Annotated in this window: 100 protein-coding genes (1 of these 100 running past the window's edge); 51 read left to right on the forward strand and 49 right to left on the reverse strand. The window is 68.0% G+C overall.

Annotated features, from left to right (window positions below; translation table 11 throughout):
* Positions 1–726: 726 nt before the first annotated feature.
* Positions 727–1689: a glucokinase gene (locus AC07R7_RS06310; protein ID WP_494634544.1), complete on the reverse strand. Its 963-nt coding sequence runs from the start codon at positions 1687–1689 to the stop codon at positions 727–729.
* Positions 1690–1809: 120 nt separating this feature from the next.
* On the opposite strand from AC07R7_RS06310, the gene AC07R7_RS06315 reads away from it, so the two are divergent.
* The 6 genes from AC07R7_RS06315 to AC07R7_RS06340 all read left to right on the forward strand — a co-directional run bounded on the left by AC07R7_RS06315 (position 1810) and on the right by AC07R7_RS06340 (position 7360).
* The gene (locus tag AC07R7_RS06315; protein ID WP_494634545.1) at positions 1810–1986 is read left to right on the forward strand and encodes a hypothetical protein; all 177 of its coding nucleotides are present in this window, start codon (positions 1810–1812) and stop codon (positions 1984–1986) included.
* Between the two features lie 66 nt (positions 1987–2052).
* Positions 2053–2454 (forward strand): BA14K family protein, encoded by a 402-nt coding sequence (locus AC07R7_RS06320; RefSeq protein WP_492886546.1) that lies wholly within the window; start codon positions 2053–2055, stop codon positions 2452–2454.
* A gap of 224 nt (positions 2455–2678) precedes the next feature.
* Positions 2679–4109: an efflux transporter outer membrane subunit gene (locus AC07R7_RS06325; RefSeq protein WP_494634546.1), complete on the forward strand. Its 1431-nt coding sequence runs from the start codon at positions 2679–2681 to the stop codon at positions 4107–4109.
* A gap of 10 nt (positions 4110–4119) precedes the next feature.
* A complete protein-coding gene (locus AC07R7_RS06330; RefSeq protein ID WP_494634547.1) occupies positions 4120–5430 on the forward strand; it encodes an efflux RND transporter periplasmic adaptor subunit in 1311 nt (436 codons plus the stop codon).
* Complete coding sequence (locus tag AC07R7_RS06335) at positions 5427–6143, forward strand: ABC transporter ATP-binding protein (protein ID WP_494634548.1); 717 nt, start codon at positions 5427–5429, stop codon at positions 6141–6143. Before AC07R7_RS06330 ends, AC07R7_RS06335 begins: the two co-directional genes overlap by 4 nt.
* The gene (locus tag AC07R7_RS06340; protein ID WP_492886538.1) at positions 6140–7360 is read left to right on the forward strand and encodes an ABC transporter permease; all 1221 of its coding nucleotides are present in this window, start codon (positions 6140–6142) and stop codon (positions 7358–7360) included. Before AC07R7_RS06335 ends, AC07R7_RS06340 begins: the two co-directional genes overlap by 4 nt.
* 411 nt (positions 7361–7771) lie before the next feature.
* On the opposite strand, the gene AC07R7_RS06345 is transcribed toward AC07R7_RS06340, so the two are convergent.
* On the reverse strand, positions 7772–8743 hold the full coding sequence (locus AC07R7_RS06345) for a LysR family transcriptional regulator (RefSeq protein ID WP_494634549.1): 972 nt from the start codon (positions 8741–8743) through the stop codon (positions 7772–7774).
* Between the two features lie 429 nt (positions 8744–9172).
* Between AC07R7_RS06345 and AC07R7_RS06350 the strand changes: the two genes are divergently transcribed.
* From AC07R7_RS06350 to AC07R7_RS06390, 9 genes are read left to right on the forward strand one after another with little or no spacing between them, the layout of a single operon-like run.
* The gene (locus tag AC07R7_RS06350) at positions 9173–11524 is read left to right on the forward strand and encodes a TonB-dependent siderophore receptor (protein WP_494634550.1); all 2352 of its coding nucleotides are present in this window, start codon (positions 9173–9175) and stop codon (positions 11522–11524) included.
* 17 nt (positions 11525–11541) lie between these two features.
* Positions 11542–13344, forward strand: coding sequence for an ABC transporter ATP-binding protein/permease (locus tag AC07R7_RS06355; RefSeq protein WP_494634551.1), 1803 nt, complete (start codon positions 11542–11544; stop codon positions 13342–13344).
* Positions 13341–14690, forward strand: a complete 1350-nt coding sequence (locus AC07R7_RS06360) for a TldD/PmbA family protein (protein WP_494634552.1) — start codon at positions 13341–13343, stop codon at positions 14688–14690. The genes AC07R7_RS06355 and AC07R7_RS06360 overlap by 4 nt, the downstream gene beginning before the upstream one ends.
* Positions 14687–16147: a metallopeptidase TldD-related protein gene (locus AC07R7_RS06365; protein WP_494634553.1), complete on the forward strand. Its 1461-nt coding sequence runs from the start codon at positions 14687–14689 to the stop codon at positions 16145–16147. The genes AC07R7_RS06360 and AC07R7_RS06365 overlap by 4 nt, the downstream gene beginning before the upstream one ends.
* A gap of 29 nt (positions 16148–16176) precedes the next feature.
* Complete coding sequence (gene trxA, locus AC07R7_RS06370) at positions 16177–16500, forward strand: thioredoxin (protein ID WP_494634554.1); 324 nt, start codon at positions 16177–16179, stop codon at positions 16498–16500.
* The gene (locus AC07R7_RS06375) at positions 16500–17393 is read left to right on the forward strand and encodes a hypothetical protein (protein WP_494634555.1); all 894 of its coding nucleotides are present in this window, start codon (positions 16500–16502) and stop codon (positions 17391–17393) included. The genes trxA and AC07R7_RS06375 overlap by 1 nt, the downstream gene beginning before the upstream one ends.
* A gap of 18 nt (positions 17394–17411) precedes the next feature.
* Positions 17412–18398, forward strand: coding sequence for a thioredoxin-disulfide reductase (gene trxB, locus AC07R7_RS06380; protein ID WP_494634556.1), 987 nt, complete (start codon positions 17412–17414; stop codon positions 18396–18398).
* Positions 18399–18426: 28 nt separating this feature from the next.
* A complete protein-coding gene (locus AC07R7_RS06385; protein ID WP_494634557.1) occupies positions 18427–20460 on the forward strand; it encodes a M3 family metallopeptidase in 2034 nt (677 codons plus the stop codon).
* Entirely contained in the window at positions 20450–21526 is a 1077-nt protein-coding gene (locus AC07R7_RS06390) for a PLP-dependent cysteine synthase family protein (RefSeq protein ID WP_494634558.1), read from the forward strand. Before AC07R7_RS06385 ends, AC07R7_RS06390 begins: the two co-directional genes overlap by 11 nt.
* A gap of 491 nt (positions 21527–22017) precedes the next feature.
* On the opposite strand, the gene AC07R7_RS06395 is transcribed toward AC07R7_RS06390, so the two are convergent.
* The 4 genes from AC07R7_RS06395 to AC07R7_RS06410 are packed head-to-tail and all read right to left on the reverse strand — an operon-like array spanning position 22018 to position 26733.
* Positions 22018–23271, reverse strand: a complete 1254-nt coding sequence (locus tag AC07R7_RS06395; RefSeq protein ID WP_492886516.1) for an MFS transporter — start codon at positions 23269–23271, stop codon at positions 22018–22020.
* Positions 23268–24212 (reverse strand): VOC family protein, encoded by a 945-nt coding sequence (locus AC07R7_RS06400; RefSeq protein WP_494634559.1) that lies wholly within the window; start codon positions 24210–24212, stop codon positions 23268–23270. The genes AC07R7_RS06395 and AC07R7_RS06400 overlap by 4 nt, the downstream gene beginning before the upstream one ends.
* Complete coding sequence (locus AC07R7_RS06405) at positions 24212–25087, reverse strand: fumarylacetoacetate hydrolase family protein (RefSeq protein ID WP_494634560.1); 876 nt, start codon at positions 25085–25087, stop codon at positions 24212–24214. The genes AC07R7_RS06400 and AC07R7_RS06405 overlap by 1 nt, the downstream gene beginning before the upstream one ends.
* Positions 25087–26733 (reverse strand): FAD-dependent monooxygenase, encoded by a 1647-nt coding sequence (locus AC07R7_RS06410; protein WP_494634561.1) that lies wholly within the window; start codon positions 26731–26733, stop codon positions 25087–25089. Before AC07R7_RS06410 ends, AC07R7_RS06405 begins: the two co-directional genes overlap by 1 nt.
* A gap of 197 nt (positions 26734–26930) precedes the next feature.
* On the opposite strand from AC07R7_RS06410, the gene AC07R7_RS06415 reads away from it, so the two are divergent.
* The 4 genes from AC07R7_RS06415 (at position 26931) to kce (ending at position 32324) form a co-directional block, all read left to right on the forward strand.
* Positions 26931–27845, forward strand: coding sequence for a LysR substrate-binding domain-containing protein (locus AC07R7_RS06415; RefSeq protein ID WP_494634562.1), 915 nt, complete (start codon positions 26931–26933; stop codon positions 27843–27845).
* Between the two features lie 137 nt (positions 27846–27982).
* Entirely contained in the window at positions 27983–30217 is a 2235-nt protein-coding gene (locus tag AC07R7_RS06420; protein WP_494634563.1) for a TonB-dependent receptor, read from the forward strand.
* Between the two features lie 66 nt (positions 30218–30283).
* Complete coding sequence (locus AC07R7_RS06425; RefSeq protein WP_492886504.1) at positions 30284–31270, forward strand: alpha/beta hydrolase; 987 nt, start codon at positions 30284–30286, stop codon at positions 31268–31270.
* A gap of 121 nt (positions 31271–31391) precedes the next feature.
* Positions 31392–32324: a 3,5-dioxohexanoate:acetyl-CoA acetone transferase gene (gene kce, locus AC07R7_RS06430; RefSeq protein WP_492886502.1), complete on the forward strand. Its 933-nt coding sequence runs from the start codon at positions 31392–31394 to the stop codon at positions 32322–32324.
* A gap of 464 nt (positions 32325–32788) precedes the next feature.
* On the opposite strand, the gene AC07R7_RS06435 is transcribed toward kce, so the two are convergent.
* From AC07R7_RS06435 to AC07R7_RS06480, 10 genes are all read right to left on the reverse strand, one after another.
* Positions 32789–33859, reverse strand: a complete 1071-nt coding sequence (locus AC07R7_RS06435) for an ArsO family NAD(P)H-dependent flavin-containing monooxygenase (protein ID WP_492886500.1) — start codon at positions 33857–33859, stop codon at positions 32789–32791.
* Between the two features lie 238 nt (positions 33860–34097).
* Positions 34098–35009 (reverse strand): metallophosphoesterase family protein, encoded by a 912-nt coding sequence (locus AC07R7_RS06440; RefSeq protein ID WP_494634564.1) that lies wholly within the window; start codon positions 35007–35009, stop codon positions 34098–34100.
* A gap of 71 nt (positions 35010–35080) precedes the next feature.
* Positions 35081–37564, reverse strand: coding sequence for a TonB-dependent receptor (locus tag AC07R7_RS06445; RefSeq protein ID WP_494634565.1), 2484 nt, complete (start codon positions 37562–37564; stop codon positions 35081–35083).
* A gap of 106 nt (positions 37565–37670) precedes the next feature.
* Positions 37671–38648 (reverse strand): FecR family protein, encoded by a 978-nt coding sequence (locus AC07R7_RS06450; protein ID WP_494634566.1) that lies wholly within the window; start codon positions 38646–38648, stop codon positions 37671–37673.
* A complete protein-coding gene (locus AC07R7_RS06455; protein WP_494634567.1) occupies positions 38642–39178 on the reverse strand; it encodes an RNA polymerase sigma factor in 537 nt (178 codons plus the stop codon). The genes AC07R7_RS06450 and AC07R7_RS06455 overlap by 7 nt, the downstream gene beginning before the upstream one ends.
* A 319-nt stretch (positions 39179–39497) precedes the next feature.
* A complete protein-coding gene (locus AC07R7_RS06460; RefSeq protein ID WP_494634568.1) occupies positions 39498–39929 on the reverse strand; it encodes a GNAT family N-acetyltransferase in 432 nt (143 codons plus the stop codon).
* 324 nt (positions 39930–40253) lie between these two features.
* A complete protein-coding gene (locus tag AC07R7_RS06465; RefSeq protein ID WP_492840440.1) occupies positions 40254–40490 on the reverse strand; it encodes a hypothetical protein in 237 nt (78 codons plus the stop codon).
* An 87-nt stretch (positions 40491–40577) separates the two neighbouring features.
* Positions 40578–42062, reverse strand: coding sequence for an amidohydrolase (locus AC07R7_RS06470; RefSeq protein WP_494634569.1), 1485 nt, complete (start codon positions 42060–42062; stop codon positions 40578–40580).
* Between the two features lie 111 nt (positions 42063–42173).
* Positions 42174–43205: a FecR family protein gene (locus AC07R7_RS06475; protein WP_494634570.1), complete on the reverse strand. Its 1032-nt coding sequence runs from the start codon at positions 43203–43205 to the stop codon at positions 42174–42176.
* Positions 43159–43803, reverse strand: a complete 645-nt coding sequence (locus AC07R7_RS06480) for an RNA polymerase sigma factor (protein ID WP_494634571.1) — start codon at positions 43801–43803, stop codon at positions 43159–43161. Before AC07R7_RS06480 ends, AC07R7_RS06475 begins: the two co-directional genes overlap by 47 nt.
* Before the next feature lie 167 nt (positions 43804–43970).
* Between AC07R7_RS06480 and AC07R7_RS06485 the strand changes: the two genes are divergently transcribed.
* The 13 genes from AC07R7_RS06485 to AC07R7_RS06545 all read left to right on the forward strand — a co-directional run bounded on the left by AC07R7_RS06485 (position 43971) and on the right by AC07R7_RS06545 (position 61387).
* Positions 43971–46544, forward strand: a complete 2574-nt coding sequence (locus AC07R7_RS06485; protein WP_494634572.1) for a TonB-dependent receptor — start codon at positions 43971–43973, stop codon at positions 46542–46544.
* Positions 46545–46647: 103 nt separating this feature from the next.
* The gene (locus AC07R7_RS06490; RefSeq protein WP_494634573.1) at positions 46648–48957 is read left to right on the forward strand and encodes a TonB-dependent receptor; all 2310 of its coding nucleotides are present in this window, start codon (positions 46648–46650) and stop codon (positions 48955–48957) included.
* A 596-nt stretch (positions 48958–49553) separates the two neighbouring features.
* Positions 49554–50174: a lytic transglycosylase domain-containing protein gene (locus AC07R7_RS06495; protein WP_494634574.1), complete on the forward strand. Its 621-nt coding sequence runs from the start codon at positions 49554–49556 to the stop codon at positions 50172–50174.
* Positions 50174–50506 (forward strand): TrbC/VirB2 family protein, encoded by a 333-nt coding sequence (locus AC07R7_RS06500; RefSeq protein WP_492886473.1) that lies wholly within the window; start codon positions 50174–50176, stop codon positions 50504–50506. The genes AC07R7_RS06495 and AC07R7_RS06500 overlap by 1 nt, the downstream gene beginning before the upstream one ends.
* 3 nt (positions 50507–50509) lie before the next feature.
* On the forward strand, positions 50510–50797 hold the full coding sequence (locus AC07R7_RS06505) for a VirB3 family type IV secretion system protein (RefSeq protein WP_056045755.1): 288 nt from the start codon (positions 50510–50512) through the stop codon (positions 50795–50797).
* A complete protein-coding gene (locus AC07R7_RS06510) occupies positions 50776–53163 on the forward strand; it encodes a VirB4 family type IV secretion/conjugal transfer ATPase (RefSeq protein ID WP_494634575.1) in 2388 nt (795 codons plus the stop codon). Before AC07R7_RS06505 ends, AC07R7_RS06510 begins: the two co-directional genes overlap by 22 nt.
* Positions 53163–54332, forward strand: a complete 1170-nt coding sequence (locus AC07R7_RS06515) for a TrbL/VirB6 family protein (RefSeq protein ID WP_494634576.1) — start codon at positions 53163–53165, stop codon at positions 54330–54332. Before AC07R7_RS06510 ends, AC07R7_RS06515 begins: the two co-directional genes overlap by 1 nt.
* Complete coding sequence (locus AC07R7_RS06520) at positions 54329–55075, forward strand: TrbG/VirB9 family P-type conjugative transfer protein (RefSeq protein ID WP_494634577.1); 747 nt, start codon at positions 54329–54331, stop codon at positions 55073–55075. Before AC07R7_RS06515 ends, AC07R7_RS06520 begins: the two co-directional genes overlap by 4 nt.
* On the forward strand, positions 55072–56172 hold the full coding sequence (locus AC07R7_RS06525; RefSeq protein ID WP_494634578.1) for a TraB/TrbI/VirB10 family type IV secretion system protein: 1101 nt from the start codon (positions 55072–55074) through the stop codon (positions 56170–56172). Before AC07R7_RS06520 ends, AC07R7_RS06525 begins: the two co-directional genes overlap by 4 nt.
* A complete protein-coding gene (gene virB11 / locus AC07R7_RS06530; RefSeq protein WP_494634579.1) occupies positions 56169–57164 on the forward strand; it encodes a P-type DNA transfer ATPase VirB11 in 996 nt (331 codons plus the stop codon). Before AC07R7_RS06525 ends, virB11 begins: the two co-directional genes overlap by 4 nt.
* Positions 57165–57244: 80 nt before the next feature.
* The gene (locus AC07R7_RS06535; RefSeq protein ID WP_494634580.1) at positions 57245–58966 is read left to right on the forward strand and encodes a DUF1800 domain-containing protein; all 1722 of its coding nucleotides are present in this window, start codon (positions 57245–57247) and stop codon (positions 58964–58966) included.
* An 8-nt stretch (positions 58967–58974) separates the two neighbouring features.
* On the forward strand, positions 58975–60342 hold the full coding sequence (locus AC07R7_RS06540; RefSeq protein WP_494634581.1) for a DUF1501 domain-containing protein: 1368 nt from the start codon (positions 58975–58977) through the stop codon (positions 60340–60342).
* A gap of 40 nt (positions 60343–60382) precedes the next feature.
* Complete coding sequence (locus AC07R7_RS06545; protein WP_494634582.1) at positions 60383–61387, forward strand: acyltransferase family protein; 1005 nt, start codon at positions 60383–60385, stop codon at positions 61385–61387.
* On the opposite strand, the gene AC07R7_RS06550 is transcribed toward AC07R7_RS06545, so the two are convergent.
* The 6 genes from AC07R7_RS06550 to fdxA form a co-directional block, all read right to left on the reverse strand.
* The gene (locus AC07R7_RS06550; RefSeq protein ID WP_494634583.1) at positions 61384–61773 is read right to left on the reverse strand and encodes a DUF6491 family protein; all 390 of its coding nucleotides are present in this window, start codon (positions 61771–61773) and stop codon (positions 61384–61386) included. The two genes, AC07R7_RS06545 and AC07R7_RS06550, sit on opposite strands and share 4 nt — an antisense overlap.
* A gap of 113 nt (positions 61774–61886) precedes the next feature.
* Positions 61887–63176, reverse strand: coding sequence for a DUF5690 family protein (locus AC07R7_RS06555; protein WP_494634584.1), 1290 nt, complete (start codon positions 63174–63176; stop codon positions 61887–61889).
* 107 nt (positions 63177–63283) lie between these two features.
* Positions 63284–64504, reverse strand: a complete 1221-nt coding sequence (locus AC07R7_RS06560; RefSeq protein WP_492886452.1) for a TonB family protein — start codon at positions 64502–64504, stop codon at positions 63284–63286.
* Positions 64501–64863: a BlaI/MecI/CopY family transcriptional regulator gene (locus tag AC07R7_RS06565; RefSeq protein ID WP_492840401.1), complete on the reverse strand. Its 363-nt coding sequence runs from the start codon at positions 64861–64863 to the stop codon at positions 64501–64503. Before AC07R7_RS06565 ends, AC07R7_RS06560 begins: the two co-directional genes overlap by 4 nt.
* Before the next feature lie 147 nt (positions 64864–65010).
* Positions 65011–65514, reverse strand: a complete 504-nt coding sequence (locus tag AC07R7_RS06570; RefSeq protein WP_492840399.1) for a CarD family transcriptional regulator — start codon at positions 65512–65514, stop codon at positions 65011–65013.
* A gap of 460 nt (positions 65515–65974) precedes the next feature.
* Positions 65975–66316 carry a ferredoxin FdxA gene (gene fdxA, locus AC07R7_RS06575; protein WP_492840397.1) on the reverse strand — a complete coding sequence of 114 codons (342 nt, stop codon included), beginning with the start codon at positions 66314–66316 and terminating at the stop codon, positions 65975–65977.
* Positions 66317–66577: 261 nt separating this feature from the next.
* Between fdxA and AC07R7_RS06580 the strand changes: the two genes are divergently transcribed.
* Positions 66578–68680 carry a putative bifunctional diguanylate cyclase/phosphodiesterase gene (locus AC07R7_RS06580; RefSeq protein WP_494634585.1) on the forward strand — a complete coding sequence of 701 codons (2103 nt, stop codon included), beginning with the start codon at positions 66578–66580 and terminating at the stop codon, positions 68678–68680.
* A gap of 36 nt (positions 68681–68716) precedes the next feature.
* Positions 68717–70069 carry an ATP-binding protein gene (locus AC07R7_RS06585; RefSeq protein WP_494634586.1) on the forward strand — a complete coding sequence of 451 codons (1353 nt, stop codon included), beginning with the start codon at positions 68717–68719 and terminating at the stop codon, positions 70067–70069.
* On the opposite strand, the gene AC07R7_RS06590 is transcribed toward AC07R7_RS06585, so the two are convergent.
* The 3 genes from AC07R7_RS06590 to AC07R7_RS06600 are packed head-to-tail and all read right to left on the reverse strand — an operon-like array spanning position 70048 to position 74573.
* The gene (locus AC07R7_RS06590; RefSeq protein WP_494634587.1) at positions 70048–70335 is read right to left on the reverse strand and encodes an RNA-binding S4 domain-containing protein; all 288 of its coding nucleotides are present in this window, start codon (positions 70333–70335) and stop codon (positions 70048–70050) included. The genes AC07R7_RS06585 and AC07R7_RS06590 overlap by 22 nt on opposite strands.
* A complete protein-coding gene (locus AC07R7_RS06595) occupies positions 70332–72890 on the reverse strand; it encodes a helicase-related protein (RefSeq protein WP_494634588.1) in 2559 nt (852 codons plus the stop codon). The genes AC07R7_RS06590 and AC07R7_RS06595 overlap by 4 nt, the downstream gene beginning before the upstream one ends.
* Positions 72891–72938: 48 nt before the next feature.
* Positions 72939–74573: an amidohydrolase gene (locus AC07R7_RS06600; protein ID WP_494634589.1), complete on the reverse strand. Its 1635-nt coding sequence runs from the start codon at positions 74571–74573 to the stop codon at positions 72939–72941.
* Positions 74574–74656: 83 nt separating this feature from the next.
* Here AC07R7_RS06600 and AC07R7_RS06605 point away from each other — a divergent pair, with 83 nt between their 5' ends.
* Positions 74657–75232, forward strand: a complete 576-nt coding sequence (locus AC07R7_RS06605) for a methylated-DNA--[protein]-cysteine S-methyltransferase (protein WP_494634590.1) — start codon at positions 74657–74659, stop codon at positions 75230–75232.
* 169 nt (positions 75233–75401) lie between these two features.
* Here the strand turns inward: AC07R7_RS06605 and AC07R7_RS06610 are convergent, their stop codons facing one another.
* Complete coding sequence (locus AC07R7_RS06610; RefSeq protein ID WP_494634591.1) at positions 75402–75908, reverse strand: DUF3617 domain-containing protein; 507 nt, start codon at positions 75906–75908, stop codon at positions 75402–75404.
* 259 nt (positions 75909–76167) lie between these two features.
* On the opposite strand from AC07R7_RS06610, the gene rpmB reads away from it, so the two are divergent.
* From rpmB to AC07R7_RS06625, 3 genes are all read left to right on the forward strand, one after another.
* Entirely contained in the window at positions 76168–76473 is a 306-nt protein-coding gene (rpmB, locus tag AC07R7_RS06615) for a 50S ribosomal protein L28 (RefSeq protein WP_492840381.1), read from the forward strand.
* Between the two features lie 187 nt (positions 76474–76660).
* A complete protein-coding gene (locus tag AC07R7_RS06620; RefSeq protein WP_494634592.1) occupies positions 76661–76969 on the forward strand; it encodes a hypothetical protein in 309 nt (102 codons plus the stop codon).
* Positions 76970–76977: 8 nt separating this feature from the next.
* Positions 76978–78336 (forward strand): hypothetical protein, encoded by a 1359-nt coding sequence (locus AC07R7_RS06625; protein ID WP_494634593.1) that lies wholly within the window; start codon positions 76978–76980, stop codon positions 78334–78336.
* A gap of 166 nt (positions 78337–78502) precedes the next feature.
* Here the strand turns inward: AC07R7_RS06625 and AC07R7_RS06630 are convergent, their stop codons facing one another.
* The 4 genes from AC07R7_RS06630 to cobT form a co-directional block, all read right to left on the reverse strand.
* A complete protein-coding gene (locus tag AC07R7_RS06630) occupies positions 78503–78802 on the reverse strand; it encodes a hypothetical protein (protein ID WP_492840377.1) in 300 nt (99 codons plus the stop codon).
* 251 nt (positions 78803–79053) lie between these two features.
* Positions 79054–79365: a hypothetical protein gene (locus AC07R7_RS06635; protein ID WP_494634594.1), complete on the reverse strand. Its 312-nt coding sequence runs from the start codon at positions 79363–79365 to the stop codon at positions 79054–79056.
* 208 nt (positions 79366–79573) lie between these two features.
* Positions 79574–80671 carry an esterase-like activity of phytase family protein gene (locus tag AC07R7_RS06640; protein WP_494634595.1) on the reverse strand — a complete coding sequence of 366 codons (1098 nt, stop codon included), beginning with the start codon at positions 80669–80671 and terminating at the stop codon, positions 79574–79576.
* Positions 80668–82593, reverse strand: coding sequence for a cobaltochelatase subunit CobT (gene cobT / locus AC07R7_RS06645; protein ID WP_494634596.1), 1926 nt, complete (start codon positions 82591–82593; stop codon positions 80668–80670). Before cobT ends, AC07R7_RS06640 begins: the two co-directional genes overlap by 4 nt.
* Before the next feature lie 139 nt (positions 82594–82732).
* Between cobT and AC07R7_RS06650 the strand changes: the two genes are divergently transcribed.
* Complete coding sequence (locus AC07R7_RS06650; protein WP_125155298.1) at positions 82733–82915, forward strand: DUF1328 family protein; 183 nt, start codon at positions 82733–82735, stop codon at positions 82913–82915.
* Between the two features lie 42 nt (positions 82916–82957).
* Here AC07R7_RS06650 and AC07R7_RS06655 read toward each other — a convergent pair whose 3' ends face one another.
* Positions 82958–84157, reverse strand: coding sequence for a DUF3089 domain-containing protein (locus AC07R7_RS06655; protein WP_494634597.1), 1200 nt, complete (start codon positions 84155–84157; stop codon positions 82958–82960).
* Positions 84158–84297: 140 nt separating this feature from the next.
* Here AC07R7_RS06655 and AC07R7_RS06660 point away from each other — a divergent pair, with 140 nt between their 5' ends.
* On the forward strand, positions 84298–85323 hold the full coding sequence (locus AC07R7_RS06660) for an IMCp domain-containing protein (protein WP_494634598.1): 1026 nt from the start codon (positions 84298–84300) through the stop codon (positions 85321–85323).
* 4 nt (positions 85324–85327) lie between these two features.
* On the opposite strand, the gene AC07R7_RS06665 is transcribed toward AC07R7_RS06660, so the two are convergent.
* From AC07R7_RS06665 to groES, 4 genes are all read right to left on the reverse strand, one after another.
* Positions 85328–85642 carry a hypothetical protein gene (locus tag AC07R7_RS06665; protein ID WP_492886424.1) on the reverse strand — a complete coding sequence of 105 codons (315 nt, stop codon included), beginning with the start codon at positions 85640–85642 and terminating at the stop codon, positions 85328–85330.
* A gap of 40 nt (positions 85643–85682) precedes the next feature.
* On the reverse strand, positions 85683–85814 hold the full coding sequence (locus AC07R7_RS06670) for a hypothetical protein (protein ID WP_492886422.1): 132 nt from the start codon (positions 85812–85814) through the stop codon (positions 85683–85685).
* A gap of 245 nt (positions 85815–86059) precedes the next feature.
* The gene (groL, locus tag AC07R7_RS06675; protein WP_492886420.1) at positions 86060–87703 is read right to left on the reverse strand and encodes a chaperonin GroEL; all 1644 of its coding nucleotides are present in this window, start codon (positions 87701–87703) and stop codon (positions 86060–86062) included.
* Positions 87704–87763: 60 nt separating this feature from the next.
* Positions 87764–88054: a co-chaperone GroES gene (groES, locus tag AC07R7_RS06680; protein WP_013080760.1), complete on the reverse strand. Its 291-nt coding sequence runs from the start codon at positions 88052–88054 to the stop codon at positions 87764–87766.
* Positions 88055–88229: 175 nt separating this feature from the next.
* On the opposite strand from groES, the gene AC07R7_RS06685 reads away from it, so the two are divergent.
* Positions 88230–88613 carry a VOC family protein gene (locus AC07R7_RS06685; RefSeq protein ID WP_492886418.1) on the forward strand — a complete coding sequence of 128 codons (384 nt, stop codon included), beginning with the start codon at positions 88230–88232 and terminating at the stop codon, positions 88611–88613.
* A 29-nt stretch (positions 88614–88642) separates the two neighbouring features.
* Complete coding sequence (locus tag AC07R7_RS06690; protein WP_494634599.1) at positions 88643–89068, forward strand: DUF4345 family protein; 426 nt, start codon at positions 88643–88645, stop codon at positions 89066–89068.
* Here AC07R7_RS06690 and AC07R7_RS06695 read toward each other — a convergent pair.
* A complete protein-coding gene (locus AC07R7_RS06695) occupies positions 89065–89577 on the reverse strand; it encodes a methylated-DNA--[protein]-cysteine S-methyltransferase (RefSeq protein ID WP_492886414.1) in 513 nt (170 codons plus the stop codon). The two genes, AC07R7_RS06690 and AC07R7_RS06695, sit on opposite strands and share 4 nt — an antisense overlap.
* A gap of 215 nt (positions 89578–89792) precedes the next feature.
* Positions 89793–91100: an acyl-CoA dehydrogenase family protein gene (locus AC07R7_RS06700; protein ID WP_494634600.1), complete on the reverse strand. Its 1308-nt coding sequence runs from the start codon at positions 91098–91100 to the stop codon at positions 89793–89795.
* Between the two features lie 151 nt (positions 91101–91251).
* Between AC07R7_RS06700 and AC07R7_RS06705 the strand changes: the two genes are divergently transcribed.
* From AC07R7_RS06705 to AC07R7_RS06715, 3 genes are all read left to right on the forward strand, one after another.
* On the forward strand, positions 91252–91848 hold the full coding sequence (locus AC07R7_RS06705; protein ID WP_492886410.1) for a GNAT family N-acetyltransferase: 597 nt from the start codon (positions 91252–91254) through the stop codon (positions 91846–91848).
* A gap of 96 nt (positions 91849–91944) precedes the next feature.
* Positions 91945–93312, forward strand: a complete 1368-nt coding sequence (locus tag AC07R7_RS06710; protein ID WP_494634601.1) for a hypothetical protein — start codon at positions 91945–91947, stop codon at positions 93310–93312.
* 90 nt (positions 93313–93402) lie between these two features.
* On the forward strand, positions 93403–94176 hold the full coding sequence (locus AC07R7_RS06715; protein ID WP_494634602.1) for a MerR family transcriptional regulator: 774 nt from the start codon (positions 93403–93405) through the stop codon (positions 94174–94176).
* A 98-nt stretch (positions 94177–94274) separates the two neighbouring features.
* Here AC07R7_RS06715 and mutL read toward each other — a convergent pair whose 3' ends face one another.
* A complete protein-coding gene (gene mutL, locus AC07R7_RS06720; protein ID WP_494634603.1) occupies positions 94275–96197 on the reverse strand; it encodes a DNA mismatch repair endonuclease MutL in 1923 nt (640 codons plus the stop codon).
* Between the two features lie 142 nt (positions 96198–96339).
* Here mutL and AC07R7_RS06725 point away from each other — a divergent pair, with 142 nt between their 5' ends.
* Complete coding sequence (locus AC07R7_RS06725; protein WP_494634604.1) at positions 96340–97356, forward strand: TraB/GumN family protein; 1017 nt, start codon at positions 96340–96342, stop codon at positions 97354–97356.
* Positions 97357–97474: 118 nt separating this feature from the next.
* On the forward strand, positions 97475–98383 hold the full coding sequence (locus AC07R7_RS06730; protein WP_494634605.1) for a TraB/GumN family protein: 909 nt from the start codon (positions 97475–97477) through the stop codon (positions 98381–98383).
* Positions 98384–98444: 61 nt separating this feature from the next.
* Here AC07R7_RS06730 and AC07R7_RS06735 read toward each other — a convergent pair whose 3' ends face one another.
* The 8 genes from AC07R7_RS06735 to AC07R7_RS06770 form a co-directional block, all read right to left on the reverse strand.
* Positions 98445–99017 carry a DUF3035 domain-containing protein gene (locus AC07R7_RS06735; protein ID WP_492886400.1) on the reverse strand — a complete coding sequence of 191 codons (573 nt, stop codon included), beginning with the start codon at positions 99015–99017 and terminating at the stop codon, positions 98445–98447.
* 124 nt (positions 99018–99141) lie between these two features.
* Positions 99142–99645: a signal peptidase II gene (lspA, locus tag AC07R7_RS06740; protein WP_492886398.1), complete on the reverse strand. Its 504-nt coding sequence runs from the start codon at positions 99643–99645 to the stop codon at positions 99142–99144.
* Between the two features lie 139 nt (positions 99646–99784).
* On the reverse strand, positions 99785–102754 hold the full coding sequence (gene ileS, locus AC07R7_RS06745) for an isoleucine--tRNA ligase (RefSeq protein WP_494634606.1): 2970 nt from the start codon (positions 102752–102754) through the stop codon (positions 99785–99787).
* 166 nt (positions 102755–102920) lie between these two features.
* Entirely contained in the window at positions 102921–104027 is a 1107-nt protein-coding gene (locus AC07R7_RS06750) for a S1C family serine protease (protein WP_494634607.1), read from the reverse strand.
* Between the two features lie 194 nt (positions 104028–104221).
* The gene (locus AC07R7_RS06755) at positions 104222–105163 is read right to left on the reverse strand and encodes a bifunctional riboflavin kinase/FAD synthetase (protein ID WP_494634608.1); all 942 of its coding nucleotides are present in this window, start codon (positions 105161–105163) and stop codon (positions 104222–104224) included.
* On the reverse strand, positions 105163–105588 hold the full coding sequence (locus AC07R7_RS06760) for a MaoC family dehydratase (RefSeq protein WP_492886581.1): 426 nt from the start codon (positions 105586–105588) through the stop codon (positions 105163–105165). Before AC07R7_RS06760 ends, AC07R7_RS06755 begins: the two co-directional genes overlap by 1 nt.
* A gap of 20 nt (positions 105589–105608) precedes the next feature.
* Complete coding sequence (locus tag AC07R7_RS06765) at positions 105609–106469, reverse strand: TIGR01459 family HAD-type hydrolase (protein ID WP_494634856.1); 861 nt, start codon at positions 106467–106469, stop codon at positions 105609–105611.
* A gap of 47 nt (positions 106470–106516) precedes the next feature.
* On the reverse strand, positions 106517–107113 hold the full coding sequence (locus AC07R7_RS06770) for an aspartyl/asparaginyl beta-hydroxylase domain-containing protein (RefSeq protein WP_494634609.1): 597 nt from the start codon (positions 107111–107113) through the stop codon (positions 106517–106519).
* Positions 107114–107171: 58 nt separating this feature from the next.
* On the opposite strand from AC07R7_RS06770, the gene AC07R7_RS06775 reads away from it, so the two are divergent.
* Positions 107172–108236, forward strand: coding sequence for an aspartyl beta-hydroxylase (locus AC07R7_RS06775; protein WP_494634610.1), 1065 nt, complete (start codon positions 107172–107174; stop codon positions 108234–108236).
* A gap of 30 nt (positions 108237–108266) precedes the next feature.
* Complete coding sequence (locus tag AC07R7_RS06780; RefSeq protein ID WP_494634611.1) at positions 108267–108833, forward strand: NnrU family protein; 567 nt, start codon at positions 108267–108269, stop codon at positions 108831–108833.
* On the opposite strand, the gene AC07R7_RS06785 is transcribed toward AC07R7_RS06780, so the two are convergent.
* From AC07R7_RS06785 to tipF, 3 genes are all read right to left on the reverse strand, one after another.
* Positions 108830–109516: a 2OG-Fe(II) oxygenase gene (locus tag AC07R7_RS06785; protein WP_494634612.1), complete on the reverse strand. Its 687-nt coding sequence runs from the start codon at positions 109514–109516 to the stop codon at positions 108830–108832. The two genes, AC07R7_RS06780 and AC07R7_RS06785, sit on opposite strands and share 4 nt — an antisense overlap.
* Positions 109513–110250 carry a methylated-DNA--[protein]-cysteine S-methyltransferase gene (locus AC07R7_RS06790; protein ID WP_494634613.1) on the reverse strand — a complete coding sequence of 246 codons (738 nt, stop codon included), beginning with the start codon at positions 110248–110250 and terminating at the stop codon, positions 109513–109515. Before AC07R7_RS06790 ends, AC07R7_RS06785 begins: the two co-directional genes overlap by 4 nt.
* 260 nt (positions 110251–110510) lie before the next feature.
* Positions 110511–111785, reverse strand: a complete 1275-nt coding sequence (gene tipF, locus AC07R7_RS06795; protein WP_492886382.1) for a flagella assembly cyclic-di-GMP phosphodiesterase TipF — start codon at positions 111783–111785, stop codon at positions 110511–110513.
* Between the two features lie 294 nt (positions 111786–112079).
* On the opposite strand from tipF, the gene AC07R7_RS06800 reads away from it, so the two are divergent.
* Complete coding sequence (locus tag AC07R7_RS06800) at positions 112080–112397, forward strand: FeoA family protein (RefSeq protein ID WP_492886380.1); 318 nt, start codon at positions 112080–112082, stop codon at positions 112395–112397.
* Between the two features lie 21 nt (positions 112398–112418).
* Positions 112419–113468, forward strand: the 5' portion of a protein-coding gene (gene feoB / locus AC07R7_RS06805) for a ferrous iron transport protein B (RefSeq protein ID WP_492886577.1). The gene runs 849 nt beyond the window's last position; the window shows 1050 of its 1899 coding nt (coding positions 1–1050); its start codon is at positions 112419–112421; its stop codon lies off the right edge, out of view.

Raw genomic sequence — 113468 nt, forward strand, 5'->3', positions numbered from 1 at the left:
CCTGCGGTGCGGTGTCGCATGACCACGTTCGATGATGCTCAACCCGCGCCGGCGTCGACGGGGCGGTGGCGGGACGTTGTGTTCGTCCTGGACCTTCAAACCGTGTCGGCGGCTGGCTTCATGCCATTTGAGCTCCCCTAAATGACGCTTCGCCGGCGAGGGCCGATCATCATTGTCGGCGCACGCCGATCCCGCGTGAGGCGACAGGTCGCAACCTAGGCGGCAGATCCGATTAATGACCGCGACCTACGCTTCGAACCATGACTTTGGCTTTCGATCTTACGACAGACGGTTCGGGACTTGCGCCTCCCCTGGGACGTGGAGCTGGCGACACCGTCTATGTCTGCGACGGCACCTTGGCGCGTAAGGCCGTCCTTGTTGACCTCGCCGGGGATGAGGCGCTGATCGATGTTGGCGAGAGGCGCCTGCCACAGCGGCTTGTGTTGGTCGATCCGCGGACCGGCCTCAGCTACCTGTCGGCCGTGATCTGGCGACGAGGCGCTCGGGTACGCGTCAGGTTCTTGGGCGAGGGGCCCCGCTACAGGGTCCTACGATCGACTCGCGATCTGGACTGAGCTCATCAACGCCAGGCTTCCTGAGCGATGTCGCGAAGCGACCTTCCCAATCGGGCTGGCGACGACTTGTCGGAACAGGTTGCCTGCCGCGGGCGCCTCGCGCCTCTCCGTCAGGATGATCGCGGCCTGCGCTCAAGTCGTCGTCGTGGCTTCAGTCGAACAGGGTGGTCAAACCCAATAGGCCGCAGTTGGGATCGTTGACCAGATAGAGTGGGACGTCGCGGAGGTAGGCGGCCATGCGTCCCTTGGCTTCGAAACGTTGCCGGACAATAGCGCGATCTAGCCGATCGCCCCACGACAGCACCGTCGCGCTGATGATGTAGACACCACTTCGCGCGCCGGTGGTCAGCACAAGGTTGCCGCACACCGCGCCCAGCCACCCCGAGACCAGGTTGAAGGTCTCCAGCGCCACGGCCTCGCCGCGGTTGGCGGCTTCCAGCAGTGTTTGGAGGTTAGCTGGACGCCGCGGCGCGCCAGCCAGGGTCGAGACGGCCAGCGCTACGTCCAGCAGCCCCTGGCCCGAAAGCACGTGTTCGGCGGAGACATGGTCGTGCCTGTCCCGCAGCACGCGGATAATGTCGGCTTCGCGGTCATTGGCGGCGGCCAGGTCCACGTGTCCGCCCTCGGCGGCGGCGGCCGTCCAGCCGACAAATCCGTCGGGATAAAGGATCGACATGCCAAGGCCCGCTTCGGAGGGGCCCACCGCGCCGACCGGCGCGTCTCGGTGCGGCGCGCCGCCGCCGATCGGTTCTAGCGCCTCGGGCGCCAGCAGCGGCACGGCTAGGGCTCGGGCGGTGAAGTTGTTGACGAGGTGTAGGCGCCGCAGTCCGAGCCGGTCGGCGATGAGGTCGGCATCGAGGCGCATATCGGAGTGGGTGAGCTGGATAACGCCATCCAAGTTTGGCCCCGGCGCCGCGATGGCCACGCCGAGCAAAGGTCTACCGAACGATGCGCGCGCTTGGGCCAAGATGGCGATCAGTTGGTCCTGGCTCGTACAATCGACCACGCTCACCGACGCGGGCGCCTGACCGGGCGCGGCCAGGCCGAAGCGGGCTTGAAGTCCGCTCACATCGACCACCAGGATCGGGTGAGTGACGTCTGGAGACTCGATCATCCATCGATTTCCCTTGACCAACCCATCGGCACGCAAGTCGCCCTTCACAGGTCGTGAGCCTGGCCAAAATCACGGGATCGACAATAGGCCGCGATGTCGCATGGCCGCGTCGGATCGGGTGTGGGACTATTCATCCTCTATCGACACCCGATCTATTGGTCGCCGGGCCTGTCCGCCGGTTCGTCGAAGGCGCTGGGGGGCAGCGGCATTGAGCGCCTGGCCGACGCCGAAGCCGTCATCGCCGGCGCGGCGGGCGCAGGTCCGGATGGGCTGAACTTCGTCCCACCGCCGATTTGATCGACGGCAAAGGCTGGCGGCGGCCGGTCTCTACGCTCCCCAGGGCTTATGAGAAGGAGATTTCAGATGCCGCGTGTCCTGGTCGCCAGCACCCTGATCCTGGCCCTTGCCGCCCAAGCCCCTGTTCCGGCGCTCGCCCAACCCGGCCGCCACCCGCCGAGCGAGTCGCGTCACGATCGCTGGCGCTCGCCGCCGCCCGGCTGGACCGAGCCGCAGTGGCGCTATCGCCAGGACTATGTCCGCCGCCACCCGGACCGTCGGAACGACCACAGCGACGCGATCATCGCCGGGGTTCTGGGCTTTGCGCTCGGCGCGGCGATCGCCGGCTCCAGCCAGGACAAGGACCGGGTCGAGCCCCGGCTCAACGATCCGGACTGGATCGCCTACTGCGCCCGCAAATACCGGTCCTTCGATCCCCGCAGCGGCACCTATCTCGGACGTGACGGTCTGCGCCGGTACTGCCAGTAGCAGAGGCGGGGAGGCGATTTCCTCGGTCATCGCCGCCCTGGCCTTTGGCGAGGCGGCGATGACGGCGTGGCGGGGTTCTGGACACGAGCGGCTTTTTCCGCCCGATTTGCCTGCGATCAAAGGTGACGGAGGCGTCACCTTGTCCGCTTGACCGGCGTCAAGGTGGCGTACGGCAAAGTTCGGTAAGTGGGCCCCAAGGCGCGCCTCTGGACAGGAGGGGACAGTTGATCCACTTCCGAAATATGCTGCGGGCAGCGTCGGGCGGCGTCGTGATCCTGCTTGCCGGCTGCGTTGCGGGGCCCGACTACCACGCGCCGACACTTGCCGAGCTGAGGGTCCCTGAGCAATTCACGGCCGGAGCGCGCGAGACCTCCGCCGACGCCGACCTCGCCCGCTGGTGGCGGGCGTTCGGCGATCCGACCCTGACGGCCCTGGTGGAACGCGGGCTGGCCGCCAACCTGGACATCAACGAGGCGGGATCGAGGGTGCGGGCGGCGCGCGCCGACCTCCGCGCCGCGCGCGGGGCGCTGCTGCCCAGCCTGAACGCGTCCGGCTCGGCAAGCCGTGAGGTCGGAGAGCGCATGTCCGGCGCGACCGGCGCGCGCCAGAACTATCAGATCGGTTTCGACGCGGCCTATGAAGCCGACCTCTTCGGCGGCCAACGTCGTTCGATCGAGGCCGCCCGGGCCACCGCCGACGGAAAGCGGGCGAGCTTGAGAGCCACCCAGCTCACGGTCGCCTCCGAGATCGCTCTCAACTATCTCGACGCCCGCGAGGCCCAAGCCAGGCTGCGCATCGCTCGCGACACGCTTTCCACTCTGGACGAGACGGTGGAGATCACCGGCTGGCGGCTGCAGGCGGGTTTGGTCGGCTCCCTCGACCTGGAGCAGGCCCGCCAACTCCGCGCTCAGACCGCGGCGAGCATCCCCGCGATCGAGACAACCTACGCCGCCGCGGCCAACCGACTAGCGGTGCTGCTGGGCGAAGCGCCGGGGGCGGTGAACGGCCTGCTCGAGCCCGCCGCCGACCCGCCCGCCGCACCGGTCGCGCTGCCCGCCGCCATTCCCGCCGACGTGATCCGCCGGCGGCCGGACGTGGCGCTGGCCGAACGCACCCTGGCGGCGGAGACCGTCCGCATCGGCGTCCAGGCAGCCCAGCTCTATCCGGCGCTGACGCTGAGCGGGACCTTTTCCGGCTCGGGCGGTTCGCTGTCGAACGCCGCGGGCGACATGGCCGGCGACCTGGTCGCCGGGATCACCGCCCCGATCTTCCGGGGCGGCCAGATCCGCGCCGCGGTGGAGGCTCAGCGGGCCAGCGCGGCCGGCGCCTTGGCCGCCTATCGCGCCAGCGTCCTCACCGCCCTGGAGGAGAGCGAAAACGCCCTCGTCTCGGTGTCCGCCACGGACCGCCGGCTGCAGGCGCTGGTCGCCGCCGAGTCCGCCGCCCGCAGCGCCGCCGAAATCGCCCGCATCCAATACCGCTCCGGCCGCACCGATTTCCAATCGCTGCTGGAATCTGAGCGCACTCTGCTGTCCAGCCAGGACAGCCTGGCCTCGGCGCGCGTCGCCCGCGCGACTGCGGCGGTCCAGCTCTACAAGGCCCTGGGCGGCGGCTGGCAGGCCGCGCCAGACCCCTCCAGCGTCGCCGCTCCCTAGAGAAATCCAGATGGACCAGACCTCAGCCTCCACGTCCGACGCTCGAGCCAAGATCGACGACTTTCTGGGCGTGAAACCTGGCGCGCGTCGACGCTGGCCGCTGGTGATCGCCCTCCTGGCCATCGGCGTGGCGCTGGCGCTGCTGATCTGGTTTCTGCTGCGCGGCGCGGGCGACGAGCCCCGGTACGCCACCTCTCCGGTCGAGCGCGGCGATCTTCGGGTGACCGTCTCGGCCACCGGCAACCTCGCGCCCACCAACAAGGTGGAGGTCGGCTCCGAGCTCTCCGGCATCGTCAGCGCGGTCTATGTCGACAACAACGACCGCGTAACCAAGGGCCAGATCCTGGCCCGACTGGACACTTCGCGCCTGGAGGACACGGTCCGCGAAAGCGAAGCCGCCCTGGCTTCGGCGGAGGCCAGTGTCGCCCAGGCCCAGGCCACTCTGACCGAGGCGCGGGCAAGTCTGACCCGCATGGAAGAGGTCTATCGTCTATCCGGCGGCAAGGCGCCCTCCGCCACCGAACTGGACGTCGCGCGCGCCGAACAGGCCCGAGCCGCGGCCAACCTTCGCGCCGCCCAGGCCGCGGTGGGCCAGGCTCGCGCGAACCTGTCGTCAAACCGCACCCAGCTTTCCAAGGCCACGATCCGCTCGCCGGTGAACGGCGTGGTGCTGTCACGGAACGTGGAGCCGGGTTCGACCGTAGCCGCGACGCTGAACGCGCCCGTGCTGTTCACCCTGGCCGAGGATCTTTCGAAGATGCAGCTGGAGGTGAAGGTTGACGAGGCCGACGTGGGCCAGGTGAAGGACGGCCAGAAGGCCACCTTCCAGGTCGACGCCTATCCCGGCCGGACGTTCAACGCCGTGGTCAAGCGCCTGGACCTCGGCTCCACGACAACCACGAGCTCCAGCGGTTCAGGCCAGGTGGTCGCCTATACGGCGGTGTTGACGGCCGACAACCCCGATCTTGCGCTCCGTCCCGGCATGACCGGCACAGCCGCCATCGTGGCGACGGAGAAGTCCAATGTGCTGCTGGTCCCGAACGCGGCGCTCAGGTTCGCGCCCGCCGCCGCCGCCCGGAGTACGAGCGGGGCGACCAGCATGCTGATCCAGAGGATGCCGCGCTCGCAGGGACAGACCGCCGACGTCGCGATCGGGCGGGGCAGCCGCCAGACCGTCTATGTCTTGCGGGACGACGGCGAACTACGACCGATTCCGGTCCAGGCCGGCGACAGCAACGGCAGCCAGACCGAGGTCGCCGGCGACGCGCTGAAGGTCGGGATGAAGGTCGTCACCGGCCAGCTCGCCGGGGCGGCGCGATGACCGCCGAGCCGCTGATCTCGCTGCGCGGGATCACCAAGACCTTCGGCGACGGCGCGGCGGCGTTCCAGGCGCTGAAGGGCATCGATCTCGACGTCCAGGTCGGCGACTTCGTGGCGGTGATGGGACCGTCGGGCTCCGGGAAGTCCACGATGATGAACATCCTGGGCTGCCTCGATACGCCCACCGGCGGCGAATACGTCTTCAAGGGCGTCCATGTGGAACAGCTCGATCGGGACGAGCGGGCCCTGCTGCGGCGGCGCTATCTGGGCTTCATCTTCCAGGGCTACAACCTGCTCGCGCGAACCAGCGCTCTGGAGAATGTCGAGTTGCCGCTGCTCTATCGCGGCGAACCGAAACGAACCCGGCGGGAGATCGCCATGGACGCTCTTCGGAAGGTCGGACTGGCGGATTGGTCGCACCACATGCCCGCCGAACTCTCCGGCGGCCAGCAACAGCGCGTCGCCATCGCCAGGGCCATCGTCACCCAGCCCGAAGTGCTGCTCGCCGACGAGCCCACCGGAAACCTCGACACCGAGCGCTCGCTCGAGATCATGCGGCTGCTCGAACAGTTCAACGACGAGTCGGGGATCACCATCCTGATGGTGACGCACGAGCCTGACATGGCGGCTTTCGCTCACACCACGGTGAAGTTCCGCGACGGCCTGATCGAGGCTATCGAAGCCGGCAGGCCCCGGGTTGGAGCCGCTCCGTGAACGCTGTCCTGGTCACCACATTCGCCCTGGCGCTTCGGGAGATCCGCCGGCACCTGATGCGGTCGTTTCTCACCGTGCTCGGCATCGTCATTGGCGTGGGCTCCGTGGTCACGATGGTGACGCTCGGCAACGGCACCACCGCCGCCGTCCAGCAGCAGATCTCAAGCCTGGGCGCCAACATCCTGCAGATCCGGCCCGGCCAGGGGTTTGGGCGCGGCGGCGGCGGCGGTTCGCAGCCGCAGCCCTTCGAGGCCGACGATATCGAGGCGCTCAGGCAACAGGTGGCCGGCCTGGTGTCGGTCGCTCCCCTGGTCCAGTCGTCGGGCCTGGCGGTCCGCAACGCCGCCAACTGGTCGACCACCATCTATGGCACCAGCAACGATTACCTGAAGGCCCAGTCCTGGAACATGGCCGAGGGGCGAACCTTCACGGCGGCCGAGGAGCAGGCGGGCAAGACGGTGTGCCTGATCGGCTCCACGGTCCGGCGCAACCTGTTCCGCGACGAGAACCCGGTCGGCGCCTCCATCCGCATCCGCGACCTTTCGTGCCACGTGGTTGGCGCGCTCGCGGCGCGCGGGTCCAGCATGGGCCCCATGGACCAGGACGACGTGGTGATCATGCCGGTGAAGGCCGCGCAACGCCGGATCACGGGCAACCAGCACGTCAGCATGATCATGGTCTCGGTGGACCCGGCCTACGACTCCAAGACCGTTCAGGCCTCGATCAAGTCGTTGCTGCGCGAGCGCCGCCACCTGCAGCCGGCCGACGCCGATGACTTCAACATCTTCGACACCCAGCAGATCTCGGAGACCCTGCGGAGCACGACCCAGATGCTGACCGGCCTCTTGGGCGCCGTTGCCGCGGTCAGCCTGCTGGTGGGCGGGATCGGGATCATGAACATCATGCTGGTGTCGGTGACCGAGCGCACGCGCGAGATCGGCGTCCGGCTGGCCATCGGCGCGCTCGGGCGCGAGGTGCTTCTGCAGTTTCTGGTGGAGGCCGTGGTGCTGTCCAGCCTGGGCGGCCTGCTGGGCCTGACGCTGGCCCTATGCGCCAGCCTGATCCTCGCGCCCATGCTGAATGTGCCGTACATCTTCGACCCGACCATCAATACGGTCGCCTTCGTCTTCTCGGCCCTGATCGGCGTGCTGTTCGGCTACTTCCCCGCCCGCCGGGCCGCGCGGCTCAATCCGATGGACGCGCTTCGTCACGAATAGAGGCCGCGCTGGATCGCCTGGGCCTGCTCGGACTGCAGGTCGTCGATCATTTCAAGCATCTCTCGCAGCTTCTCACGCGCGCCGGAGAGCTTGCGGGCGGTGACGAGGTCTTGGCGGCCTGCGAGCTGCCCCTCCCCAGCATCCTAAGGATGGCCACCGGCGAGCTGGGTTGGCCGTTGATGGAAATCGTAGCTCAGAGGGCTTCGGCGTGGGCGTAGTGCTCCTCGCCATTCGATTCTGCGCGCCACGTCACCGGGCGAACGTCTTGTTCCTGGAGGTGAGGCGACGTCAGCGACTGGCGCAACCCCGCCCAACTCCGGACCGGCCGATGGACCGGGTGGGCTCGGATGGCGCCGTTGGGGTCAGGCCGCAATCGACGCCAGCGCCAATGAGCGCTTCCGCCCCCGCCCGTCACTCAAGACCGCGGGGATATTGTCGGCGCCTTTCCCTGATCTGGTCGACGAACCATGCCAGCATGGGATCTCGACGATGTTTTGGCCACTGCGCGACAACTGGGGTTCGACGCCTGGTAAAGGGCGCGGTGACGACCTTCAGCGGCATCATCGATGCATAGTGTTGAAACAGCCACATGCTGCCGGTCGCCACCAGATCGCTGCCGATGACGATAGCGGGCAACGTGGCCTGCGAGCTGGTCTGAATGCAGATCCGGCGCGCGCGCAGCATCTCGGCGCCAGCCGCGTCGAGCGGAAAGCTTTCCGTCAATTCGCCGCGCGCCACGATGTGCCGCGCGGCCCGATACTGATCTTCGCTCAGGTCATGGCAGTCCCGCAGCGTTGGGTGGTCGGTCCAGATCATGCAGGAGGCTTGGTCGTTCAGGATCGGCAATGTCTCCAGACCGTCGAGCGCGCACTGTCCGGGAAGCAGCAGCAGATCGGCCCCATCATCCAACGCGCGCCGCGGTCGTGCGATATCGAGCGGTAAAATGCTCACGGTCAAACCGGGGGCGGTCGTGGACAGATTGCGCAGCACCTCCCCAAGCAGCATCTGCTCTATCGCCTCGGACGTGGCGACATGGATGGCGCCGGTGGTGGTCATGGGATCGAAGGCGAGCGAGAAGTTGAAGGCGCCCTCCACTTCGCGCATCACCCGCTGCACTTCGGGACGCAACGCCAGACCAAGGGGCGTGAGCTGCTGCTCGGCGCCCAGGTGGATCACAAGATCGTCGGCGAAATGCTCGCGAAGGCGGCGCAGGGCATGGCTCATGGCCGGCTGACTGAGCCGGACCTCTCGTCCTGCTTCGGTCAGGGACCGCGCGCGCAGGATCGCATCCAGGGGGTAGAGAAGGTTCAAATTCAGTTTGCGCAGCGGTAAGACGTCGGGAGGCGGTGTCCGCGCTTCTGCCTCGGGTTGCTTGGCGTTCATCCTGTGCCTGCCCCTTACCGACTTCGCCGGACCGCTGTTTCCGGCAATCTTCCATATGTAGACTGTAGTTGCTTCTGGCGTCCGCGGACCCGTTGGTCGATCGACAGTTCAATCTTCGCCCGGGCTTGCAATTCACCCCGGACATCACCGCGGCCCATCCATGCGGCTTATGGGGGCATGAACACTTCGAATTTGCCAGTCATGGAACGTACACATAGCGTTTCTTTCGACGGAGAACTCCCGCCAGTGCTTGGCTTCCAAAGCTGGGGGGCGCCGTCGAGCAGGAGGGGGCCGCGGTCGCAGCCGATCTGGAAGCGACTGTTTCGCGGCGTGAGGCGAGTTCGTTTTGTCATAGGGTCTGCGGCTTAGCGGACGGGCAGTCTCGCCCGTGCGGGGATGGCGTGCGGCCCTCAAAGGGGGAACTGCGTGATGCATATGACTGCCAAGACCCAATCTCTGTTAGGCGCCGCAAGTCTAGGCGTTCTGGCGCTGGTGAGCACCGTCACGCCGTCGCCGGCCTTGGCGCGGAGCGCGCAGGAAGCGACCATCGACCTGCCCGCGCTGCCGATGGCCGAGGCGCTTCAGGCGATCGCCGCGCGGACGGGCGAGACGATCAATTACGATCCCGACGCCGTCCGGGGACTGACCTCCCGGCCCGTGCGCGGCGCCACGAACGCCCGGCGAGCGGCTGAAGCGGCGATCAAGGGCAGCAGTCTGGCCGTCCTTTCGGGCGCGAAGGCGGGTCTGGTCGTCGTCGTCGACCCGGTCATCCTCAACGAGATTGTCGTGATCGCACGTCGCGACGAGGCCGAAACCAGCTCGCTGGTCCGCCAGTCGAGCACCTCCGATCGCAACGGCCTGGGCCTGCGCAACCAGCCGCGCAATACGCAGGTCATCACCGCCAAGACGATCGAGGAACAGCAGGCGCTCAACATCACCGACATCCTGCGCAACGCGGGCGGTGTGTCGGCGCTGGTCAACACCCCCAATAGCGGCGCCAGCTATACGCTCCGCGGCTTCTCGGCGGGCGGTCTGGTCAACGGCCTGACGACGACGTCGCAATATGGCGTCAATGCCGGGGCCGATCAGCCGGTCGCCAATATCGAGCGGGTCGAAGTCCTGAAGGGCCCCGACGCGCTGCTGGCCGGGTTCGGCAATCTGGGCGGTAACGTCAACGTGGTGACGAAGAAGCCGAGCGCCGAGCGGCGGCTGGCCGTCGGCTTCGATACGGGCTCGTTCGGGCTGGTGCGCGGCGTGATCGACGCCAACGGTGCGATCATCGCCAACAAAAAGCTGTCGGCGCGCGTCATCGCCAGCGCGCAGACGATGGACCACAATTACGGCGGCTACACGGGTGACGAGAACTGGCTGTTCGCGCCGACCGTGCGGTACAAGGATCGCCTGACCGATGTCGTGATTGGCGCCAGCATCAACGAAGGCTCCAGCGGCATCGGCGCCTTCACGCTGTTCGACAACAAGACCAGGCAGATCATCGATCGCGATCCCTCGCGGCCCATCTATGCGCCCAACCAGGGTATTCACATCAACACCACGCGTGTCTACTTCGATGCGACGCGACAGATCGTGCCGGGTATCGACCTCGTCGTGCGCGGTACGCACGACCAGACCCTGCTGAAGCTCCGGGCCGCCAACGTCGGCTACAGCCGTGCGGGCGCTCTGATAGCCGATACCCAAGGTTCGCGGCAGGACGGCTCATCCAGCGCCATCGACAGCTTCCTGCGGATCAAGACGCGGGTCGGCGACGGCGTGAAGGCCAGCTTCAACCTTGGCTACAATTACAGCGACGGCGACAGCGCGCAGCAGAGCGGGCTGGTCTATAACCGGGCCACGAACCCGTCGCTCGACGCCAATACACCCTTGGTCGTCATCCCGTGGTCAGCGTTTGGCGATGTGCAGATCCGCAACAGCGGCAAGCAAGAGGGGGTCTATGGCCAGGCTCTGATCGAGTTCTGGAAGATCAAGGTCCTGGGCGGCGTTCGCAAGAGCTGGTTCGAAAGCACATCGCAGACGTTCTTCGCGGGCCCGTCGCCATTATTGGTGCAACGCAAGAGTGGCGTATCACCGAGCGGCGGCGTCATCTTCGACGCCACGGACAACCTTTCGATCTTCGCCAATTATGCGCGAGGCGAGCAGGCCACGTTCACGGTCGCCAAGGATGGCTCCATCCTGCCGAACATCATCACCAACAACAAGGAAGTGGGCGTCAAGCTCGACCTCTTCCAAAAGCGCGCGACGATCAATGCGTCCTATTTCGATATCCAGCAGGACAATATCATCGTTCGTGACCCAACGGATCCGACCAACCTCTTCCCCGGACCGGGGCAGCGCGGGCGGGGCGTCGATCTGAACATCGCCGGGCAGTTGTCGCCGGGATGGACGGTGCTGGCGTCGCTGACGCACACCAAATATGCGCTGCTGACCACCAATGCCCTTCAGACCGTCGTGGCGAACCAGCCGCGTGACACGTACAGCGTCTATTCGACCTATCGCACGAAGATTTCGGAGGGTGTCAGCGGCGGCGTATCGGCCGGCCTGTACGGGCGGTCGAGCTCGTTCGCCAACCTGCTGGGCCAGTATGTCGTACCGTCGTCGCGGCAGATCGATGCGAATGCTTTCCTTAGTGTGAGGGGCTTCGACATCAATATCGGTGTCCGCAATATCTTCGATCGCCGAAACTACGGGTCGAGCTCCATCTTCACCTACGTGCCGGTCGGAGAGCCGCGCAGCGTGCGCCTCAGCATTTCCAAGCGCCTGTTCTGATCGGGTATCGCAGACCGATGACGCCACAACCTGTCAATGTCGAGGAGACCCGCCGCGAGGCGGGTCTCCGTTCCTCCCAGCCGGCGCGAGAACGCTGGGCCTATGCTTGGCGTTTAAGCACGCGCTATTTCGTGTCGGACGACTGGAAATGGGCGTGGTTCCTGGTCGCCTGCTATTGCGCGATCGAGATCGGCACCACCTACGCCTTTCTGCTGTCCAATCAGTGGCAGCGCCATTTCTACGATGCGATCGAACAGCGGCAGGGCGGGTTGTTCCTGTCGCTGGTCTTCGCCTTCTCGATGATCATCGTTCTCCAGATCGGGACGGCCTTCGCGCACAATCTCGTCGGCTGGACGCTGTCGATGCGGTGGCGCCAATGGCTGACCGAATGGTATCTGGGCCGCTGGTTCGCCCGCGATCGCTTCTATGAGATCGAGCGGTTGCGGATGATCGACAATCCCGACCAGCGCATCGCCGAAGACGTGAAGGAATTCACGGCGATGGGCTTGGTGTACGGGACATCGCCGCTCGCCATCGTGATCGCGCTCGTCTTCAGTCTGGTGCGCGCGATCGTCTTCGCCGCCATATTGCTGCAGACATCCTCGCCGATCAGCATTCCCCTTTTCGGCCATCGCATCCCTCTGCCCGGCGGCGACCTCGTCTGGTTCGCGATCGTCTATGTCCTGTTTGGCACGGTGTTCATCACCTGGATCGGCAAGCCGTTCGTCCGGCGCCGGATGCTTGAGCAGCATTTCGAAGCCGATTTCCGTAGCGACCTGCTGCATGTTCGGCGCAACAGCGAACAGATCGCTTTTTCCGGCGCGCAGGAGATCGAACAGAGCGGACTTCGCGTCGCCTTCGACAACATCCGGCGCAATTGGTACCGCATGATGCTGGCCAATGCGGGTTTGCAGGTAGGGCAGGGCGTCTATCAGCAGGTCATGGGCATCGTCCCGCTGTTTCTGGCCGTGCCGAAATACTTCGCGGGCGCGATCAGCTTCGGTCAGGTCCAGGCGGCGCGCGACGCCTTTGCGCAGTTCGCGGGCAGTCTGTCCTATATCGTCACCGCCTATCCGAGCATCGCCCGTCAGATCGCCAACATCAATCGTCTGAAGGCGCTGGATGATGCGATCGACTATGAGCGGCCGCGTGGCATCGGCTTTACGCCCGGCGGCGCGCCCGAGGGCGTCGCGATCAGCGCGGCGGGTCTGATGCTGCGTCGCCCGAATGGCGAGCCTTTGCTGTCGGTCGCCGACTGGACCATCCGCGATGGCGAGCGCTGGGTGATCGAAGGGCCTTCGGGCACGGGCAAGACCACCCTGCTGCGCGCCATCGCCGGACTGTGGCCGGATGGATCGGGCCAGGTCGCGATGACCCGGCGCGGTAAGGCGATGCTGGTGCCGCAGCGGCTCTATCTGCCGCTCGGCACGCTCAAGAACGCCATCTGCTTCCCCGACCGGACCGAGGATCACGATGATGCGGCCATCGCGCGGCTGCTGGAGCGGGTCCGGCTCGAGGCCCATATCGAGGCCATGCACGAATCGCGCATGTGGCAGGACGAATTGTCGCCCGGCGAGCAGCAGCGCGTGGCGCTCGCCCGCATCCTGCTTCAGCGTCCGACCTTGCTGGTGCTGGACGAGGCGACGAGCGCGCTCGACGCGGACAACGCCGCGCATTTCTACCAGTCGGTGCTCGACGCCATGCCCGAGGCGACCATCGTCAGCGTGGTGCACGATGAGAAGCTGGCCGCCTATCACACCGATCGCCTGCAACTGCATCACGGCCACGCCACCGCCGCCCGTATCGAGGTTCAGGCGTGACCCGGCTGCTCACCCAGACCGAGACCGAGCTGCGCGAGGCCGCCCAGCTGGCGGTGGAGCTGGCGGGCCGGCGTGGCGCGCGGGCGCGCGCCTCGGTCCATCATGACGCCGTCGCCAGGATCGCGGTGCGCGACGGCGAGGTGGAGACGGCCGAGCGCAGCGGCGGTCAGGGCCTGGGCCTGACCGTGTTTCACGAAGGGCGTCGCGGATCGGCCTCGACCGCCGGGTTCGATCGGGCGGCGGTGGAGCGGGTCGTCGAGGAGGCGATGCTGATCGCCGGACATGTCCAGCCCGATCCAGACGCCGACATGCCCTCCGCCGATGCGCTCGCCTTTTCCGGTCCGGCGCCGTTGCTCTACGCTGACAGTCCCCGGGGTCCGGCGACGCTGCTGGACGCGGCGAACACGATGAACCGCATCGCCATCGGCGTCGCCGCCGCCGACAGCCGCCTGCGCGCGGGCGAGTCGGTGGCGGTGGCGACCGAAGGCCTCTGGGCGCTGGCGACCAGCGACGGATTCTGCCGCAGCGCGCTGCGCTCCAACGACGCCCGCTGGACAGTGATGCTGGCGCAGGACGAGGGCGGCGGCATTTCCGACTTCTGCCAATCGCAGGAACGACGGGCCGACGCTCTATCGTCCGCTGAGCAGCTCGCGAAGACCGCCGCCGACCGCGCCCGCGGGGCCCTGGGGGCGCGGTCGGTCGAGAGCCGTCGCTGCCCGGTGCTGTTCGAGCCGCGCGTCGCCGCCACTCTGGTCGGCGAGCTGGCGGGCGCGCTGACCGGCGCGGCGCAACATCGGCGCATGAGTTTCCTGCCCGATCCGATCGGACGCGGCGTGGCCGCCGCGCACCTTGATCTTCACGAAGACCCGTTCGAGCCGCTGGGTCTGGCCAGCGGCGGCTTCGACAGCGAGGGGATCGCCGGATCGCCGCGCGCCATCCTCCGGTCCGGCGTGGTCGAGGGGCTCTTCCTGTCCAGCTTCACGGGGCGCAAGCTGGGCATGCCCTCGACCGGCAATGCCGATGGTTACTACAATCTGCGGCTGACCAGCACGGCCGAAAGCGGCGACTGGGGCGAGATGCTGCGGATGCTGGGCGCCGGGCTGGTCGTCACCCAGTTTCAGGGCGGCAAGACCGATCCCGCCAGCGGCAACTGGACCCAGGCGGTGCGGGGCCTCTGGGTCGAGGACGGGCAGGTGGTCCATGCCGTCACCGACGTGACGCTGGCCGGAACCATGCCCGCGATGCTGAACGGCGTCCGCGCGGTCGGCCGGGATGTCGAGCGGCTGGGCGCGATCCGCACCGGTTCGATCCTGATCGATGACATGCTGGTGGGAGGCAGGGCATGAACGGCGGCGCCCTCGCGATCGACCGCGCACGCTCGGCGTTGCTCGGTCCGGCCGGACTCGACGAAGCGGCGATCGCCCGCGCGCTGGGCGAGCTGGCCGGAGGCGGCGCGGATTTCGCCGACCTCTATTTCGAGACGACCAGCATGCGCAGTTGGGGGCTGGAAGGCGGGCGCGTCACCCAGGGCGGCTTTGTCATGCGCCAGGGCGTCGGCGCGCGCGCGGCCCATGCCGGCCAGGTGAGCTTCGCCCACTCCGCCGATATCCGCGAGGGCGCGCTGCTCGACACCGTGCGCGCGGTGCGGACGCTGGAGCGTCGCGGGGAGTCGGGGCGACATCCGCAAGGCGTCGCGCTGAACCGCCGGGTCGCGGGACATGATCTCTATCCCGCGGTCGATCCGGTCGCGGTCGAGGACGCCGGCGCCTGGATCGCGATCCTGAAACGGATCGACGAACAGGCGCGCGCGCGCGATCCGCGCATCGTGCGGGTCGACGCCAACGTCCGCGCGACCGACACGACGGTGCTGGTCGCCGATGCCGACGGTTTGTTGGCTGGCGACGTGCGGCCCATGACCATCCTGTCGATGGTGGTGATCGCCGAGCACAAGGGTCAGCGCGCGCGCGGACAGGCGGGTCTGGGCCGGCGCGCCGGCCTGGACGGGTTCGATGCGGCCTCGATCGATGCGATGATCGCGACCGCGACGCGCATGGCGGTCAACAATCTCGACGCCATTCCCGCGCCGGCCGGCGAAATGCCGGTCGTGCTGGGGCCGGGCTATCCAGGCGTGCTGTTCCACGAGGCGGTGGGCCACGGTCTGGAGGCCGATCACCACCGCAAGCATCTGTCCGCCTTCGACGGCAAGGTCGGCGAACGCATCGCCGCGCCCGGTGTGACGGTGATCGACGATGGCGGCATCGCGGGGCGGCTGGGGTCGCTGGGCATCGACGACGAAGGCGCCGCGCCCGACCGCACCGTGCTGGTCGAGGACGGCGTGCTGACCGGGCTGATGCAGGACCGGCTCAATGCGGGTCTGATGAACGCGCGCTCGACCGGCAACGGCCGCCGGCAGTCCTATGCGCATCTGCCGATGCCGCGCATGACCAACACGTTCCTTGCGAATGGCGCCGCCGATCCGGCCGATATCATCGCCTCGATCGATCGCGGCGTCTATGCGACCGAATTCGACGGCGGGCAGGTCGATATCGTCACCGGCCGCTTCAACTTCACCACGATCGAGGCCTGGCTGGTCGAGAAGGGTCGACTGGTCGCGCCGGTGCGCGGCGCGACACTGATCGGCGTTGGGCACGAGGCGCTTCGCCATGTCTCGATGATCGGCAACGACCTGGCGCTCGACAGCGGCATGGCGACCTGCGGCAAGCAGGGCCAATCGCTGCACGTCAGCGTCGGCCAGCCCACGCTGCGCATCGACCGGATGATGGTCGGCGGACAGGCCGGCTGACCCCCTATTTCCCCGAAAGGACAAGTATCATGCGTAGCGCGACCGAGCAGGATTTCGACGAGATCGTGATGAAGAACGACAAGCCCGTGCTGGTCGACTTCTGGGCGCCCTGGTGCGCGCCGTGCAAGGCGCTGGCCCCAACGCTCGACGAGATGGCCAAGGAATATGCCGACGAGATGGAGATCGTGAAGGTCGATATCGAGGCCAATCCCAAGCTGGCCGAACGGTTCGCGGTCCGCGGCATCCCGCTGCTGATGATCGTGAAGGACGGCGCCGAGACCGGGCGGACCTTCGGCACCATTTCGCGCAGCCGGCTCGACGCCTTTGTCGACGCCCATGTGGGAACGGAATGATGACGATGGTCGCGTTCCACGGCGACAAGGCGGTCAAGGCGCAGGCGATGGAGCGCCTGCGGCGCCACATCGCGGCGGACAGCTTCGTCTATTTCCCGGCCTGGGAGAACGGACAGGCCAATGTCATCGGCGCCGTCATGGAAGCCGACGATACGCCGGGCTTCGCCGAGCGACTGGGATATCCGATCGCGCTGGCCGAGGCGCTGCCGATGTTCGTCAACGGCTTCCGGCCGAAGGCCGAGGCCGAACGCTTTGCGTGGGCCTGGCTGGAGCGAACGCCCGTCGGGGCGGATCTGACGCCGATCGTCTCGCAACTGGTGCTGGATCTTCTCGCCAACGCCGAACTGGCGGCTCTGACCGAACAGCGCCCGGATGTGGAACAGGGCCGTCTGGCGATCATGGCCTTGCATCGGCGTGCGATCGACGGCGACGAACCCGATCGAAAGACGTGGAAAGCCGCCCGGATGGCCGCCGTCGCCGCGACGGACGCTCTGGAGGAGGCGACGCTGGATCGTCGGGCGGGGCAGGTTATCGAGGCGGCGGCCTGGCCTGGCGCCATGCGGACCGTCCTGCGCGACACGCTAAACGGGCTGGGAACCCTCGAACTCCATCTCTCGCTGTCGAGGATCGGCTGGACCGACCAAGACGAGAGCCGCGTCTTCCATATCCGCGATCAGGCGGAGAAGGACGGATACAAGGCCGAATTTTCCGGGCTCGACCGCGTGCTGGCGATCCTGGACGCCGACCATCCGGCCCTGGCGCAGCAGTTTCGCCTGCGGCTGGAGCGGGTGGAGGCGTCCAGCGAAAGGTATCGGTCGTTCGGCTGGAAAGCGATCGAGCTGATGGAGCGCGCGCCGCTTGCCGCCGCGCCGGTTCCCGCACAGCGAGGATGAGGGCATAGGATGCCGGGAATGACCGGGCCGCTCGCGCGGCACAGCAAGATGCTGATCATCGGCTCGGGCCCGGCGGGTTATACCGCCGCCGTCTACGCCGCGCGGGCCGCGCTGGCGCCGATGCTGATCGAGGGGCCGCGGCCGGGTGGGCAGCTGACCATCACCACCGAGGTCGAAAACTGGCCGGGCGAGGAGAGCGTGCTCGGTCCTGACCTGATGGCGCGGATGGGCGAGCAGGTGCGCAAGGCCGGCGTCGACCTCGTCAGCGACCAGATCGTTGAGGTCGACCTGACCCGCGCGCCGTTCCTCGCGGTCGGCGATGGCGGCGCGCGCTACACCGCCGACACCATCGTCGTGGCGACGGGCGCGTCCGCCCGCTGGCTGGGACTGGAGAGCGAGACCGAGTATCGCGGACGCGGCGTGTCAGCCTGTGCGACGTGCGACGGATTCTTCTATCGCGGTCGGGTCTGCGCGGTCGTCGGCGGCGGCAACACGGCGGTCGAGGAGGCCCTGCACCTCACCCATTTCGCCAAGAAGGTCTATCTGATCCACCGCCGCGACACGCTGCGCGCCGATAGCACCAACCAGGCGCGGCTTCGCGCCAATCCCAAGGTCGAGATGGTCTGGAACGCCGAAGTCGCCGAGGTGCTGGGCGATGGCGGCGGCGTGACCAGCGTGGCGCTGCGCGACACCCGTGACGGCGTCGTGTCGCAGCTGGCGGCGCACGGGCTGTTCGTCGCGATCGGCCACGATCCCGCGACCGCCTTGTTCAAGGGGCAACTGCAAATGGACGATGAGGGCTATATCCTCGTCGCGCCCGGATCGACCGCCACCAGCGTGCCGGGCGTGTTCGCGGCCGGCGACGTGCAGGACAGGCTGTTCCGTCAGGCGGTGACGTCCGCGGGCACGGGCTGCATGGCCGCGCTGGAGGCCGAGCGCTATCTGGCCGGGCGCAACGCGCAGGCGATCGCCACCGAAGACGCCGATGTCCGCCTGCTGGTCTGAACTCTCGCCCAAGATGGGAAATTCCATGATGAACGCGCTGCTCGACACCCTGGCCTTGCCGCGGTTTGGCGATATCCGCCCCGACCAGATCGCGCCGGCGCTCGACCAGGTCCTCGCCGACCACCGCGCGGTCGTGGCCAAGATCGTCGCGGCCCGGCCGACCGATTTCGCGGACGCGTGGCTGCCGCTGGAACGGGCCGACACCGCGATCGCGGGCGTCTGGTCGGCCGTCTCCCATCTGCAAGCCGTGGGGGACACGCCCGAGCTGCGCGCCGCCTATGCCGCCGGACAGGTGCGGCTGGTCGAGAACCATCTTCAGGTCATGCAGAACCGGGCGCTGTACGAGGTGCTGGTCGCGCTGACCGCGACAGCGGATTTCGCCGCCTCGCCCAACGCCGATCGCGCCGCGGTCGAGCATATGATCCGTGACTTCACGCTTTCCGGCGTCGCGCTCGCGCCCGAGGATCGCGCCCGCTTCGCGGCCATCTCGGTGGAGTTGTCACAGCTTTCGACGGCGTTCGGCAACGCCGTGCTCGACGCGACCGACGCCTGGTTCGAGCAGGTCGAGGACGAAGCGCTCCTCGCGGGACTTTCGGACGCCGACAAGGCGATGTTCGCCGAGGCGGCCAGGGCGAAGGGGCTGACCGGCTGGGTCGTCACGCTCCAGATGCCCAGCGTCAACGCGATCCTGACCTTCGCCGAGGACCGGGGGCTGCGCGAGCGCGTCTATGCCGCATCGGGCACGCGCGCGTCCGACCAGGGGCCGCACGCCGGACAGTTCGACAATTCCGGGCGGATCGCCGAGATTCTCGACCGGCGGCGCGAGGCCGCGCGGCTGCTCGGCTTCGCCGATCCGGTCGCATGGTCGCTCGCCACCAAGATGGCCACCGATGCGGACGCGGTCCTGGCCTTTCTGCGCGATCTCGCCGCCCGCGCGAAGCCTGCCGCCGAGCGCGAGATGGCGGCGCTGGCGGATCATGCCGCCAGGCGTCTGGGCGTCGCCGAGCTTCAACCCTGGGACGTCGCCTATGTCGCCGAGCGGATGCGGCAGGCCCTGTACGCCGTCGACGAGCAGGCGGTGCGCGCCCATTTCCCGGTCGAGCGCGTCATCGCCGGGTGGCGGCGCCTGCTCGACCGGCTGTTCGGCATCCGTCTGATCGCGCGGCCCGATGTCGCCGTCTATCATCCGGACGCCTGTTATTATGACGTGGCGGACGAAGATGGCGCGGTGTTCGCGGGCGTCTATCTCGACCTGCACGCGCGCCCGGGCAAGCGTGGCGGCGCCTGGATGGCGCAAGCGCGGCCGCGGCTCAACGACGGGAATGTCCAGCGCGTGCCGGTCGCCTATCTCGTCTGCAACTTCGCGCCGAAGACCGATGGCAGTCCCGCGCTGCTCAGCCACAAGGAAGTCGTCACCTTCCTGCACGAGACCGGGCATTGCCTGCATCACCTGTTCACCCGCGTCGACCGGCCCAATATCGCCGGCATCAGCGGGTTCGAATGGGATGCGGTCGAACTGCCCAGCCAGTTGATGGAGGATTTCGCCTGGGACAGCGCCGTGCTGGGCGACATGTCCGGCCATCATGTGACGGGCGCGCCGCTGCCCGATGCGCTGTTCGAGACGCTGCTCGCCGCACGCCACTTCCTGTCGGGGATGTTCGTCGTACGTCAGGTCGAATTCGCGCTGTTTGACCTGTTGCTGCATCGGGGCGGGCTCGGCGACGACCCCATCGACGTGATCGAGGCGGTGCGCGACGAGGTGGCGGTGGTGCGCCCGCCCGCCTGGCACCGCTTTCCGCACGCCTTCACCCATATCTTCGCGGGCGGCTATGCCTCGGGCTATTACAGCTATCTGTGGGCCGAGGTGCTCGCCGCCGACGGGTTCCAGCGCTTCGCCGAGGCTGGGCTGATCGACCGCCCCACCGCGGCCAGATTTTGCGAGGAAATCCTCTCCCGGGGCGCGAGCCGTCCGGCGGCGGAGAGCTTCCGCGCCTTCCGCGGACGCGACGCCGACCCGGCTGCGATGCTGGTCCGGCATGGACTGACCGCCGATGCCCGGTAATCGCGGTGAGACTCCCGTCCAGGCCTGGCGGGCCGACGCGATCCGACGGATAGAGGCGGACTTCAACCGTTCCGCCGACACGCACCTTATCCGGCTGGACTTGGCGCGTTATCCAGGAATCACGCTCTATCTGAAGGACGAGAGCAGCCACCCCACGGGGAGCCTGAAACACCGTCTGGCGCGCTCGCTGTTCCTCTATGCCCTGTGTAACGGCTGGATCAGGCCCGACACCTGCATCATCGAGGCATCGTCGGGATCGACGGCGGTCAGCGAGGCCTATTTCGCACGGATGCTCGGCTTGCGCTTCATCGCGGTTGTGCCCGCATCGACGGCGGCGCCCAAGCTCGATGCGATCCGCTTCCACGGCGGCGAAATTCATACGGTCGACGACCCGCGCACCGTCTATGACGTCGCCCACCGCCTCGCACGCGAGACGAAAGGCCATTATCTCGACCAGTTCACCTATGCCGAACGCGCGACCGACTGGCGGGGCAACAACAACATCGCCGAAAGCATCTTCGCGCAGATGGCGGCGGAGGCGTTTCCGGTCCCGGCATGGATCGTGTGCGGCGCCGGCACGGGCGGGACGTCCGCCACGATCGGCCGCTACATCGCCTATCAGCGCCATGCGACCCGGCTTTGCGTCGCCGATCCGGTTCACTCGGTCTTCCATCGCCATTTCGCCGATCCGACGGTCGTGTCACTGCCGGAAGCGAGCGCCAGTTGCGTCGAGGGGATCGGGCGGCCGCGGGTCGAACCCAGCTTCATCCCCTCGGTGATCGACCGGATGATCGCGGTCGACGACGCCGCCAGCATTGGCGCGATGCGGGCTCTGTCTCATCGTCTGGGGCGTCGGGTAGGCGGCTCCACCGGCACGAACCTAGTGGCCATCGCTCAACTGGTCGAAGAGATGGCGAGCCAGGGCGAGACGGGCTCGATCGTGTCGATCCTGTGCGACGGGGGGGATCGATACAGTTGCACCTATTATGACGATCACTGGCTGCGGGAGCGCGGGGTCGACTGGCGGCCCCACGAGATGCTGTTCAGGGCCCAGTTCGATGCGTGAGCGCCCACGGCGCACGCTCGGCGAGCCAGGCGGGGTATCGCCTTGTTGGCCTGGGTGCTGGGCGCGGCGGTTTCGGACCACGCGATAATCTTAGCGCTCGCCCGCGCCGCGCGGCGCGTATCGTCGAGCAGTTGGTCAGCGCTGCGAACGTCGCCCTCCTGGAGGCGTTCCAACGGCAGATGTTGGCGCGAGGCGGCTGCGGCGGTCGCCATCGGCTATGAGCGCCGCTGAGGTGGCCAGGCTGCATCAGGCGTCCCGGCAGCAAAGAACGATCGGCTTGTCCTTGGGGAGTTCGGCCCAGCGCACGTGCATTTCGGGGCTGGGTATCCATCGCGCTCTAACGACCCGTTTCGCCGGCGTTGGGTGTCGCTCCTGGCGCCCATCAGGAAATCGGAACGCCGCGTCCGCCCATCAGGAAAAGGGCTGGCGCGCGCGCCGCGCGCGCCAGCAGGAGGGGCCGAGTTCCAGGGCGGAGGGCTCGGCCGGTGGCGTCAACCGGCCGGCGTCGTCGACGATCGGGGAGGTTCCTCGACGAACAACGCCGCGATGAAGGCGACGCCCGCCAGGGCCGCGCACACCAGTTGCGCGGCGGCTAGGCCATGATGGTCGGCCACCCAGCCGGCCAGGGTGGGGGCGCCGCCGCCGCCGATGATCTCGCCCACGAACAGCAAGATCGCGAAGGTCGTCGAGGCCATCTGGGGCGGGACGGTCTCGCCGGGAACGACATAGACCATCAGGGTGAAGGCGCCGGAGGCCACGAAGCCGAGGATCACCACGGCCGCCACCCACCACGTCGACAGCGACATCAGGGCCATGGCCGCCGGCGTGGCCGCCGAGCACAGACAGGCGGCGATCAGACACGCCCGCCGACCTACCCGGTCGGACAGGGCGGGCAGCATGATGCCGCCGATGCTGTGGATGATCCCGAGGGTGACGAAGAACAGAATCTTCGAGGTCGGCGTGAACGCTGGCAGGGACGACAGATAGAGGGGCAGGAAGGCTGCCGAGGCCACCGTCGAGCCGATCAGGGTGATCGCTCCGACCAGGGCCAGGAGGATGTTTCGGCGGGCGATGATGCGCACCGCGCCGCGGAGGTCCAGCCGCTCGGCCTTGGCGGTCCCGCCCAAGGCGCGCGGCCGCGTGGCGATCCATACGGCCAGCGCCACCAGGGGCCCGGGTAGGGCGATGGCCAGGAAGGCCGAGCGCCAGCCCAGCGTCGCCGAAAGGCCCGTCATGATCGGCGGGGCCAGCACCGCGCCCACGAGGGCTGAACCGCCGATGATCACGCCGAGGTTGGCGCCGCGGCGATCGGCCGGCGAGGCCGCCGAGACGGTCGACTGGATCAGCGGCAGCACCGGCCCCTCGAAGACTCCCATGGCCACGCGAAGCAGCAACAGCGCCGCGAAGGTTGAGACCAAGCCCGACAGTCCGCCGACGATCGAAAATCCGATCGTGCAGATGACGATCAGCAGCCGCGGGCGAACGCCCAGCACGTCGCTGGCTAGCGAGAAGAAGATGCTCGACACGGCCCAGGCCAGAGAGGTCGCCGACATCAGCTGCCCGAGCTGGGTGTTGGTCAGGTGCAACTGGCCCTGGATCGCCGGAAACAGGAAGCTGATGCCGGTGCGATTGAGGAAGACCAGCGCGGCGCAGGTGGCGAGCGCCAGCAGCAGGCCAAGCTCCCCCGCGCCGCGCCGCATGGCCGGCGCCGCGGCGGCCGGCAGGGGGCTGGAGACGGGGGTCAAGGCTTGGCTCCTTCGCTATTGACGCCGAAATCGTCGGGCGGGGGTGGGCCCCAGAGATAGAGGCCGTTTTCGGGCGAGGCCTCGGTGCTAGGCCAGTCGAAATCGGCCGGCACGTAGTCCATGTCGAAACTGTATTCGGCGAAACTGCCCCAGGGATCGCGAACATAGTGGAAATAGTTCGATCCCAGCACATGGCGGCCAAGGCCCCAGCCCTCGGTGTAGCCGGCGCGCGCCATCTGGGCCGCGCCAAGGCCCACCTCGTCGACCGAGCCGACCTCCCAGGCGCTATGGTGAAAGCCGGCCTGGCTGGACTGGGCGAAGGCGACCATGTGGTGCTCGCTGCCATGCGCGCCGTGCAGGAACGCGCCCGGCCCCGAGCGGTCCGACAGGCGCAGGCCCAGGACGTCAATGTAGAAGGCCAGGGTGGCCTCGAGATCCGGGGTGAAGAAGGCCGCGTGCGACATGCGCCGCGGACGTACGAGGGGCGCAGCGTCACGCATCGGCGCTCCTCGAAGGGTGGTCGGGGCCGGCGCCGGAACCGCCTTGGTGTCTGGAGAGGATTTCTCGGCCACGCGCAGCTCGATGGCCAGGCCGTGGGGATCCTTCAGCCAGAGCGATGGCGCGGAGGGCTCGCCCTGGACGCTGGTCGCGATCCCCAGGCCTGCTAGGCGCGCGCCGAAGGGGCCGAGGTCGTCCTCGAAGATCCCGAAGCTCAGGCTCTCCACGACCTTGCGCGGACCGAGCCTGATCCGCATCCAGCAGTGGTCGTCGCCGCAGGCGTGGATGGCCAGGGCCTCGTCGTCCCGGCGAACCTCCAGGCCGAAGGCCTCGTAGAACCGGCGCGCCGCGTCCAGGTCGGGGACGGTGAGGGCGAAGTGGTCGAGAGAATGGACCCCCAGGACGGCGGGCCGGCGCGAGGGCGTGCGCTTGACCTCCGCCATCAGGCTTCTCCCGCCGCGGGGACCGGCTCGTCGGCGATCGGGTTGGACAGGACGCCCACGCCCTCGATGCTGACCTCGCAGATATCGCCCGGCTTCATCCAGAGCGGCGGCTTGCGCGCGGCCCCAACGCCCGACGGGGTTCCCGAGACGATGACGTCACCGGGTTCGAGGGTGACGGCCTCAGAGAGGATCGTGATCAGGCGCGCCACGTCGAAGATCAGGTCATCGGTCGAGGCGCTTTGCACGACCTCGCCGTTGAGGCGGGTCTCCAGCCGCAAGCCCTTGCAGCCGCGCGGCAGTTCGTCGGCGGTGACCAGTTGCGGCCCGAACGCCCCGGTGGCGTCGAAGGTCTTGCCGATGGTCCATTGCTGGGTCCGCAATTGGTAGTCCCGCACCGAGCCGTCGTTGAACACCGCATAGCCGGCCACATGGTCCAGCGCCTGGTCTTCGGGGATGTAGCGGCCGCCGCGCCCGATCACGACGGCCAGTTCGCCCTCGTAGTCGAGCTGGTCGGAGACGCGTGGGCGCAGGATCGGCGCGCCATGGGCCACGAGGCTCGTGGCGTAGCGGGCGAATACGGCCGGATAGGCTGGCGGGCTGAAGCCGGCCTCCTGGGAATGGGCCATGTAGTTGAGCCCGATGCAGATGATCTTGGGCGGCCGCGGCAGGGGCGGCAGGAGGTCGAGGCCCTCCGCGGCGACCAGGGGGGCGGAAGCCAGGCGCTCGGCGGCCGCGGCCATGGCCGGCGCGCCGCCCCTGACCAGACCCAGCAGGTCCGCGCCGAGTTCAGCGACGCTCGCGCCGCGATAGCCGCCCGACGTGGCCAGCCCGACGGCCTCTTCGCCACCAGGCGTACGGTAGGAGATCCAACGCATCAAACTTGCTCCGTTTCGGTCGAGGCGTTGTCGGCGCCGACGAGGCGGCCGCTCACGCGTTCGAGGATTTGCGGCCCGGGCCAGGCCGCGCCGCGCCAGGCGACGTGTTGATCCGGCCGCACCAGGGCCAGGGGCGCCTCGTAGAGGCTGGCCAGGCGCGGGTCGGGCAGGCGCACGACGGCCAGCGGCGTCCTGGCCTCGGCGGCCTGGCGCTCGGCGGCGGCCACATCGGCGGCATGGCCTTCGGATAGGGCCAGCAGGGTGAAGCCAGGACCGAAATGATCGTAAAGGGAGCTGCCGTCCTCGAGCCAGGCATGCGGGGCGAGCCGCCCGGGATAGGCGCTGGGCTGATAGTCGGTGGCCGACGAAGCCGGCGGCGCCGCGGCCTCGCGCGCCACGAACGGCGAACCGGCGTAGCTGTAGCCAAGGACCACCCCGAGACTGCGGAACTCCCGGGCTCGGGTCGCTCGGATCAGGTCGCCGACCTCGCGGCGGAGCGCCTCGCCGGCGGGGCTGTCTTCCTCGAGCCCATGGCGCACGATGGCGGCGTTGGCCGCGTGGTTGCCCACGGCTTCGTCGATGACACTGCGGTGCACGGGGCGGCGCTCCAGTTCGTAGCTGTCGAGCAGGGCCGGCGCGGCCCACCCCTGCAGCACCGCGGCGAGCTTCCAGCCGAGGTCCACGGAGTCGCCCACCCCCAGCGTCATGCCATAGCCCCCGAGCGGCGGGTGCAGGTGGCAGGCGTCGCCGGCGATGAACATGCGGCACCGCCGGTAATGGGTGGCCACCAGCTGGTTAGCGTACCACTCGTCGCAGCTGAGGATCTCGAAGGGCAGGTCGACGCCCGTGGCCTTGCGGATCAGGGCGCCGGCCGAGGCATCGGTGAGCTGAAGGTCCTCGGGGACGTTGGCGGGCATGAAGAACCACAGATCGCCCTTGTCCATCGGTCCCAGGGTGCTGGGCGTCTCGGCGTCGACCTGCCAGTACATGATCGCATCGCCTTGCGGATGCGCCTGCGCTAGCCCCGGCGCGCGGAAGATGATGTTGAAGTTGCGCGAGAGTCCCTGACGACCCTCCATTGTCGCGCCGATCGTCTCGCGCACCAGGCTGCGCGGACCGTCGGCCCCGACCACGTACTGGCTGCGCACGAGGATCTCCTCGCCGCTGGCGGTGTCCGCCGCATGCGTCGTCACACCATCGGCGTCCTGCTCCAGGCCCTTCACCAAGACGTTGAAGCGGAGGTCGACGGTGGGCAGGGTGGCCACGTGCGCCCGGAGAACTTCCTCGAGCTTGTATTGCGGCACCCACTGAGCGTGCTCGGAGTAGAAGTCGTTCCTGGCCGGCGCGCAGCTGAAGGCGTTCTCGAAGCGCGCCAGCTGATGTTTGGCCAGGCGTGTGACGAAGACGATGTCGGAAGGGTAGTCGACCCCGAAGGGCGCGGCGGCGGCGAGGTCGGCGGCGACGCCCCATCGCCTTAGGTGCTCGCGGACGCGCGTGTGGGTGGTCTTGGCCCGCGGCGCATAGCCGACCCGATCGTTGCGTTCGACCACCAGGCACGAGATCCCGCGCGCGCCAAGCTCGGCGGCCAGGCCCAATCCTGTCGGCCCGGCTCCGATGACGAGCACGGCCGCTTCCAATTCGATCATTTCCTCTCCCCGAACCAGTTCGAGCTCGTCGCAGATCCTTGCGGTTCGAGCGCCATGCAGGCCCTGCGCGTTTTAGGGGAACGTGCGTTGCGCGAACGATGGCAAACGCTCGTCTGCGATGGCGAAAGCCCATCACTGAGGCTTTGCGTCGCCGGCTCGAGAGGGCTAGGCGTGGTGGCGACAGGAGGATGATCGACATGAAGTTTCGGCACCTGCGCGCTATCACCGCCGTCGCCGAACGCGGCAGCCTGCGCGCCGCGGCGCGCCACCTGGGCATCGATCAGCCTTCGATCACCCGCAGCATCCGGGAGGTCGAGCAGGAGCTCGGCGTGGCTCTGTTCGAGCGCCACCCGCGTGGGGTGTCGCCCACCGCCATGGGGCAAGCCTTCCTGCGCCGCGCCGGTGCGATACAGAACGAGCTGCGCCTGGCGGTCGACGAGATCGCCCAGATGCGCGGCGAGGCCAGCGGCCAGGTCGCGGTGACCTTGTCGAGCGCCGTCCAGATGTCGCTGCTGCCGCGGGTGATCGCGCCCTTCCGCCGGCGCTACGGTGACGTCTATCTGACGCTGCGGGAAGGCAGTTTCCCGACCGCGGAGGCTTCGCTGCTCGAAGGGGCGATCGACTTCTATGTCGGCCCCGTTCCCGAGGCTCCGCCCAAGGGCGAACTGGTGGTCGAGAAGCTGTTCGACAACACCCGTCTGGTCTTTGGCCGCAAGGGCCATCCCAAGGCCGCCGCCAAAACCCTGGCCGAGCTTGCCGATGCGAAATGGATCCGCACGCTGGTGGCGGTCGACAACGCCACCGAGCTCGCCCAGGTCTTCGAGCACTTTGGCCTGCGGCCGCCGATCGTCGAGATGACCGCCGCCTCGACCATGGCGATCATGCTGGCCGTGGCCAATTCGGACCTGCTGACCATGCTGCCCAAGCAATGGCTGGAGTTCGTCGGCACGCGCGAACTGCTCCAACCCATCGAGATCGCCGAGCGACTCCCGGCGCCGCCCGTCTGCATCGTCAGCCGGGCCCGCCTGCCCTTGACGCCGGCCGCCGAATTCCTCGCCGATCTCTTCCGGCGCGCCAGCGGCCGTCACGTCCAGGCCGATGCCGCTGGCTAGGCGCATGAGTGATGGCTTTTCGCCATCGATCACCTGATTTTGCCATCGTTCAGCGGCGCAAGACGGCGCTAGAACCCCCTTATCAAGATGCGGCTCGACCGCCGCCCAATGGGCGATAACAAGGGGGAGGACAGCGCATGGGGCGCGATAAATTTTGGCTGCTCGCGACGACGGCCGCCATGGCCTTGGCGACGGGCCACGGCGCTTGGGCCCAACAGGCCGGCGCGCCGGCGGCGAAGGGCCTGGACGACACCCTGTCGGAGATCATCGTCACGGCCTCGCGGCGCGAACAGCGCCTCCAGGACGTCCCCGTTGCGGTCACGGCCCTGTCTTCGGAATCGCTGGATCGCCTGAACGTGCGCAGCACCCAGGACCTGATGTCGGTCGTGCCCGGCCTGCAGGTCAGCACCCAGACGGCGGGCGACGGCGGCGGTTCGGCCACCTTCTTCCTGCGCGGCATGGGCCAGCAGCGATCGGGCAATGGCTCCGAGCCCGCCGTCGGGGTCTATGTCGACGACTTCTACTATCCTTCGCTCTCGGGAACGCTGTTCAAGATCGTCGATCTCGAGCGCGTGGAGGTGCTGCGCGGGCCGCAGGGAACGCTCTTTGGCCGCAACACCATCGGCGGCGCCATCCGCTATACGACCCGCAACGCCAAGCTCGGCGCCTTCGACGGCCACCTGGCGGCCACCGCCGGCAACTATCAACGCTATGACCTCAGCGGCGCCGTCAATGTCCCGCTGGGCCAACGGGCGGCCCTTCGTCTGTCAGGGGGCCACCTTGAGCAGGACGGCTACGTGCGCCGCCAGACCGACGGCTCGCGCGCGGGCGGGACGACGACCGACCTGATCCGCGGCCAGGCCCATATCGAGCCGACCGAGGACAGCTGGATCGACGTTTCGGGCCAGTGGAGCCGCGACGAGCTCGACGGCTTCGCCTACCGGATCCCTGGCCCGATCTCGCCCAGACCGGCCACCGTGCCCTTCATCTACAACATCGCTGTCGCCCCGGCCCTGGGGTTGCCGCTCTACACCGACAGCCTGAAATCGCGGTGCTTCTACTGCCAGCCCGGAACCGACGCGCCCGAGTTCAGCCAGACGACCAACAAGAACTTCCTGGTCACCGCCGGCTGGCGCATCGCCGAGGGCTTCACCCTCAAGTCCCTGACCGGCTGGCAGGACATCTACAATAAGCAGTCGTTCGACCTGGACGGCACCATCGCCTCGATCTTCGGGCGCGGCGTACGCCCCGCCCAGACCTACGCCTTCTCCCAGGAGCTGCAATTGAACGGGCAGATGCTGGACGGGCGCCTCAACTTCGTGGCGGGGGGGTTCTACTTCAACCAGCGCCAGCCGATCCGCAATCTCATCGCCCCCTTCTACGTGCTGGGCGCGCCCGCGCCGCCGGCGCCCGTCGAAGATCGCGACACCAAGTCCTACGCTGGCTTCGTCGACGGCTCGCTCAGGGTCACCGACAAGCTGAGCCTTCTGGGCGGCTTTCGCCTAAGCGAGGACCACAAGTCTGTGCTCGCTCAGGACCCGATCACCAAGGCGACGCTGGCCACCGCGGCCGACAAGTTCCGCAGCAGCACCTTCCATGCCGGCCTGCAATATCAGTGGCGTCCCGACGTGATGACCTATGCCAGCCTCTCGACCGGCTTCCGCGGCGGCGGCTTCAATCCTTACGACCCCCTGCAACTGCCCCAGCTGCAGCCCTTCGCCCCCGAGAAGTCGACCAGCTACGAGGTCGGCGCGCGCATGCAGTTCCTCGATCGCCGCGTCACGATCAATCCCACCGCCTTCTATGTCGACTGGACCAACATCCAGGTCCAGCAGGTGGTGCTTTCCAATCCGGTGCTCAACCAGGGCAGCGTCATCCTGCAGAACGCCGGCAAGGCGCGCAGCTACGGCTTCGAGCTGGAATGGTCGGCCCAGGCCGGCGACCATCTGCGCCTGTTCGGCAACTTCGCCTGGCTCGACATCCGCTACACCGACATCGGCAAGGCTAGCGGCATTACGCTCAAGAGCGACCTGCAACGGGCTCCGCCGGTCACCTATTCGGTCGGCGCGGCCCATACCCTCGACCTGGCCTCCGGCAAGGTGGTGACCACCCTCAACTACGCCTTCGAGGACGACCAGCGCAGCACCCCCACCGATTCCGACGCCTTGCTGCTGCCCAGCTACGGACTGCTGGGCGGACGCATCGACTACACGCCGGCCGGCGCGGCCTACACGATCGGCCTCTTTGGGACCAACCTGCTGGCCAAGCACTACTATGTCGGGGGCGTCGACTACTCAGGCAATGTCGGTACGGCGCACTACGATGTCGGCCGGCCGCGCGAGTTTGGCGTCTCCGCGCGCGTCAACTTCTAGGCGCGCCGGGATCAAAGGACACGACGGCCCCAGGGCCACGAAACGCATATCTGTAGAGGTGCATCCATGAGCGCGGACCAGACGACCCCGAAGACCGGCAATGTAAGCGACGAGGGCGCGGCGGTGTCGCCCGCCAATCGCAACGTCTTCAAGCCGCATGGCTACCCCGAAAAGCAGGTGGACCTGGGCGAGATCCGCATGAACTACGCCGAGGCCGGCTCGCCGGACAAGCCGGCGCTGCTGCTGATCCCCGGCCAGACCGAATCCTGGTGGGGCTACGAGCAGACCATGAAGCTGCTCGAAGCCGACTTCCATGTCTTCGCCGTGGATCTGCGTGGACAGGGGCGCAGCACCTGGACCCCGGCGCGCTACACCTTCGACAATTTCGGCAATGACCTGGTCCGGTTCCTGGCCACGGTGGTCAAGCGGCCGGTGATCGTGGCGGGCAATTCCTCGGGCGGGGTCCTTTCGGCCTGGCTCGCCGCCTACGCCATGCCCGGCCAGATCCGCGCGGCCTTGTTGGAAGATCCGCCCCTGTTCGCCTGCGAGCGCACGCCCGCCCACGGCCATTCGATCCTCCAGGCCGGCGGGCCGATCTTCAAGATGTTCAACGACTATCTCGGCGACCAGTGGCGGGTCGGCGACTGGCGCGGGTTCACCGAGGCGCTGGTCAGGTTCGCGCCGGCCATCGCCGCGACGCGTTCGCCCCTGACCGGCCCGGAGCCGCCGCTCAACATCCAGGAATATGATCCCGAATGGGGCAGGGCCTTCTTCCAAGGCACGGTCTCTCAGAGCAGCCCGCACGACAAGCTGCTCTCCCAGGTCAAGACCCCTGTCTTGCTCACCCAGCACATGCGCGCGATCGACCCGGTGACCGGCAACCTGATCGGCGCGATCAGCGACTTCCAGGTCGAACAAGTCAGGCGCCTCGTCGAGGGCGCCGGCGTCCGCTTCGACTTCGCCCTGCTGCCGGACGCCATGCACCAGATGCACATCGCCGATCCGGCGCGCTACGTGAAGGTGCTCACCGACTGGGCCAAGACCCTGTCCTAGCCTGGCCGGGGGGGGGGGGACTTGCCGTCCCTCCCGCGCTCCCCCAATCGCCCCGTTCCCCCCAATCGCCTCGTTACCTCAGCCGGCGCGCCCAAGCGGCGCGCCCGCGGAAAGCCTCGCCATGTCCAGCAACAAGGTCATTATCAGCTGCGCGATCACCGGCTCCGCGCACGTGCCGTCGATGTCGGACGCCCTGCCGCTGACGCCCGACCAGATCGCCGCGGCGTCGATCGAGGCGGCCAAGGCCGGCGCGGCGATCATCCACCTGCATGCGCGAAACCCCGAGGACGGTTCGCCGACTGGCGATCCGGCCGTCTATGGCCAGTTCCTGCCGGTGATCAAGCAGGCCACCGACGCGGTGGTCAACATCACCACGGGCGGCAGCGCCACCATGAGCGTCGAGGACAGGCTCGCCGCCGCCCTGGCCTTCGAGCCGGAGATGTGCTCGCTGAATATGGGCTCGCTGAACTTCGCCTTCTTCCCGGCGGCCAAGCGGATCGCGCGGTGGAAATATGGCTGGGAAGAGGCCTATGTCCGGGACTCGGACGGCTACATCTTCCGCAACACCTTCCGCGACATTCGCACGATCCTGGAGACGCTCGCCGGCGCCGGAACCAAGTTCGAACACGAATGCTACGACGTGGGTCATCTCTACAACCTGGCCCATTTCGTCGACGAGGGCTTGGTCAAGCCGCCGTTCCTCATCCAGATGGTGTTCGGCATCCTGGGGGGGATCGGCCCCGACCCCGAAAACCTGATGTTCATGAAGCAGACGGCCGACCGCCTGTTCGGCCGCGAGGCCTACCAATGGTCGGTCCTGGCGGCGGGCCGCCACCAGATGCCATTTTGCACCCAGGCCGCGCTGCTGGGCGGAAACGTGCGCGTGGGCCTGGAGGACAGCCTGTTCATCGGCAGGCGACAGCTGGCGGCCTCGAACGCCGAGCAGGTGCTCAAGGTCAGGAGGATCCTCGGCGAAATGGGGCTGGAGCCGGCGACGCCGGCCGAGGCGCGGGCTTTGCTCGGCCTTAAAGGCGGGGACCGTGTCGGTTTTTAGCGGGCGCTCGGCCCGACGCTAGAGCCCCCAGAGGCAAGTCGAAAGATCTGACGTCAGGGGATCGAGTGGTCATTTTGGACGAGGTGATATCGAAGGCTGGGGCGCTACGGGTGGCGCGGCGTTGGAGCCGTTGTCCGAAAGCATCGTCATGGCGAACCGAGGACCGTGTGGATGCGGCTTTGTCTGGCTGGACCAGGGCGAGCGCCTATCTACTGCACTATCTTGGCCTAAAGGGCGTTGGCACTGAAGATTTGCTCAAATGGATCGGCGGACAGGGCGCCACGCTCACTCTGCTAGTGGGCATCCACAACCTCGCGCGTCCGAGGGGGAAGGAAACCCCATAGTGGCGCGCTACCAACGGGCTCGGCCGCCGCCGTAGTCGGGGAGCTTCCCGAAGGTCAGGTTCCTGGAGCGGTTCTAGGGTTAGCTCTTGATGCTGTGGACGGCTCTCCGCCCGCGAGAGGCTAGGCTGGCGCAAGCACCTGGGCGATCTCGCGCGCGGTGTCCCGTGCGGACCGCATGACGCCGGTCAAGGTGGCGGACGCGAATCCCGTCCACTCGCCATAGCCCACCAGCCACAGGCGCGGCTCCTTGATGGACCGCGTTCCGTCGACCGCTACCCGTCCAGAGGGTTCAACCAAGCCTAGGGCGGCCAGATGCTGTAGCGCCGGCCGGAAGCCTGTGCACCAGATCACCGCATCGACCTCGGTCTCTCGCTCGTCCGGCCAGACGACGCCCCGTGGCGTGAAGCGCTCGAAGGGGCGAACCGCCTTCAGCACGCCGCGGTCGCGGGCCGCCTTGACCGGCGGAACCATCACGACATCGCCGAGCCCGCCCGGCGGCGGCGCATCGGCGGCGATCCCCTGTTTGGCCTGCCAGCGGGCAGTGGCCCGCTCGAACAGCACGCGCCCGTCGACCTCGTCCGGCAGGAAGGTTGGCGGCTCCTGTGTCACCCACGTCGTGTCGGCGACCTGCGACACCTCCGCAAAAATCTGCGCCCCGCTGTTGCCGCCGCCAACGACCAGCACCCGCTGTCCCGCAAACTCTTCCGGGCGGCGATACTGAGCCGAGTGGATTTGCACGCCTTCAAAACGGGCTTGGTCCGGGTAGGGCGGTCTATAGGGCGCGCGCCAAGTGCCGGTGGCGCTCACCACAGCGCGGGCCCGCCACGTCGCAGGGCAGGTTTCCACGACAAGCGCATCCTGTTCAGCGTGAACAAGTTCGACTTCCGCTGGCCTTATGACCGGCAGATTGTAACGCGCCTCGTAGGCCGCCAAGTAGGCCACCACCTCCTCACGCGTGGGATAGGCTTCGCCGCTGGGGGGCATGGGCCAGCCGGGCAGCGAGCTCCACTCAGCGGGTGAGAAGAGCCGAAGCGAATCCCAGCCATGGCGCCAAGCCCCGCCAGGATCTGGCTCGCCGTCCAAGATCGCAAAGCTCAGGCCGGTTCGGCGAAGGAAATAGCCCGTGGCCAGTCCGGCCTGCCCGCCGCCGATGATGACTACGTCGAAGCTTGTCGCGGATGCCGCCGTCATTCGTGAGGTCTCCAGTGGCGAATGCCGTCCGTGCGGCGGTCTCAGAATGCGCGCTTCTGGGCCGAAACTTGATTGCCCAACAGGACCCGTTCCATGCGCTGCATCAAAATCGGTTGGCGTTAGACGATGGGGCGGCCAATGGCTCCTAGCCAATGTCGTGTTTCTGGAAGGGAGCCAACGGCGGCTCCTGGCGCCTTTCAGCCACGACGAGGGCGAACCCGTAGCGGCGGCTTTCGCGTCAAAGGGGCACATCGCGTCGGCGTGGCGGCGTGAAGCCATAGGTTCTGAATTGGGTATCGAGACGACCGTTGGCGATGGTCACCTCCAGGTAGCCCTCGGGCGTGCCCAAGAAGCTGCCACGCCAGTCCGCGCCGGCGACCGCGCCGCTGGAGATATAGCGCACCCCGGCGACCTCGACGGTCTCGTATACGTGACCATGTCCCTGCAGCACGCCCAGCACATTGCGGCTTTGGAACAGTCGCATCACCTCACGGCCGTTCATCACCCGCGTCCAGTCATAGGGCGAGGCCGCCCAATCTTCGGGCTCGTAGCACTCCAGCGCGGTCACCAACGGGATGTGAGTCAGGACCACCACCGGATCCGAGGGCGAAAGGATCGCGAACTCGCCACGCAGCCATGTCAGCTGCTCGGCGTCGATACGGCCCTCGTAGTTGCGGCCCTTGAAGCCGATCGAGTCCAGGACAAGGAACCGCACGCCCTTGTGGCTGAAGCCGTAATAGGTCGGCCCGAACTGGTCGGTGAAATAGCGCTTGCCGTAGCCGGGCTCGGACGGGTCCACCCCGCTCTTTTCGAACAGCCCGAAACAGTCGTGGTTGCCCAGGACGTGACGAACCGGCTTACCCAGCAGGCGTTCGGACTGGCGATAGAGCGCCATCTGGGCGTCGGCGCGCGCCCGCCCCACCTCCATGGCGTCGAACACATGGTCGCCGCCATGGACCACGAAATCGGCGTCGCTGGCCGCCACCTGGGCAAAGCAGCGACGCACGCCCTCGACCGCCCCGTCCTCGGGCTGGATGTGCGTGTCGCTGAGGAACACGAACTTGAAATCCCCTGCCTTGGCCTGGGCGGTCGCGGTAGCGGCGCAACTGGCGGAGACCAGCGCTCCGCAAAGCAGGGATCGACGGTTCATGGCGGTCTCGATCATTATCTCGCTCGAAAGGCGCCGCCGCCGAGGAGGGCCTCGGCGGCGATCGGTCCAGACTAGAAGCTGACCCGCACGGTGGCGAACACCTGGCGGGGCGCGCCTTGCTGCAGCGTCGTGTACGAGCCCGTGGGGTCGGAATTGACGAAGCCGCTGGTGCCAACGGATGAGTAGTAGCGCTTGTCGAACAGGTTGGTGACGTTCAGCAGCACCTCGACGCGCGTCCGAGGGACGCGATAGCCAGCCGCCAGATCAAACACCGTCGAGCTCTTGACCGGCGAGTCGTTCAGGTAGGTGTAGAAGCGCTCGCCTTGATAGTGGGCCGTGATCTTCGACCAGACCGCGCCGTTGTCATAGGCCAGTTCGGCGCCGCCGACGGTCTTCGGGGCGGCCACGACGCGCTTGCCCTTCGTCGCGATCGCCGCGCCGCCGAGCGGCCTGACGTCGTCGTCGTACTTGGCGTCGTTGTAGGCGAAGCTGCCGAACAGCGACCAGTCGGGCGCGAAGCGCCAGTTGATCGCCGTCTCCACGCCGCGCGAGGTCACGCCGCCGACATTCTGCAGGACGTTCTGGTTGCCGACGATCGTGGCGCTGATCGAGGTGGCCAGCAGGCGGTTCTGGAAGGCGACGTCATAGGCGGTCACGGAGGCTTGCAGCCCGTCCCTGGAATAGCGATAGCCGGCCTCCAGAGTGCGGGTCTTCTCGGGCTTCAGGTCCTTGCGGATGTAGTCGAAGCCGGCCTGGGTGGTCGAGAAGGGGCCGCTGGACGCGGAGGCCACGAAGGCGGCCATGTTGCGCGTGAAGCCGGCGAACACCTCGTTGCGCTCATCGAGGCGGTAGAGGATCCCGGCCGAGGGCAAGAAGTAGTCCTTGGCCTCGATCGTGCCATTGATCGGCGTTTTGCTGGTGATCGTCTTGGCTTCGTTGGTGACCTTCAGCGCCTTGAAGCCGGCGTTGACCTTCAGGTCGTCGGTGACCGACCAGGTGTCACCGACATGGAACTGGTAGGTCTTGGTGGTGAATCGATAGTCCCAGCGCGTGCGGAAGGGATTGTCGTAGAAGCGCTGGAAATTGGTCGGAGCAACGCCCTTGGTCAGGCCATAGAGATAGGCGGCTTGGTGAAAGTCGTTGTCCTCGTACCAGACGCCGGCATCCAACTTGTGATCGCCCAAGGTGTAGCTCAGGCGGCTGATCAGGCCAGCGCGGTCGATGTCGTAGCGCAGCGCTGAAACCGAGACCGACGATCCGCCATACGCCTGCGGTGTCGCGTCGTAGGGGCTCGCATAGGTGCCGATGCCGTGATCGCGGTGATAGTAGGCGGTCGTCGAACCCGACAGCGACGGCGTCAGGTCGTAGTCGAGCCGTTCATAGACCAGGGTGTCCTGCCGCACGCCGCCGCCGTTGTAGTAGACGTCGTCGGCGTTGAGATACGGCTTGGGAACGGCGGCGCCAGTCTGCAGGGCGGTGGCGAGCGTTTCGGCCAGGGCGAAGTTGTCGCTAATGGTGTCGACTTTCCAGCCCAGCCGATTGACCAGGGCGAAGGACAAGTCCGCGTAGTCGTCCTCGCGGCGGTCGGCATAGTCGACGAAGGTGGTCGAACGCACGGCTTCGCCCAGCGGCTGGACGAACTTCACATTGACCTGCTTGATGTTTTGCTCGCCAGCGGCCTTCCACTTCTTGGTGTCCTGCCGGGCATAGCCCGCGTAGAGGCTGCCGCCGCCAGGCAATTCGCCCGTGTTAAGCCGCGCGAACCCGCGCCAGGTGCCGCCGCTGCCGTAGGTGCCGGCTATATCGACGCCGAACGCGTCGGTCGGGTCGATGGAGGTGAAATCGATCGTGCCGCCGATATTGCTGGTCGAGGCCGTGCCAAGGGCGCCGCCGCCCTGTGAAAGCGAGGTGGCGCCGTTGTTCTCGGTCAGCAGCGCGCGGCCGATGCTCAGGCCGTTGTTGTTGCGATACTGCATGTTGCCCAGGGGCAGGCCATCCAGGGTGTAGCCCATCTGGTCGGTGGTGAACGAGCGGATGGTCACCTGCTGGGCCCATTCATAGGCGCCGAACGGGTCGGATGATGTGAAGTTGACGCCCGGCAGCTTGTTCAGCGCGGCGAGAGGTGAAGTGCCCGGGGCCAGCTTGTTCAGTTCGGTCCTCGAGAGCGTCTGCATCTGGCGCGTGCGCCCGCGGCCCAGCACGACCACGACCTCGTCGACCGCCGCGATCTCAGCCTGCGCGGGTTGGGCGGGAGCCTCGACGAGCAGATAGGAGCCGCCCGGCGTCGTTTGGACGTCCAGCCCCGACCCGACCAGCAGTCGGCGCAGCGCGGCGTCGGCGGTGAAGCGACCCTTGAGGGGCTCGGCGGCTTTGCCGCTGACCTGCTCGGGGCGGAAAACCACATTGACCTGGGCCTGACGACCGACGGCGGTCAGCGAACGCTCGAGAGACTGGCCGGGCAGGTTGAAGGCGTACTGGGCCTGGGCTTGGGCCGCTCCGGCGGCCATCACTACCGAGACGGCCGCGCTTGCGAAAGCGGCGTGTTTGAAAAGCATCTGGATCCCCTGAAGACTGGCGAGGATCCTGCGGGACCCTCACAAGGGAAACGAAGCCTTCGCGCCGATCCGACATGAAGATTTCATGACGTGGCGGCGGCCGGGCCTATCGCCGCAGATCCAGGCCATCCTCCCGGCGCACGACCTTGAGCCCGTGGAGCTGGGCCGCGGCGGCGGCGAACTCGGCGGCCTGGTTGGTCGCGAAGACGCCGGAAATCCTCAGATCCGAGACATCGGCGTCGACCGTGACCTTGATGGGTCCATAGCGATTCATCTCGTTGGCGGCTTCGGCCAGGGTGGCGCCTTCGAAGATCACTTCGCCTTGCTCCCAGGCGGTCACCATCTCGATCGGGGGCGTGTCGAGCTGGGGTTGCGCCTGCGGCGCCACCTGCAGCCGCTGGCCCGGGGTCAGGGTCGCCAACACCCGCTTGGCGCCACGCGGGTCTGCGCCCAGGCCAGAGACCTCCACCTTACCGCGCACAAGAGTCACCGAGACTCGATCGCCCTGCCGTCGCACCACGAAGGCCGTGCCCAGAGCACGCACTTCCGTCGTCCCGGCCACGACGACGAACGGGTGGGCCGGATCGTGAGCGACGTCGAACGCCGCCTCCCCGCGATCCAGGCGGATCCGGCGCTCGGTCGCCGAATAGATCACCTTGGCGCGGCTGTCGGTGTTGAGTGTCAAGCGTGAGCCGTCCGCCAAGGTCATGGCGCGATGCTGCCCCTCGTCGGTGACGTAGACCGGCTCGCCCTTGATCGCGATGACTCCGACGGCCGCCAGCACGCAGGCCGCCAGCCCCAGTCCGATCAGCGCGGGTCGGATCGCCGAGCGGCGAGGGGCGGAACCTCGGCTCGAGCGCACGGGCGCTGAGCGCCGTGGCGACATCAACGCCACCGCGCCGGGCAGGAACTCCCAGGTTTCGGTGACCTGCTGGAAGGCGATCCGGTGCTCGGGATCCAGCGCCAGCCAGTCCTGCAGGGCCTGGCGGCTCTCCTCCACGCCGGTCTCGCGCTGGATGCGTGTCAACCAGACGGCGGCCTCGGCCCGAACGCGGTCGCGGCGCGATGCATTCGGTGTCACCATTGGTCCATCCACTTCGTCAGCTCAAGGGTCGCGCGCGCGACGTGCTTTTCCACCGCCGCGACGCTCATGCCCTCCTTCTCCGCGATCCGGGCGTAGCTGAGTCCGTCTATCCGGCGCGCCAGCAGAAGTCTGCGCGTCCGTTCGGGCAAGCGTTCCAGTCCCTTGGCCGCGTGACGAAGCTTGGAGCGCGCGCGGAGAATCTCGTCCGGAGCCGGCGTCTCATCGGCGATCAGCTGCGCGGCGTCGTCGAGGTCGATGAAGGGCGCGGCCCGCCGGCGCCGCGCCGCGTCGATCGACAAGTTCACCGCGGCCACCACGACGCGGCCTTCGGTGACGGGGCCGCCCTCACGCCGCCCGAACGCCTCGACCCGCAAGAAGGCTTCCTGGACAAGATCCTCGGCGTCCTGCGCCAGGACGCCGCGTCGGATGACCGCTCCGCGGGCCTTACGCAAAATTTGCTTCAACCCATTCATGGCCAGCCTTCGAACGCGCCCATCTCCGTAGACGAAGGGGGGTGTCAAATCCGACATTTCGGCCCCAGTTTTGTGACGCTGACGTCCGCAAGGGCGTGGCGGCCCTCGCCCTGCTCGACGCGGAGAGGTCGAACAGCACCTCAATTGTTTCCCGCGCGATGTCGGCGGGTTGCTCGGTCATGGCCAGCCGCACCGAGACTATCCAGCTGTGCAAGTCGGTGTGTTGGGCCGAGAGCTGATTTCCTCGCGCGAGATTGCTTGTCGTTGGCGCGTGTCTCCCACTATGCGCGATCGCCTGCCTGCCACGTACGACCAGAAGCAAGCCAGGTTCCTCTCTCCAATCGGGACGGCGGCCGTTTCAACGTCGGGCCTTGTATCACATGGACCGGCTCGCGCCCGGGACGCCCCAACACATCCGGATGTGGGTGGGGAAGGGGCAGGGCGCCGCCTCGAACCCAATCCGCGTATAGAGGCGTCGGGCGCCGTGATTGGTCTTCTCGACATACAGGGTCAAGGCGTCAGCGCCCGCCTCGACGGCGGCCTCCTGGACCGCCTGGATCAGGGCGCCGCCGACGCCCGCGCCGCGCGCCTTGATCAGCAAGCACAGATCAATGGCTTTCCATTCGCGTTCGCTGCGATCGAGATACAGGCGACCGACCGGCTCGCGACGGCCGTCGAGGCCGATCCGCTCGATCAGCCAAAAGTCCGCATGGGGGTTGCGCCGCAGATAGTGCAGGTGCTGCAGGCTGAACTGGTCCGTGATGAAGGCAACGCTTACGGCGCCCCCTATGTCGTGCGGCTGCCGCACGGCGGCGTGGCGCGCGCCAATCCTCTTTTGGAAGGTCTATGACGCGCCACTAGCGGTCTCAAGGTCACCCAGATTCGGGACCTGTTCATCGGGGTCGGCCCGAGGCCCGGATCAAATCCTGCATGGGGTGCCGCCGGCCGGGCTGGCTCGACCTCATCGGAGGAAGGCGGCTCAACGGTCGGCGTCGGATCGTCTGCTGGCCGATCCGGTGTCGCGGCGGCCGGCCGCTCGGCTTCGAGCGCCACTCTCAGCCCCGCCAGACGCTCGCGGAGCGCCTCATCGGGCTGGACGAGCGCCAAGGGGGCGTCGTCTAGGCGGCGACGGTCACGCGGCCTCGGACCGCGCGGTGTCGAAGTTCGGCGGCGTTGTCTGTATCCGCCGCGCCAGTCGCGCCTGGATCCGCTCCCAGGTCTTGAGCTTGATCGGCTCACCCTTGCGCAGCTTGGTCCAGGTCGTCTCGCTGATCCCATAGACGTCGGTGAGATGTTCGCGCGTGATCGCCGGCAGGGCGGACTTGAGGGCTTCGAAGCGCTCGAGGCTGATGGTGATGGTCTGGATCACGTCGAACTCCAATGGACATCGAAGGGGGCGCGGCCGGCGCCTGGGAGGTCGGCGCCGGCCGCTGACGATCGCTGGGGGGAGCGATCGTTATTCGCGTCCCGCCGAGGCGGGCTTGCGGTAGTCCAGCGCCGGCGGGCGGTCGCCCAGCATGGCCTTGTAGGTGAAGTTGGGACCGCGACGCTGGTCCAGCTCGGCCTTGGCCTTCTTGACCACGTCGGGGTTGGAGAAGAGATCCGCGCCCGTCAGGGCCAGGGTCTTGGCGGCGTTGACGGCGCCCTTGACGCCGATCGACGAACCGGCGGCGGCCACGTTCTGCCAGCTATGGCCCGCCGAGCCCGGAACGAAGGTGGCGGTGCCCAGGCCGACGGTCGGCGTCACCCAGCTGATGTCCGAAACGTCGGTCGAGCCGCCGCCGCCTTCCAGTTCGATCTTGTACGGCTCGATGGACTTGACGGTGTCGATCGACGGCGCGCCCGGCAGGCTCTCCTGCATCTTCTTGGCGAAGGCCTGCTCCTCCGGCGTCCAGGTGATGCCGCCGACCTTGCGCAGGTTGGCGTCCATCACGCGACCCAGGGTGTCGTTGGGCAGCAGGGCGTAGACGCCGCCGGTGATCTCCTTGTCGACGGTGGTGCCGGTGGCCAGGGCGGCGCCATCGGCGGCCTTCTCGACGCGCGACCAGACGTCCTTGACGACGGCCGGATCCGGATGGCGGACGTAATAATAGACCTCGGCGAAGTCCGGCACGACGTTCGGGGCCGTGCCGCCGGCGGTGATCACATAGTGGATGCGCGTCTTGTCGGGCGTGTGCTCGCGCAGGAAGTTGGTGGCGACGTCCATGACCTCGACGCCGTCCAGCGCCGAACGGCCCTTCTCGGGCGCGCCGGCGGCGTGGGCCGAGACGCCGTGGAAGCGGAACTTGCCGCTGATATTGGCCATCGACACGCCCTGGACGGCCGAGTTCGCATTGGCCGGGTGCCAGTGCAGCGTGGCGTCGACGTCGTTGAACAGGCCGTCGCGAACCAGATAGACCTTGCCCGAGCCGCCTTCCTCGGCGGGCGTGCCGAACACGCGCAGCTCGCCCTTGATGTTGTTCTTGACCATCCAGTCCTTGATGGCGACGGCGGCGCCGACCGAGGCGGCGCCGAACAGGTTGTGGCCGCAGCCGTGGCCGGCGATCTGGCCAGGGATGCCGGTCTTCACCGGAGCGACCGTCTGGGCCAGGCCGGGCAGGGCGTCGAACTCGGCGAGGATGGCGATGACCGGGCCAGCGCCGTTTTTGAAGCTGGCCACGAAGGCGGTCGGTTCGCCCGCGACGCCAGCCTTCACGTCGAAGCCGGCGGTCTTCAGCTGGCCTTGCAGCAGGGTCGAGCTCTTGACCTCCTGATAGCCGACCTCGGCGAAGCCCCAGATCTTCAGGGCCGCGTCCTGGATCTGCGGGGCGTCGGCGTCGACGGCCTTCAGAATCTGAGCGCGCGCGGCGTCGTTGAGCGGCGCGGCGTGGGCCTGGGTCGCGAGCACGCTCGTCGCCATGCTGGCGGACAGAAGGGCGAGCTTCAGAGCGGAAAGCTTCATGGAACGGTTTCCCCGGGTGGCGAAGGACGACGCCAGACGGGCGCCCATCTATACGACGTAGGGCGAAGCGCGCCCCTCACCTGGAGCGTGAAAAATTTGTCGCGCCGAGCGTCAGGCGCGGGGGCGCACCAGTTCGACCCGCGCATCGTCGGCGCGGCCGACGTCCGCCAGGCCGTAGGTCTTGAGCGCGGCCACGAACGCGTCGATCTGGCCGGTCTTGAAGACGCCGCTGACCGGGGTGGCGCCCAGGGCCGGATCGGCCAGCGCCAGCTTGCGCTCGGAGAAGCGGTTCATTTCGGCGACGACGGCCGACAGCGGCTCGCCGTCGAACACCAGCCGCCCCTTCAGCCAGGCGGATTCCTTGGCGGTGTCGACCGCGGAGATCAGCCAGTCGGCGGGATCGGCGGCCACGAAGCGCGAGCCGGCCGACATCTCGACGCGGCGTTCGCCCCCATGTCCATTGGCGGGCGCGTCGGCGGCGATGCGAACCCGGCCCTCGACCAGGGTCACCGACAGCTTGCCCGGCTCCATGCGCACGTCGAAGGCCGTGCCGACCGCCGTCACGCGCTTGTCGCCGGCCGCGACCACGAAGGGGCGCGAGGGATCCTTGGCGACCTGAAAGAAGGCCTGGCCGCGCAGCAGCGTCAGCCGGCGCTCCTCGGCCCAATGGTTCACCCGCACGGCGGAGTCGGTGCTGAGCGTCACCACCGAGCTGTCGGCGAGACGGAAGGTCGAGCGCTCGCCCACCGCCGTGCTGAACACTGGTTCGTCGGCCGGCGGGACGCGTGCGGTCTCTCCGCTCAGCCAGCGCTTGCCGAAGATGCCGCCGCCGACAGCGGCGACCAGGCCGGCCGCCGCCAGGCCCAGGGCGCGGCGATCCAGATGCGGACGCTTGTCGCCGGCGTTCAGCGCATCGGCGCGCAGGGCCGCGAACGCGGGATCGCTCTCAAGAGCGGCGACGCCGTTCCAGGTCCGGTTGAGATCTTCCCACGCGGCGGCGTTGCGGGCGTCGGCCTTCAGCCAGCGCTCGAATTCCCGCCGGTCGCGCGGCGGCACGTCATCGCCTTGCAGTCGCGCGAACCAGAGGGCGGCCGCGCTATCCGGGTCGTCGTGTATCTCTTTGCCCGACGTGGTCGACGTCATCCTGGTCTCGCAGACGCTCGTGCAGGTGACGCAGCGCCTTCATCACATGTTTCTCGACAGCGCTGACGGAGACCCCCAGGCGCTGGGCGACGAGCTTGTAGCTCATCTCCTCGAAGCGCACGAGAATGAAAACCCGTCGCGTGCGTTCCGGCAGCTCGTTGAGGGCCGCCATGGCGCGCGCCATCTGCTCACGTCCCTGTAAGACGCGCTCGGGCGAGACTTCATCAACGGGATGATGAATTTCTTGCAGTTCGCAGTGATCGGACCGTCGGCGTGTGCGATCGCGACGTCCGCGATCGATCAGGACATTGGCGGCGACCTCGAAGAGATAGCCCTCGACATTGGTCACGACGGCGCCCGGCTGGCGTTTCTGGATCCGGAGAAGAACCTCCTGCACCAGGTCCTCGACGTCGTTGGCGTTCGCGCGACGGGAGAAGAAGGCGCGGAGCGCTGGCGTGAAGCGCGCGCCGCTATCCGATAGGTCGCGGACCCGCTCGGGAGCCTTGGACGGCTCGCGGCCCCAGATCATTGTTTTCGCCCCGACATGACAGTCAGGTGAAATCGCGCTCTCGCCTGTGTCAAGAGAGGTTCCCCGCATGAGGCCGCGAGGACGCAACCTTTGACTGGTTGCCTATTGGCTATGCAATACGCGATCTTACGCCGTCAGGATGCGCCGCGAAGTACGGCGGGCCGGCAAAGCAAGGCATGGTGCGCGCCCTCGACGGCGTGAGATTCCAGGCCGCCAGGGGAGGTCGGAATTCGTTGTTGCCCAGGGTCAGAGGCTCGGAAGCGTGCGCGAGGCGCGGCGCGGTCTTGGCCCTGCTGTGCGCTACGGCCCTGACAACCGCGCCGACCGCGGCGGCGGTCGCCGCGCCGCGGCGCCCGGACGCCGCCCTCCGCTTCGACATCCCCGCGCAGCCCTTGAGCCAGGCGCTGAATCAGCTGGCGCTGAGGAGCGACCGCGAGATCCTGTTCTCGCCCGCCCTGACCCAGGGCAAGCGCAGCGAGAGCCTGAGCGGGGTGTTCACGGCCGAGGCGGCGCTGCATCGACTGCTGGCGGGGTCGGGGCTGAGCGTCCAGCTCGAGGGGCGCAGCTTCCTGGTCGTGCCGGCCGCCCGACCCGCCAGAGCCTCCACGACGAACGCGCCGCCGGCTACGCCGCCACCGCCGCCGCCCGTGGCGATCGATTCGGTCGTCGTCACCGCCCTGAAGCGCTCCAGTCTGGCGCGGCAGACGCCGATCAGCATGACCGTGATCTCCGGCGAGCAGTTGTCGCGAGTGGGCATAGTCGACCTGGAGAAGGCCGCGCCGTTGCTGCCGGGACTGAAACTGATCTCCACCGCCTTTGGCCGGCGCCTGGTGCTGCGCGGCGTCTACGGGGCCGGCGAGGCGACGACGGGGCTCTACTACGACGAGACGCCGATGACCGGGCCGGTCGGCACCACGGCGGATCCCGGTGTGATGGCGCCGGAGCTGGCCCTGGTCGACGTCGACCGCGTCGAACTTCTGCGGGGACCGCAGGGCACGCTCTACGGCTCGGGCGCGATGGGCGGGGCGCTGCGGATCCTGTTCAAGCGTCCGGACCTTTCGGCGGACTCCGCCTCGGTCGGCGGTTCGCTGTCCTCCGCCGCCCACGGTGGGCAAGGCGGCGGGGCGAACGCGGCATTGAACCTCGTCGCGATCCCCGAGACCCTGGCCCTGCGTCTGACGGCCTATGACCAGCGCCAGCCCGGCGTGATCGATAACGTCCGGCTGGGCCTGAAGGACGTCGACGCTTCTCGCGTGCGGGGTGCGCGGCTGGCGGCGTTCTGGGCGCCGGGATCGCGGTTGTCGGCCCTGGTGTCGGCCACGCACCAGGCCAGCCGCAGAGACGACATCTCGGCCTGGAACGACACGGCCGGTCCCTGGCGGACCGTCCATGCCGCCCGTGCGCCCTTCGACGGCGACATCGACCTGGCGGCCGCGACCGTGAAATGGCGCGGCGACGCGGTGGATCTCACGGCGGTGTCGTCCTGGTATCGCTGGCGACTGACGCGCCGCTCCGACTACAGCGGCGTGCTGCTGGGCGAGCGGACCAACGCGGCCGGCTGCGCGCGGATGTTCACCCTGGCCCAGGCTTGCGACGCCACGCAGATGGCCAGCTATTCGGCCTATGTCGACAGCGTCTATCCGGCGATCCTGAACCAGCCGGCGGAGCTGACCGCCCGGATCCACGAAATCCGGGCCTCGTCGGTCGGCGAGGGGCCGCTGACCTGGACGCTGGGCGCCTATCGCGAGGTGCGCGGCGACTCCATCGACAGCCAGGTCCGGCACGTGGATCCCGATACCGGCGCCCTGGCCGAGCCGCCGGTGCTGATCGGCCGCCGCGACATCGAGAACCATCTCGCCCAAAGCGCGGTCTTCGGCGAGATGTCCTACGCCATCGCGCGCCAGACCCAGCTGACCCTGGGCGCGCGGCGGTTCGACTACGACAAGCGCGACCGAGGGGCGGTGCAGGTCGCCAATGTCGTTTCCGGCACCTGGGCCGACTATGCGATCGACGCGCGGACCCAGGAGCAGGGCTGGAGCCTGAAGGCCCTGGCCAGCCGCCAGTTCGGACCGGGGTTGTTCGGCTACGCCCAGGTCTCGCAGGGCTTCCGCCCCGGCGGCGTCAATGTGGTGCCTGGACTGCCCGAGACCCTGGCGGTCTATCGCTCGGACCGCCTGAACAACTACGAGCTGGGCCTGAAGACGCAGAGCGCCGACCGGCGCTTCACCGGCAATGTGGCGCTGTATCGAATCGACTGGCGGGACATGCAGTACGCCGCCCAGACCCAGAACCGCGCCTTCAACTACGTGACCAATATCGGCGCGGCGCGCATCCAGGGGCTGGAGGTCGAGGCCGCCGCCGAGCGCGTGATGGGCTGGACCCTGGCCGGCGCCCTGACCGTGACCGACGCGCGCCTGACCGCCGACCAGCTGACCAACACCGCGATCGGCCTGGGGCTGGAGGGGGACCGCCTGCCGGTCGTGCCCCGGATGACGGCCTCGGCGTCGATGGAGCGCCGCTGGACCCTGCCCGGCGACCTTGTCGGCCGGCTTCGCCTCGACGGCTCCTATGCCGGGCTCGCGCGCTCAGCCTTCAACGCGGGCAATAGCGACTATCTGAAGATGGGCGGTTACGCCGTCTTCGGCGCCAGTTTCGGCCTGGAGGGACGCGCCTGGACCCTGGACCTGACGGTCGACAACCTGCTGGACCGGGCCGGTCGCGCTACCGCGACGCGCAACACCTCGGGCCCGATCGAGTATTTCGGCGTGGCGCCGCGCATGCTGCGCGTGAGCGTCGAGCGTCGCTTCTGAGCCGGACTGTCCTTTTTCCGGCGCGCCAAGGTGAGGGAGCCTCTCGCCCTTGCGTCTGATCCTACAGGCCGCCGCCGAGCGCGCCGACAACAGGGGATCAATAATGATACAGTTTCGAGGCCTTCGCGCCCTGGCCCTGGGCGCCAGCGCCCTGACGAGCCTGGTGGCCGGCCAGGCGTTCGCCCAGTCGAGCGAACCCAAGGACGCCGGCACGATCGAGGAAGTGATCGTCACCGCGCTGAAGCGCTCCACCACCGTCCAGACCACCCCGATCAGCGTCAGCGCGGTCACCGAGAAGTCGCTGCAGGCGCTGGGCGCCCAGGGCATCCAAGACTACTTCCGCACGGTTCCGAACCTGCAGGTGGACGGCAACTCGCCGACCAGCCGCCGCCTGACCCTGCGCGGCGTGCGCAGCGCCGGTGAAGCCACCGTCGGCCTCTATTACGACGAAACCCCGCTGACGGGCCCGGCCGGCACGACCGCGGACGCCAGCTCGACCAGCGCCGACGTCAACCTGTTCGACGCCGAGCGCGTCGAGGTCCTGCGCGGTCCGCAAGGCACGCTGTACGGCTCGGGCTCGATGGGCGGCACCCTGCGCGTGATCCTCAACAAGCCCGACACCAGCCGCTATGCCGGCGCTATCGAGGCCCAGGGGACCAGCACCAAGGGCGGCAGCAACGGCTACTCCGTCAAGGGCATGGTCAATGTGCCGCTGATCGAGGACAAGCTGGCCGCGCGCCTGGTGCTCTACAAGACCGAAGGCGGCGGCTATGTCGACGACGTCCTGCTGAACAAGAAGGACATCAACGACCAGCACTCCAGCGGCGGTCGCCTGATGCTGGGCTTCACGCCCACCGAAAACCTGACGATCAACGCCTCGGGCCTGTACCAGAAGACCACCCTGGACGGTCAGAACACCTGGTACCCGGCGCTGGGCAAGGAAGAGTACAAGACCAACGCCCGCGTCATCGCCCCGACCAGCGACAACCTGCGCATGTACAACGTCACGGGCAAGTGGGACCTGAGCTTCGCCACGGTCACGGCGACCTCGTCGTACTACAAGTGGACGCTGCTGCGGAATTCCGACTACAGCCCCACCCTGTCGGGCAGCCGCGCCAACGCCACCGCGTGCCGTAACTGGGTCGCCGGCGGTCCGGCCGCGACGGGCTCGACCAACCCGGCCTGTACGGCGACGCAGCTGACGGCCTTCACCGCCTATGCCGACAGCCGCACCCCGGGCGCGCTCTATCAGCCGATGGGCCTGACCTCGTGGAACCACGAGCTGCGCATGACGGGCTCGCTGTTCGACGACAAGGTCGACTGGACCGCCGGCGTCTATCTCGAAAAGCGCGAGGACTATATCGAGAGCAAGGTGGCCAAGGGCGACGCGACCACGGGCGTCATCAATCCCAACGACCTGACCGCCTGGCGCCACGTCGGCACCGACACCAAGCAGACCGCCTTCTTCGGTGAAGTGTCCTACAAGCCGATCGACAAGCTGACCCTGACCGGCGGCCTGCGCCGCTTCAAGTACGACAAGACCGTCTCCGGCCAGGTCCTGATCAGCAACTTCATCACTCAATCCTACGTCGGGCCGGCCGCCCAGGTCGACGCCAGCGCGGATGGCTGGGTCAGCAAGCTGAACGCGTCCTACCAGGTCACGTCCGACGTCATGCTCTACGCGGTGGCGGCCAAGGGCTTCCGTCCGGGCGGCGCCAACAACGTGCCGGGCCTGGCCAGCGCGCTTCTGGCCTATCAGCCTGACAGCCTGTGGAACTACGAAGGCGGCATCAAGAGCCAGTGGTTCGACCGTCGCCTGACGTTGAACGCGGCCGTCTACCAGATCGACTGGTCGAACATGCAGATCTCGGCGACCAGCGCGAACGGCGCCTTCAGCTATCTGACCAACGCCGGCAAGGCCAAGATCAAGGGCTTCGAGATCGAGGCCGTGGCCCGTCCGATCTCCGGCCTGACCATCAGCGGCACCGCCGCCATCGTCGACGCCAAGCTGACGGAAGACCAGGCCAACTCGACCATCCTGATCACCGGCTCGACCGGCCTGCGCGGCGACGAGTTCCCGAACGTGGCCAAGTACAGCGGTTCGGCCGCGGTCGAATACACCTGGCCGCTGAACGGCGACCTGAACGGCCTGGTCCGGGCCGACTACGCCTATGTCGGCGAGTCCGCCTCGCAGTTCCGTCCGACCTACGTCTACTACGAGAAGCAGGGCGACTACGGCTACGCCAACCTCCGCGCGGGCGTGGAAGGCGCCGACTGGGGCGCGTACCTCTTCGTCAACAACGTCACCGACGAAGTCGGGCTGATGAGTGTGACCTCGGCTGTGAACAACAAGCAGCAGGTGGTGAGCATCAATCCGCGCACGGCGGGCTTCCAGGTCCGGAAGCGCTTCTAGAGCACAGCGACGGGTGGGCTTCGCGCCCGCCCGTCGCCTCGCACGCCCGGCGCGTTGCGGATCGCGTTGGCGAGCGCCGCGCCGACGCCGCGGATAGCCAGCTCGCCGGCGCCCCTGGCCGGCGCGAGTTCGGCGAGCTCAGTGGAAAACGTTATACCCGCCGATGATCGCGATCATCAGCCATCCGCTAAGCAGGCTGCCCGCGAAGTTACGCGACAGCCAGTTCCTGGTTTTGTTCAACGCCGACATGGAACGCCCCCAACTAAACTGAACCGTAGGCTGCCGAGTGATTCTATCCACAGGCAATCTTGTTCGATGGCGTTCGGCCAAGTTTGGCGGATTTTCTTCTCTTGCAATCGGCTCGTCGGAAGAAGAGCGTCGCGCGCTTCCAGGAATTAAGAGATGGTTAACAAGATAATATAAGTTCACAGGTCGACATTTCGACAAGCTTCAGTATGAAAAGTCCTTTCTGAACAGTATTTTTGACGCATAAATCAAAACCCTAATGCGATAACCTGCCGCATTACCCCGATTGAGTGCTCCGGATACAAATTGGTTAGCCAACCGATTTGTACTCGTCGAGTTAGGGGGCGTGCTTGAGCTTCGTTTTTGCCCGTCAGGCCGCGTTCTTGGCCGTGGCGATGTTCATCAGCGGCCTGATCGCTCAGCCCGCCAAGGCTCAGGTCCTTGAGATCGGCGCCGACGGCGCGGTGACGCGCTTCGAAGGGCCGGCCGTATTCACCGACGACGGCGCCAAGGCGCTGATCCAGGACGCGCCCCTGGCGGATCTCTCGATCGGCGCGGACGCCGTTCGTCAGCAGATCTCGACCGCCGCGAGCGCCTACGCCCTCGATCCGAAGCTGGTCGAGGCGGTGGCCTGGCGCGAAAGCCGCTTCCATGCCGGAGCCTTGTCGGCCAAGGGCGCGATCGGGGTCATGCAGCTGATGCCGGGCACCGCCCGCGACCTGGGCGTCGACCCGCACGACCCGGTTCAGAACATTCGCGGCGGCGCGCTCTATCTGCGCCGCATGATGTCGGCGTTCGGCGGCGACGTCCGCCTGGCGCTCGCCGCCTACAACGCCGGTCCCGCCGCGGTCCGCAAGCATGGCGGGGTGCCGCCCTACGCCGAAACCCAAGCCTATGTGACCTCGATCCTCGGCCGCATGGCCGCGACCGGGGCCGTTCTCGCCGTTCCTGCCCTCGGAGCCTCCCAGTGATGCGTGAAGTGATGCGTAAGTTCTTCCAGCCGAAAGCCGCCGCCCTGGCGACCGCTCTCACGGCCGCCGCCAGCCAGGCTCACGCCCAGGCCGCCCCGTCCGACCCGCAAGGCTCCAGCGCCCTGCTGGCCGGCGTCATGTGGCTGCAAGGGTCCCTGATGGGCAATGTCGCCACCGCCGTGGCGGTGATGGCCGTGGCCGCCGTCGGCTTCATGATGCTGACCGGCCGCCTCAACTGGCGCTACGGCGCGACGGTCATCCTGGGCTGTTTCATCCTGTTCGGCGCCACCACGATCGTCAGCGGCATCCGCGCCGCCTCGGGCGCGGCCTAGGCCATGGCCGCCCCGCTGGATCGCGACGTGGTGTTCGGCGCCCTGACGCGCCCGCAGATGTTCGCGGGCGTGACCTACAGCTACTTCGTGATCAACGGCGTGGTGACGGCCGAACTCTTCCTAATCACCAAGTCGTTCTGGGCCATCGCGGCCGCGCTGGTGATCCACGCGATCGGCTACGCGGCGTGCCTGCGTGAACCGCGCATCTTCGATCTCTGGCTGACCAAGGTCAGCCGCTGTCCCCGCGTACCCAATTTCCGAGCCTGGCGATGCAACAGCTACAGCGCTTGAACCCCCAATCGATCAAGGCGAGCAAGGAAATGACGGCCGGCAAGCGTCTGCCGTACGCCCGCCACCTCGACGACGTCACGCTGGAGACGCGCGATGGCCTGCTGATGCAGGTGATCCATCTGGCTGGCCTGCCGTTCGAGACGGCCGACAGCGAGGAACTGAACTACCGCAAGGCGGTGCGCGACGTGATGCTGCGCGGCCTCTCCAGCTCGCGGTTCGCCATCTACCACCACGTGGTCCGCCGCCAGGTCGACGCCAGCACGCAAGGGGCGTTTCCGGACGCCTTCAGCGCCGAGCTCGACGCCACCTGGAGCGAGCGCCTGGCCGCGCGCAAGCTCTACGTCAACGACCTGTTCCTGACGATCGTCCGCCGCCCTCTGCAGGGCCATGGCGGCGTCATAGACGGCGTCATGCGCGCCCTGAAAGGGACCGGCAAGGCCGAGGCCGCCGCCGTACAGGCCGCCGACCGCCGCGAACTGGACAGCGCCCGCGACAGCCTGATCTCGGCCCTGACCCCCTATGGGGCCAGGGTGCTGGGCGTCTATGACGGCGCCACGGGGCGGTGCTCCGAGCCGCTGGAATTCCTGTCCTGCCTCTACAATGGCGAGATGCGCCCGGTGCTCGCGCCGCAAGGCGACGCCGGCGAGTACCTGCCGTACCGCCGCGTCAGCTTCGGCCTGGAGACGCTGGAGCTCTCCCGCGCCGGCGCCCTGGCGCGCGGCTTCGGGGCCATGGTCTCGATCAAGGACTATCCGGCCCAGACCACGCCGGGGATGCTGGACGATCTGCTGCGCCTGCCGTGCGAGATGGTCATCACCCAGAGCTTCGGCTTCGTGGACCGCCAACCGACCCTGGAGCGGATGAACCTGGCCCTGCGCCGGATGAAAGCCGCCGACGATGACGGCCTATCCCTGCGCGCCGACCTGACCCGGGCCAAGGACGACGTCGTCTCGGGCCGCGCGGCTTTCGGCGAGCATCACCTGACCGTGCTGGTGCGCGGCGAGAGCCTGGACGGCCTGGACCGCTCGGCCGCTGAGGTGATGTCGGCCTTCACCGAGATGGGCGCCATCGCCGTGCGCGAGGACATCAATCTGGAGCCGGCCTTCTGGGCCCAGTTCCCAGGCAACTTCAAGGACATCGCCCGCAAGGCGCTGATCTCGACCGCCAATTTCGCCGGCTTCGCCAGCGGCCACAACTTCCCGGTTGGCCAGGCCGACGCCAACCACTGGGGTCCGGCCGTGACCTTGCTGGAGACGACTTCGGCGGGCCCGTATCACTTCAATTTCCACAAGGGCGACCTCGGCAACTTCACGGTCATCGGCCCGTCGGGCTCGGGCAAGACCGTGGTGCTGAACTTCCTGCTGGCCCAGGCCCGCAAGTACAGCCCGCGCATCGTCTTCTTCGACAAGGACCGGGGCGCGGAGATCTTTCTGCGCGCCATCGGCGGTCGCTACGAGACCCTGCGCCCGGGCCAGCCGACGGGCTTCAACCCTCTGGCCCTGCCGGACACGGCGGGTAACCGTCGCTTCCTGACCGAGTGGGTCGCCAAGCTGGTTTCGGTTCCGGGCGAGGCCCTGTCGGTCGACGACATCGCGCGGATCAAGGACGCCGTCGGCGCCAGCTTCGACCAGGCCCCGAACCTGCGCCGCCTGCGCTACTTCGCCGAGCTATTCCGCGGCGCGCGCCGTCCCGACGCCGCTGATCTGGCTGCTCGTTTGGCTCCTTGGCACGGGACCGGCGAGCACGCCTGGCTGTTCGACAACGAGACCGACGGCCTGGATCTGGACGCCGCCACCCTGGGCTTCGACATGACCCAGCTGCTGGACGACCCGGCTCTGCGCACCCCGGCCATGATGTACCTGTTCCACCGGGTGGAGCAGCGCCTGGACGGCCACCCGACCCTGATCGTCATCGACGAGGGTTGGAAGGCCCTGGACGACGACGTGTTCGTGGCGCGCATCCGCGATTGGGAAAAGACCCTGCGCAAGCGCAACGGCGTGGTCGGCTTCGCCACCCAGAGCGCCCAGGACGCGCTGGAAAGCCGCATCGCCAGCGCCATCATCGAGCAGGCCGCGACCCAGATCTTCATGGCCAACCCCAAGGCCCAGGCCAAGGACTACTGCGAGGGCTTCGGCCTGACCCCGTACGAGTTCGAGCTGGTGAAGACTCTTCCGGACACCTCGCGCTGCTTCCTGATCAAGCACGGGACCGACAGCGTCGTCGCTCGCCTGAACCTGGCCGGCGCGCCCGAGCTTCTGACCGTGCTGTCGGGTCGCGAGACCAGCGTGCGCAAGCTGGACGCCCTGCGCGAACAGCTGGGCGATGATCCACAAGCCTGGATGGCCCATCTGGTGAAGGCCGCGTGATGGCGTCCTGCGCGCAATTGCCCGTCGACGCCCCGATGGTCCCGGGCCTGATCAGCTCGGTCGACTGCCGGGTTCACGACGTGGCCGAAAGCGGCTTCGCGGCCCTGGCTGGGCCGGGCTCGCCGGTCGGCCTGCTGTTGACGGGTCTCCTGACCCTCTATGTCGTATTCATCGGCTATCGCCTGATCCTGGGGCGAGGGGGCTTGAGGGTCGGCGACGCCGCCCTGTCGATGCTGAAGATCGGTCTGGTCGTGGCCCTGGCCACCAACTGGGGTCTGTTCCAGATCCTGGTCTACGACACCCTGACCAAGGCTCCGACCGAGCTGGGCGGTCTGCTGCTGGAGGGCCAGGCCCCGTTCGCCCGCCTGCAGGACGCCTTCGACGGCCTGCAGCAATCGGCGACCCTGATGGCCAGCCGCGCCAGCGTCGGCGCCGCCGCCACCCAAGGCGGGCCAGGCTTCGGCGCCTTCGCGGTCAACACCGGCGGCATGACGCTTATCCTGTCCACCCTGGGCGTGCTGCTGGGCAGCAAGGTCGTACTGGCCATTCTGCTGGCGCTCGCGCCTCTGATCGTCGGCCTGGCCTTGTTCGAAGCCACGCGTGGCCTGGTCGAGGGTTGGCTGAAGGCGATGATCGCCCTGGCCCTGGCGCCGCTGATCGCCACCCTGACCCTGTCGCTCGAGTTGGCCATGCTGGCCCCGTCGCTGCGGGCCCTGGCCGAGGCGCGGGCGGCCCAGCAGTTCGCCGCCTTCGACATCAATCCCGCCGTGACGGTGCTGGTGCTGACCACGGTCTTCGCCCTGGTCATGCTGCTGGCGCTCATCGCGCTGGGCGTCATCGCCGCCGGTCTGCGTCTGCCGCGCGGCCTGGCTGGCGCCGCCTGGTCGGACCAGAACGCCGTCCCCGGCGCCTCGCGCTACGCCACCGCTCAGGTCGAGCCGACGAGCCGGGCGGCCGCTATCGCCGCCGCCGCCGTGGCCATGGACCGCCGCCAGACCGCCGCCCCGTCCGCCGACCCGATCGGCCCTCGGATGCTGACCGTCGTCTCGGATCGCGCCCCGGCCACGACCTCTACCGCCCAGGCCGGTCCCGCCGCGCCGCTGGGCCAGACCTATCGCCGCACGCCCGCCCCCCGCCGCGCCGTCTCCAGCGCCCGGAGAGACCAGTGACTTTCGCCCATCCTCGCACCCTTCTCGCCGCGCTGGCCCTGGGCGTCGCCCTGGCCGGCCCGGCGCTGGCGACGGAGACGCCGCGCCCCGACGCCGTCGACCCGCGCATCCGCACCGTCGCCTACGACCCTGACCAGGTCGTGCGCCTGACCGGCTATTTCGGCATCCAGACCATGCTGGAGTTCGCCTCCGACGAGCGGATCGAGAACGTCTCGATCGGCGACGCCATGGGCTGGCAGGTGACGCCGAACAAGAAGGCCAACCTGCTGTTCCTCAAGCCCCTGGACCGCACCGCCGCCACCAACATGACCGTGGTGACCGACCGTCGCCGCTATGTGTTCGAGTTGGTCGTCGCCGGGCCCAAGGCTTCGGCGAAAGACCTGGCCTATGTCGTCCGGCTCCTGGTCCCGGCGCCCGCGCCGGTCACCGTCATCAAGCCGACGCCGCAGCCGCCGGCCGCGCCGGCCGTCCGCAACAGCGCCTACGCCGTGAAGGGCGACGCCGTGATCCAGCCGACCCGTATCTTCGACGACGGCGTGGCGACCTATTTCGGCTGGCCGGCCCGGGCCGACCTGCCGGCGGTGTTCGTGGTCGGCGTCGACGGCGTCGAGGGGCTGGCCAATGCGGTGGTCCGCGACGGCTACCTGGTGGTCGACCAACTGGCCCCGCGCTTCGTCCTGCGCTCGGGCAAGTCCAGCCTGACCGTCACCAACGCCGCCTTCAGCCAAGGGGGCGTTCGATGAGCGATCCCCGCCAGTCCGCTCAGGTCCAGCAGGATCTCGCCGCCGCCGACGCCCAGGCGCGTCCGGTCGTGGCCCGCGCTCATGCCGGCCTGCCGACGCCGGTGATCATGGCCGGCTTTGGTCTGGTCGGCGTCGGGGTCTTCCTGTGGATGGCCGGTCATCGCGCCGACACGCAGCCGCGTCCGCCGCGCAAGGCCGAGGTCATCGCCGCCACGACCCAGGCCGCGCCCGCCGCACCGCCGACGGTCATCCCCGGTCCGCAGTTCACCGAGAACAACAGCCTGCCGCCGACCCCGGCCCAGGTCGCCGTGATGAACGCCGAGCCGCCGCCGCCGACCCCGCCGGCCGATCTCGACCAGCGCCGCCGCGCCCCGACCCTGGTGGTCGACTTCAGCGGCGCCCCGGCTCTGATCAAGGCCAGCATGCCAGCCGAGCAGGCTGGGCCGATGGCTGGCAAGGCCGTCGATATCGGTCTGAACGCCGACGAGAAGTTCGCCGACCGCGTCGGGACCAGCGACGCCGAGCCGGCCAGGGCCACGGCCATGCGCAATCTCGACGCCGTCATCCCGCAGGGCGCCGTGATCCCGGCGGTGATGGAGACGGCGATCAATTCCGACCTGCCGGGCCTGGCCCGCGCCATGGTCACCCGCGACATCAAGAGCTTCGACGGCTCGACCGTGCTGATCCCGCGCGGCAGCCGGGTGATCGGCCAATACAAGTCTGGCGTGGCCATGGGCGCCTCGCGCGTCTTCGTGGTCTGGACCCGGGTGATCCGGCCGGACGGCGTCTCGATCCAGATCGCCTCGCCCGCCGCCGACCCGCTGGGGCGCGGCGGGCTGGAGGGCAGGGTCGACCGCCACTTCTTCAGCCGCTTCGGCGGCTCGATCCTGATGTCGGTGCTGAACGCCGGCGTCGCCGCGATCGGCAACGCCCGCTCCACCTCGCAGATCTATATCGGCTCGGCGTCAGAGGCGGCCAATCTGGCCGGCGCGGTGATGAAGAGCGACCAGGTCGCCCCGACCATCCAGACGCGGCAGGGCGCGCCGGTGACGATCTTCGTGGCCCGCGACCTCGACTTCTCGGGCGAGCGCCAATGACCGCGCCCGCGAAGCTCCCCTCTTCAGGAATGGGCGTCTATCTGGAGGCCTACCTCGCCCCGCTCGCGCCCTGGCTGGCCGAGCCGGCGGTGACGGACCTCTACGTGAACCGTCCTGGCGAGCTGTGGGTCGAGCGCCTCGGTGGAACCGCTGAACGTGTCGAGGTTCCGGCCCTGGACGAGACCAACCTCTGGCGGCTGGCCCGCCAGGTCGCCAGCCTTTCCAGCCAAGGCGTCAGTCGCGAGCATCCGCTGCTCTCGGCGGTGCTGCCCGACGGCGCGCGGGTGCAGGTCGTGGCCCCGCCAGCGACGCGCGAAGGCCTGGCCCTGGCGATCCGCAAGCACGTGGTCAGCGATCTGTCCCTGACCGACTACGCCGCGTCCGGCGCCTTCGATCAGGTCCTGGCCCCGAAGGCCAATGCGGACGCCATCCTGAGAGCTTTCCTGGACGCTGGAGACATCCGCAACTTCCTGGCCGGCGCCGTGCGCGCCGGCAAGAACATCGTGATCAGCGGCGGCACCTCCACCGGCAAGACCACCTTTCTCAACGCCCTTCTCAAGGAGGTCCCGCTCGACCAGCGTCTGGTGCTGATCGAGGACGCGCCGGAGATCCGCCTCGTCCACCCCAACGCCGTCGGCCTGGTGGCCGTGCGCGGCGAGCAGGGCGAGGCGCGGGTCACGACCGAGGATCTGCTGCAGGCCTCGCTGCGCCTGCGGCCGGACAGGATCATCCTGGGCGAGCTGCGCGGCGCCGAGGCCTTCTCGTTCCTGCGCGCGGTGTCCAGCGGCCATCCGGGTTCGATGACCACCGTCCATGCCGACGATCCGGCGGGGGCGGTCGATCAGCTGGCGCTGATGGCGCTGCAGGCCGGGGCCAATCTTCGCCGCGCCGACGTGGTCGATCATGTCCGGCGCGTCGTCGACATCTTCATTCAACTTCACCGCCAGAACGGCGTCCGAGCGGTCCGCGAGGTCGTCTTCCAGGACCCCTAAACCCCGCTCCTCCCTTCAACCTTTCCTGGCTTTCCAGCTTAAGGCGCGCCGGCCTCTCGCGGCGCGTCAGGGACCTTGTCATGCGTAAACAGGACTTTGGCTCGGCGGCCGCGCTGAGTTTGGCTTTCTTCCTCACCGCCTGTGGCGGCGGAGGCTCAAGCGGGAACAGCGGCGGCGGATCGTCCAGCGCTGAAAAGCCCGCGTCGATCGCGACCGGCGGCCTGGGCGGCACCTCGCCGGCGGCGCCGGGGGACTTCACCCGCGAAACGGCCGCCCGCCTCGCCAAGCAGGGCAGCTTTGGGCCGACGCTCGAGCTGATCGATCACATCCACGCCCTGGGCGGCGCGGAAGCATGGCTGAACGAGCAACTGGCGCTGTCCTCGAGCAGCTACGCCGACATGGCGACCAAGCCCGTGCCGAGCAACTTCTGCTCGACCCTGACCGGGACCGATCTGACCAACTGCAATCGCGACAACTTCACGGCCACGCCGATGCAGATGCGGTTCTACGCCAATGCGATCGGCAAGGATGACCAGCTGCGCCAGCGAGTCGCCTTCGCCTTGTCGCAGATCGTCGTCGCCTCGGCCGTCGACGTCGGCAACACCGCCGGCCTGGCGACCTTCAACCAGATCCTGCTGAGCAACGCGTTCGGCAACTACCGCGACATCCTCAAGGCCGTCACCCTGAACCCGTACATGGGCGACTACCTGGACATGGCCGACAGCAACAAGAGCCAGCCCAACGAGAACTACGCCCGCGAACTGATGCAGTTGTTCTCGGTCGGCACGGTCCTGCTGAACCCCGATGGCACGCCGCAGACGGACAACGCCGGCGCGACCATCGCCACCTACAGCAACACCGACGTCAAGGAAGTGGCCCGGGCGCTCAGTGGCTGGACCTACGCCCGCCTGAACGGCGCGGCCCTGACCGACAACACCAACCGCGACTGGACCAAGCCGATGGTGGTCTATGCCGCGCGCTACGACGCGGGCGCCAAGAGCTTCCTGGGCAAGACCGTGCCGGCCAACGCCACCCAGCAGGCCAGCGTCGACGCCGTGGTGGACGCTGTGTTCAACCACCCCAACACAGGCCCCTACATCTGCAAGCGGCTGATCCAGCAACTGACTATCGCCAATCCGACCCCGGCCTATGTCGGACGGGTCGCGGCCGTCTTCGCCGACAACGGCGCGGGCGTGCGCGGCGACATGAAGGCGGTGGTCAAGGCGATCTACCTGGACAGCGAGGCCCGCGCCGGCTCGCAACTGCCGGGCAAGGTCAAGGAGCCGGTGCTGCTGGTCACGTCGCTGGCCCGGGCGATCGGCTACGCGACCGATGGCTATGCCTTCACGACGCGCGACGCCGGCATGGGCCAGGCCCCGTTCCGCGCGCCGTCGGTGTTCAACTACTACCCCTACGACTTCCCGCTGCCGCAGGGAGCCGGCCTGCTCAGCCCGGTCACCAAGCTGATGACCACCTCGACGATCATCGCCCGCCACAACTTCCTCTACGACTGGACGGTCGGCGGCGACGCCACGCGCAACGAGTTCAAGCCGACCCTCGGCGCCACCGGCACGATCCCCAACTGGGCCAGTTGGGAAGCGGCCGGGACGAACGACGGCAAGACCGTCGACCGCATCAACCTCGTGCTGCTGAACGGTACGATGACGTCCGCCCAGCGCCAGGCGCTGACGACCGCCATGGCCGCCGTCAAGAACACCGACCCCGCCCTGCAGGCCCGCAAGCGCGCCCAGGTCGCCCTCTACATCGCGGCGTCGTCGCCGCTCTTCCAAGTCGATCGGTAGGCGTAACCATGACCGTTTCTCGTCGCGAAATCATGCGGATGGTCGCGGGCGGCTCGGCCGTCGCGGCTCTGGGGCAACTGGGCCTCTCTAGCGCGCTCGCCGCCGACGGCGGCGGTTACCGCGCCATGGTCGGCGTCTTCCTGTTCGGCGGCAACGACGCCTGGAACATGGTGGCGCCCACCGACGGCCGCTATGCCGACTACGCCAAGCAGCGCGGAGCCAGCCTCGCCCTGGCCCAGAGCAGCCTCGTGCCCCTGACCGGCACGGCCTTCGGCCTGCACGGCTCGATGACCGCCCTGAAGTCGGTCTGGGACGACGGCGGCCTGGGCGTCGTGCTCAACACCGGCACGCTGTTCGCGCCCCTGACCAAGGCCCTCTACACCAGCCGCCCGGACCTGCGCCCGGTCAACCTGATGTCCCACGAGGATCAGCAGAACCAGTGGCAGGGCATGCGCATGCGCGCCACCAACAAGGACGGCTACATGGGGCGGATCCACGACCGCGCCGGCGGCGCGTCCAATCTCCCGCCGCTGATCTCGATCGCCGGATCGAACCTGGCCCTGATCGGCGACCGCACCGCGCCGCTGATCCTGCCGTCGTCGGGCTCGATCGTCCGCAACGGCTACAACGCCGCCAGCACCGACGCGGCGGTGAAGGCCCGCCAGGCCGCCCTGGACGTCTTCGCCGACGCCTCGTCGTACGGCGCGATCACCGACCTGACCGGCAGGGGCATGTCCTCGGCCTACGCCCAGGCGGTGCAGGCCAACAGCATCGTCACGGCGACGACCTCGGCGGTGGACAAGTACTTCGTCAACCCGACCACCGGCGCGGCCCTGACCTCGGACATCTCCCGCCAACTGCTGCGCGCGGCCCGGATGATCGAGGCCCGCAACACCCTGGGTCACGCCAAGCAGACCTTCTTCGTCAGCCAGGGCGGCTACGACACCCACACCAACCAACTGGCGGCGCACAATGGCCTCTACGCCGACCTCGGCAACGCCCTGGCCGGCTTCTACAACGCCATGAAGGCCTTGGGCCTGCAGGACAATGTCACCGCCTTCACGATGTCGGACTTCGGCCGCGTCTACAAAGGCAACGCCAGCGGCGGCAGCGATCACGCCTGGGGCTCGAACCACCTGGTGGTCGGCGGGGCGCTCGCCAACGGCAAGGTGCACGGCCGCTATCCGGACGTGACCTTCGGCGGCCCGGAGGACGCCTCCAACGACGGCCGCTGGATCCCCTCGATCGCCACCGAGGAATATATCGGGGCCATCGCCCAGTGGTACGGCGTCAGCGCCGCCGATCTGCCCTATGTGTTCCCGAATTGGGGCGCCTGGAACGGCGGCGGGCGTGGGCCGGTGCCGCTATTTAGCTGACGGCTTGTCAGGCCGGGACGGGCGCCCTTAAGCAAGGAGCGTGTCTCGGCCCGGCTCAGCAGCGAATGGCTTCGATCACCTCCGGCTGATCGCGGCCGCGCTGGTGGTGGTTCACCACGCTCGCGTGCTGAACGGCGCCGCGCCCTGGATGATCGGATGGGGACCCGATCCCGGGGCGCTGGGCGTCGGGATTTTCTTCGTGATCAGCGGCTATCTGGTCACCGCAAGTCTGCGCCGCACGCCTGGCGTCGGCGTCTTCCTGGCCAAGCGGGTCTTGCGCATCGCGCCGGGCCTGCTGGCGGCGCTGCTTCTGACCGCGCTGGTGCTGGGGCCGCTGGTCAGCGACCTTCCGGTCGCGGACTATTTCGGCGACGCCGCGCCGTTGCTCTATGTGCTCAAGAATCTCAGCCTCTACGCCGTCACCTACGACCTGCCGGGTGTTTTCGCGGACACGCAGTACCCCAATGTCGTCAACGGCTCGCTGTGGAGCCTGCGGCTGGAGTTCACCGCCTATCTGGGTCTGGCCGCCCTCGGCGCCCTTCGGCTGGTCCGCGCGCCGGTGCTGGCCGGGCTGGCGCTGCTGGCGGGCGGGGCGTTCATGGTCGTCCACTTCACCGGCCTCGACGCGCGGGGCGAACTGGCGCGGCTGGCCTCGCTGGCGACCTTGAACGGCTGGCTGTTCCTGTGCGGCGCGGCGCTCGAGGCGTTCAGGGCGAAGCCGCCAGCCTGGACGGCGACGATCGGCCTGGCGCTGCTGCCGACGCCGGCTTGGTTCCTGGGTCTGCCCCTGGCCGTCGTGGCCCTGGGGCGGATGACGGCGCCAAGGTTGCCGGCCGACCTGTCGTATGGCCTCTACATCTACAGCTTCCCGCTGCAGCAGGTGCTGGCCGAGCACGGTCGCCTCAACGTGCTGACGTCACTGGCCCTGACCCTGCCGTTCGCGGCGGCGTCGTGGTTCCTGGTCGAGAAACCCGCCCTGCGCCTGAAGGCGCGGCTGCCCGGCGCGGTGAGCCCAGTCCCCGCGCCGGTCGATCAGCCGCTTTAGGGCTTCGGCTTCTTCTTCGGGGCCAGCTCTTCCGGCGACAGCTTGCGGACCTCGGTTACCGGATAGCGCTGCACGCCGATCGGGCCTGGCGCGATCACCGTGGCGTCCATGCCCTGACACACCCACGAACCGCCGCGCGCCTCGACGCCGATGCGCAGGCTGGTGTCGATGTCGCGGGCCGGGGAGAACAGGGTCAGGCGCCAGACATTGCGTGGGCCGATCGAGACGTCGACGGTCTGGTCGTCGACGACGCTGAAGCCGTTGATGTCATCGGCCCGGAAGCACTGGCTGCGATCGGGCTTGGGTTTTTGCGGCTTGTCGGCCGCGTGGGCCGGGGCGGCTGCAAGGACGGCTAGCACGGCCGCCGAGGCGATCAGGACATGCATGAACTTTGACTCCGAAGGGCGCCCGCCGCTGAAGTTTTCGCGCCGAAGCCTGTGGAACTCAAGTGGCGCCGGGCTTGGCCAGCCGCAAGATCGCCATGCCGACCTGGACGGGGTCAGGGCTTCGCCAGAAGGCGGTCGGCGAAGAACAGGCCTACCAAACCGAGGCCGCAGGCGACATAGGCCCCGAACGCCAGGAACTGGCCCCAGGCGATGTCGAAGTGACCGAACGACTTCACCAGCAGCAGCGAGATGCTGCCGACATAGCCGAACGAGTCCGCCACATAGATCAGGAAGCCGGCCGTGCCGACCTTGCCGGTGGCGGCGATCATCCGGTCGAACAGCATGGCGTTGAACGGCGTGTAGCCCATGTAGAGTCCGGCGCCAGCCAGGATCATCCACCAGACCGGCGGCAGCACGTGCAGTTGGTAGGCCAGGGTCGAGGCGCCCAGCAGGACGAAGCCAAGCGCCACGAAGCCGAGGTTGAACGCCACCGCGCGACGGTTGTCCCTGACCCCCATCAGGGCGGCCAGGCCGACCAGAACGATGGCGGCCACCGGCAACTCCGACAGGGTGAAGATCGAGGCGGCGTTCGGAAAGCCCAGCTCGGCCCAGATCTCGGCCGAGAAGTTGTCGCGGAAGTCGCGCAGGGCTGTCAGCATCACATAGACCGCGATCAGCAGGATCAGGGCCGGAGCGTGGGCGGCGAACAGGGCGGCGCGATCCTTGGCGTTCATCGGCGCGCGACGCACGCGCTCGGCCTCGTCGGCGGGCGAGGGCGGCGGCAACTGGGCCAGGGCGACCACGGCGATCAGCATCAGCGGCGTGAAGACCAGACCCGCCACGGCCGGCATCCATTTCTCATCGACATTCGACAGCAGCAGCATCTTGCCGACCGACTTGGCCACGCCCGACGACAGGATGAAGCTGGCGCACAGCATGGCCCCCAGCACCTCGGTCAGGCGGCGGCCCTCGAGAAAGCCGAAGACCAGACCCCAGATCATGCCCAGGCACAGGCCGTTCAGATACAGCGCGACTGGCCCCATCATCGTCGGCAGCAGGCCGAACAGCAGCAGCGCCATCTGGGCCCCGAAGATCAGGCCCAGGATCGCCACGGCCCGGCGGCTGGCCCGCATCTCCGAGATCACCTTGACCCCGATGAACTTGGCGGTGGCGTAGCCGGCGACCTGGGCGATCACGAGGGCGATCTTGAAGTCGAAGGCGAACGGCCAGCCGTCGGGATGGGCGAAGGCGGCCGCGGCGAACGGCTTGCGATAGCCGAACATGGCGAAATAGACGGCGAACGACGAAAGACCGCCGTAGAGCGCGAACACCCAAGGCGGGGCCGAGGCCAGGAAGCGGGTGACCGCGCCTCGCGGGGCGTTGGCTTCGGCCCTGGCGTCCATGCGAATTTTCGTCCCCGAGGCTGAAGCTCCTCAGCTAGCCTGCTTCGTCGGGCGCGGGCAATCGAGGGAACGAAGGCGCTCCGTGGTCGGAGCGCCTTCAGGGCAGGCTATCGGCTGGGGGCGTTCGGGCCGACCTGGAAAACGATCGGAATTGTGACCTTGCCGCCGGCGGTCGGCTTGCCGTCCAGCGAGGCCGGCTTCATCTGGAAGTACTGGGTCAGCGCCAGGGTCGCCTCGCCGAAGCCAGCCTCCGTCGGGCTTTCCGAAAGCACCGTGCAGTTCTCCAGATGCCCGTCGAGCTTGACGTCGCAACTGACCGTCGACCGGCCGGGGAGGTGCGCCTTTGCGGCCTCGGCCGGATAGTAGCGCACCAGATCCTGGGCGGTCGGCTTCGTGGCCCAATCCGGCGCGATGAGCGAAGGCTTGGCGGGCGCGGGGGTGGCGGCCCAGACCGTCCCGGCGCCGGCCAGGGCGATCGCCCCGACCAGGACCAGACCCGCGCGCCGGCGGGCGGTCGTCGTGGAGATATTGTTCAGCATCGTCAGTCTCTCCTTCAGGGGATGGACGCCGGTCGCCGGCCAATGGCAGCCGAACGGCGCGGAAAAAGGGGTCATGGCGGCGCCCAGCAGCAGCTCGGCATAGAGCCGCCGGTCGTCGGGCCTGGCCAGGGTGACGGCGGCGTCGCAGGCGATCTCCTGGTCGACGCGGAGACGGCGGGCGCCCAGATGGGCCAGGGGGTTGAACCAGGCCAGGCAGCGCAGGCCCACCACCAGCCCGTTGACCGCCGCGTCGCCACGCGTCTGGTGGACGCGCTCATGTTCGAGGACCAGACGGCGAGCCGGGCCGGTGAAGCGCGTCTCGAAGTCGGTCGGGACGACGATGCGCGGTCGAATGGCGCCCAGCAGCATCGGTCCGCCGCCCAGGTGCTCGCCGCGCAGAATATCGGGATCGCTGTCCAGCGGCGTCAGGCGGCCGAGCGCGCGGACGAATTGAACCTGGCGCACCGCGAACAGGGCCGCGGTGACCAGCGCCCCGCCCATCCAGACCGCGATCAGCAGGGGCGTCAGGCTGGCCGCCTGTCGGGCGACGGGGGCGAGGCCGCGCGCGCCGGCTCCGACCAGGGTGACGACCGGCGCCGCGATCGCCGGCGGGGCATGGACGGGCAGCAAGCCGGCGAGCAGGCAAACCGGCGCGACGAGCCACAGGACGTAGGCCGCTAACGCGCCGAAGCGCTCCCGCACGGGCCGGCGCAGGGCCAGGATCGCCAGGACGGCGAGGGCGAGAACCAAGTTGGCCTGGAGGAGGGCGGAAAGGATCGCCGCGCTCATTTGCCGATCTTCTCGATCAGGGCCTTCAGTTCGGCGATGTCCTCGTCGCTGAGCTTGTCGCTTTCGGAAAAGTGGGTGACCAGCGGCGCCAGCCGTCCGCCGAACAGGCGATCCAACAGGCCCTGGCTCTCGGTCCCGACATAGGCCTGACGCGAGACCAGCGGCGAATAGAGATATCGGCGGCCGTCGGCCTGGGCGGCGACCGCCTTCTTCTTGACCAAGCGGCTGATCAGCACCTTGACCGTGCCCTCGGTCCAGCCCTGGGGCTCGCCGACCTCGCTGATGATGGCCTCCGAGGTCAGGGGGCTGCGCCGCCACAGCGCCTCCATCACGACGCTTTCCGCCGAGCTGATCTTCATGGTCGTCTCTCGATGACAGTTGTCAACGAATCGACGTTGACACTTGTCATCGCTGTGGTCAACCACCGTTCTTCGGAGGCGTGAGCAAACAAAAACGCCCCCCGCGAGGCGAGGGGCGTTTTCGGTAACCGGATCGGAAGAGGTCGCTTAAGCGGCCTTGACCAGCGACTTGGTCAGGATGCCGATGGCGGCTTCGCGGTCGATGCGCTCGATGGCGGCGACTTCGCGGGCCATGCGGTCCAGGGCCGATTCATACAGCTGGCGTTCCGAGTAGGACTGTTCCGGCTGGTTCTCGGCGCGGTGCAGGTCGCGGACCACCTCGGCGATCGAGATCAGGTCGCCCGAGTTGATCTTGGCTTCGTATTCCTGGGCGCGACGCGACCACATGGTGCGCTTCACGCGGGCGCGGCCCTTCAGGGTGGTGAGGGCTTGCGAAACGGTGCCGCCTTCCGCCAGCGGACGCAGGCCGGCCGTCTTGGCCTTCTTGGTCGGAACGCGGAGGGTCATTTTCTCGTGGTCGAAGGTGATGACGTAGACTTCGAGCGAATAACCGGCCACTTCCTGGGTCTCGACCGCCTGAATGGTGCCAACGCCGTGCGCGGGGTAAACGACGTGGTCGCTGACCGAGAATTCCAGACCGCTCTTGCTCATGTTCGTCCTCATCTATGCAGGCCCGCGGGGCCCGAACGCCGTGTCCATTCCAAATCAAAAACGACAGGTTCTTGCTCCGCGGAAGAATGTGCGCGGGGCCAGGCCTGTCAGGATTGGGAATAGATCTCTAAGACACCCTTCGCCTTCGATCGGGCGAGCCGGCTCAAACTGGTTTGCTGAAACGGCTTCTTCGACAAGACGGACTGTCGCGATTAGCCGCAACCGTCACGTCGACAGCGACAATAGCATAAAATTCAGCCCTATGAAAGGGTTGCGTCCGGCAAAGGCGGGGCGTCGCCAAGCTTTCGCGGCTTGGCGGGGGATCAAGCTTGAGAAATCGAGACGGGGCGTGGCAGTCGAAAATGTAAGCGGTTTCGACGCCCGCCATGCTTCTAGTGCTGGAAGCGGAGCCTGCTGACCCGTTTCTGATGTCCCACCAGAAACGGGCGTGCTGGCGAGCTTACGAGCCCTTGCCGGGCTTTTCGCTGAAGTATTTCTCGAACTTGCCGGTCTCGCGCTCGAAATCCTCGCGGTCGGCGGGCGGCTCGCCCTTGACGGTGATGTTCGGCCAGACCTTGGCGTAGTCGGCGTTGATCTTCAGCCACTTGCCGTCCGGTTCGTCCTCGGTGTCCGGCTTGATGGCGTCGATCGGGCACTCCGGCTCGCAGACGCCGCAATCGATGCATTCGTCGGGATTGATGACGAGGAAGTTCTCGCCCTCGTAGAAGCAATCGACCGGGCAAACCTCCACGCAGTCCATGAACTTGCAGCGGACGCAGGCGTCGGTGACGATGTAGGTCATCGAAAACTCGAATGATGTCGGACGAAGTTCGGCGCGCGCGTTTTCGAAGCCTAGGGCCCGCTTGTCAATGCGGCTTGGCCGCACGCGCGCTCAGGAATTCTCTATGCGTCGCCAGTCTGGGGTCTTTCCGCGGTCGAGCCTTCCGACGGGCGCGACAAAGCGCCCGATGGCGTGGAGCGCCGAGAACACTTTCTTATCGAACGAACGCCAATATGTGGGACTGGAAACGCTCAATAAAAACAAGTCGGGAAGCCGACACGCATGAAGATTGAAGCCTTGGCCGCCCAACCGATTCCGGAACCCGACGGCGCCAGGCGCGCCCTGGCCAGGGCGCGCGCCCGCGCGTTCGGCGAGTTCATTGGGGAGATTCCATTCGCCGCGGCCTTGCTGGATCGCGACCTTGTGCTGGTCGCCGTCAGCCGCGAGTGGGCCCGGCAGGGCATCGCGCCCGGCCTGGCCCTCGGCGGAGACGCCGGAGCGGGCGGTCTGGTGGCGTCCGAGGACGTCGGGTCGCTGCTGATCTGCGCCGAGGCGGGGATCGCCTTCTCGCGCTACCTGCCGACAGTCGACGCCGAGGGCGCGCAGCACGTCTGGCGCACCGAGTTCAGCGCCTGCCGGGACGGCGCTCCGGGGAGGGAAGAGACCTATGCGGTGATGGTCACCGCGCGCGATGTCACCGGCTATGCCGACAGCGTGCTACGCGCCGAGCGGGACAAGCAGCGCCTGACCATGGCCCTGGAGCTCGACGACCTGTTGGTCCGCGAATACGACCTGCGGACCAAGGAGGTCTATTTCTCGGGCCACGCGCCCGAGCTGCAGAAGTACTGCAGCTTCAAGGACGATCCGCTGGAGATCGTCGATCCCGAGGACCGCCAGCGCTGCGCCAACCTGGTGGCCACCCGCAAGATCGGCGAGGCGCGGGTCTTCGAGTTCAAGCTCCGCCGCGACGACGGGGTCGAGACCTGGGTCCGCTCGGTGGGCAAGGTGTTCGTCGGGGCCGACGGCAAGCCCGAGAAGCTGGTCAACCTGTTCAAGGACATCACCGACCGCCGTCGCCAGACCGAGGCGATCGAGACCCTGGCGTTCAAGGATCCGTTGACGGGCCTGCCCAACCGCGCCCTGTTCCAGCACCGCTTCCAGGAGGCGGTGGCGGCGTCCGAGACGTTGGGCGAGATGTTCGGCCTGATCATGATCGACGTCGATCACTTCAAGGACATCAACGACAGCCTGGGCCACGACGCCGGCGACGCCTTGCTCAAGCGCCTGGCCGGCATGCTGCAGCGCGCCTTCCGCAGCAACGACACGGTGGCGCGCCTGGGCGGCGACGAATTCGCGGTGATCCTCAGAGGCCTGCACGGCGAAGCCGACATGACCCGGCCGATCGGCAAGCTGCAGGACTTGCTGCGCCAGCCGATCGAGCACGGTGGCCGCAGCTTCACGGCCAGCGCCAGCATCGGGGCCGCTCTGCACGGCGACCCGGACGCCGATCCGGCCCACATGATCAAGAACGCCGACATCGCGCTCTATCGCGCCAAGGAGGCCGGCCGCAACCGCAGCATCGTGTTCGAGCCGTCGATGCGCTCCGAGGTCGAGCGGCGGCTGGAGCTGCTGCGCGACGTCCGCGCGGCCCTGGTCGAGAACGAGTTCACCCTGTTCTACCAGCCGGTGGTCGACATCCGCGAGAACAAGGTCGCCGGCTTCGAGGCCCTGATGCGCTGGGTTCACCCCGAGCAGGGCGTGCTGACCCCGGCCCGCTTCATGGCGGCGTTCGAGGACCAGGACCTTTCCTTGAAGCTGGGCGACGTCGCCTTCGAGGCGGCTCTGAGGCAGATGCGCCGGTGGCTGGACGACGGCGTCGAGTTCGGCCGCGTGGCGGTCAATATCAGCTCGGCCCAGTTCCGGTCCGGCCGCCTGGCCGAGGAGATCCAGGAGCGCCTGGCCCGCTGGAACGTGCCGTGCGAACGCCTGACCATCGAGGTCACCGAAAACGTCTATATGGGCTGGGGCTCGGACTTGGTCAGCGACACCGTCCGCCGTCTGCACCGGGCGGGCGTGATGATCGCGCTGGACGACTTCGGCACGGGCTATGCCAGTCTCGCCAACCTGCGCCAGTTTCCGATCGACCGCCTGAAGATCGACAAGTCCTTCGTCCAGAACACCGAGGACGAGGCCATCGTGAAGGCGGTGATCACGCTTGGCACATCCATGGGCATGAAGGTGGTCGCCGAAGGGGTCGAGGACGCCGCGCAGCTGAAGGCGCTGGAACACTATGGTTGCGACCAGGTCCAGGGCTACCACTTCGGCCGGCCGATGCCGGCGAGCGAGGTGGCGGGCTTCCTGAAGGGGTTCGGGGTCAACCCCTAGTGGCCTCGGGCCCGCGGTCTCGTATAGCCTTCGGGCATGACTCTGACGATGGGAAAGGCGCCGTGGCGGTCTCGCGGCTTCGTGGGGCGGTCCATCTGGGTGGTGGTCGCCGTCGTGCTGGTGCAGCTCTGCGCCAGCGTCGCCTTCTATAGCGCCATCGATCGCCAGACCCTGCGCGAGGACCACGCCCGGCGGATCGGCGAACTGCTGGTCGTCGGCCAGCGGGTCGCCAGGCTGGGCGAGGCCGATTTCGACAAGGTCATGACCTCGCACTACATGGAGGCCAAGGTCGTGATCCTGCCGCCGGAAGGGCCGCCGGTCACCCGGACCCGGATGGCCGAGGCCAGCGCCATCGCCGACTATGTCCGCCAATGGGAGCCGAGCCTCGCCGCGCGGCCGCTGCGCCTGTGGTCCGAGAGCCGGCCCGAGGGCGGCCGCGACCTGGTCGGGGTCATGGGGCTGGAGGACGGCCGGTGGCTGACCTTCCGCTCGCGCAACTTCCCCCGGCCCTGGCCGATCGCCCTGCGCGCGGTGGCCACGACGCTGGTCTTCTCCCTGGCCTGCGTGGCCCTGGGCGCCTACGCTCTGCGCCAGCTGGGTGAGCCCCTGCGCCGCCTGACCGAGGCCTCGCGCCACGTCGGCGCGAGCCCCCCGTCGTCGATCCTGGTCGAGGGCCCCAACGACCTCGTCGAACTGGGCCGGGCGTTCAACGACATGCAGCGCCGCATCGCCGGTCTGATCGAGGACCAGGCCCGGGCCATGGAGGCGCTCAGCCACGACCTGCGCACGCCACTGGCCCGCCTGACCCTGGCGGCGGACTATATCGAGCCGGACGACATCAAGGCCCTGGTGGCCGACAATGTCGGCGAGCTGGACGCGATGCTGCGGTCGCTGTCTGACTGGCTGCGGGCCCAGCACTCGGCCAGCACCGCCGAGGTCGTCGACCTGCCGTCGTTGATCCAGGGCGTGACGGCGCGGTGGCCGGACGTGGTGCGCTACGAAGGCGGCAAGGCCCTGGAAGTGACCACCCATCGCGGGCCGCTGGAGCAGGCGCTGATCCGGCTGGTGGACAACGCCGTGCGCTTCGGTGGCCAGGCGCGCGTCCGGCTTGTCGCGGACGGTCCGGAGGGGCCGCTGATCGAGGTGCTGGACCAGGGACCGGGCCTGACCGCCGACGCCATGGCCCGCATCTACGAACCGTTCTTCCGAGGCGACGCCGCGCGGGCCCGCGACACCGGCGGCTTCGGCCTGGGCATTCCCACCGCCGAGCGCCTGATCAAGCGCTTCGGCGGCAGGCTGGTGATCGGCAATCGTGAAGGCGGCGGCGTCAGCGCGAGAATCTGGCCGCCGGTGGCGATGTCGGAGGGTTACCCCTCCACCGCTTCATAGAGCCCGCGCGCCTCGGTCGCCGGGCCCCGGCGTTCGCCGCAGTCCAGCACCCGCACGGCGATCAGGCGGCCGCCAAGACCGAACACCACGATATCGCCGGGTTTGACGGCGCGCGAGGGCTTGTCGATGCGGCTCTCGGTTCCGGAGCGGGTCAGGCGGATGCGGCCCTCGTCGACGAACCTGGCGGCCAGCGAGCGGGTCTTGAAGAAGCGGGCCCGCCACAGCCACACGTCGGCGCGGACAGAGTCTCCCTGGATATCCGTCATGATGCGGCCTGCTTACCAGCCGCCTGGGCGGCCGGCTTGCGGCGGCGCGGCTTCTTTCGTCTGGGCGGCGGTTCGGTCAGCTTGGCCAGGGCCGCGAACGGCGAGTCCGGGCGCGCCTTGACGGGGGTCTGGTCCAGCTTGGCGGCCCCACGGCGCTTCCAGACGATCAGCTGATCGGGCTTGGCGCGGATGGCAGGGGTGTAGTCGAGGGCGCGCAGGACGTTGGAGGCCTGCTTGGCTGTCCAGCCCAGCGTCTCCAGCGCCGCGTCGGTCAGCACCACGCCGCCGTGCTGCTGCTCGGCGCGCAAAAGGGCGTCCAGCGCCTCCAGCGCCTCGACCGGAATGCTGAAGCCGGCGACGGCGCGCAGTCCGCTGGCCGACAGTTCGCGGGCCGAGGGCTCGGGCGAGGGCAGGGGCTCCAGCGTCGTCAGCGCGCCGCGCCAGCCGGTCGGGTTCAAGGCGCGCGCGGCGGCGATCGCCTCGGCCTTCAGCACGGCGGGGCAATAGAGGCTGAAGGCCCCGATCCGCACGCCCAGGCTCTTGAGGGTGCGGCGCTCGGCCTGGCTGAGCGCTTTCAGCTCCGGATCGACGGGGCGTTTGTCGAGCACGCCGCCGGCTTCCAGCAGGCGGTGGGCGACGCCGCGCGGCAGGCCGCGAAGCTCGCCGCCGGCCAGGGCGCGCTCCAGCTTGCGCAGTGGGGCCAGGTGCTTGTCGACCTCCGAGGCGAGAAAGGCGTCCAGCCGCCGCTCGGCTCGCTCGCGCACGGCGGCGGGGCCCAGCTCGCCCAGCAGGCGGGCGCGGGGCGACAGCAGGGGCAGGTCGCGGCGCACGGCCCCGGCCGCCTCGCCCCGCCACAGGATCGCGCCGTCGGGCGTCAGGGCGAACGCGTCGTCGGCTTCGCTGGCCAGCAAGCCCAAACGCTTGGCGATCTCGGGCCCGACCGCGCGCTGGGCGGCGTTGCGCAGGGCCTTCTCTTCCAGGGGCGAGGTCGCCTTGACCGGGGTGAAGGCCACGCCCGACAGGTGGCCGACCACGTGGCCCTCGACCGTGACCTCGCCGTCCTGGCCGACGCCGGCATAGAGCGTCTCGCGCTCGCCCAGCTGCTTCATCAGCGCGCTGGTGCGCCGGTCGATGAACCGGGCCATCAGCTTTTCGTGCAGGGTGTCGCTGATCCGGTCCTCAAGCTGGCGGGTCAGGCCTTGCCAATGGGCGGGATTGGCCACCCAGTCCGGGCGGTTGGCGATGTAGCTGAGCGTGCGCACGCCCGACAGCCGGCCGGCCAGGCTGTCGATTTCGCCGTCGACGCGGTCCAGCGCCTTGTACTGACTGTTGATCCAGTCCTCGGGCAGGCGCTTGCGGCCGGTGGTCAGGTCGTCGAACAGGGTGCGCGCCATGCGCTGATGGTCGTCGTCGGTGGTCTTGCGGAAGTCCGGAGTCTGGCAGACGTCCCACAGCCGCAGCAGGGCCGAGCGGTCGGTCTTGCAGCGTTTGATGACGTCTTCCTGCTGAGCCAGGGCGCGCAGGGTGCGCTCGTCCAGGGCTTCCTGCGACAGGGACAGGCCATTGCGCTTGGGCGTCTCGTTCAGCGAGCGCAGCAGGCCGGGCAGAGAGCCGAAGTCCAGCCGCGCGTTGCGCCACTCGGCGGCCTGGATCGGCTCGAAGGTGTGGCTCTCGACGGCTTCAACGAGATCCTCGTCGATCTCCTCGCAGTCGCCCGTCACACCAAAGGTGCCGTCGCGGGTATAGCGTCCCGCCCGGCCGGCGATTTGGCCGACCTCCTGCGGATAGAGCCAGCGGGTGCGCTTGCCGTCGAACTTGCGCAGGCCGGCGAAGGCCACGTGGTCGACGTCCATGTTCAGGCCCATGCCGATGGCGTCGGTGGCCACCAGGAAGTCGACCTCGCCCGACTGGTACAGAGCCACCTGGGCGTTGCGGGTGCGGGGGCTCAAGCTGCCCATGACCACGGCCGCCCCGCCGCGTTGGCGCCGGATCAGCTCGGCGATGGCGTAGACCGCGTCGGTGGAGAAGGCGACGATCGCCGTCCGCCGCGGCAGGCGGGTCAGCTTCTTGGAGCCGGCGTAGGAGAGGTTGCTGAACCTCTCGCGCGAGACGATCTCGGCGTCCGGCAGCAGTCGACGCACCAGCGGGGCCATGGTCCCGGCGCCCAGGAACATGGTCTCGAACTTGCCGCGCGCATGCAGCAGCCGGTGGGTGAAGATGTGGCCGCGCTCGGGATCGGCGCACAGCTGGATCTCGTCGACGGCCAGGAACTCGACCTCGCGGGCCAGCGGCATGGCCTCGACGGTGCAGACGAAATAGACCGCCCGGGCCGGGACGATCTTCTCCTCGCCGGTGATCAGCGCCACCGAGGCCTTGCCGCGCAGCTTGACGACCCGGTCGTAGATCTCGCGCGCCAGCAGCCGCAGCGGCAGGCCGATCATCCCCGACCCGTGGGCCAGCATCCGTTCGACGGCCAGGTGGGTCTTGCCGGTATTGGTCGGGCCCAGGACCGCGGTCAGCTTCGAGGGAGCCAGGCCGGTCGAACGATCACTCATGGATTCAAGGTGGGGCGGGAATCGTGACGAGGCAAGCGGGAGGAAGGCTTACGGTCGGCTGAACACCACCTTGCCGTCCACCACGGTCAGCACCGGCTGGGCCGTCAGGATCTCCTTGGGCTCGACCGTCATCAAGTCCTTGTCGAAGGCGGTGAGGTCGGCCTTCTTGCCGGCCTCCAGCGTGCCCAGCTCCTTCTCGCGAAACACGGCGTAGGCCGGCGCCAGGGTCAGCATCTTCAGGGCCTCGGCGCGGGTGACGGCTTCTTCCAGATGCCAGTCGGCGTTGGCGAAGCCGTCCAGCCCGTGGCGATAGACGGCGGCGTAGAACTCGATGCGCGGATCGCCGACCTCGACCGGGGCGTCCGAGCCCGCCGCGACCACGACGCCGGCCTTCAGGAAGTCCTTCCAGCGATAGCCCTCGTGCAGGCGGGCCTTACCCAGGCGGGCGGGAGCGAAATAGAGGTCGCCGATGGCGTGGCTGGGCTGCATCGAGGCGATGACGCCCAGCTTGGCGAAGCGCGGCACGTCGGTGTCGGCGACGATCTGGGCGTGCTCGATGCGCCAGCGGGCCTTGGTGTCGCCGGCCAGGCTTTGCTCGAACCAGTCCAGGGTCATGCGGTTGCCGCGGTCGCCGATGGCGTGCATGGCGACCTGGGCGTTCACGGCCTTGGCCTGCTTCATCAGCGCCAGGCCCTTGTCCTGCGGGGTCAGCTGCAGGCCCAGGCCCTCGGCGTCGCTGTAGGGTTCCAGCAGGGCCGCGCCGCGAGAGCCCAGGGCGCCGTCCATATAGAGCTTGATCCCGCGCGTCCGGATCAGGCCGGTCGCATCGGTCCGCGGACCCTTGCTCAGCACTTCGGCCGCGCCGCTGGGGTCCATGTAGTTGTCGACGCGGATGTGGAAGCTTCCCTTGGCGGCCTCATCGCGCAGCAAGGCGAGATCGTCGGCCATGACGCTCATATTGGCGAGGCCGGTCCAGCCGCGCGCGGCGTAGAGCGCGCCGGCCTTGCGCAGGGCTTCACGCTTAAGGGCCTCGCTGGGCGGCGGGATGACGTCCGCCACCAGGGACTGGGCGTGGTCGATCAGCATGCCGTCGGGCTGGCCGTCGGGGCCCTTGAGAATCTGGCCGCCGGCCGGCGCGGCGGTGGCGGCGGTGATCCCGGCCTTGGCCAGGGCGGCGCTGGAGGCGACGCTGGCGTGGCCGTCCGAGCGTCCCAGCACCACGATCCGCCCCGGCGCCGCCGCGTCCAGGTCGGCCTTGGTCGGGAAGCGCTTCTCGGGCCAGTGGGTCTCGATCCAGCCCCGGCCATAGATCGCGCCCTCCGGGTGGGCGGCGGCATAGGCCTTCACGGCGGCGACCAGCTCGGCCACCGACTTCACCTGATCGAGATTGAGGGTCAGCTCGCGCAGGCCGATGCCGGTCAGGTGGGCGTGGGCGTCGACGAAGCCCGGATAGGCGGCCGAGCCCTTCAGGTCGATGTCGCGAACGTCCTTCGCGGCCTTGGCCTTGGCGGTGGCGAGATCGCCGACGAACAGGATCCTGTCGTCGCGCAGCAGCACCGCCTCGGCGGTCGGCTTGGCGTCGACGCCGGTGTGGATCGGGCCGCCGTGGATCAGGATGTCGCCGGCGTTCGCGGCCGTGAAAGAGGTCGCGGCCAGCAGGGCGGCGAGTAGGATCCGGCGCAAAGGCGACCTCCGAAGCTTAGCAAGTTTCGGAAAACGTACGGCGCGCCCCTCCCAAGTCGCAACAGGCCTGCTAGTTTTTCGTCATGAGCGCTCAGCGTTTTGTCCTGTTCGACACGATCATCGGCCGCTGTGGCGTCGCCTGGGGCGAGCGCGGCCTGATCGGTGTGCAACTGCCGGAGAGCTCGCCCGGCGCGGCCTGGGCCAGATTGCGCAAGCGCTTCCCCGACGCGGTCGAAGACGAGCCGACCACCGAGATCGAGACGGTCATGGAGCGTATCCGCGGACTGTTGGCCGGCGGCCGCGACGACCTGACCGACATCCCGCTCGACCTGGACGGCCAGCCAGCCTTCAACCTGCGGGTCTATGAGATCGCCCGGGCCATCACGCCGGGCGAGACCTCGACCTATGGCGAGGTGGCGAAAGCGATGGGCGAGCCGGGCGCGGCGCGGGCCGTCGGCAAGGCCCTGGGCGAGAACCCCTGGCCGATCGTGGTGCCCTGTCACCGGGTGCTGGGCGCCTCGGGCCATATGGGTGGCTTTTCCGCGCCGGGCGGCACCGAGACCAAGGCCCGACTGCTGACGATCGAGAAGGCGCGGACCGACAAGGTCCCGACGCTGTTCGACCTGGAATTCTCGGTCGCGCCGCGGCGTGGGGGCTGAGGTCCAGACGACCCTCCGCCCACGTCTCTTAACGCAAGATAACGCTTCCTCGAACAGGGGCGAAACGAATCATGACCGAATCAGCGACGTCGGCCGATTCAGTGTTTGTTCCCTACAAGCTATTGTAGCTTAAAGCGGATTAACCACAAATCGGTTTCGCGGAGCGGCGTTACCTCGATGTCGTTTCCGGGGCCTTTTCCGCCGTTTTCTCTTCCGGCGCGCACTCGGCCGCGACGCGCTTGGCGTTCATGCTGCCGGCCAGGTTCATGCCGCTGATGGTCTTGATGTGGATGTCCATCTTGAAGCTCTCGGGCGTGTAGCTGCCCTCGGCCGTGACCGGCGAGACGCGGTCCTTCTTGTCGGTCCAGGTGCCCTTCAGCTGGATCTTGCCGTCCTTGACCACATTGGTGGTGTAGTCGCAGCGATAGCGCCGGGTGCAGATGCCGCGCGAGAACTGCTCTGCGTCGGCCGGCTTGAGGCATTTGCGCTCGCTGCTGACCGGGATCACGCCGACCTTGTAGTCGTACTCCCACTGGCCGGGGAGAATCGTCGCCTTGCTCGAGGCCGAGGTCTTGGCGGCCGCCGCGCGGACCGCGGGCTGGGCGAGGGCGACGCCCCCAAGAACGCCTCCCGTGGCGAGGACCAGAATGGAAGCGGCGAGGGCGGTCGAACGCATGCGGCGGGTCTCCTTCATACCGCTCCTATATAGAGAGGCATATGAACCCTGCTTGAAGGCGGAGGTTGGGCGACCGGTTCCTTGTCGGACGCCGGCGCGGGGATCCTTGGCCAGACGCCTTGACTCGGGGGCGACCCTTCGCCTATATCGCCCGCTCTCGCGCGGTCGGCCTGGTCCAGTCGCGTGTCCGAATTCATATCTTATCGGGACCAGGCTCTTCACCGAGCCAGACGGTTTCGCCCAAGCCAAGGTAACCACCATGTCGCGCCGTTGCGAACTTACCGGTATCGGTCCGATGGTCGGCCACAATGTGAGCCACTCGAACATCAAGACCAAGCGCCGCTTCCTGCCGGCCCTGTCGCCCGCCACGCTCCAGTCGGAGTCGCTGGGCCAGAGCTTCAAGCTGCGCATCAGCAACGCGGCCCTGCGCACCCTGGACTTCAAGGGCGGCCTGGACGTGTTCCTGCTGGGCGCCAAGGACGAGCAGCTGTCGCCGCGCGCCCTGAAGATCAAGACCCAGGTCAAGGCCAAGGCCAAGGCCGCCGCGACCGCCCAAGCCGCCTAAGGCTTTACGGTCTCGACTGACGATTGAAAGCCCGCCGGGAGCGATCCCGGCGGGCTTTTCGTCGTGGGTCCTCGGCTGGCGGTTCAGGCGCGCTCAATCCAAGACTCGACCCGCCTCCCAATGTGCGCTTCCTTGGGTTGTTACGCTCTGCGGATGCAGGCTGTGATTTCAGGGAAGCTGAGGATCTATGACCGAGGACATTTTGCTCGAGTGCGCGCCTGACCTCCTGGCGGCCGTACGGGAAGAACTTGGCTCGCTCGCCGTCGAACCGGTTGATGCGATGGAGAGGAAGAATTTCGACGGCAGTTCATCAGTCTGGATCGTTCTCGCCACGCTGGCGGTCCAGGCTCTGCCGAATTTCGTGACCCTGATCGCCAAACATATCGATCGAGGTGGGGTCACGAAGATTCAGATTGGCGACATCATCATCGAGAACCCTCAGGAAAAGGATCTTGAGCTCCTGCGCGAGCTGATGGCCAAGCGCCTCTCGACATAGGCGTCGCCATGGATCCGGCTCAGACCACGCGACTGCTGCGTGCCGCCCGCCTCGCCATGGGCGGCCGAGCCGACGTGCGGCCCTATGCGGGCGAGGGCGAGGACGATTGGACCTTCGCTCTTGTCGCTGAGAGTCTAAACATCGAGTCGGAAACGCCGTTGCTGATAAGCACTGTCGACGGTGGACGCCCTTCCGTCTTCTGCCTCAAGCATCCCGACGCCCTCGTCGTCGTGATGAACCCACGACAGGCGCGGGCCTTCGAGGACTTCCGCAGGCTGTTCACCGGCCTCTATGAGGGAGAGGGTCTGCGGCTGGTTGCGCGTCGCACCCTGTTCAGGACCGTGGCCCAGTTCGCTTTGCGGCCCGGGAGTGATGAGGGCGCGGCTGCTGCGTTCGCGGAGGTTCTGGCGACAGTTCCGCCACCGGCCAACCCATCGCATGACCTCGTCGAGATCTTTCGGGGTTCGGCGGACATAGCGGATTGCGCCTACATTATAAGTCGCTTCTTCGCTCTGGCCCATGAGGTTGGTCATGCGGTCGTTAGCGCGGACAAGGTCAGCGCGCGTTTCGCTCGGGGTTTCTCTGACGAGCTGATTGAAGGCGCGCTGGCGCGTGGGATCCTGGCCCTCGTCAAGCAGGCTCCTCGATTCCAGAATGCATCCACTTACTTTATCGGACCGGAGCGCCTTCCGCTCTGTGATCCCGCCCATATTCGCGAGGAAATAGGGGCGGATCTCTTCGCTCTGAATGTTCTCATCAACCCGACCGTGGCCGCTATGGGGCGTGAGAGCTCCAGTCCGCTGGATCTGAGGGTCTTCGCGCTCGAACATGCGCGCATGTCCTTGGCGAGCACTTACATCGCGCGTTGCCGTCGGATCGGGCTGGCCTTGGCGGCGGGTGAGGTCTCCCCTGTCGCGGACGTCGAACTGGCGCTGCAAGGCATTGTCGACAACATCCGCCTGCGAATGACCCAACACCAGATGACCTACACCCTGGCTCGGCTGTGGTCGCGCGAGGAGGAGCCTCCTCAGGCGAACCTTGATCGAATGAGCGAGGTGCTGCGAGAGATCGACGCCCACCTGCGAGCATTCCTACCAGCGATCGAAGCGGCGATGGCGGATGTCATGGCCTTCCTGGCGGCGACCTTCAGAAGCGATCCGTTGGACAAATACCCCGACCTGTTCACGGAGGTCTTCGAACATTGGTCAGTGGACATTCCAGCGTCCAATCCTCTGGCGGGGCTGGGCGGCGCCAATTTTGGCGCGGTCGACGAGGCGCGGGACTTCCTCGCCCTAGCCGAGGAGGTCGGGGCGTCGGGCGCATTGCTTTTGCAGTTGCGGCGGATCGTGGACGAACGCACCGACTGAGGCGGGGAGGCGGGGAGGCGGGGAGGCGGGGAGGCGGGGAGGCGGGGAGGCGTCAGGCGCGCCTCAGACAAAGCAAAACCCGCCGCGACTGAGCCGCGGCGGGTTTTGAACGCTTGGTACTGGTAAGCTTGGTACTGTTACGCTTGGTACTAAAGCCTGGGGGCGCTTAGCGCGCGACGACGGCGCCCGAAGCCGGGTTGGCCGAGTTGAACGCGCTCAGGGCCGGGTTGTTGATCTTCGACACGGCGTCGTTGACCGAGGCGCGGATGCAGGCCGGGTACAGGTAGCCGGCGAGGGCTTCGCCACGGACGTCCTGCCAGCAGACGGTCGAGGCGGCCTTGACGATTTCAGCGCGGACTTCGGCGGCCGACTTGCCGGCGAGCTTGACGCGGACTTCGGCGGCCGAGGCCGGAGCGGCGGCGAACAGGGCGATGGCCGAGGCGGCCAGAACGATGGAGCGGATCATGTCGATGTTCCGAAAGAGGGTTGGGTTCAACCCCCTCCAGACGCGTTCCTCTGACGGCCCGTCCCCGGTCTATCGCCTGCTCAGCCCGTCTCGTCGCCTATAGCAACGTTCGCATGGGTTATCAACGATTATGTTGCAGTGCACCCAAGGTGGAGTCGGGCGTTATTGCGCGTGCGAACAACCGATTGCAGACCAGAAAAAGCCCGCGAAACGGGGGTTTCGCGGGCTCTGTCGGGAAGCGTCGACCGCTCCTAGCGGGTGGCGATTTTCAGGAAATAGACGCCGCGGCCCTGGGCCTTGTCGTAGGCGATCAGGTCGCGGCTGTGGGCGCGGCTGATGGCGTCGCGAGCGATGTCGCGCACGCAGTAGGGGGCGATCTGGACGGCATAGGGGTTGCCGAACAGGTCTTCCTGGCACAGCTGCTTGGCGGCCTGGACGATTTCGGCGTGGACGGTGGCGGTGTCGCGGCCGGCGACCTTGACCTTGATTTCGCCAGCGCTGGCCGAGGTGGCGGCGGTGGTGGCCATGAGGGCCGCGATGGCGATAACGAGCAGACGGATCATGTTGTGTAGTCCCGGAAAGGAGGTTGAGTTCAACCGCCTCCCGACGCGTTCCTCTGACGGCCCCCAGGATCTCGCCTCGTCGTCCGTCGGGATCCATAAGTATATGGTACCGGTACCTTTCGCAAGTGCGAAATCGGTTTGTGCGACAAAAAGTCCAATATAATCATATAGTTGGTAATGAAACCGTCTCGTCTGAAACGAAACGGCCTTAGCGCCTGCGAACGGGCTTGCGAGGCGCCTTGGGCGGCATTGGCGGCGGGAGGGGCGGGGCCACCCAGTCGAAGGCCAGAAGCAGGGTGCGCTGGTTGGCGCCGATCGCCTGGTCGTCGGAGATCAGATAGAGGCGCGTGGCGCCGGCCGGCGCGCCCGGCGGCGAGGCGGTGATGGACACGCCTTCGAAGTTGTCTCGCGGCATGGAGCCTTCGATCCGCAGCGTCGCGGCGGTGCGTTGGCGGGCCGTGGGCTGGGTCGGGTCGGAGATGAAGCGCACGATCGAGCGCCAGCCGCGGACGGGGTCATAGCCGCGATGCAGGCTGGCGATGGCCGCGCCCTGGAAGGGGGCGAAGCCGGTCAGGCCCCAGGTGAAATCCGGGCCCGACTGCGGCGGCAGCGCCTTGCAGTCGGCCGACAGTCGGCACAGCCACACCTCGCCCTCCTCGCCGCCGACGATATAGGCGTCGGGACCCGCGGCCGGATAGGCCGAGATCGCCTCCATGCCCTCGTTGTCCGGGAAGATGGTGGCGGGCTTGGGCGCGGGGGCTGGAAGGCTCCACGTCCCATCGCGTCCGACCGCGTAGCGCCAGATGCGGTGGTCGCGCTCGAAGCTGACCAGGCGGTCGCCATTGGGCAGCACGGCCAGGCCCTCGGCGTCGGCATGTTGCTTGTTCCGCAGGGGCTGGCCGTCCAGGCCCTTCAGCGGCGCCAACTTGGCGTCGGTCAGGCCGACCAGCTTGCCAGCCGCGTCGAACTGGATCTTGGCCTCGAAGACGTCGCCTTCGTCGCTGATCGCCGTCAGCCGGCCGTCGGCGGTGACCGACAGGTCCGACAGGCCGTGCAGGCGCGAAGTGGTCGCGCTGGTCAGGGCCAGGCCGCCGGCATAGGTGAAGCCGCCGTCCAGGGTGGTCTTGGCTGGGTTGGCGGCGTCCAGCGGCACGGGCGTCGCGGTGACGGTGATCTCGGGGCCGACCTTGACCGGCGCCGGTGGTGTGGCGACCACCGGCGGCGGCTTGCGCGGCGTGCACTGGGTGGCGAAGCCGCTCAGGCCGCCGACCATCCCCAGGACGAGCGCGGCGCGAAGACCGATCACGCGGAAACCTTACCGGCCTTCGGAGTCTGAGGCGTCACCACGGGCGGCGGGGCGAGCAGGCCGCGCGAACGGGCGATCTGGCGCGGCTCTTCCTCGAACAGCGCGGCCAGCTGCTCGACCAGCACCCCGCCCAGTTGCTCGACATCGACGATGGTGACGGCGCGGCGGTAGTAGCGCGTGACGTCGTGGCCGATGCCGATGGCGATCAGCTCCACGGGGCTCTTGGTCTCGATCTCACCGATGACCTGGCGCAAGTGACGCTCCAGATAGTGGCCCGAATTGACGCTGAGGGTGGAGTCGTCCACCGGCGCGCCATCGGAAATCACCATCAGAATGCGGCGGGCTTCGGGCCGGCCGATGATCCGCTGGTGGGCCCACATCAGGGCCTCGCCGTCGATGTTCTCCTTCAGGAGCCCTTCGCGCATCATCAAGCCGAGGTTCTTGCGGGCCCGGCGCCACGGAGAATCGGCGGCCTTGTAGATGATGTGGCGCAGATCGTTCAGCCGGCCCGGGGCGGCGGGCTTGCCGGCCTTGATCCACTCGTCGCGGCTGGTCCCGCCTTTCCAGGCGCGGGTGGTGAAGCCCAGCACCTCGGTCTTGACCCCGCAACGTTCCAGGGTCCGAGCCAGAATGTCGGCGCAGATCGCCGCCACCATGATCGGCCGTCCCCGCATCGAGCCGGAATTGTCGATCAGCAGGGTCACGACCGTGTCGCGGAACTCCTGGTCCTCTTCCTGCTTGAAGGACAGCGGGGCGGTCGGGTCGATGATCACCCGCGTCAGGCGGGCGACGTCCAGCATCCCTTCCTCGAGATCGAAGGTCCAGGCGCGGTTCTGCTGGGCCAGGAGGCGGCGCTGCAGCTTGTTGGCCAGGCGCGAGACGACGCTGGAAAGCGCCGACAGCTGCTGGTCCAGATAGGCGCGCAGGCGCGTCAGTTCCTCGGCGTCGCACAGGTCCTCGGCGTCGACGACTTCGTCGTGGGCCGTGGTGAAGATCTTGTAGAGCGGCTCGCCGCCCTGCGACGCGCCCGGGTCGGGGCGGGCCGGCTTGGCGCCGTCGCCCATCTCGGGCTGTTCGTCGGACTCCTCGGGCTCGCCGTCCTGGTCCGACTGGACCATCTCCTCGTCGCCGGACTCGGTCTCGCGGTCGGAGGCCTCGCTCTCCTGCGGCGAGGAGCCCTCGGGCTGTTCGCCTTCGCCCTCGCCCTGATCCTCGTCGGAATTCTCGGTTGCGCCTTCCTCTTCGCCGTCGTCCTCGTCGGCGCTTTCGGTGGCGTCGGACATCTCTTCGCCCAGGTCGAGGTCACGGAGGATCTCGCGGGTCACCCGGGCGAAGGCGGCTTGGTCGTCGATGGCGGCGGCCAGGCGATCCAGGTCCTTGCCGGCCTTCATCTCGATGTCGTTACGCAGGATGTCGACCAGGGCCCTGGCGCCGTCCGGCGGCGCGTCGCCGGTCAGGCGCTCGCGGACCATCAGGCCGAGGATCTCGGCCATGGGCGCGGACTGGCGGTCGGTGGCGACGGCCCGCGTCAGGCCCTGCTTCTCCAGCCGGGCCTCCAGGGCGGCGGTCAGGTTTCCGCGCACGCCGCCCAGGGCGTTGGCGCCGATCGCTTCCAGCCGCGCCTGCTCGATGGACTCGAAGGCCGCCTGGCCGTCGGGCGAGCTGGGACGCGCGCGGGCGTGGGCGATAGGGTCGTGGTGAGCCAGGCGCAGGGCCATCTGGTCGGCCAGGCCCCGGATGCGCGCGGCCTCCTTGGCGTTCAGGTCGCGCGGCGGATGCGGCAGCACCGCCCGCTTGCCCAGGAGCTGCGGGCCATCGCCCGAGAACACGACCTCCAGGTCCGGCATTTCGGCGAGCGAGCGCGCGGCGTGCGCCAGGGCGCGCTTGAAGGGTTCGGTCGGGCTTTCGGGCTTGGAGGCCATGGCTTCGAGTTAGCGGCGCCGGGCGGCGAAAACAAGGAACGCCGTGCGCGGACGAGACGTTGATTTTCCATCGGCGCCGCTTCGGCGCCTCTGGAATCTGTAAGCGGCGCCGCTCGGACGCCTTCGTGAGGGAACGCAAATGCTCAAGTGGGCCATCATTCTCGCCGTTGTCGCTCTGATCGCGGGCGCGCTGGGCTTTACCGGCGTGGCCGGCGCGGCGGCGGGCGTCGCCAAGATCCTGTTCTTTCTGTTCCTGCTCGGCTTCGTGATCGTGGCTCTGCTGGGCGTGACGGTGTTCAAGGCGGCGGCCGGCCCGAAATAGAACCGCTCACAGAGGCTTCCCCGCTCGCGGGGGAGCCTCTGCCTAGCGTCCCGCGTACGCCTTGGCCACGTACGCCTTGGCTTGGCGGGCCACGAGCGCGTTCAGGTCGCCCATCTCCAGATTCACGTCGATCAGGTGCAGGCCCCAGTCCTTGAGGGTCTGGTCACCGACCATGATGTCGCCGGCGATGTCGTCGGTGCGCGGATCGGCCGGATCGGCGTTCACCTTGACCGACAGATAGGTGAAGTCGCCTTCGCTCACGCATTTGGCCGAGATCAGGCCAGGCAGCGAGGCGAACGGCGTCGTCACCTTCACGTCCTTGGCGAACGGCTTGGGCTCGCCGCTCGACAGGAAGGCCTTGCTGCTGAGATAGGCGTGCACGGGCGTCTCGTCGCTCGAGGCCTTGCCGGCGACCAGGGCGGCGGGGTTCACGCAGCCGGCGCGACGGCCCTGTTCGTCGGTCTTGCCGAAGCGGCTGTTGGCCGGCGGCGGGCTGGAGGCGCGGAACGAGACGTAGGTGACGAGACAGCCGGCCTGATCGGCCTTGTCGCACAGCGGGATCGAGCCGAACTTGCCGTCGGTCACCGGTGTATTCATGCCGATCACATAGGCCGAGATCATCTGCTTTTGGGCGGGTTTGCCGTCCACCTCGTTCTTCAGCAGGTCCAGCAGCATCCGCGAGCCCTGGCTGTGACCTAGCAGCACGACACCCCTGGCCTTCCCATTGGGTCCCCCGTTCTCGTTGGCCAGGTACCAGCGCCAGGCGTCGCGCACGTCGCCATAGGCCAGGACGCCGTCGCCCGGCGAGGGCTGACCCGTCATCACCGCGCGCAGGGCCGCCAGGGTCACCTGGCGGTACATCGGGGCGAACACCCGGCACTGGCCGCCGAAGCGGGCCAGCTGTTGCTCGACCACGCGGCGCTCGGCCTCGTCGATGACCATGTCGCTGTTGCCGCCCGCATCGGTCGAGACCGTCGGATAGATATAGAAGCAATCATAGGCGGGGCTGGCGGCTGGCTTGAAGGCTTCGGTCGAGGTCTTGCCGTCGGCCTCGACGATGGTGGTGGTCTGGTCGACGGCGCAAGCGTCCTGGCGGCCAGGAAGGCACAGCCAGTTCTCCGTCTTGCCGTAGTCGTTGGGGGCGGTGTTGGTCGGCGCCTGGGCGCAGGCCGCGCTCGTCAGGGCCAGGCCCGCCACCAGGCCCAGGGCCGCCAGAGTCTTCGAAGCCAGAGTCTTCGCCATCGTCTTCTCCCCGAACGCTTGTTTGGCGCGGACAATGGCCGAGAGAACGCGGATCGCCAAGGGGGCTTGGCGCGAGGCTTGCGACACGGGCCGGGACTGTCCCGCCGAGGGACGCTCCGTGTTCCGCATCGAGGTCGGCCATGAGCCCCAAGATCCTTCTCCGCGTCGGCGTGCTGGCCGCTTTCGCCAGCCTCACCCTGGCTTCGCCCGTGCTGGCCGACGGCTATGAGCGTCCGCCCGCCCGTCAGGCGCATGCGCCAAAACGGGTCACGACACGCACCAAGGTGGTCTATGTCGATCGCGTGGTGGAGCGCCGCGTGCCGGTCTATGTCGACCGTCCCACCACCCAGATCGTCGAGAAGGTGGTCGACCGGCCGGTGATCGTCGAGCGCCCGGTCGTGGTCGAAAAGCGCATCGAGGTTCCGGTCGAGAAGCTGGTCCAGGTCCCGGTCGAGAAGATCGTGGAGCGGCCCGTCTATATCGACCGTCCGGTCGAGAAGATCGTCGAGAAGCGGGTCGAGGTGCCGGTCGATCGCCCGGTCTATGTCGATCGCCCGGTTCCCGTGGATCGCCCCGTGCCGGTCCCGCAACCCGCGCCGTGCCAGCGGGCCTGCGGCGGCGAGGTGGTCGAGAAGATCGTCCAGGTGCCGATCTACGTCTATGTCGATCGTCCGGTCTATGTGCCGGTCCAGCCGCAAGGCGGTTGCCAGCCGCGCGCCTGCGGCGGCGCTGTTGTCCAGCAGCAGTGCAGCTCGTGCGGCGGCGGTCATCGCTATGAGGACAGCTATTACGAAGAGAGCCGCGAGCGTTCGTCCTACGACTATTCGGAGTCTCGCTACAGCGCCGGCGGCGGCTGGAACGCGGGTTCGGCCGGAAGCTCGGCGTGGGGTAACTATATCGAACCGCCGCCCCTGCCGATGGGCTATGTCGGCGCGCAGTCAGGCGGGCGCGGCGGCGGCTATGGCGGTCCCGGCCTGGCCGGTGGCGGCTATGCGGGCGGCTATGCGGGCGGTTACGCCGGCGGTTCTTCGAGCGGCTACGCCTCGAGCTCGGCCTCGGCTTCAGCCTCGGCGTCGTCCTCGATCCACATCGGCGGCGGCTATCACGGCGGCGGTGGCGGCAGGGGCGGCTGTAGCGCCTGCGGTGGCGGCGGCAAGCGCCACTAGAATTTCAGAGCGAGAGCCAGCGCCTCGGGTTCTTGTCGCCCAGGGCGCGGGCCTCGCCGGGTTTCAGGCCCAACTCGCGCATCCGGTAGGCGACGATCTCGCGCAGGGCCTCGACGGGCTCCTGGCCTTTGACGGGGCTGGAGGCGACGGAGCCGGCGTTCATCGCCAGGTCCACGGCCGCCCACTCGGCCTGGGCGCGATCGGCCTTTCCCACGGCGAAGTAGTGACGGACAGGCACACGCTCGCCCAAGACCTCGACCATCACGCCGATGACCCAGCCTTGAACGATCAGATCGGCGTCGGGGCGTTGGCGGAACATCAGGCGCATGTAGCGCCCGCATGGCCTCGCGGATAGGGGCCTAGCCGATCAGCTGAAACGCGGCCTGACTGATCAGGCCCAGCACGAGCCAGGCGGAGACGCCCAATACGATGAGGTTGGCGCGAGACGCGCGGCGCCGGCGATGAGCGGAATACAAACGCACGAACGACATTCCAGCCTCCATGCTCTGCAAGGTGAGCGAAAGGTTAACGTCGATCCTTCGCCTTGGTTCTGCCTCGTCACGGGAGTGTGAAACCGTCGCTATGCGGACAGAGAAAAAGGGCGGGACCTCGCGGCCCCGCCCTCAATCACTATCAGCGATAGGCTGAACTTCTAAATTAGAAGTCCATGTCGCCGCTCGGGATCGGCTTGCCGATCCCGATCTCCTTGGAAGATGGGCGACTTTATGGACTTCTCTTAGAAGTCCATGTCGCCCATGCCGCCCGGCATGCCGCCGCCCGGAGCGCCGGCCGAGGCCTTCTTCGGGGCTTCGACGATCGCGGCTTCCGTGGTGATCAGCAGGCCGGCCACCGAAGCGGCGTCCTGCAGAGCGGTGCGGACAACCTTGGCCGGGTCGATGACGCCATCGGCGACCAGGTCGACATACTGCTCGGTCTGGGCGTTGAAGCCGAACGTCGCGTTGTCGCTTTCCAGGATCTTGCCGACCACGATCGAGCCTTCGACGCCGGCGTTTTCGGCGATCTGACGGATCGGAGCCTGCAGGGCGCGACGGACGATGGCGATGCCGGCGGTTTGGTCGTCGTTGTCGCCGGTCAGGTTCGCCAGGGCCTTGGAGGCCTTCAGCAGAGCCACGCCGCCGCCCGGGACGATGCCTTCGTCGGCGGCCGCGCGGGTCGCGTTCAGGGCGTCGTCAACGCGGTCCTTCTTTTCCTTCACTTCGACTTCGGTCGAGCCGCCGACGCGGATGACGGCGACGCCGCCGGCCAGCTTGGCCAGACGCTCTTGCAGCTTTTCCTTGTCGTAGTCCGACGTGGTGTCTTCGATCTGGCGCTTGATCTGGGCGATACGGGCCTCGATGTCGGCCTTCTCACCAACGCCGTCCACGATCGTGGTGTCGTCCTTGGTGATCGAGACCTTCTTGGCCTTGCCGAGCATGTCGAGCGACACGTTCTCGAGCTTGATGCCCAGGTCTTCCGACACGACTTGAGCGCCGGTCAGGATGGCGATGTCTTCCAGCATGGCCTTGCGGCGATCGCCGAAGCCCGGAGCCTTGACGGCGGCGACGCGCAGGCCGCCACGCAGCTTGTTGACGACCAGCGTGGCCAGGGCCTCGCCTTCGACGTCCTCGGCGATGATGACCAGCGGACGGCCCGACTGGACCACGGCTTCCAGCACCGGCAGCAGCGGCTGCAGCGACGACAGCTTCTTTTCGAACAGAAGGATCAGCGGCTCTTCCAGCTGAACTTCCATCTTGTCGGCGTTGGTGATGAAGTACGGCGACAGGTAGCCGCGGTCGAACTGCATGCCTTCGACGACGTCGAGTTCGGTCTCGGCGGTCTTGGCTTCCTCGACGGTGATGACGCCTTCGTTGCCGACCTTGTCCATGGCGCGGGCGATCATGTCGCCCACTTCCTTGTCGCCGTTGGCCGAGATGGTGCCGACCTGAGCGATTTCAGCGTTGGTCGTGACCTTCTTCGACGACGACTTGATCTCGGCGACGACGATGGCGACGGCCTTGTCGATGCCGCGCTTCAGGTCCATCGGGTTCATGCCGGCGGCGACCGACTTCAGGCCTTCCTGAACGATGGCTTGAGCCAGGACCGTGGCGGTCGTGGTGCCGTCACCGGCCTTGTCGTTGGTCTTGCTGGCGACTTCGCGGATCATCTGCGCGCCGAGGTTCTCGAAACGATCGCTCAGTTCGATTTCCTTGGCGACCGAGACGCCGTCCTTGGTCGAGCGCGGAGCGCCGAAGGACTTTTCGATCACGACGTTGCGGCCCTTGGGGCCCAGGGTCACCTTCACCGCGTTGGCGAGGATGTTGACGCCGCGCAGCATCTTGTCGCGCGCGTCCGAAGAGAAATAAACGTCTTTAGCGGCCATGTGTATGAGCCCTTCTAAAAGAGAAACTTGGGGTCGAAAGCGAAGAGGACGGAGGAGGCCTTAAGCCTCGACCACGCCCAGGACGTCGCTTTCCTTCATGATCAGGAGGTCCTGACCGTCGACCTTGACTTCCGTGCCCGACCACTTGCCGAACAGGATGCGGTCACCGGCCTTGACGTCCAGGGCGACGACTTCGCCCTTGTCGTTACGCGCGCCGGGGCCGACGGCGACGACTTCGCCTTCCTGCGGCTTTTCCTTGGCGGTGTCGGGGATGATGATCCCGCCCTTGGTCTTGGTTTCTTCTTCGACGCGCTTCACGAGGACGCGGTCGCCCAGGGGACGAAATTTCATGGGTGTTCTCCGTCGGAACGGTTTCAAGTAAGGCTGCGTCGGACCAGGGGAGCTGCGTTGTTAGCAGTCGCTCCCATCGAGTGCCAACGTCGGCTGTGAGTTAGGGATGAGGCTCGGGGGAGTCAAGGACGACGACCGCGAACTTTTTGCGGCGCGGTTAATGAGGGAGGGTTCGATGTTCGATCATGTGGGGTTCGGAGTGGCCGACTTCCACCGTTCCGCGGTCTTCTACGACGCCGCGCTACGCCCGTTGGGGATCCGCCAACTGTATGTCGTGCCCAAGGAATTCACCGGCGGGGTGGACGCCGTCGGCTATGGCGTCACGCGGCCGATGTTCTGGATTTCCGAGCAGGACGCGACCCAGGGCAAGCTCCACGTGGCCTTCGCGGCCGAGACGCGCGCCCAGGTCGATGCTTTTTACGCGGCGGCGTTGAAAGCCGGCGGAAAAGACAATGGTCCGCCCGGACTTCGCCCACATTACGATAAGGACTATTACGGCGCGTTCGTTCTGGACCCGGACGGCTTCAACGTCGAGGCCGTCTGCCGCGCGCCAGAATAGCGTCGAGAATAGCAGGAGTAACAAGGCCCATGTCGAGCTACGTTCTGTCGCTGTTTCTGGCGGTCCTGGCCTGCGTCATCGGCGGAACCCTGGGCGGCATGATCCTGGCGCGGCCGCAGACCATGCTGGGCTTGGCGGGTCTGGCCGATGACGACACCCTCAAGCCGCCGCTGTTCGCGGAAGGGCGGGCCCTGGGCGGGGTGCTGATCGCCTCGCACGGCGTGGCGGCGCTTTATCTGGGCTATCAGCCGCGCATCGGGGCCGCCATGGCCATGGCCTTGGCCGTCGCCTGGCTGGGCGCGGCGGCGGGTCGGGCGATCTCGGCGGTTCTGGACGGCGAGGCCGGGCGCTACAATAGCGGCGCCATGGTGTTCAACGCCCTGATCGGCCTCACCCTGAGCCTGCCGTTCTTCAATATCGGCCGCGTGGTGATCGAGGGCGCGAGGCTGGCTTAGATCGCCTTCTCGTGGGCGAGCAGCCAGCGTTTGCGCTCTATCCCGCCGCCATAGCCGGTCAGGGTCCCGTTCAGGCCGATCACCCGGTGGCAGGGCGCGACGATGCTGAGCGGGTTTGAGCCATTGGCGTGGCCCGCGGCCCGGATAGCGGCGGGTCGGCCAGCGCGGCGGGCCAGTTCGGAATAGGTGATCGTCTGGCCGGCGGGGATTTGCGTCAGGGCCGTCCAGACCGCGTGCTGGAAGGCCGTGCCGTTGGTCGCCCAAGCGATGGTGTTCAGGGTGTCGAGCTCACCGGCGAAATAGGCGGCCATGGCCTCGCGGATCCTGGCGGGCGCGGCGCCGAGGTCAGGCCGCAACGGGCCGTAGTGGGTCTTCAGCAGCCGGTCGAGGCGAGGCTCGTAGTCGTGGAAGTCCAGCGCGCGCAGGGTCCCGGCCTCGTCGGTGACGATCAGCAGTTCGCCGATCGGCGAGGGCGCGCGGTCGAGGAAGAGGCGAGCGGGGCGACTCATGGGGCGATCATCGCCGGGTGAGGCGAGGGTGTCCGCCCGGAATTTGCTCTAGTGACCAAGTCCGTTTCCCCGGCGAAAGCCGGGGCCCAGATCGAACCCGCGACGTCGCGGATCTGATCTGGGCGTAGGTCGGATCATCCCCAGACGCTCAGGCTGAATCTGGGCCCCGGCCTTCGCCGGGGAGATCGGGATTTGGGATAGGGGAAAGCGCTAACCTACCGGATCCCCGGCACGTGCAGGGCGGCTTCCCTTTCGGCCTTCTGCTTGTAAACGAGGTCGCCGTACTTGCCGTATTCCATGCGGGCGATGGTGCGCTGGTGCACTTCGTCCGGGCCGTCGGCCAGGCGCAGGGTGCGGATGCCGGCATAGGCCTTGGCCAGGCCGAAGTCGGTGGTCACGCCGGCGCCGCCATGGGCCTGGATGGCGTCGTCGATGATCTTCAAGGCCAGGCGCGGGGCCGCGACCTTGATCATGGCGATCTCCAGGCGGGCCGACTTGTTGCCGGCCTTGTCCATCATGTCGGCGGCCTTCAGGCACAGCAGGCGGCACATCTCGATGTCGATGCGGGCGTCGGCGACGCGCTCTTCCCACACAGAGTGGTCCGAGACGTACTTGCCGAAAGCCTTCCGGCTCATGAGGCGCCGGCACATCTTTTCCAGCGCGACTTCCGCCGTGCCGATGGTGCGCATGCAGTGGTGGATGCGGCCGGGACCCAGGCGCCCCTGGGCGATCTCGAAGCCGCGGCCTTCGCCCAGCAGCAGGGCGTCCTCGATCGGCACGCGCACGTCCTTGAGGATGACCTCGGCGTGGCCGTGCGGGGCGTCATCATAGCCGAACACCGGCAGCATGCGGACGATCTCGATGCCGGGCGCGTCCAGCGGCACCAGGACCTGGCTCTGCTGCTGGTGGCGGCTGGCGTTGTCGGGATCGGTTTTGCCCATGACGATGGCGACCTTGCAGCGCGGGTCGCCCACGCCCGAGGACCACCACTTGCGGCCGTTGATCACATAGTGGTCGCCGTCGCGCTCGATGCGGGTCTCGATGTTGGTGGCGTCCGAACTGGCCACGGCCGGCTCGGTCATCAGGAAGGCCGAACGGATCTCGCCGTTCATCAGCGGGCGCAGCCACTTTTCCTTCTGCGCCAGCGTGCCGTAGCGCATCAGCACTTCCATGTTGCCCGTGTCCGGCGCCGAGCAGTTGAAGACTTCCGAGGCGAAGCCGACCTTGCCCAGCTGTTCGGCGATCAGGCTGTATTCCAGGTTGGTCAGTTGGACGCCTTCGAACTGGAAGGTGTCGTCGACGTGCACCTGGCCGCTGTGCGGGGGCATGAAGAAGTTCCACAGGCCGGCGGCCTTGGCCTTGGCCTTCAGTTCCTCGACGACCTGGACGACCTTCCAGCGCTCGGCGCCCAGGACGTCCATCTCGGCCTCGTAGACCGGAACCGCCGGATAGATGTGCTCGTCCATGAACGCGGTGACGCGGTCCAGGAAGGCGCGCTGCGTGGGGGAGATGTCGAAGTCCATGGTCGTTCCCTCTGCCCGGTTCTCAATGTGTCAAACGCTTGTTTGAAGTGTTTGTAGACCGGCTTTACGCGGGCGGCAAGCGGTCCTGTCTTGCTCAAGGAGACTTTCGAAGCGGGTTGTCAGACCACGCGTCCTGTCGGACAACGGGGCCATGCTGAACCTGACCGCCGACACCCTGCAGGGCCGCTATGTCCGGCTCGAACCGATCACCATCGATCACCGCGACGCGCTGCAGGCCGCCGTCGACTGCGATCCCGCCAGCTGGGAGATCATGTCGGTCAACGGCTGCGGCGAGGGCTTCGAGGACTTCTGGGGCGCGCTGCAAGGCGAGACCGACCGTGGCGAGCGCATCGGTTTCGCCATCCGCCGCCTTTCGGACGGCAAGATCGTGGGCACCTCCAGCTACCTCAACATCCGCCGCCTGCATGGCGGGCTGGAGATCGGCTCGACCTTCCTGAATCCCGACGCGCGCTCGGGTCCGGTCAATCCGGAGAGCAAGCGCCTGCTGCTGGCCCACGCCTTCGAGAAGGCCGGCGCCATCCGCGTCGAGTTCAACATCGACGTCCGCAACGCCCGCAGCCAGGCCGCCGTCGAGAAGCTGGGGGCCAGCAAGGAAGGCGTGCTGCGCAATCACAAGGTCACCTGGACCGGGCACATCCGCGACACGGCGGTGTTCTCGATCACCGACTACGACTGGCCCGCGGTCCGCGAACGGCTGGAATTCCGCCTCAGCGAGACGTTCGTATAAAGGGCGCCAAAAAAGGTTCCCTCGCCGGCGAAATAAAACGTCGTTGTCTGGGCGGTTGTAACCGTTCAAAAAGCTTCGGCCGCTAGGGTCTGCCCCATGACGGCCATTTGCTGCCTGCGTATCCTGTTCACGGTTGGCGAGAGCCAGCCGGGTGAAGTCCCCAAGCACAAGGCTCAGGGGGTGGCGGACGCGTTCCTGAAGGCCCGCTGGCGCGCGCCGCGCAAGTGCGGGGCCGTGGCGCCGATGGCCTTCGTCCTGGCCGACAACCGCGTCGAGACCCTCGACCCCACCGAGATGCAAGCCCTGGCCGCCGAACTGGAGAAGGTGCTGTTCCCGGGGCGCCCTATTGGTCAGATCGCCCTGATGACTTTCGAGGGCGACGAGCAAGCGGTTCTGCAGTTCGCCGCGCTGTCGCGGGCCGAGTTGGCCGGGCTGATGGCGGGCGAGGGCTATGAGGGTCCGGCCGGCCGAGTCCATGTTGTCACGGCCGACAGCGTCGAGCCCCGCCCCAGCACGCGCGCGGAAGCCAAGACCCTCGCCGAGGACAAGGCCAGCGCCAAGAAGCCGGGTTTGGCCGCCGCCACGACCGTGACGCCAGAACGTCCGGCCAAGGCGGCCGCGCCTGTCTCCACCGTCCCCGCGGCGGAACCGGTCAAGCAGGTCGTCGCTCAGGCTGTTCCGCCCGCCGTCGCGGCCGCCGCGCCGGAAAAGCCCAAGGCTCAACCGGCCCCGGCGTCCAACCCAGGCGCCGCCAAGATCGCGGCCCCGCCGCCGCCAGCCCAGACCGGCTGGTGGGGCGTCTATGATCTGGCCCAGGGCGCCTTTGTCGGCTCGGCGATCGGCATGCGCTCGGACCTGATCGGTCCGCCGCCCGAGGACGACGGCAAGCTGCTGAAGCGCGACCTGATCTGCCTGACCGACACCCAGGCCGCCCTGAAGACCGCCCCCTTCGGCGAGATCCAGGCGCCGTTCGGCTTCTGGAACCTGACCACCCCGGCCTCGCAGGAGGCCTATAAGAGCCGCCTGTCGCGATATCCGCTGGACCAGCAGCCGCGCCTGACCGCCACGATCTACGCCACGCCGCGCGAGGCCTCGATCGGCATGCTGCAGCAGATGCGCCTGTTTCTGAAGGGCAGCTTCTCGCGGATGGACGTCCAGGTCACCGACCCGACCTTCCCGATCTCCGGCCTGCCGCCCGAGCTGGTCGACAGCATCACCCTGGTGCTGAACGGCGAGACCGAGCACGACCGGCTGAAGCAGATCCTCAAGTTCGTCGAGCGCAAGGCCGCCTATGTCGCCAAGGACGTGATCCAGGCCGCGGCCAATGTCTCCTCGGCGGTCGAACTGGAAGCCTGCAAGGCGGGAGGGATCGCCTTCGTGCGCGGCCCCGCCGTCACCGACCTGCTGGAAAAGCCGGTCGCCAGCCCCGACGGCGCGACCCTGGCGGCGGCCAACGCCGCCTAGAGCCCGCTCATTTTAGGGCATTGACCCTCACGCCGCGTCAGACCTGACTGATCCTTCCATCGAAGAGGGAAGGTTCACCAAGGACACCGGATGAGCGTCTACACGGTCAAACAGATGGCGAAGCTGTCGGGCGTCTCGGTGCGGGCTCTGCACCACTATGACGCCATCGGCCTGCTGCGGCCCCGCGCCGTCGGCGCTAACGGCTATCGTTACTATGACCGCCGGGATCTGCTGCGTCTGCAGCAGATCCTGTTCCATCGCGCCCTGGAGACTCCGCTGAAGGACATCCAGGCCGCGCTGGACGACCCGGCTTTCGACCTCGCCGCCGCGCTTCGCGCCCATCGCGAACGCCTGGCGGCCGAGGCCGAACGCTACGCCAAGCTGGTGGACATCGTGGACCGCACCCTCGCCGACCTCAAAGGAGACGAGACGATGGAAGACAAAGAGATGTTCAGGGGATTCGACCCGGCGAAGCAGGCCAGGCACGAGGCCGAGTTGGTCGAACGCTACGGCGACGGCATGGCGGAGAAGATCGCCCATTCGAAGGCGGGTATGGAAAGCTGGGGCAAGGGCGACTGGGCCGGCTTCCAGCAGGAAGCCCTGGCGATCGAGGCCGACATGGCCAAGGCGTTGGCTCAGGGCCTGCCCGCCGATAGCGCCGTCGTCAGCGCGATCATGCGCCGCCACTGGGCCTGGATCGCCAAGTCCTGGAACCGCGAACCGACCCCGGACGCGTTCATGGGGCTGGGGCGGTTGTACCTGGACAATCCGGAGTTCACGGCGCGCTACGAAGCGGTCGCGCCGGGACTGACCGAGTACCTGGCCGAGGCGATGCGCGCGTTCGCGGAGAAGCGGGCAGCCTGAGGGTCCGAAAACCTCGTCCTTCGACGAGCTCAGGATGAGGTTTTCCGCCGTCGACCCTGATCCTCACCCTGAGCTTGTCGAAGGGCGAGGATCATGCGCTACCGCCGCCCGAACAGCTTTTCGATGTCGGCCAGCTTCAGCTCGACATAGGTCGGCCGGCCGTGGTTGCACTGGCCAGAGTGCGGCGTGGCCTCCATCTCGCGCAGCAGGGCGTTCATCTCGACCCCGTTGAGGCGGCGGCCGGCGCGGACGCTGCCGTGGCAGGCCATGGTCGAGCAGACCTCCTCCAGCCGCTCCTTCAGCGCCAGGGCCGCGCCGTTCTCGGCCAGGTCGTCGGCGATGTCGCGGACCAGGGCGGCGGCGTCGGTCTTGCCCAGCAGGGCCGGCGTCTCGCGCACCAGCACCGCGCCGGGGCCGAAGCTCTCGATGACGAGACCAAGGCTGGCCAACTCCTCGGACCGGGCGACCACGCGCTCGGCCTCGGCGGGATCGAGGTCGACCACCTCGGGCAACAGCAGGGTCTGGCGGGAAACACCGCCGGCCGCCATCTCGCCCTTCATGCGCTCATAGACCAGACGCTCGTGAGCCGCGTGCTGGTCGACGATGACCATGCCGTCGCGGGTCTGGGCGACGATATAGGTCTCGTGCACCTGGGCCCGGGCCGCGCCCAGCGGGAAATCCACGGGGTCGAACGGCGCGGCGGACGCGTAGTCCGGCGCGGGGCGATCCTCGAAGGCGACGGAGGTGTAGGCCTCGCGCACCACCTCGGCCAGCTCGCCCCCCAAACCAGGCGAGTAGCTTGGCTCGACGCGGGCAGAGACCTCGTTCAGCCCCGGCAGGTCCATCGGTCGCTGGGTCGGCGGCGTCCAGCCGCCTTCACGCCAGGCCGAGAATCCGGCGGGCGAGGGGCCGGGCTGGTATCCCGGTTGATAGCCAGGGAAGGGACTCTGCTGGGCGCGGATGCTGTCCAGCGCCTGGGTGGCGACGGTGGTCGAGGCCCGGTGGCCGGCCCCGGCCAGGGCGTGGCGCAGCGCCCCGACGATCAGGCCGCGCACCAGGGCCGGGTCGCGGAAGCGGACCTCGGCCTTGGCGGGGTGGACGTTGACGTCGACCTCGCTGGTGTCGAGCGTCACATACAGCGCCGCCGTCGGGTGGCGGTCCCTGGCGAGAAAGTCGGCATAGGCCGCGCGCAGGGCGCCTTGCAGCAGGCGGTCGCGCACCGGGCGGCCGTTGACGAACAGGTACTGGTGGGCGGCGTTGCCGCGATTATAGGTCGGCAGGCCGGCGAACCCCGACAGCCGCACGCCGTCGCGGACCTGGTCGATCTCGATGGCGTTGTCCTGGAAGTCGCGGCCCAGCACGGCGGCCAGGCGCGCCAGTCGACCTTGCGGCCCCGGATGCTCGGGCGGCAGGCGCAGGATGCGGCGGCCGTCGATGTCCAGCGAGAAGCCGACGCTTTCGTTGGCCATGGCCTGGCGCTTGATCTCCTCGGTGATCGCCAGGGCCTCGGCGCGCTCGGACTTCATGAACTTAAGCCGCGCGGGGGTGGCGTAGAACAGGTCGCGCACCTCGATCCGCGCCCCATGCGGGCCAGGGAAGGCGGCGGGTGAAACCTCGCCCACCTGGCCGCCCTCGACCAGGATCGAGTGGGCGTCGCTCGAACCCTTGGCCCGCGAGCTGATCGACAGTCGCGCCACGGAGCCGATCGACGGCAGGGCCTCGCCCCGGAAGCCCATGGTGTGGATGCGCAGAAGGTCCCAGAGACCATCTTCGTCGGGCGCCAGCTTCGAGGTCGCGTGGCGCTCGATGGCCACCGGCAGTTCGTCCGCCGACAGGCCGCAGCCGTCGTCGGCGACCAGGATCCGGGTCAGGCCGCCGCCGTGGGCCTCGACCTCGATACGGGTCGCGCCGGCGTCGATGGCGTTGTCGACCAGCTCCTTGATCGCGCTCGCGGGCCGTTCGACCACCTCGCCGGCGGCGATGCGGTTGACGGTCTCGGGCGGCAGGCGACGGATGGGCATCACGGGGACTTTCACGAGGCAGGCCGGAGCGAAAGCGCCAGCATTGCAACTCCTTAAGTTGACCGACCTAACGCCGATCAGCCAACGACAGGGAGATCGCGGAGTTTATCTCGATTCCGCCGCCGTTCGAGGAAGACAGATAGTGACCCTTCGCCGTTTCGCCGCCGCCGGTCTCGCCCTTTCGCTGCTTTGCGGGGGATCGGCGCTGGCGCAGGCTCGCAACGAGGTGTCGATCCACCAGACGGCGCCGGTCGACCTGCACGCCGCCGACCCCGAAGGGACCTTGGTCGAGGAACTGGTCGTCAACGCCAAGCTGCCCGGCCCGGCCTGGTGGAAGGTGTCGGACGCCGACAGCACGGTCTATATCCTGGCCATCCCGGCCCTGTCGCCCAAGACCCTGACCTTCGACACCTCGGTGCTGGAGCGTCGCCTCGATGGCGCCAACCGCCTGATCATGGCGCCCGAGCCCGACGTCAGCGTCGTGCGGATCATCGCCCTGGCCGTGGGCGGCCGGCGCTATTTTCTGGCCGACAAGCCGATGCGCGACACGCTGCCGCCCGAACTGCGCGCCCGCCTGGAGAAGCGCCTGGCCGACGGCGGCGAGAAGCTGGACAGCATGGACGACATCAAGCCGGCCTTCGCCGGTTTCCTGGTCGCCAACATGAAGAAGGGCGGTTCGATCAACATCCAGAGCGGCGGCGTGGCCGACAAGGTCGAGGCGATCGCCAGGAAGAGCGACCTCAAGAAGCGGCCGCGCATCCAGAAGCTGGATGGCTACGACGTGATCGACGCCCTGAAGTCGGTCGGCTCGCTGCCCAAGCCGATGCAGGAGTTCTGCCTGGACGCGGGCCTGCGCGAGGCCGACGCCGGCGGCTCCCGGACCGTCGAGACGGCCCAGCGCTGGGCCGAAGGCGACGTGGTCAAGCTGGCGGCGGCCGATCGTGGCTACCAGGCCTGCCTGTCGGCGACGCCGGGCGTGGCCTCGGAGATCCGCAAGACCATCGACCGCTCGACCAAGGCCATCGACCAGGCCCTGAAGACGCCCGGCAAGTCGGTGGCGCTGGTCAACTTCCGCCCGCTGCTGTCGGAGGAGGGCGTCTTGGCCAGGCTGAAGGCCAAGGGCTACACGATCACCACGCCGGCCGAAGCGCAGCCTTAGGGCGCCCGCTCAGGCCTTCGCCCCGGCCACGCGGCGACCCCCTGTCTCGGCTCCGGGGGATTGACGCCGACACCGCTTCGGCCCGACATCATAACCTCACGTTGAGCCGTGGGGTCTCATGAGAGCCGTTCTGATCGCGTTGGCCTTGGCGCTGGCGGCCACGCCCGCCCTGGCCCAGGAGAGCAACGACGCCGTGCTGGTCGACGCCCTCGTCGTCAACGCCCGCACGCCCGGGCCGGCCTGGTGGAGCGTCAGCAAGGGCGACGCCAAGGTCTGGGTGCTTGGCGTCGGCGTCGCGGTGCCCGCCTCCGCGTCGTGGGACACCAGGGCGTTCGAACGCCGGGTTAAGGCCTCCAAGCGCGTCATCGCCATTCCGCGCAGCCAAACCAACTTCTCGCGAGAGTCCGTGCGGGCCGACCGCGACTGGCTGGCCGAACTGACCGACGCCGAACGCGCGCGCGTGGCCGATGTCGCCGCCATGGCCGGCCAGAAGGTCGAGGTCTACGGCAAGTTCCGGCCGAACTTCGCCGGCGTCCTGATCAAGACCGACCTGGAATCCCGTATCAAGCCCAAGCCTGGCCCATCCCAGGATCTCGAAGCCAAGGCGCGCCGCCTGGGCGCGAAGTTCGAGTTCGTCTCCGGTCAGGAGGCGCAGGCGATGAAGGCCGGGTTCAAGGCGGGCGGCAGCGACAATCTCAATTGCGTCCGCTGGGCGATCCGGTCGCGTGATCCTGTCGCCATGCGTGAGCAACGGGCTCAGGCCTGGATGCGCGGCGATGTGCGGACGCTGCTGATCGGCCCGGCGGCCTATGACCCTTGCGTCCAGGCGATGAAGACGCTGCAGGACGCGCTGGAGAACAATGAAACCGCCATGACCGACGCGATCGCCAACGTGTTGGACCGCAAGGAAGGGGCCGTGGCCTTCGTCACCCTGACGCCCTTGCTCCGCCAGGGCGGGGTGCTGGATCGGCTTCGCAAGCGCGGCTACGTCGTCGAGACGCCGGCGCAGCTGGAAGACGAGGACTGAAACGACAAACGGCCCAGAACCGCGAGGTTCCGGGCCGTTCGATTGTCTCGGTTCGCGGGCCTTAGAGGCCCGGCAGCTTGATGCCGGTCTTCTTCTCGCGGCTGATGACCACGCCACCGGCGCCCACCAGCTTCTTCAGACGGGCTTCCTCGGCGGCGGCGTCGACCTCGGCCGGGGCGTTGGCGCCCGACTCGGCGGCGGTGGCGACGTTCGTCGTCTTGGGCTGGCCCTTCTTCCAGAACATCACCTTGCTGGCGAAGCTCTCGTCCTTGTGGGCCAGGTCGCCGTTCTCGTCGTCGACCACGAAGCGGATCAGCGGATCGGCCTTGTCGGTGCCGGCGCGAGCGACCAGCAGCTTTTCACCTTCCGAACGACCGGCGGCGTTGCTTTGGCCGATCAGGGCGGCGCGGGCGGCGCTTTCCGGCTGCAGTTCCTGCGGGCGCGGCTCGCCGGGCGCCGGCGGACGCAGGGCGTAGTCCGGCGGCACGACCAGCGGGGCCTTGCTGACGACGCGGAATTCGTCAGGCACGACCTTGTTCATGCCCAGGGCCTTTTTGGTCGAACCACAGCCGGCGAGGCCGATAACGGCCACGACGGTCAGGGCGCTCACGGTCGCGACCCGATTGAAACTCATCAAACCATGCTCCAGCAGGCCGACCCCCGGCCCAAATTTTGGACGCTCTCGATACGACATCCTCGCCCGGGCGCCAATCTCCCACGCGAATGCGGCGTCATTCGGTCTGAAGGCCTTGGCGGCTCTAAGTGTCTGTCGGCTCGGCCAGCTTCTTTTCACCATAGAGGAAGCTGTCGATCAGCAGCAGGGCCACCCCGATGTTGATCGCCGAGTCGGCGACGTTGAAGACCCAGGGGAAGTTCAGGCGCGAGACGTCGATGAAGTCGACGACATAGCCGTACAGCACCCGGTCGATCAGATTGTTGCCGATCGCCGCGCCGATGATCATGCCGACCCCGATGGCCGGCAGCAGCTTGTTGGCCTTGCGAGCCCAGAACGACAGGCCGATCACCACGAGAATTGAAAAGCCGATCAGCAGCCAGCGGCCCCAGTCGTGGTCGCGCAGCAGGCCAAAGCTCATGCCGTAGTTATGGACCATGGTCAGGCGCAGCGGGCCCAGCAGCGGCAGGGACGCGCCCTGCTCGCGGCCCAGCAGGCCCAGGACCCAGAGCTTGGAGATCTGGTCCAGGACCAGGGTGGCGGCGGCGACGGCGTAGGCGGTCCAGCCGAGGCGGGTGATCGATTTCATTCCGTTACCTAAGCCACGTTCCTAAAGCTTGTCATCCCGGCCGCAGCGAAGCGGAGAGCCGGGACCCAGGGGGCAATGCAGTGCGGTGGCCCCTGGGTCCCGGACAGCCTCTGCGAGGCTTCCGGGATGACAAGGATGGTTAGGCCGTCGCGTGCGTCGCGTCCCAATACGCCACAGCTTCGGCGTCGCGAAGGCTAAGCTCCGGATAGCGGGGATCGGTTCCCACCTCCGGCAGGATGCGCCACGAGCGGGCGCACTTGTTCCCCTCGGCCAGTTTCGGATCCACCGACACGCCCTTGACCTCGTCGGTCGTGAACGCGCCGCCTTCACCGGCGACCAGGGTCGCGGCGCTTGTGCGGAACACCTCGGCGGCGTCCAGGCCATCGAAGGCGGCCAGCAGCTCGGCGTCGGCGACGTGGACGACCGGCGCCGCCTCCAGCGCCGAGCCGATGCGCTTTTCGCGGCGTTCGACTTCCAGGGCCCCGGTCACCACCGACATCACGGTCTCGACCTTGGCCCAGCGGGCGGCCTCGGCGTCGTTCTGCCACTCGGCCGGCGTCGCCGGGATCACCCGCAGGCTGTTGGAGCCCGCCTCGGGGAAGCGCGTCTGCCACGCCTCTTCCATGGTGAAGCTGGTCAGCGGCGACAGCCAGATGGTCAGGCGCTCGAACACATAGTCCAGCACCGTGCGATAGGCCCGACGGCGCAGGGCGTTGGGCGCGTCGCAATAGAGGCTGTCCTTGCGGATGTCGAAGAACAGGGTCGACAGATCGCCCTGGCAGAACTCGATCAGCGGACGGGTCACGTCGGAGAAGCGATAGGCCTCGTAGGCGGCGCGCACCTGGCCATCCAGTTCCCACAGGCGGTGCAGGATGTACTTCTCCAGCGGCGGGAAGTCGGCGTAGTCGGTGACCCGCTCGGCCTCATCGAAGCCGGCCAGGGCGCCCAGCAGGTAGCGCGTGGTGTTGCGCAGCTTGCGATAGGCGTCGGTCGTCGTCGCCAGGATGGTCTTGCCGATCCGCTGGTCTTCCGAATAGTCGACCATCGCCGCCCACAGACGCAGGATCTCGGCGCCGCTTTCCTTGGTGATGGTCTGCGGCTCGACGGTGTTGCCCTTGGACTTGGACATCTTCTCGCCGTTCTCGTCCTGGGTGAACCCGTGGGTGAGAACCGCCTTGTAAGGCGCGCGGCCGCGGGTGCCGCAGCCTTCGAGAAGCGACGACTGGAACCAGCCGCGATGCTGGTCCGAGCCTTCCAGATACAGATCCGCCGGCCAGTGACTGTCGGCCCGGCCCTCGATCGTGAAGGCGTGGGTGCAGCCGCTGTCGAACCAGACATCCAGGATGTCGCCGACCTTCTCGTACTGGGCTGGGTCATGGGCGTCGCCCAGGAAGTCGGCGTCGGGACGCGAGAACCAGGCGTCGGCCCCGCCCTCGCGGATGGCCGCCAGGATGCGGGCGTTGACCGCCGCGTCCATCAGCGGCGCGCCGGTCTCCTTGTCGACGAACATGGCCAGCGGCGTGCCCCAGGCGCGCTGACGGCTGACCAGCCAGTCGGGGCGCGTCTCGACCATCGAGCCGATGCGGTTGCGGCCGGCGTCGGGGTGGAAGGCGGTGTCGGCGATCGCCTGGATCGCCGTCTCGCGCAGGGTTTGGCCGCTCTCGAGCGGTTGATCCATGCGGATGAACCACTGTGGGGTGTTGCGGAAGATGATCGGGGCCTTCGAGCGCCAGCTGTGCGGATAGCTGTGCTCGACGCGGCCGCGCGCCAAGAGGGCGCCAGCCTCGATCAGCTTGTCCATCACCGCGGCGTTGGCGGGGCCGAACTTGCCGGCCTTCTTGCCCTCGGTCTCGATGACCTTCAGCCCCGCGAACAGCGGGACGTGCGGGTAGTAGGCGCCGTCCGGGTCGACGGTGTCGGGGATGGAGTCCAGCGCGTGGCCGCTCTTCAGCCACACCAGATAGTCGTCCGCGCCGTGGCCCGGGGCGGTGTGGACAAAGCCCGTGCCGGCGTCGTCGGTGACGTGCTCGCCGGCGAGGAGGGGGACGTCGAAGCCGAAGCCCTCATCGAATTGCGCCAGCGGGTGGGTGCAGACCAGACCGGTCGGATCGACGGGCTCGACCCGGCGCCAGGTCGCGACCTTGGCGGCCTTGCGGACGTCCTCGGCCAGCTTGTCGGCGATGATCAGGCGGTCTCCGGCCTTCGACCACGGGGCGAACTCGAGGTTCTCCTCCATGGCTTCCACCTCATAGAGGCCGTACTCGACCTTGGGGTTGAAGCTGATGGCGCGGTTGGCCGGGATGGTCCACGGCGTGGTGGTCCAGATCACGACGCTGGCGTCGTTGGGGGCCAGGCGGAAGATGTTATCGCCGGCCGGATTGCCCGACAGCGCGTAGTGCTCCTCGTCATAGACCTTGACCGGGAACTTCACCCAGATCGTGGGGCTGACGTGGTCGTGATACTCGATCTCGGCGTCGGCCAGGGCCGTGCGCTCGACCGGGCTCCACATCACCGGCTTGGAGCCGCGATAGAGCTGGCCGCTGGCGGCGAACTTGTGGAACTCGGCGACGATCGTGGCTTCCGAGGTGAAGTCCATGGTGGCGTAGCGGTTCCACCAGTCGCCCAGGACGCCCAGGCGCTGGAACTCGGTCTTCTGGGCCTCGACCCAGCCGCCGGCATATTCGCGGCAGCGGGTGCGGAATTCCTCGGCCGGGACCTCGTCCTTGCGGCGGCCCTTGGCGCGGAACTCTTCCTCGATCTTCCACTCGATCGGCAGGCCGTGGCAGTCCCAGCCCGGCACGTAGTCGACGTCGTATCCCAGGGCGAAGCGCGAGCGGACCACGAAGTCCTTCAGCGTCTTGTTCAGGGCGTGGCCGATGTGGATGGCGCCATTGGCGTAGGGCGGGCCGTCGTGCAGCACGAACAGCGGGGCGCCGTCGGCTTGTCTCTTCGCCCGAACAGCGCCGTAGAGGCCCTTGGGCGACAGGGCGGCCCAGCCCTCCAGGATCTCGGGCTCCTTCTTGGGCAGGCCCCCGCGCATCGGGAACGGGGTGTCGGGAAGGAAGACGGTTTCGCGATAGTCGCGGGCGGTCGTGGCGTCGTCGGCCATGGAATAGGTGTCCGGCTTGAAGGTATCGGAAGAGGGCGGGAAAACCCGGCGCGCGCTGGAGGATCGTCCGGCGGCGTCACGCCGGGCGGATAATTCGCGAAATCTTCCGAACGAAATTCATGGCCAGCGGGATAGCAGAGGGAGGGCCGGGGCGCAAAGGCTTCGGCTAAGCCCCCGGCTTCCGCAGCTTGGGCGTGACGGTCACGGTCATCAGGCGGGCGTTGCGGATGATCAGGAACGCGGTGGCGCGGCCGATGCTGTGGTGGTCCAGCGCGCGCAGCAGGTCGTCGAGGCCGGTCAAAGCCTGGCTTCCCGCCGCGACCAGCAGGTCGCCCTCCTTGATCCCCGCCTTGGCCGCGGGGCCGCCGAGATCGACATGGGCGACATAGACCGCATAGGGCTGCTGGACGCCCGTCGCCCGCGCCAGGGCCGGCGGGATCGGGGCCTGCTGGGCGATCAGGCCGATCGAGCCGCGTCGCACGTGGCCGTGCGCCAGCAACTCGCCGATCACGAACCTGGCGGTGTTGGCCGCCACCGCGAAGCACAGGCCCTGGTAGCCGGCGATGATGGCGGTGGCGATGCCGATCACCTCGCCGGTCGAATTGACCAGCGGGCCGCCGCTGTTGCCGGGATTGAGCGCCGCATCGGTCTGGATCAGGTCCTCGATCAGCCGGCCGCGCTCGCCGCGCAAGGACCGGCCCATGGCCGAGACGACGCCGGTGGTCACCGTGGCCTCGAAGCCCAGCGGCGCGCCGATGGCGATGACCAACTGGCCGCGCCGCAGCTTCTTGGAGTCGCCCAGCCGGGCCACCGGGATGTCGGCGGCCTGGTCGATCTTGATGATGGCCAGGTCGGTGTCGGGATCGTCGCCGACGCAGCGGGCGGTGAAGTTGCGGCCCTCGGCCGTGATGACCACGAAGCGGCTGGCGCCCTGGATCACGTGGCTGTTGGTCAGGATCAGCCCGCCCCCAAGCTCCTTGTCGGCGCCGATGGCGAAGCCCGAGCCGACGCCGGACATCCGGGGGTCTTCCAGCATCGGATGGATGCGCACGACGCTGGGCCCGACTCGTTCGACGGCGCGGACCACGGCGTTGGAATAGGCGTCCAGCAAGTCACCGTCGGGCACGGCGCAATAGCCGCCCTCGATCTCGATGGCCTTGCCCGTGTCGAACACGAACTGCGCGCCCTCGGGATAGGCCAGGATCTCGTGGGCCCGCGCCTTCGCCGGCTGCCTGGCGCGCGCGAAATCTTGGTACTTGCGCCCCTTGAGCATGCGGTCCCCACCCAGCCGTTAAACAAGGTTAACGGGACGGGGGAAGAGGGGAAAGGGTTTCGTGCGCCGCGCGATCCCCCTCCACCGGCGTCCGCCGGTTCCCCTCCCCCAAGGGGGGAGGAGAGATTCTCCGCCACCCACTTTGGGGGCGGACAGACCACGCGGAGCGTGGTCAGGTGGGGGTTAGTGCTGAGTCAGAACCCCGGCGCCACGATCGCCCGCGCCGCCTGCTCGTCGCGGCGGATCTGTTCGATCATCAGCTCCAGGCTGTCGAACTTCAGTTCCGGTCGCAGGAAGGCGATCAGGTCGGTCTCGATGATCTGGCCGTACAGATCCTCGTCGAAGTCGAACAGCCAGGTCTCCAGCCGCGTCTCGACCATGCCGGTGGTGGGATTGTTGCCGAGATTGGCCACGCCGGGCACCTCGCGACCGTCGGGCAGACGGGTGCGGGTGGCGTAGACGCCCAGCTTGGGGACGACATAATCCTCGACCTCGACATTGGCGGTGGGGAAGCCCAGTTGGCGGCCCAGTTGCTGGCCCCGGCGCACCACGCCCTCGATGGCGAAGGGGCGGCCCAGGATGCGGGCGGCCTGGGCCGGCTCGCCGTTGCGCAGCGCGTCGCGGACGCCCGTCGAGGAGAACTTGTCGCCGTCGCGGCTGGCCACGGGTTCGGCGATCGAAACGGTGAAGCCGTATTCGTCGCCATACATCTTCAGCAGGTCGGCGCTGCCGCTGCGGCCGCGGCCGAACGAGATGTCGAAGCCGGCGGCGACGTGCTTCACGCCCAGGCCCTCGACCAGCACCTTTTCGACGAACTCGCGGTCGCCGAAGCTAGCCATCTCGAAGTCGAACGGCAGCAGATAGAGCAGGTCGACGCCGAGGCCGGCCAGCGCCCGGGCCTGCTGGCCGTGGGTCATCAGCTTGAAGGCCGGCTCGGTTGGCCGGAACAGGCGGCGCGGGTGCGGGTCGAAGGTGATCACCCCCAGCGGCGTATGGTCGGCCAGCGCCGCTTTCGCGGCCTGCGCGATCACCTGCTGGTGGCCGCGATGCACGCCGTCGAAATTGCCCAGCGCCACGGCGGCGCCGCGCTCGTCGGCGGGGAGGTTCTTCCAGGCGTTGACAGTCTTGAGCGGCATCAGGCGGCCTTGCGCGGAACCATGACCACGGCCTCGCCGTCGACGACCGCCTTGCCGCCCACCTTGCAGACGGTGGCGAGGGTGACCTGGGCCTTGGCTTCGTTGATCTCGGAGATGGTGACCACGGCGGTGACCTCGTCGCCGATCCTGACCGGGCGTTTGAACTTCAGCGTCTGCGACAGGTAGATCGCGCCGGGCCCGGGCAGGGTGGTGCCCAGCACCGCCGAGATGTAGCCGGCCGACAGCATGCCGTGAGCGATGCGCCCGCCAAAGCTGGTCTTGGCCGCGTAGTCGGCGTCCAGGTGCACCGGATTGGTGTCGCCGGTCACCTGAGCGAAGGCGACGATGTCGGCCTCGCGCACCGTGCGAACCAGCTGCGCCGACTGACCGACGCTCAGCTCTTCGAGAAACTTGCCCTGCATGATGATCCCCTTGTTCTTTTTGCTTACCAGACCAGATCGCCGATGGCGTGGGTCGCGCCCACGGCCTCGGCGTCGAGCAGGGCCTGAACGGCCTCCGGGATCAGCAGGCCATCGGGCCCGACGGCCGCCTCGCCATGGATGCCCTTGGCGATGAACAGGCAGGCCAGCTTCTGGTCGCGGGCGCCCTTCACGTCGGTGATGACGCCGTCGCCGATGCACAGCACGCGGTCGCGATCGACGGGACGACCCAGCAGTTGCGCCGCCTCGGCCACGGCCAGGTCGTAGATCGCCGCATAGGGCTTGCCGGCCATGACCACCTTGCCGCCCAGGGTCTCATAGAGATCGGCCAGGGCCCCGGCGCAGAAGATCAGGCGCTCGCCGCGCTGCACGACGCGATCGGGATTGGCGCAGATGAACAGCAGGCCCCGGTCGGCGGCGACCTTCAGGCGATCGCGATAGTCCTCGGGGACTTCCTTTTCGTCCTCGTAGAGGCCCGAGCACAGGATGAAGTCGGCGTCCTCGGGGCCCGCCAGGGTCAGGTCGAAGCCCGCCCACAGCGGCCCGTCGCGCTCGGGGCCGATCTTCCAGACCTTGGTTCCCGTGTGCGGCGTCAGCAGCGCCCGGGTCGCGTCGCCCGAGGTGACGAAGCCCTGCCAGGCCGAGCGCGGTACGCCCAGGCCGTCAAGCTGCGCCACCACGTCATACGAGGGCCGCGGCGAATTGGAGATCAGCACCACCGGACCCTTGGTCTGGCCCCACCGGGTCAGCGCCGCGCAAGCCTCGGGGAAGCTCTCCACCCCGTTGTGGATCACGCCCCAGACGTCGCACAGCACCACGTCGTAGCGGTCGGAAAGGTCGGAAAGGCCGGCGGGAAAGTCCATCATGGATTGGGCGGTAAAGCTCGCGGGAGTGGGCGTCAACCAGGAGCCATCTAGGCGCTCGCACCCTCGGTCGCCAGGGCAAGGCTCATCTGTTCGGCCAGCCAGTCGTTCATGCGGGCGTCGATCACCAGGTGAACCCGGTCGGTGTCGCCGCGATTGGCCACCGTATGAGGGTCGGACAGGCGCAGGTACCAGCCCTCGCCCGGGGCCATCGGCACAGGGACGCCATTGACCTTGAACTCGACGGCCGGGTTGCTGGTGATCGGGACGTGGATACGCGCCTTGCCGTCCTCGGCGCACAGGTCGAGGTCGGTATGCTCCTTGATCACCGAGCCGGGCGCCAGCTTCATCAGCCGCACGCTGGTCAGCGGGCATTCGAAAGCGGCCAGGACCGACTGGAAATAGGGGCAGGCCTCCAGGAACGGCGTGGGGACGTAGTCGGTGCGGACCGGGTCGGAATAGATCATCCGGATCGGATGGGTCTCGCCGGCCATGCAGCGCAGGGCGATGGCGCTCCAGTCGCCGTCATAGTTCTGGCGGACGAAATGCGAGACCCAGGTCGTGTCGGCTTCGACCCGCGCGAGATCCGCGCGCAGCCGGTCCGGATCGAAGGCCAAGGGCAAACGCACGCGGTCTGGAAAGCGCATGGTTTCAGCTTATGCTGGTGCTCCGCGTCGCCACAAGCGACGATCTGCCGGAGCCCGAATGACCCTCGCGCCGAGCCTGGCGGCCTTCGGGCGGCTGCTGTCCGATGCGGATCTTCGCGCCCGTCTCGCCGAGGAGCAGGACATCGGCGCGGCCGCGTTGGCGTTGGGTCTGGAGCAGCCCGGCTGGCAGGCTCAGCCGATACGGCTCGACCAGGCGCCGCCGCCCGGCTGGCTGCCGGCCGCGATCGACGACGACCGGGTGTCTTGGCGGTGGTTCGGGCGCCGGGGGCTGCACGACGGCTTCTACGCGCACGAACTGCTGACGGCGGGTTTTCTGGCGATCAACCGGTTGTTCGCCGTCGAGACGCCGCTCTCGGCTTTGCCGTCGGGTTCGCGCGCGCCGGATGGCCTCGTCTTTCACATGTCCCGCTGCGGCTCGACCCTGATCGCGCGGATGCTGGCGGCCGATCGCGACGCCACCGTGATCTCGGAGGCCCAGCCGATCGATACGGCGGTGCGGTCCGGCGATCCGGCTCTGCTGCGCGCCGTGGTCGCCGCCTTCGCCCGGCCGCGCGGGATCGGCGAGGCGCGGCTGTTCCTGAAGTTGGACTGCTGGAACAGCCGGGCGCTCCCGCTGTTTCGGGCGGCCTTTCCCGACACGCCCTGGATCTTCTCGTATCGCGAGCCCGTCGAGGTGATGGTCTCCCACGCTCGCCGCGCCGGAAGCCAGATGGTCCCATCGCTGGTTCCGTCCTCGATCCTCGGGTTGGCGTGGGGGAACCCGCGGGATCCGCTCTATCATGCGGCCGTTCTGGCCAGCGTCTGCGAGGGCGCGCTGGACGGCTGGGCGGTCGGCGGCGGGATGCTGATCGACTACAGCGACCTGCCGGAGGCGGTGTTCACGCGGGTGCTGCCGCATTTCGGACTGACGCCGGCTTGCGACGTCGAGGCGGCCATGCGGGCGGTCGCGGGCGTGAACGCCAAGGCTCCGGGCGAGGCCTTCACGCCCGACAGCGAGGCCAAGCGCCGTGAGATCAGTCCCGCGATCCTGGCGGCGTGCGAGGGTCGCCTGGCGATCGCTCACGCGCGGTTGCGCCAGCTTTCGGAAATCGTCGTTCCGTGACTATGATCCCGGGATAAGCGGGAGGGGCCGATGACGATACTGATCCTGGGGCTGGTGCTGTTTCTGGGCGTCCACTCGGTGCGGATCCTGGCCGCGCCCTTCCGCGCCGCTCAGGTCGCCGCCAATCCGGGGCGCTGGAAAGGGCTCTATTCGGTCATCTCGGCCGTCGGGCTGGCGCTGATCATCTGGGGCTGGATCCAGTTCCGGCCGATGGCGTCGCAGCTCTACGACCCGCCGCCCTGGGGCCGTCACGCCGCGATGGGCCTGGTCTGGATCGCTTTCGTGCTGCTGGCCGGCTCGAACGGGCCGGTCGGACGGATCAAGGCGACCGTGCGCCACCCGATGCTGCTGGGGACCATCCTGTGGTCGGCCGGCCACCTGCTGGCCAATGGCGACCAGGCCTCGGCGCTGCTGTTCGGGGCGTTTCTGGTCTGGGCGATCGTGGACCTGATTTCGGCGCTGGGACGCGGGGAGCCGGCGCCGGTGGTGACCAAGCCCATCGCGGACGTGATCGCGGTCGTGGCGGGCACGGCGCTGTATGCGGTGTTCGTGGTCTTCCTGCACCGGCTGCTGTTCGGGGTCTCGCCGCTAGGCTAGGTGGCGTCGTGGAAGATGACGCCTAGCGTTCGCCGCCGTCCCGCGCGGATCTCGCTCACGCCATGTCGCAGCACGCGACGGTGGATGCCGCGCACGCCCTCGGCCGGTCGTTCGCGCACCGCGAAGATCACGCCCTCGCCCTGTTTCAGCGGCACGACCTGCGGCGCGCTCTGTTGGCGGGGCCGCTGCTCGACGATCACGAACTCGCCGCCGTCGAAGTCCCGGCCCGGCTCGTCCAGCAGGAACGCCGCCTGCAGCGGGAAGACGTGCTCGCCGTAGAGATCCTGGTGCAGGCAGTTGTAGTCGCCGGGGCCGTAGGTCAGCAGCAGGGGCGTGGGCCGCGCCTGGCCGGCCTCGCGGCAGCGCGCCAGCATGTCGTCCAGCGCTTCAGGGAAACGGCGGTCCTCGCCCAGACGCTCGGCCCAGCGGTTGGCGATCGTCGACAACGGACCGTAGAGACCCTGCCGGAGCCGCTGCACGACATCCGGCAGGGGATAGCTGAAGTATTTGTACTCGCCGCGTCCGAAGCCGTGGCGGGCCATGACCACACGACTGCGGAAGCCCGCCTCCTGGGGATAGAGGTCGGCGATCCCCTGGCAGGTCTCGGGCTTCAGGATCGGACCGGTCAGGGCCCAGCCGCGCCCGTCGAGCTCGGCGCCGATGCGAATCCAGTCGAGTGTCACGCGGCCACGCGCGCCCCTTCACGCGCCAGGAGGGCCTGCTTGCGCTCGACGCCCCAGCGGTAGCCTGACAGGCCGCCGTCGGCGCGGACCACGCGGTGGCAGGGCGTGATCACCGCCAGCGGATTGGCTCCGCAGGCCTGGGCCACGGCGCGCGCGGCGCTGGGCCGGCCGATGGCGCGGGCGATGTCGGCATAGGAGGCGGTCTGGCCGGCCGGGATCTCGCGCAGCGCGGCCCAGACGGCCTTCTGCAGCTCGGTGCCTTGCGCGTCGGTCGGCAGGTCCGGCGCGCGGTCGGGATGGTCGATCAGATCGGCCACCGCCTTCAGGTCGGCGGCCACCCCCTCGGCGTCCGACACGATCCGGGCGTGCTTGAAGCGCTTCTCCAGGTCGGCTCGCAGCGCCTCGGCGTCGTCGCCCAGGGTGACCAGGCGCAGGCCCGTGTCCGAGCGGGCGACCAAGGCCAGGCCCAGGCTGGTCTCGCCGACGGCCCAGCGCAGGGTCTCGCGATTGATGTCGGGCTTGCAGCGCAGGCAGGCGCGCAGGCCAGCGGCGCGGGCGTCTTCCCGGGTGGCGTAGAAGGCGACGTTCTTGCGCAGCGGACGGCCGCCGCAGCTGGCGACGCAATAGACGCCCGTGGTGCGCACGCCGATATAGAAGGCGCCCTCGGCGGCGCGATCCTTGGCGCGCATGGCGTTCCAGCGCGCGTCATCATCGGGATAGGTCGAAGCGATCATGGGGATCTCCTTTCGTGAGGAGACCATGCGCCAGGCCACGCCGGCGATCATTCCGAAGCTTGCGGCCCGGCGCCCAAAGCTGTCAGCAGTCTAGTGTCCCGATTCCGAAGTTCGCAAGCGTTTGTGGCAAGCTCCGACGAACTTCGGAATCGATAAGGACACTAGTAAGTTTATGTTTCTAGTGTGCTTTTTTTGGATTTGAAGTTCGCTCAGAGCCTGATTCAAGTACGGGCGAACTTCAAATCCAGCCCACTAGGGGCCTACCAGCCGACGGCGCGACGGCGCAGGGCGCCGCGGATGAAGTCTTGCGGCGGTTCGGCCTCGGCCAGCACCGCGTCGCGGATGGCGCGCGGTTCGCCGAACAGGTGGCCCTGGCCGTAGCCGATGTCCAAGTCGAGGATGTCGACGATCTGCTTCTCGGCCTCGACCTTCTCGACGATGACCTCGATGCCGTAGCGGCGGGTCAGGGCGGCGAAGTCGGCGGCGTTCAGGTCGGGCAGCGAGGCGATGACCAGCTTGCCGTCCTGCTCTTCCAGCTGGTCCAGCATCATCTGGGCGCCGACCTTCAGGTAACGGACGTCGGCGCGGGCCAGATCCTGGAAGTCCAGGTCCAGGTCGCTGACCTTGTCGAGGCTGAAGCTGAAGCCCAGGCTGGCCAGGCGGGCCATGTGGCGGGCCTCGACCGGGCCCCGGCGATCGAACGCCGCCTGGCCCAGCTCGAAGATCACCGCGCCGGCCAGGTCCTTATTGGCCTGCATGAATTCCAGGAACTGCGGGAAGAAGCTCTCGTCGCCCAGGCTGGCCAGCGAGATGTTGCAGAAGATGCCGACCTTGCGATCCTGTTTGGCCAGGCGACGGACGATCTGCACGCAGCGGAACAGCAGCAGGTTGTCGATGGCCGTCATCAGGCCTTCGGGCTCGGCCACGGCCAGGTACTCGGCCGGCATCATCACGCGGCCGGTCTCGTCGCGCAGGCGCGAGAAGCTTTCGTAGAAGACGGTGCGGCGCTGGGGCAGGCTGACGATCGGCTGCAGGTAGAGGTCGACGCGGTTCTCGGCCAGGGCGTCCTGCACGACCTGAAGCATGTGGCTGGCCTGCGGCGCGCGCTCGCGGCCCAGATTGTGGCTTCGGGCCGAGGCGGCGGCGACCTGGTGGCTGAGCTGGTGCTCCAGCCGGTCGTTCATCTGTCCGATCAGGTCTTCCAGCTGATGGACCTCGGTCGACAGCTCTTCCGTACGGCGCTGGGCGTCGGCGGCGACCGATTCCACGAGGTCCGACACGCGGGCGTCGACCTTCTCGATCTGGTCCAGCAGGATGGCGTGAGCCTCGCGCACGGTGTCGATGTCGCCGCGCAGGGCGGCGGCCAGGAACGTCTGACCCAGCAGGCCGTGGAAGGCGAAACACAGGCCCAGCGCGCCGATGAAGGCCGAGACGCCGACAGCCGGGGTCGCGCCCATCCTCCAGAGGAAGAGGGAGACGATCAAAGCCAGACAAAGATAAGCCCCCGTCAGGAGCCCCAGCATCAGCCTACGCATCACTCGCCCACACGAATCGTAAGACGTAATCAGACCGGCCCACGGTCGAAGAGTCGAATCTATTAACGCCCCTGCGCCATTCGGTCCCAAAGCCCGCTAGCCTGCCCGGATCGGATGTTCCATCCGAGCCGGATAAGCAGGCGAGTTCTTCTCGGTCACGGATCTTCCGACCGCCGAACCGCGAACACTTCGGCGGAAGACCCTTAAGGACGATCATAACCCAAGACGCGCGGATCGTTGAATCGACATTGGTCTCTCCGACTGATAATCGTTCGCAATCTAATCGGAGCCATTATGTCCGAAGCGTTCGCGTTGTCCCCTCAATTCAACCCAGCCGATACTCTCGACGTGCGTCCCCTGGCCAAGGCCGGGCGGGGCGATCGCGGGGTGATCGTCAAGGTCACCGGCGCGTCCGGCGCGGCCGAGTCCGTGGCGGCGGAGGAGCTTGAGCGACGCCTGCTGGAGATGGGCTTCGTCGAGGGCGCGGCCATTGAGGTGCTGCACGAGGGCCTGTTCGGCCGCGACCCGATCGCCGTGCGCGTCGACGACACTCGGGTGGCCCTGCGCCGCCGCGAAGCCGGCGCCGTCACCGTGAAATTCGACGGACTCTAGACCTTGGCCCTAGACACCTCCTTGAGCCAGGACGGCGCGGCTGTTTCCGACGCCGCCGCCGAGCCCGCCCTGGTCGCCCTGGTCGGCAACCCCAACTCCGGCAAGACCGCGCTGTTCAACGCCCTGACCGGCAGCCGCCAGAAGGTGGCCAACTATGCCGGCGTCACGGTCGAGCGGAAGGAAGGCGTGCTGACCACGCCCTCCGGCCGACAGATGCGCGTGCTCGACCTGCCCGGCACCTATTCCCTGCGGGCCCGCAGCCCGGACGAGGTCGTCACCCGCGACGCGGTGATCGGCAAGCTGGAGGGCGAACTGGCTCCCGAGGTGCTGATCTGCGTGGCCGACGCCACCAACCTGCGCCTCGTTCTGCGCCTGGCTCTCGAACTGAAGCAGGTGGGCCGGCCGTTCGTGCTGGCCCTCAATATGTACGACATCGCCCAACGCCAGGGCTTGCGTATCGACCTGGAGCGCCTGTCCCAGGAACTGGGCGCGCCGATCGTCACCACGGTGGCGACCCGCAAGCGCGGCCTGCCCGAACTCCTGGAAAAGGTCGAGGGCCTGGTCGCGGCCCGCAAGGTCGAGACCGAGAACGTCTGGCACGAGCCGGCCGCCGGGGAGATCCGCGCCGCCCACGCCGAGGCCCAGCGCATCTTCAAGGCCTGCGTGAAGCCGCCCGAGCGTCCGGACACCGTCACCGGCAAGATCGACGACGTGCTGCTGCACCCCGTCGCCGGCGTCCTGATCCTGATGACCCTGCTGTTCGTGATGTTCCAGGCGGTGTTCACCTGGGCCACGCCCGTCATGGACGGCATCGACGGGGCCTTCGCGGCTATCGCCGGCTGGACCAGCGCCCACCTGCCGGCGGGCCTGGTGACCAGCTTCATTTCCGACGGCCTGATCGCCGGCGTCGGCAGCGTGCTGGTGTTCCTGCCGCAGATCCTGATCCTGTTCTTCTTCATCCTGCTGCTGGAAGACAGCGGCTACATGGCCCGCGCGGCCTTCCTGATGGACAAGATCATGGGCGGGGCGGGCCTGCACGGCCGGGCGTTCATCCCGCTGCTGTCCAGTTTC

Source organism: Caulobacter sp. GW821-FHT05F04, assembly GCF_059419665.1.

Excerpts from the sequence above, each read along its gene's own strand:
- kce (WP_492886502.1), top strand. The coding sequence starts at position 31,392 with ATGTCCAGCAACAAGGTCATTATCAGCTGCGCGATCACCGGCTCCGCG.
- AC07R7_RS06715 (WP_494634602.1), top strand. The coding sequence starts at position 93,403 with ATGAGCGTCTACACGGTCAAACAGATGGCGAAGCTGTCGGGCGTCTCG.
- AC07R7_RS06320 (WP_492886546.1), top strand. The coding sequence starts at position 2,053 with ATGCCGCGTGTCCTGGTCGCCAGCACCCTGATCCTGGCCCTTGCCGCC.
- AC07R7_RS06695 (WP_492886414.1), bottom strand. The coding sequence starts at position 89,577 with ATGAGTCGCCCCGCTCGCCTCTTCCTCGACCGCGCGCCCTCGCCGATC.
- AC07R7_RS06335 (WP_494634548.1), top strand. The coding sequence starts at position 5,427 with ATGACCGCCGAGCCGCTGATCTCGCTGCGCGGGATCACCAAGACCTTC.
- AC07R7_RS06570 (WP_492840399.1), bottom strand. The coding sequence starts at position 65,514 with ATGAGCAAGAGCGGTCTGGAATTCTCGGTCAGCGACCACGTCGTTTAC.
- AC07R7_RS06375 (WP_494634555.1), top strand. The coding sequence starts at position 16,500 with ATGACGATGGTCGCGTTCCACGGCGACAAGGCGGTCAAGGCGCAGGCG.
- AC07R7_RS06700 (WP_494634600.1), bottom strand. The coding sequence starts at position 91,100 with ATGGACTTCGACATCTCCCCCACGCAGCGCGCCTTCCTGGACCGCGTC.
- AC07R7_RS06355 (WP_494634551.1), top strand. The coding sequence starts at position 11,542 with ATGACGCCACAACCTGTCAATGTCGAGGAGACCCGCCGCGAGGCGGGT.
- AC07R7_RS06635 (WP_494634594.1), bottom strand. The coding sequence starts at position 79,365 with ATGATCCGTCTGCTCGTTATCGCCATCGCGGCCCTCATGGCCACCACC.
- AC07R7_RS06535 (WP_494634580.1), top strand. The coding sequence starts at position 57,245 with ATGCGTAAACAGGACTTTGGCTCGGCGGCCGCGCTGAGTTTGGCTTTC.
- AC07R7_RS06650 (WP_125155298.1), top strand. The coding sequence starts at position 82,733 with ATGCTCAAGTGGGCCATCATTCTCGCCGTTGTCGCTCTGATCGCGGGC.
- AC07R7_RS06775 (WP_494634610.1), top strand. The coding sequence starts at position 107,172 with ATGACCCTCGCGCCGAGCCTGGCGGCCTTCGGGCGGCTGCTGTCCGAT.
- fdxA (WP_492840397.1), bottom strand. The coding sequence starts at position 66,316 with ATGACCTACATCGTCACCGACGCCTGCGTCCGCTGCAAGTTCATGGAC.
- AC07R7_RS06425 (WP_492886504.1), top strand. The coding sequence starts at position 30,284 with ATGAGCGCGGACCAGACGACCCCGAAGACCGGCAATGTAAGCGACGAG.
- AC07R7_RS06390 (WP_494634558.1), top strand. The coding sequence starts at position 20,450 with ATGCCCGGTAATCGCGGTGAGACTCCCGTCCAGGCCTGGCGGGCCGAC.
- AC07R7_RS06500 (WP_492886473.1), top strand. The coding sequence starts at position 50,174 with ATGCGTGAAGTGATGCGTAAGTTCTTCCAGCCGAAAGCCGCCGCCCTG.
- trxB (WP_494634556.1), top strand. The coding sequence starts at position 17,412 with ATGACCGGGCCGCTCGCGCGGCACAGCAAGATGCTGATCATCGGCTCG.
- AC07R7_RS06580 (WP_494634585.1), top strand. The coding sequence starts at position 66,578 with ATGAAGATTGAAGCCTTGGCCGCCCAACCGATTCCGGAACCCGACGGC.
- AC07R7_RS06790 (WP_494634613.1), bottom strand. The coding sequence starts at position 110,250 with ATGATCGCTTCGACCTATCCCGATGATGACGCGCGCTGGAACGCCATG.
- AC07R7_RS06630 (WP_492840377.1), bottom strand. The coding sequence starts at position 78,802 with ATGATCCGCTCCATCGTTCTGGCCGCCTCGGCCATCGCCCTGTTCGCC.
- AC07R7_RS06450 (WP_494634566.1), bottom strand. The coding sequence starts at position 38,648 with ATGGTGACACCGAATGCATCGCGCCGCGACCGCGTTCGGGCCGAGGCC.
- AC07R7_RS06490 (WP_494634573.1), top strand. The coding sequence starts at position 46,648 with ATGATACAGTTTCGAGGCCTTCGCGCCCTGGCCCTGGGCGCCAGCGCC.
- AC07R7_RS06770 (WP_494634609.1), bottom strand. The coding sequence starts at position 107,113 with ATGCGCTTTCCAGACCGCGTGCGTTTGCCCTTGGCCTTCGATCCGGAC.
- AC07R7_RS06505 (WP_056045755.1), top strand. The coding sequence starts at position 50,510 with ATGGCCGCCCCGCTGGATCGCGACGTGGTGTTCGGCGCCCTGACGCGC.
- tipF (WP_492886382.1), bottom strand. The coding sequence starts at position 111,785 with ATGCGTAGGCTGATGCTGGGGCTCCTGACGGGGGCTTATCTTTGTCTG.
- AC07R7_RS06560 (WP_492886452.1), bottom strand. The coding sequence starts at position 64,504 with ATGAGCGCGGCGATCCTTTCCGCCCTCCTCCAGGCCAACTTGGTTCTC.
- AC07R7_RS06510 (WP_494634575.1), top strand. The coding sequence starts at position 50,776 with ATGCAACAGCTACAGCGCTTGAACCCCCAATCGATCAAGGCGAGCAAG.
- AC07R7_RS06415 (WP_494634562.1), top strand. The coding sequence starts at position 26,931 with ATGAAGTTTCGGCACCTGCGCGCTATCACCGCCGTCGCCGAACGCGGC.
- AC07R7_RS06735 (WP_492886400.1), bottom strand. The coding sequence starts at position 99,017 with ATGAGTTTCAATCGGGTCGCGACCGTGAGCGCCCTGACCGTCGTGGCC.
- AC07R7_RS06605 (WP_494634590.1), top strand. The coding sequence starts at position 74,657 with ATGAGCGCTCAGCGTTTTGTCCTGTTCGACACGATCATCGGCCGCTGT.
- AC07R7_RS06685 (WP_492886418.1), top strand. The coding sequence starts at position 88,230 with ATGTTCGATCATGTGGGGTTCGGAGTGGCCGACTTCCACCGTTCCGCG.
- AC07R7_RS06655 (WP_494634597.1), bottom strand. The coding sequence starts at position 84,157 with ATGGCGAAGACTCTGGCTTCGAAGACTCTGGCGGCCCTGGGCCTGGTG.
- AC07R7_RS06780 (WP_494634611.1), top strand. The coding sequence starts at position 108,267 with ATGACGATACTGATCCTGGGGCTGGTGCTGTTTCTGGGCGTCCACTCG.
- AC07R7_RS06405 (WP_494634560.1), bottom strand. The coding sequence starts at position 25,087 with ATGCGTTGGATCTCCTACCGTACGCCTGGTGGCGAAGAGGCCGTCGGG.
- AC07R7_RS06710 (WP_494634601.1), top strand. The coding sequence starts at position 91,945 with ATGACGGCCATTTGCTGCCTGCGTATCCTGTTCACGGTTGGCGAGAGC.
- AC07R7_RS06750 (WP_494634607.1), bottom strand. The coding sequence starts at position 104,027 with ATGCTCAAGGGGCGCAAGTACCAAGATTTCGCGCGCGCCAGGCAGCCG.
- AC07R7_RS06455 (WP_494634567.1), bottom strand. The coding sequence starts at position 39,178 with ATGTCGGATTTGACACCCCCCTTCGTCTACGGAGATGGGCGCGTTCGA.
- AC07R7_RS06525 (WP_494634578.1), top strand. The coding sequence starts at position 55,072 with ATGAGCGATCCCCGCCAGTCCGCTCAGGTCCAGCAGGATCTCGCCGCC.
- AC07R7_RS06445 (WP_494634565.1), bottom strand. The coding sequence starts at position 37,564 with ATGCTTTTCAAACACGCCGCTTTCGCAAGCGCGGCCGTCTCGGTAGTG.
- AC07R7_RS06755 (WP_494634608.1), bottom strand. The coding sequence starts at position 105,163 with ATGCCGCTCAAGACTGTCAACGCCTGGAAGAACCTCCCCGCCGACGAG.
- AC07R7_RS06385 (WP_494634557.1), top strand. The coding sequence starts at position 18,427 with ATGAACGCGCTGCTCGACACCCTGGCCTTGCCGCGGTTTGGCGATATC.
- virB11 (WP_494634579.1), top strand. The coding sequence starts at position 56,169 with ATGACCGCGCCCGCGAAGCTCCCCTCTTCAGGAATGGGCGTCTATCTG.
- cobT (WP_494634596.1), bottom strand. The coding sequence starts at position 82,593 with ATGGCCTCCAAGCCCGAAAGCCCGACCGAACCCTTCAAGCGCGCCCTG.
- AC07R7_RS06705 (WP_492886410.1), top strand. The coding sequence starts at position 91,252 with ATGCTGAACCTGACCGCCGACACCCTGCAGGGCCGCTATGTCCGGCTC.
- AC07R7_RS06540 (WP_494634581.1), top strand. The coding sequence starts at position 58,975 with ATGACCGTTTCTCGTCGCGAAATCATGCGGATGGTCGCGGGCGGCTCG.
- mutL (WP_494634603.1), bottom strand. The coding sequence starts at position 96,197 with ATGCCCATCCGTCGCCTGCCGCCCGAGACCGTCAACCGCATCGCCGCC.
- AC07R7_RS06585 (WP_494634586.1), top strand. The coding sequence starts at position 68,717 with ATGACTCTGACGATGGGAAAGGCGCCGTGGCGGTCTCGCGGCTTCGTG.
- AC07R7_RS06515 (WP_494634576.1), top strand. The coding sequence starts at position 53,163 with ATGGCGTCCTGCGCGCAATTGCCCGTCGACGCCCCGATGGTCCCGGGC.
- AC07R7_RS06330 (WP_494634547.1), top strand. The coding sequence starts at position 4,120 with ATGGACCAGACCTCAGCCTCCACGTCCGACGCTCGAGCCAAGATCGAC.
- AC07R7_RS06440 (WP_494634564.1), bottom strand. The coding sequence starts at position 35,009 with ATGAACCGTCGATCCCTGCTTTGCGGAGCGCTGGTCTCCGCCAGTTGC.
- lspA (WP_492886398.1), bottom strand. The coding sequence starts at position 99,645 with ATGAAATCGATCACCCGCCTCGGCTGGACCGCCTACGCCGTCGCCGCC.
- AC07R7_RS06690 (WP_494634599.1), top strand. The coding sequence starts at position 88,643 with ATGTCGAGCTACGTTCTGTCGCTGTTTCTGGCGGTCCTGGCCTGCGTC.
- groL (WP_492886420.1), bottom strand. The coding sequence starts at position 87,703 with ATGGCCGCTAAAGACGTTTATTTCTCTTCGGACGCGCGCGACAAGATG.
- AC07R7_RS06620 (WP_494634592.1), top strand. The coding sequence starts at position 76,661 with ATGACCGAGGACATTTTGCTCGAGTGCGCGCCTGACCTCCTGGCGGCC.
- AC07R7_RS06660 (WP_494634598.1), top strand. The coding sequence starts at position 84,298 with ATGAGCCCCAAGATCCTTCTCCGCGTCGGCGTGCTGGCCGCTTTCGCC.
- AC07R7_RS06730 (WP_494634605.1), top strand. The coding sequence starts at position 97,475 with ATGAGAGCCGTTCTGATCGCGTTGGCCTTGGCGCTGGCGGCCACGCCC.
- AC07R7_RS06475 (WP_494634570.1), bottom strand. The coding sequence starts at position 43,205 with ATGACGTCGACCACGTCGGGCAAAGAGATACACGACGACCCGGATAGC.
- AC07R7_RS06410 (WP_494634561.1), bottom strand. The coding sequence starts at position 26,733 with ATGATCGAATTGGAAGCGGCCGTGCTCGTCATCGGAGCCGGGCCGACA.
- ileS (WP_494634606.1), bottom strand. The coding sequence starts at position 102,754 with ATGGCCGACGACGCCACGACCGCCCGCGACTATCGCGAAACCGTCTTC.
- AC07R7_RS06470 (WP_494634569.1), bottom strand. The coding sequence starts at position 42,062 with ATGAAGCTTTCCGCTCTGAAGCTCGCCCTTCTGTCCGCCAGCATGGCG.
- AC07R7_RS06555 (WP_494634584.1), bottom strand. The coding sequence starts at position 63,176 with ATGGACGCCAGGGCCGAAGCCAACGCCCCGCGAGGCGCGGTCACCCGC.
- AC07R7_RS06625 (WP_494634593.1), top strand. The coding sequence starts at position 76,978 with ATGGATCCGGCTCAGACCACGCGACTGCTGCGTGCCGCCCGCCTCGCC.
- AC07R7_RS06765 (WP_494634856.1), bottom strand. The coding sequence starts at position 106,469 with ATGATGGACTTTCCCGCCGGCCTTTCCGACCTTTCCGACCGCTACGAC.
- AC07R7_RS06310 (WP_494634544.1), bottom strand. The coding sequence starts at position 1,689 with ATGATCGAGTCTCCAGACGTCACTCACCCGATCCTGGTGGTCGATGTG.
- AC07R7_RS06350 (WP_494634550.1), top strand. The coding sequence starts at position 9,173 with ATGCATATGACTGCCAAGACCCAATCTCTGTTAGGCGCCGCAAGTCTA.
- trxA (WP_494634554.1), top strand. The coding sequence starts at position 16,177 with ATGCGTAGCGCGACCGAGCAGGATTTCGACGAGATCGTGATGAAGAAC.
- AC07R7_RS06665 (WP_492886424.1), bottom strand. The coding sequence starts at position 85,642 with ATGTTCCGCCAACGCCCCGACGCCGATCTGATCGTTCAAGGCTGGGTC.
- AC07R7_RS06400 (WP_494634559.1), bottom strand. The coding sequence starts at position 24,212 with ATGGCGGAGGTCAAGCGCACGCCCTCGCGCCGGCCCGCCGTCCTGGGG.
- AC07R7_RS06550 (WP_494634583.1), bottom strand. The coding sequence starts at position 61,773 with ATGCATGTCCTGATCGCCTCGGCGGCCGTGCTAGCCGTCCTTGCAGCC.
- AC07R7_RS06420 (WP_494634563.1), top strand. The coding sequence starts at position 27,983 with ATGGGGCGCGATAAATTTTGGCTGCTCGCGACGACGGCCGCCATGGCC.
- AC07R7_RS06565 (WP_492840401.1), bottom strand. The coding sequence starts at position 64,863 with ATGAAGATCAGCTCGGCGGAAAGCGTCGTGATGGAGGCGCTGTGGCGG.
- AC07R7_RS06365 (WP_494634553.1), top strand. The coding sequence starts at position 14,687 with ATGAACGGCGGCGCCCTCGCGATCGACCGCGCACGCTCGGCGTTGCTC.
- AC07R7_RS06595 (WP_494634588.1), bottom strand. The coding sequence starts at position 72,890 with ATGAGTGATCGTTCGACCGGCCTGGCTCCCTCGAAGCTGACCGCGGTC.
- AC07R7_RS06610 (WP_494634591.1), bottom strand. The coding sequence starts at position 75,908 with ATGCGTTCGACCGCCCTCGCCGCTTCCATTCTGGTCCTCGCCACGGGA.
- AC07R7_RS06800 (WP_492886380.1), top strand. The coding sequence starts at position 112,080 with ATGTCCGAAGCGTTCGCGTTGTCCCCTCAATTCAACCCAGCCGATACT.
- AC07R7_RS06590 (WP_494634587.1), bottom strand. The coding sequence starts at position 70,335 with ATGACGGATATCCAGGGAGACTCTGTCCGCGCCGACGTGTGGCTGTGG.
- rpmB (WP_492840381.1), top strand. The coding sequence starts at position 76,168 with ATGTCGCGCCGTTGCGAACTTACCGGTATCGGTCCGATGGTCGGCCAC.
- AC07R7_RS06345 (WP_494634549.1), bottom strand. The coding sequence starts at position 8,743 with ATGAACGCCAAGCAACCCGAGGCAGAAGCGCGGACACCGCCTCCCGAC.
- AC07R7_RS06480 (WP_494634571.1), bottom strand. The coding sequence starts at position 43,803 with ATGCGGGGAACCTCTCTTGACACAGGCGAGAGCGCGATTTCACCTGAC.
- AC07R7_RS06670 (WP_492886422.1), bottom strand. The coding sequence starts at position 85,814 with ATGTCGTTCGTGCGTTTGTATTCCGCTCATCGCCGGCGCCGCGCGTCT.
- AC07R7_RS06435 (WP_492886500.1), bottom strand. The coding sequence starts at position 33,859 with ATGACGGCGGCATCCGCGACAAGCTTCGACGTAGTCATCATCGGCGGC.
- groES (WP_013080760.1), bottom strand. The coding sequence starts at position 88,054 with ATGAAATTTCGTCCCCTGGGCGACCGCGTCCTCGTGAAGCGCGTCGAA.